107 protein-coding genes and 1 pseudogene (2 of these 108 only partly in view) are annotated in these 115343 nt (G+C 61.1%); 41 read left to right on the top strand and 67 right to left on the bottom strand.

Translation table 11 applies throughout. The features are described 5' to 3' along the window. The 6 genes from AC0L2B_RS28470 to AC0L2B_RS28445 all read right to left on the bottom strand — a co-directional run. Positions 1-497: the 5' portion of a YciE/YciF ferroxidase family protein gene (locus tag AC0L2B_RS28470; protein WP_023799488.1), read on the bottom strand. It extends 31 nt beyond the left edge of the window; 497 of the gene's 528 nt are visible here — the first part of the coding sequence; its start codon is at positions 495-497; the stop codon falls past the left edge of the window. Between the two features lie 188 nt (positions 498-685). Then, positions 686-859, bottom strand: coding sequence for a hypothetical protein (locus tag AC0L2B_RS28465; RefSeq protein ID WP_245268652.1), 174 nt, complete (start codon positions 857-859; stop codon positions 686-688). 118 nt (positions 860-977) lie between these two features. Continuing rightward, positions 978-1199 (bottom strand): hypothetical protein, encoded by a 222-nt coding sequence (locus AC0L2B_RS28460; protein ID WP_023799490.1) that lies wholly within the window; start codon positions 1197-1199, stop codon positions 978-980. A gap of 20 nt (positions 1200-1219) precedes the next feature. Then, entirely contained in the window at positions 1220-1624 is a 405-nt protein-coding gene (locus tag AC0L2B_RS28455) for a SpoIIAA family protein (protein WP_473747764.1), read from the bottom strand. 55 nt (positions 1625-1679) lie between these two features. Next, positions 1680-2834, bottom strand: a complete 1155-nt coding sequence (locus AC0L2B_RS28450) for a DUF3182 family protein (RefSeq protein ID WP_473747707.1) — start codon at positions 2832-2834, stop codon at positions 1680-1682. A gap of 384 nt (positions 2835-3218) precedes the next feature. Further along, complete coding sequence (locus AC0L2B_RS28445) at positions 3219-3818, bottom strand: metallophosphoesterase family protein (RefSeq protein WP_473747706.1); 600 nt, start codon at positions 3816-3818, stop codon at positions 3219-3221. A gap of 113 nt (positions 3819-3931) precedes the next feature. Between AC0L2B_RS28445 and AC0L2B_RS28440 the strand changes: the two genes are divergently transcribed. Then, complete coding sequence (locus tag AC0L2B_RS28440) at positions 3932-4186, top strand: DUF982 domain-containing protein (RefSeq protein ID WP_091590175.1); 255 nt, start codon at positions 3932-3934, stop codon at positions 4184-4186. 103 nt (positions 4187-4289) lie between these two features. On the opposite strand, the gene AC0L2B_RS28435 is transcribed toward AC0L2B_RS28440, so the two are convergent. The 18 genes from AC0L2B_RS28435 to AC0L2B_RS28350 all read right to left on the bottom strand — a co-directional run bounded on the left by AC0L2B_RS28435 (position 4290) and on the right by AC0L2B_RS28350 (position 22390). After that, positions 4290-6836, bottom strand: a complete 2547-nt coding sequence (locus AC0L2B_RS28435) for an NAD-dependent epimerase/dehydratase family protein (protein ID WP_473519870.1) — start codon at positions 6834-6836, stop codon at positions 4290-4292. A 122-nt stretch (positions 6837-6958) separates the two neighbouring features. After that, on the bottom strand, positions 6959-7624 hold the full coding sequence (locus AC0L2B_RS28430) for a dienelactone hydrolase family protein (RefSeq protein ID WP_473513142.1): 666 nt from the start codon (positions 7622-7624) through the stop codon (positions 6959-6961). Positions 7625-8044: 420 nt separating this feature from the next. Continuing rightward, entirely contained in the window at positions 8045-8338 is a 294-nt protein-coding gene (locus AC0L2B_RS28425; protein WP_473509723.1) for a hypothetical protein, read from the bottom strand. 82 nt (positions 8339-8420) lie between these two features. Next, positions 8421-9731 (bottom strand): HlyD family type I secretion periplasmic adaptor subunit, encoded by a 1311-nt coding sequence (locus AC0L2B_RS28420; protein WP_473747705.1) that lies wholly within the window; start codon positions 9729-9731, stop codon positions 8421-8423. Beyond that, a complete protein-coding gene (locus tag AC0L2B_RS28415; protein WP_473747704.1) occupies positions 9731-11485 on the bottom strand; it encodes a type I secretion system permease/ATPase in 1755 nt (584 codons plus the stop codon). Before AC0L2B_RS28415 ends, AC0L2B_RS28420 begins: the two co-directional genes overlap by 1 nt. An 84-nt stretch (positions 11486-11569) precedes the next feature. Then, a complete protein-coding gene (gene eglC / locus AC0L2B_RS28410; RefSeq protein ID WP_128172282.1) occupies positions 11570-12961 on the bottom strand; it encodes an endo-1,3-1,4-beta-glycanase EglC in 1392 nt (463 codons plus the stop codon). A 267-nt stretch (positions 12962-13228) separates the two neighbouring features. Further along, positions 13229-14050, bottom strand: a complete 822-nt coding sequence (locus tag AC0L2B_RS28405) for a D-glutamate cyclase family protein (protein ID WP_473747703.1) — start codon at positions 14048-14050, stop codon at positions 13229-13231. Between the two features lie 194 nt (positions 14051-14244). Continuing rightward, entirely contained in the window at positions 14245-15060 is an 816-nt protein-coding gene (gene sctT / locus AC0L2B_RS28400; RefSeq protein ID WP_236378518.1) for a type III secretion system export apparatus subunit SctT, read from the bottom strand. A gap of 9 nt (positions 15061-15069) precedes the next feature. Continuing rightward, a complete protein-coding gene (locus tag AC0L2B_RS28395; RefSeq protein ID WP_287205261.1) occupies positions 15070-15339 on the bottom strand; it encodes an EscS/YscS/HrcS family type III secretion system export apparatus protein in 270 nt (89 codons plus the stop codon). 18 nt (positions 15340-15357) lie between these two features. Then, a complete protein-coding gene (gene sctR, locus AC0L2B_RS28390; protein WP_202363682.1) occupies positions 15358-16011 on the bottom strand; it encodes a type III secretion system export apparatus subunit SctR in 654 nt (217 codons plus the stop codon). Continuing rightward, positions 16004-16921 (bottom strand): type III secretion system cytoplasmic ring protein SctQ, encoded by a 918-nt coding sequence (gene sctQ, locus AC0L2B_RS28385; protein ID WP_473747702.1) that lies wholly within the window; start codon positions 16919-16921, stop codon positions 16004-16006. Before sctQ ends, sctR begins: the two co-directional genes overlap by 8 nt. 208 nt (positions 16922-17129) lie before the next feature. After that, entirely contained in the window at positions 17130-17618 is a 489-nt protein-coding gene (locus tag AC0L2B_RS28380) for a hypothetical protein (protein WP_473607272.1), read from the bottom strand. Then, the gene (locus AC0L2B_RS28375; protein WP_473747701.1) at positions 17605-18963 is read right to left on the bottom strand and encodes a FliI/YscN family ATPase; all 1359 of its coding nucleotides are present in this window, start codon (positions 18961-18963) and stop codon (positions 17605-17607) included. The genes AC0L2B_RS28380 and AC0L2B_RS28375 overlap by 14 nt, the downstream gene beginning before the upstream one ends. Further along, a complete protein-coding gene (gene sctL / locus AC0L2B_RS28370; protein WP_473747700.1) occupies positions 18960-19580 on the bottom strand; it encodes a type III secretion system stator protein SctL in 621 nt (206 codons plus the stop codon). Before sctL ends, AC0L2B_RS28375 begins: the two co-directional genes overlap by 4 nt. A gap of 5 nt (positions 19581-19585) precedes the next feature. Beyond that, positions 19586-20158: a SctK family type III secretion system sorting platform protein gene (locus tag AC0L2B_RS28365; RefSeq protein ID WP_473747699.1), complete on the bottom strand. Its 573-nt coding sequence runs from the start codon at positions 20156-20158 to the stop codon at positions 19586-19588. A gap of 50 nt (positions 20159-20208) precedes the next feature. Beyond that, positions 20209-21042 (bottom strand): type III secretion system inner membrane ring lipoprotein SctJ, encoded by an 834-nt coding sequence (gene sctJ, locus AC0L2B_RS28360; RefSeq protein WP_473747698.1) that lies wholly within the window; start codon positions 21040-21042, stop codon positions 20209-20211. Positions 21043-21057: 15 nt separating this feature from the next. After that, complete coding sequence (locus AC0L2B_RS28355; RefSeq protein WP_473747697.1) at positions 21058-21720, bottom strand: hypothetical protein; 663 nt, start codon at positions 21718-21720, stop codon at positions 21058-21060. A 19-nt stretch (positions 21721-21739) separates the two neighbouring features. Continuing rightward, positions 21740-22390, bottom strand: a complete 651-nt coding sequence (locus tag AC0L2B_RS28350; RefSeq protein WP_473747696.1) for a type III secretion protein — start codon at positions 22388-22390, stop codon at positions 21740-21742. Here AC0L2B_RS28350 and AC0L2B_RS28345 point away from each other — a divergent pair. Together AC0L2B_RS28345 and AC0L2B_RS28340 are read left to right on the top strand one after the other, a co-directional pair. Beyond that, a complete protein-coding gene (locus AC0L2B_RS28345) occupies positions 22364-23329 on the top strand; it encodes a L,D-transpeptidase (protein ID WP_473747695.1) in 966 nt (321 codons plus the stop codon). The two genes, AC0L2B_RS28350 and AC0L2B_RS28345, sit on opposite strands and share 27 nt — an antisense overlap. 39 nt (positions 23330-23368) lie before the next feature. Further along, positions 23369-24331 (top strand): LysR family transcriptional regulator, encoded by a 963-nt coding sequence (locus AC0L2B_RS28340; RefSeq protein WP_473747694.1) that lies wholly within the window; start codon positions 23369-23371, stop codon positions 24329-24331. On the opposite strand, the gene AC0L2B_RS28335 is transcribed toward AC0L2B_RS28340, so the two are convergent. Together AC0L2B_RS28335 and AC0L2B_RS28330 are read right to left on the bottom strand one after the other, a co-directional pair. Beyond that, positions 24304-35229, bottom strand: a complete 10926-nt coding sequence (locus tag AC0L2B_RS28335) for a LysM peptidoglycan-binding domain-containing protein (RefSeq protein WP_473747693.1) — start codon at positions 35227-35229, stop codon at positions 24304-24306. The two genes, AC0L2B_RS28340 and AC0L2B_RS28335, sit on opposite strands and share 28 nt — an antisense overlap. Positions 35230-35317: 88 nt before the next feature. Continuing rightward, positions 35318-36178 carry a MurR/RpiR family transcriptional regulator gene (locus tag AC0L2B_RS28330; protein WP_473747691.1) on the bottom strand — a complete coding sequence of 287 codons (861 nt, stop codon included), beginning with the start codon at positions 36176-36178 and terminating at the stop codon, positions 35318-35320. A gap of 211 nt (positions 36179-36389) precedes the next feature. Between AC0L2B_RS28330 and AC0L2B_RS28325 the strand changes: the two genes are divergently transcribed. From AC0L2B_RS28325 to AC0L2B_RS28290, 8 genes are all read left to right on the top strand, one after another. Further along, entirely contained in the window at positions 36390-36572 is a 183-nt protein-coding gene (locus tag AC0L2B_RS28325) for a hypothetical protein (protein ID WP_473747690.1), read from the top strand. A gap of 119 nt (positions 36573-36691) precedes the next feature. Next, positions 36692-37681 carry a SctD/MshK family protein gene (locus AC0L2B_RS28320; protein WP_473747689.1) on the top strand — a complete coding sequence of 330 codons (990 nt, stop codon included), beginning with the start codon at positions 36692-36694 and terminating at the stop codon, positions 37679-37681. A 59-nt stretch (positions 37682-37740) separates the two neighbouring features. Continuing rightward, entirely contained in the window at positions 37741-38118 is a 378-nt protein-coding gene (locus AC0L2B_RS28315; protein WP_473747688.1) for a hypothetical protein, read from the top strand. A 17-nt stretch (positions 38119-38135) separates the two neighbouring features. Then, positions 38136-38447 carry a tetratricopeptide repeat protein gene (locus AC0L2B_RS28310; protein ID WP_023799520.1) on the top strand — a complete coding sequence of 104 codons (312 nt, stop codon included), beginning with the start codon at positions 38136-38138 and terminating at the stop codon, positions 38445-38447. After that, positions 38444-40606, top strand: a complete 2163-nt coding sequence (gene sctV, locus AC0L2B_RS28305) for a type III secretion system export apparatus subunit SctV (RefSeq protein ID WP_473747687.1) — start codon at positions 38444-38446, stop codon at positions 40604-40606. The genes AC0L2B_RS28310 and sctV overlap by 4 nt, the downstream gene beginning before the upstream one ends. A 57-nt stretch (positions 40607-40663) precedes the next feature. Continuing rightward, entirely contained in the window at positions 40664-42013 is a 1350-nt protein-coding gene (locus AC0L2B_RS28300) for a type II and III secretion system protein family protein (protein WP_473747686.1), read from the top strand. A 13-nt stretch (positions 42014-42026) separates the two neighbouring features. After that, positions 42027-42476 (top strand): hypothetical protein, encoded by a 450-nt coding sequence (locus AC0L2B_RS28295; RefSeq protein WP_473747685.1) that lies wholly within the window; start codon positions 42027-42029, stop codon positions 42474-42476. A gap of 324 nt (positions 42477-42800) precedes the next feature. Next, positions 42801-43088: a GIY-YIG nuclease family protein gene (locus tag AC0L2B_RS28290; RefSeq protein ID WP_473747683.1), complete on the top strand. Its 288-nt coding sequence runs from the start codon at positions 42801-42803 to the stop codon at positions 43086-43088. 347 nt (positions 43089-43435) lie between these two features. Here AC0L2B_RS28290 and AC0L2B_RS28285 read toward each other — a convergent pair whose 3' ends face one another. Further along, positions 43436-44239 (bottom strand): tetratricopeptide repeat protein, encoded by an 804-nt coding sequence (locus AC0L2B_RS28285; RefSeq protein ID WP_473747682.1) that lies wholly within the window; start codon positions 44237-44239, stop codon positions 43436-43438. Positions 44240-44323: 84 nt separating this feature from the next. Between AC0L2B_RS28285 and AC0L2B_RS28280 the strand changes: the two genes are divergently transcribed. Continuing rightward, entirely contained in the window at positions 44324-45364 is a 1041-nt protein-coding gene (locus AC0L2B_RS28280) for an EscU/YscU/HrcU family type III secretion system export apparatus switch protein (RefSeq protein ID WP_473747680.1), read from the top strand. A gap of 65 nt (positions 45365-45429) precedes the next feature. Here the strand turns inward: AC0L2B_RS28280 and AC0L2B_RS28275 are convergent, their stop codons facing one another. The 3 genes from AC0L2B_RS28275 to AC0L2B_RS28265 all read right to left on the bottom strand — a co-directional run bounded on the left by AC0L2B_RS28275 (position 45430) and on the right by AC0L2B_RS28265 (position 48655). Then, positions 45430-46545 (bottom strand): SGNH/GDSL hydrolase family protein, encoded by a 1116-nt coding sequence (locus AC0L2B_RS28275; protein WP_473747678.1) that lies wholly within the window; start codon positions 46543-46545, stop codon positions 45430-45432. A 589-nt stretch (positions 46546-47134) separates the two neighbouring features. Then, on the bottom strand, positions 47135-47422 hold the full coding sequence (locus AC0L2B_RS28270) for a GIY-YIG nuclease family protein (protein ID WP_473747763.1): 288 nt from the start codon (positions 47420-47422) through the stop codon (positions 47135-47137). Between the two features lie 258 nt (positions 47423-47680). Continuing rightward, positions 47681-48655, bottom strand: a complete 975-nt coding sequence (locus AC0L2B_RS28265) for a hypothetical protein (protein WP_473747677.1) — start codon at positions 48653-48655, stop codon at positions 47681-47683. Between the two features lie 54 nt (positions 48656-48709). On the opposite strand from AC0L2B_RS28265, the gene AC0L2B_RS28260 reads away from it, so the two are divergent. From AC0L2B_RS28260 to AC0L2B_RS28250, 3 genes are all read left to right on the top strand, one after another. Continuing rightward, complete coding sequence (locus AC0L2B_RS28260) at positions 48710-49348, top strand: hypothetical protein (protein WP_473747676.1); 639 nt, start codon at positions 48710-48712, stop codon at positions 49346-49348. Positions 49349-49878: 530 nt separating this feature from the next. Beyond that, positions 49879-50160 carry a hypothetical protein gene (locus tag AC0L2B_RS28255; RefSeq protein WP_473747675.1) on the top strand — a complete coding sequence of 94 codons (282 nt, stop codon included), beginning with the start codon at positions 49879-49881 and terminating at the stop codon, positions 50158-50160. After that, entirely contained in the window at positions 50157-52307 is a 2151-nt protein-coding gene (locus AC0L2B_RS28250; RefSeq protein ID WP_473747674.1) for a GDSL-type esterase/lipase family protein, read from the top strand. Before AC0L2B_RS28255 ends, AC0L2B_RS28250 begins: the two co-directional genes overlap by 4 nt. Positions 52308-52528: 221 nt before the next feature. Here AC0L2B_RS28250 and AC0L2B_RS28245 read toward each other — a convergent pair whose 3' ends face one another. After that, entirely contained in the window at positions 52529-53500 is a 972-nt protein-coding gene (locus AC0L2B_RS28245; RefSeq protein WP_473747672.1) for a Vgb family protein, read from the bottom strand. 241 nt (positions 53501-53741) lie between these two features. Continuing rightward, on the bottom strand, positions 53742-54035 hold the full coding sequence (locus AC0L2B_RS28240) for a hypothetical protein (RefSeq protein WP_473747762.1): 294 nt from the start codon (positions 54033-54035) through the stop codon (positions 53742-53744). A 337-nt stretch (positions 54036-54372) separates the two neighbouring features. On the opposite strand from AC0L2B_RS28240, the gene AC0L2B_RS28235 reads away from it, so the two are divergent. After that, positions 54373-55047, top strand: coding sequence for a protein-L-isoaspartate(D-aspartate) O-methyltransferase (locus tag AC0L2B_RS28235; RefSeq protein ID WP_473509634.1), 675 nt, complete (start codon positions 54373-54375; stop codon positions 55045-55047). A gap of 67 nt (positions 55048-55114) precedes the next feature. Here AC0L2B_RS28235 and AC0L2B_RS28230 read toward each other — a convergent pair whose 3' ends face one another. After that, positions 55115-55741 carry a CDP-alcohol phosphatidyltransferase family protein gene (locus tag AC0L2B_RS28230; protein ID WP_473747671.1) on the bottom strand — a complete coding sequence of 209 codons (627 nt, stop codon included), beginning with the start codon at positions 55739-55741 and terminating at the stop codon, positions 55115-55117. 268 nt (positions 55742-56009) lie between these two features. Between AC0L2B_RS28230 and AC0L2B_RS28225 the strand changes: the two genes are divergently transcribed. Next, on the top strand, positions 56010-56483 hold the full coding sequence (locus AC0L2B_RS28225) for a phosphatidylglycerophosphatase A family protein (protein WP_473747670.1): 474 nt from the start codon (positions 56010-56012) through the stop codon (positions 56481-56483). 73 nt (positions 56484-56556) lie between these two features. Here AC0L2B_RS28225 and AC0L2B_RS28220 read toward each other — a convergent pair whose 3' ends face one another. From AC0L2B_RS28220 to AC0L2B_RS28190, 7 genes are all read right to left on the bottom strand, one after another. Further along, positions 56557-57249 (bottom strand): class II aldolase/adducin family protein, encoded by a 693-nt coding sequence (locus AC0L2B_RS28220; protein WP_473747669.1) that lies wholly within the window; start codon positions 57247-57249, stop codon positions 56557-56559. Beyond that, a complete protein-coding gene (locus tag AC0L2B_RS28215) occupies positions 57246-58706 on the bottom strand; it encodes an FGGY family carbohydrate kinase (protein WP_473747668.1) in 1461 nt (486 codons plus the stop codon). The genes AC0L2B_RS28220 and AC0L2B_RS28215 overlap by 4 nt, the downstream gene beginning before the upstream one ends. A 4-nt stretch (positions 58707-58710) precedes the next feature. Next, positions 58711-59559 carry a sugar phosphate isomerase/epimerase family protein gene (locus AC0L2B_RS28210; RefSeq protein WP_023799537.1) on the bottom strand — a complete coding sequence of 283 codons (849 nt, stop codon included), beginning with the start codon at positions 59557-59559 and terminating at the stop codon, positions 58711-58713. A 5-nt stretch (positions 59560-59564) separates the two neighbouring features. Continuing rightward, the gene (locus AC0L2B_RS28205; protein WP_473747667.1) at positions 59565-60560 is read right to left on the bottom strand and encodes an ABC transporter permease; all 996 of its coding nucleotides are present in this window, start codon (positions 60558-60560) and stop codon (positions 59565-59567) included. Further along, complete coding sequence (locus tag AC0L2B_RS28200) at positions 60557-61558, bottom strand: ABC transporter permease (RefSeq protein ID WP_023799539.1); 1002 nt, start codon at positions 61556-61558, stop codon at positions 60557-60559. Before AC0L2B_RS28200 ends, AC0L2B_RS28205 begins: the two co-directional genes overlap by 4 nt. Then, entirely contained in the window at positions 61551-63065 is a 1515-nt protein-coding gene (locus tag AC0L2B_RS28195) for a sugar ABC transporter ATP-binding protein (RefSeq protein ID WP_473747666.1), read from the bottom strand. The genes AC0L2B_RS28200 and AC0L2B_RS28195 overlap by 8 nt, the downstream gene beginning before the upstream one ends. 89 nt (positions 63066-63154) lie before the next feature. Next, positions 63155-64144: an autoinducer 2 ABC transporter substrate-binding protein gene (locus AC0L2B_RS28190; protein WP_023799541.1), complete on the bottom strand. Its 990-nt coding sequence runs from the start codon at positions 64142-64144 to the stop codon at positions 63155-63157. A 212-nt stretch (positions 64145-64356) separates the two neighbouring features. Between AC0L2B_RS28190 and AC0L2B_RS28185 the strand changes: the two genes are divergently transcribed. Continuing rightward, on the top strand, positions 64357-65415 hold the full coding sequence (locus tag AC0L2B_RS28185) for a LacI family DNA-binding transcriptional regulator (RefSeq protein WP_473607228.1): 1059 nt from the start codon (positions 64357-64359) through the stop codon (positions 65413-65415). 143 nt (positions 65416-65558) lie between these two features. Here AC0L2B_RS28185 and AC0L2B_RS28180 read toward each other — a convergent pair whose 3' ends face one another. Next, complete coding sequence (locus tag AC0L2B_RS28180) at positions 65559-66311, bottom strand: hypothetical protein (protein WP_473747665.1); 753 nt, start codon at positions 66309-66311, stop codon at positions 65559-65561. A gap of 93 nt (positions 66312-66404) precedes the next feature. Then, a complete protein-coding gene (locus AC0L2B_RS28175; RefSeq protein WP_473747664.1) occupies positions 66405-67544 on the bottom strand; it encodes a ribokinase in 1140 nt (379 codons plus the stop codon). Positions 67545-67659: 115 nt separating this feature from the next. Between AC0L2B_RS28175 and AC0L2B_RS28170 the strand changes: the two genes are divergently transcribed. Together AC0L2B_RS28170 and AC0L2B_RS28165 are read left to right on the top strand one after the other, a co-directional pair. Then, positions 67660-68565, top strand: a complete 906-nt coding sequence (locus AC0L2B_RS28170; protein ID WP_473747663.1) for a hypothetical protein — start codon at positions 67660-67662, stop codon at positions 68563-68565. 78 nt (positions 68566-68643) lie between these two features. After that, on the top strand, positions 68644-70119 hold the full coding sequence (locus tag AC0L2B_RS28165) for an FAD-dependent oxidoreductase (RefSeq protein WP_473747662.1): 1476 nt from the start codon (positions 68644-68646) through the stop codon (positions 70117-70119). Between the two features lie 24 nt (positions 70120-70143). Here the strand turns inward: AC0L2B_RS28165 and AC0L2B_RS28160 are convergent, their stop codons facing one another. The 5 genes from AC0L2B_RS28160 to AC0L2B_RS28140 all read right to left on the bottom strand — a co-directional run bounded on the left by AC0L2B_RS28160 (position 70144) and on the right by AC0L2B_RS28140 (position 73694). Next, the gene (locus AC0L2B_RS28160) at positions 70144-70608 is read right to left on the bottom strand and encodes a YbhB/YbcL family Raf kinase inhibitor-like protein (RefSeq protein ID WP_287119989.1); all 465 of its coding nucleotides are present in this window, start codon (positions 70606-70608) and stop codon (positions 70144-70146) included. Positions 70609-70652: 44 nt separating this feature from the next. Continuing rightward, complete coding sequence (locus AC0L2B_RS28155; RefSeq protein WP_091590070.1) at positions 70653-71090, bottom strand: DUF2267 domain-containing protein; 438 nt, start codon at positions 71088-71090, stop codon at positions 70653-70655. A 160-nt stretch (positions 71091-71250) separates the two neighbouring features. Next, complete coding sequence (locus AC0L2B_RS28150) at positions 71251-72603, bottom strand: Do family serine endopeptidase (RefSeq protein ID WP_473747661.1); 1353 nt, start codon at positions 72601-72603, stop codon at positions 71251-71253. Positions 72604-72718: 115 nt separating this feature from the next. Continuing rightward, complete coding sequence (locus AC0L2B_RS28145; RefSeq protein WP_023799550.1) at positions 72719-72925, bottom strand: hypothetical protein; 207 nt, start codon at positions 72923-72925, stop codon at positions 72719-72721. A gap of 337 nt (positions 72926-73262) precedes the next feature. After that, positions 73263-73694 carry a hypothetical protein gene (locus AC0L2B_RS28140; protein ID WP_473747660.1) on the bottom strand — a complete coding sequence of 144 codons (432 nt, stop codon included), beginning with the start codon at positions 73692-73694 and terminating at the stop codon, positions 73263-73265. Positions 73695-73865: 171 nt separating this feature from the next. Here AC0L2B_RS28140 and AC0L2B_RS28135 point away from each other — a divergent pair, with 171 nt between their 5' ends. From AC0L2B_RS28135 to AC0L2B_RS28120, 4 genes are all read left to right on the top strand, one after another. Continuing rightward, positions 73866-74048 (top strand): hypothetical protein, encoded by a 183-nt coding sequence (locus AC0L2B_RS28135; RefSeq protein WP_473747658.1) that lies wholly within the window; start codon positions 73866-73868, stop codon positions 74046-74048. Between the two features lie 8 nt (positions 74049-74056). Then, entirely contained in the window at positions 74057-74278 is a 222-nt protein-coding gene (locus tag AC0L2B_RS28130; protein WP_023799552.1) for a hypothetical protein, read from the top strand. Between the two features lie 285 nt (positions 74279-74563). After that, the gene (locus tag AC0L2B_RS28125) at positions 74564-74728 is read left to right on the top strand and encodes a DUF3309 family protein (protein WP_023799553.1); all 165 of its coding nucleotides are present in this window, start codon (positions 74564-74566) and stop codon (positions 74726-74728) included. Positions 74729-74897: 169 nt separating this feature from the next. Further along, positions 74898-76289: a PAS domain S-box protein gene (locus tag AC0L2B_RS28120; RefSeq protein WP_473747657.1), complete on the top strand. Its 1392-nt coding sequence runs from the start codon at positions 74898-74900 to the stop codon at positions 76287-76289. A 67-nt stretch (positions 76290-76356) separates the two neighbouring features. On the opposite strand, the gene AC0L2B_RS28115 is transcribed toward AC0L2B_RS28120, so the two are convergent. Further along, complete coding sequence (locus AC0L2B_RS28115; RefSeq protein ID WP_473747656.1) at positions 76357-76698, bottom strand: hypothetical protein; 342 nt, start codon at positions 76696-76698, stop codon at positions 76357-76359. Positions 76699-76948: 250 nt separating this feature from the next. Here AC0L2B_RS28115 and AC0L2B_RS28110 point away from each other — a divergent pair, with 250 nt between their 5' ends. Together AC0L2B_RS28110 and AC0L2B_RS28105 are read left to right on the top strand one after the other, a co-directional pair. Beyond that, on the top strand, positions 76949-77203 hold the full coding sequence (locus tag AC0L2B_RS28110) for a hypothetical protein (protein ID WP_023799556.1): 255 nt from the start codon (positions 76949-76951) through the stop codon (positions 77201-77203). A 149-nt stretch (positions 77204-77352) separates the two neighbouring features. Next, positions 77353-77766, top strand: coding sequence for an HD domain-containing protein (locus AC0L2B_RS28105; RefSeq protein ID WP_473747655.1), 414 nt, complete (start codon positions 77353-77355; stop codon positions 77764-77766). A 58-nt stretch (positions 77767-77824) separates the two neighbouring features. Here AC0L2B_RS28105 and AC0L2B_RS28100 read toward each other — a convergent pair whose 3' ends face one another. Further along, positions 77825-78235, bottom strand: coding sequence for a DUF427 domain-containing protein (locus AC0L2B_RS28100; RefSeq protein ID WP_473747654.1), 411 nt, complete (start codon positions 78233-78235; stop codon positions 77825-77827). A gap of 282 nt (positions 78236-78517) precedes the next feature. Between AC0L2B_RS28100 and AC0L2B_RS28095 the strand changes: the two genes are divergently transcribed. Both AC0L2B_RS28095 and AC0L2B_RS28090 read left to right on the top strand, forming a co-directional pair. Beyond that, positions 78518-78955 carry a CBS domain-containing protein gene (locus AC0L2B_RS28095; RefSeq protein WP_473747761.1) on the top strand — a complete coding sequence of 146 codons (438 nt, stop codon included), beginning with the start codon at positions 78518-78520 and terminating at the stop codon, positions 78953-78955. 446 nt (positions 78956-79401) lie between these two features. Further along, the gene (locus AC0L2B_RS28090) at positions 79402-80532 is read left to right on the top strand and encodes a site-2 protease family protein (RefSeq protein WP_091590055.1); all 1131 of its coding nucleotides are present in this window, start codon (positions 79402-79404) and stop codon (positions 80530-80532) included. A 111-nt stretch (positions 80533-80643) separates the two neighbouring features. Here AC0L2B_RS28090 and AC0L2B_RS28085 read toward each other — a convergent pair whose 3' ends face one another. Next, positions 80644-81300, bottom strand: a complete 657-nt coding sequence (locus AC0L2B_RS28085; protein WP_023799561.1) for a TerC family protein — start codon at positions 81298-81300, stop codon at positions 80644-80646. A 396-nt stretch (positions 81301-81696) separates the two neighbouring features. Between AC0L2B_RS28085 and AC0L2B_RS28080 the strand changes: the two genes are divergently transcribed. After that, the gene (locus AC0L2B_RS28080; protein ID WP_473747652.1) at positions 81697-82806 is read left to right on the top strand and encodes a calcium:cation antiporter; all 1110 of its coding nucleotides are present in this window, start codon (positions 81697-81699) and stop codon (positions 82804-82806) included. A gap of 68 nt (positions 82807-82874) precedes the next feature. Here the strand turns inward: AC0L2B_RS28080 and phnE are convergent, their stop codons facing one another. The 3 genes from phnE to AC0L2B_RS28065 all read right to left on the bottom strand — a co-directional run bounded on the left by phnE (position 82875) and on the right by AC0L2B_RS28065 (position 85366). Beyond that, a complete protein-coding gene (phnE, locus tag AC0L2B_RS28075) occupies positions 82875-83669 on the bottom strand; it encodes a phosphonate ABC transporter, permease protein PhnE (protein WP_091590052.1) in 795 nt (264 codons plus the stop codon). Further along, the gene (locus tag AC0L2B_RS28070) at positions 83662-84411 is read right to left on the bottom strand and encodes a phosphonate ABC transporter ATP-binding protein (RefSeq protein WP_023799564.1); all 750 of its coding nucleotides are present in this window, start codon (positions 84409-84411) and stop codon (positions 83662-83664) included. The genes phnE and AC0L2B_RS28070 overlap by 8 nt, the downstream gene beginning before the upstream one ends. A gap of 97 nt (positions 84412-84508) precedes the next feature. Further along, the gene (locus AC0L2B_RS28065; protein WP_128172168.1) at positions 84509-85366 is read right to left on the bottom strand and encodes a PhnD/SsuA/transferrin family substrate-binding protein; all 858 of its coding nucleotides are present in this window, start codon (positions 85364-85366) and stop codon (positions 84509-84511) included. 125 nt (positions 85367-85491) lie between these two features. On the opposite strand from AC0L2B_RS28065, the gene AC0L2B_RS28060 reads away from it, so the two are divergent. Next, positions 85492-86673 carry an alpha-D-ribose 1-methylphosphonate 5-triphosphate diphosphatase gene (locus AC0L2B_RS28060; protein ID WP_473747649.1) on the top strand — a complete coding sequence of 394 codons (1182 nt, stop codon included), beginning with the start codon at positions 85492-85494 and terminating at the stop codon, positions 86671-86673. Next, positions 86670-87455, top strand: coding sequence for a phosphonate metabolism transcriptional regulator PhnF (gene phnF / locus AC0L2B_RS28055; protein ID WP_473747647.1), 786 nt, complete (start codon positions 86670-86672; stop codon positions 87453-87455). Before AC0L2B_RS28060 ends, phnF begins: the two co-directional genes overlap by 4 nt. 46 nt (positions 87456-87501) lie before the next feature. Here the strand turns inward: phnF and AC0L2B_RS28050 are convergent, their stop codons facing one another. The 4 genes from AC0L2B_RS28050 to AC0L2B_RS28035 all read right to left on the bottom strand — a co-directional run bounded on the left by AC0L2B_RS28050 (position 87502) and on the right by AC0L2B_RS28035 (position 90083). Beyond that, positions 87502-87957, bottom strand: a complete 456-nt coding sequence (locus AC0L2B_RS28050) for an NUDIX hydrolase (RefSeq protein ID WP_473747760.1) — start codon at positions 87955-87957, stop codon at positions 87502-87504. A gap of 116 nt (positions 87958-88073) precedes the next feature. Then, complete coding sequence (locus tag AC0L2B_RS28045) at positions 88074-88511, bottom strand: PIN domain-containing protein (protein ID WP_473494731.1); 438 nt, start codon at positions 88509-88511, stop codon at positions 88074-88076. After that, positions 88508-88762, bottom strand: a complete 255-nt coding sequence (locus AC0L2B_RS28040; RefSeq protein WP_091590043.1) for a FitA-like ribbon-helix-helix domain-containing protein — start codon at positions 88760-88762, stop codon at positions 88508-88510. Before AC0L2B_RS28040 ends, AC0L2B_RS28045 begins: the two co-directional genes overlap by 4 nt. A 163-nt stretch (positions 88763-88925) precedes the next feature. Beyond that, complete coding sequence (locus AC0L2B_RS28035) at positions 88926-90083, bottom strand: glycosyltransferase family 4 protein (RefSeq protein WP_473747759.1); 1158 nt, start codon at positions 90081-90083, stop codon at positions 88926-88928. A 271-nt stretch (positions 90084-90354) separates the two neighbouring features. Between AC0L2B_RS28035 and AC0L2B_RS28030 the strand changes: the two genes are divergently transcribed. Continuing rightward, a complete protein-coding gene (locus AC0L2B_RS28030) occupies positions 90355-91935 on the top strand; it encodes a DUF4214 domain-containing protein (protein WP_473747646.1) in 1581 nt (526 codons plus the stop codon). Between the two features lie 153 nt (positions 91936-92088). Here AC0L2B_RS28030 and AC0L2B_RS28025 read toward each other — a convergent pair whose 3' ends face one another. Next, entirely contained in the window at positions 92089-92994 is a 906-nt protein-coding gene (locus AC0L2B_RS28025; RefSeq protein ID WP_473747645.1) for a glycosyltransferase family 2 protein, read from the bottom strand. 456 nt (positions 92995-93450) lie between these two features. On the opposite strand from AC0L2B_RS28025, the gene AC0L2B_RS28020 reads away from it, so the two are divergent. Then, positions 93451-94662: a glycosyltransferase family 4 protein gene (locus tag AC0L2B_RS28020; protein WP_473747644.1), complete on the top strand. Its 1212-nt coding sequence runs from the start codon at positions 93451-93453 to the stop codon at positions 94660-94662. A 554-nt stretch (positions 94663-95216) separates the two neighbouring features. Here the strand turns inward: AC0L2B_RS28020 and AC0L2B_RS28015 are convergent. From AC0L2B_RS28015 to AC0L2B_RS28000, 4 genes are all read right to left on the bottom strand, one after another. Next, positions 95217-97301, bottom strand: a complete 2085-nt coding sequence (locus tag AC0L2B_RS28015; protein ID WP_473747642.1) for an oxidoreductase — start codon at positions 97299-97301, stop codon at positions 95217-95219. A gap of 154 nt (positions 97302-97455) precedes the next feature. Further along, the gene (locus tag AC0L2B_RS28010; RefSeq protein ID WP_473747641.1) at positions 97456-98181 is read right to left on the bottom strand and encodes an FkbM family methyltransferase; all 726 of its coding nucleotides are present in this window, start codon (positions 98179-98181) and stop codon (positions 97456-97458) included. Positions 98182-98361: 180 nt separating this feature from the next. Next, complete coding sequence (locus AC0L2B_RS28005; protein WP_473747639.1) at positions 98362-98841, bottom strand: FG-GAP repeat domain-containing protein; 480 nt, start codon at positions 98839-98841, stop codon at positions 98362-98364. Between the two features lie 647 nt (positions 98842-99488). Beyond that, positions 99489-100313, bottom strand: a complete 825-nt coding sequence (locus AC0L2B_RS28000; RefSeq protein ID WP_473747638.1) for a PIG-L deacetylase family protein — start codon at positions 100311-100313, stop codon at positions 99489-99491. An 89-nt stretch (positions 100314-100402) separates the two neighbouring features. On the opposite strand from AC0L2B_RS28000, the gene rfbF reads away from it, so the two are divergent. Together rfbF and AC0L2B_RS27990 are read left to right on the top strand one after the other, a co-directional pair. After that, positions 100403-101242, top strand: coding sequence for a glucose-1-phosphate cytidylyltransferase (gene rfbF / locus AC0L2B_RS27995; RefSeq protein WP_036262410.1), 840 nt, complete (start codon positions 100403-100405; stop codon positions 101240-101242). Then, positions 101178-102221: an NAD-dependent epimerase/dehydratase family protein gene (locus AC0L2B_RS27990; RefSeq protein WP_473747758.1), complete on the top strand. Its 1044-nt coding sequence runs from the start codon at positions 101178-101180 to the stop codon at positions 102219-102221. Before rfbF ends, AC0L2B_RS27990 begins: the two co-directional genes overlap by 65 nt. Positions 102222-102798: 577 nt before the next feature. Here AC0L2B_RS27990 and AC0L2B_RS27985 read toward each other — a convergent pair. Together AC0L2B_RS27985 and AC0L2B_RS27980 are read right to left on the bottom strand one after the other, a co-directional pair. Then, positions 102799-104088 carry a glycosyltransferase family 4 protein gene (locus AC0L2B_RS27985; protein WP_473747636.1) on the bottom strand — a complete coding sequence of 430 codons (1290 nt, stop codon included), beginning with the start codon at positions 104086-104088 and terminating at the stop codon, positions 102799-102801. 23 nt (positions 104089-104111) lie between these two features. Further along, the gene (locus AC0L2B_RS27980) at positions 104112-105074 is read right to left on the bottom strand and encodes an NAD-dependent epimerase/dehydratase family protein (RefSeq protein ID WP_027153593.1); all 963 of its coding nucleotides are present in this window, start codon (positions 105072-105074) and stop codon (positions 104112-104114) included. A 324-nt stretch (positions 105075-105398) separates the two neighbouring features. Here AC0L2B_RS27980 and AC0L2B_RS27975 point away from each other — a divergent pair, with 324 nt between their 5' ends. Further along, a complete protein-coding gene (locus AC0L2B_RS27975) occupies positions 105399-106739 on the top strand; it encodes a nucleotide sugar dehydrogenase (protein ID WP_473747635.1) in 1341 nt (446 codons plus the stop codon). 207 nt (positions 106740-106946) lie between these two features. Here AC0L2B_RS27975 and AC0L2B_RS27970 read toward each other — a convergent pair whose 3' ends face one another. Both AC0L2B_RS27970 and AC0L2B_RS27965 read right to left on the bottom strand, forming a co-directional pair. Then, positions 106947-109226 (bottom strand): FG-GAP repeat domain-containing protein, encoded by a 2280-nt coding sequence (locus AC0L2B_RS27970; RefSeq protein WP_473747633.1) that lies wholly within the window; start codon positions 109224-109226, stop codon positions 106947-106949. Positions 109227-109260: 34 nt separating this feature from the next. Continuing rightward, positions 109261-109680, bottom strand: a complete 420-nt coding sequence (locus tag AC0L2B_RS27965) for a PIG-L deacetylase family protein (protein ID WP_329608778.1) — start codon at positions 109678-109680, stop codon at positions 109261-109263. Between the two features lie 334 nt (positions 109681-110014). Between AC0L2B_RS27965 and AC0L2B_RS27960 the strand changes: the two genes are divergently transcribed. The 4 genes from AC0L2B_RS27960 to AC0L2B_RS27945 all read left to right on the top strand — a co-directional run bounded on the left by AC0L2B_RS27960 (position 110015) and on the right by AC0L2B_RS27945 (position 115005). Further along, positions 110015-110272 carry a hypothetical protein gene (locus AC0L2B_RS27960; RefSeq protein ID WP_473747631.1) on the top strand — a complete coding sequence of 86 codons (258 nt, stop codon included), beginning with the start codon at positions 110015-110017 and terminating at the stop codon, positions 110270-110272. A gap of 20 nt (positions 110273-110292) precedes the next feature. Beyond that, complete coding sequence (locus AC0L2B_RS27955) at positions 110293-111546, top strand: class I SAM-dependent methyltransferase (protein ID WP_473747630.1); 1254 nt, start codon at positions 110293-110295, stop codon at positions 111544-111546. Then, complete coding sequence (locus AC0L2B_RS27950) at positions 111543-112766, top strand: class I SAM-dependent methyltransferase (RefSeq protein ID WP_473747628.1); 1224 nt, start codon at positions 111543-111545, stop codon at positions 112764-112766. The genes AC0L2B_RS27955 and AC0L2B_RS27950 overlap by 4 nt, the downstream gene beginning before the upstream one ends. A gap of 793 nt (positions 112767-113559) precedes the next feature. Further along, entirely contained in the window at positions 113560-115005 is a 1446-nt protein-coding gene (locus AC0L2B_RS27945; protein ID WP_473747626.1) for a lipopolysaccharide biosynthesis protein, read from the top strand. 26 nt (positions 115006-115031) lie between these two features. Here the strand turns inward: AC0L2B_RS27945 and AC0L2B_RS27940 are convergent. Further along, positions 115032-115272 (bottom strand): annotated as a pseudogene (locus tag AC0L2B_RS27940) (transposase); the annotation flags it as partial. A gap of 9 nt (positions 115273-115281) precedes the next feature. On the opposite strand from AC0L2B_RS27940, the gene AC0L2B_RS27935 reads away from it, so the two are divergent. After that, positions 115282-115343 carry the 5' portion of a hypothetical protein gene (locus AC0L2B_RS27935; RefSeq protein WP_473747625.1) on the top strand. 85 nt of this gene lie beyond the right edge of the window, so the window shows 62 of its 147 coding nt (coding positions 1-62); the start codon lies at positions 115282-115284; its stop codon lies off the right edge, out of view.

Genomic DNA, 115343 nt, shown 5'->3' with positions numbered 1-115343 from the left:
ACACCACCCTCGCCCAACCCGGTCAGCGCTTCGTCTGTCGCGACCTCTTCCTTGAGCGTTGCCTTGAGAAGGGCGGCGACGTCGGCCTTTCCCATCTGTTCCGCCCAGGCGACAAGAGTGCCGTACCGGGCGATCTCGTAATGTTCGACGGCTTGCGCCGCTGCGACCAGTCCGGCATCGAGCGCAGGAGCACCGTCATAGTCTTCGAGGATCTCGGAGCCTTCTTCAATGATGCCGTCGATCGCCGGGCAGGTCTTGCCGCGTGCCGCCTTGCCAAATTTCTCGAACACCTCCTCGAGCCGGTCGACGTGAACTTCCGTCTCCATGCGATGTTTTTCGAAGGCAGCAGTCACTTTTTCCGACTCCGCGCTTTTGGCCATTTTCGGCAGCGCCCTCAGTATTTTCTTTTCGGCGTAGTAAAGATCTTTCAGCCCGTCGAGGAACAGGTCCTCAAGGCCCTTGGTTGTCGCTTTCGCAGCTTTTTTCGCAGTTGCCATGGTCGTCTCCCGCTGAGGTTTGGAGCTAGCCTCCCTAACTGGGAAGGCGACCGATAACCCCGCCGGCCGGCAACAAGTTCCCTGATGATTCGAGCCGCTGGAAATTTTTCGCCTCAGGCCGCGCAGGTGCTGCAAGGCTTACGCTGGCGAGACGGCGGTGCGAGCAAATGGCTTCGCCAGCAATCGGCTCAATCGATCCGCTTGATACGGCCCTTGTCGAGACGGAACACTCCATCCTGGCCGCCCTGCCTCTCAAAATCGGTAAGCAGATCGTCCCAGGTCCCGAGGAATTCGCCACAGTCGTCGCAAAAGATCCGGTCGTCAGGACCGGCGTCGGCCGGAATCCTCAGCCTTATCGTCAAGCAATAAGGGCATTCCAACTGGTGGTTAAGATACTGTGTGGTCATCGACGACAGCAAGAATGCACTGGAAACGTCGCCCCTGCAACCTGCTCGCGCCGGGGCAGGACGCTTGCATTGATTATATGCCGTCTTTGGTCGGAGGCCAGCCAGACTGGGCAGTCGGCGGAATGTTGTCGGAAGTCACCTCACCCCGCTTGAGTTTTCGAATGGCCTCATTGGCTTCGAGTTCATCGAGGCCGGAAAGCGGCATGCCGTCAACCACGACGGCTTCCTCGCTCTCGTCGTCGTAGACTTCCCACAGCCCGTCCGAATTCTGTCGTTTGTTGTAGATGGTTGGCATGGCCGCTCCCCTAGATACCGCTATTGAACGCGTGCTACCCACTCCAGAGCCTGGGTCTTTTCGTCCGCCGGGAACACCCGCGCCTCGATCTGCGGGAACAGTGCGCCCGTCATTTCGGTAGCTGCCTGGATCCACTGTTTTTCGGACACCACTGCGGCACGCTGGAAGCGGTGGAGTTCGCCAAGTTTGCTCAAGCCGTACTGCAGATCGCGGCGCAACGCGTCGCCCGTCATGTCCTCCAGATCGGTAAGGTCGGCCAGGATGCCGATCTCTTCATGTTCGCTCAGTTTCTCTTCGATGGTCGGGATGATCTTGTCGTAGTCCTCCGCGGTCACGGTACCGGCAACGCGAAATGCGGCGACATTCTCAGGAGCAGAAATAACCTCGATCACTTTTTCCTCCTTCGGATTGGTTTTCGGGATCATGCCGAACAACTCAAGCCGCCGACGGATGTTCCCTGGTCCTAAGCGTTTTTAGACACTAAACCACCGCTTTCCTTGGCGGCTCCCGGGTCGCATTCGTGACGACGGTATAGCGCGTGATCGGACCCTCATCGGGGTCTTCTCCCTGAAAGTGAACGTCGGCGTTGTCAGGCAACCGGCTGGTATTGCCGAACGTCTTGACCGCGGACGCACGCACCAGTTGGATGTCCGGGTCCTGCTTCATGATCTTTATTGCCGCAAGCTCGGCCGTGCTGCTGCCGCCAATGCGCCAGCTGGCCTCGAGCACACCGGATCGCCACATACCCGACGAATCGACACCCTGGCCGATATCGTAGTTACGCCGCGAGGCGAAAAATCCAGGATACTCAGCCATCGCCGCGTCATAGGCCCTCGCCTGCGCAATTGCCGAAGCCAGTGCGCGGGGAAGCTGAAGGTCTTCGAGAGCTTCCCATCCGCCGCGCACGACAATGAGGTCCGACCCGCCATAAACGGATTGTCCCGCATTATCAGTCGTCGTCGTTTGAGTGCCGTAGTAGGCGACCATGGTTTCGTCGATCTCGGTTCTGCCAACACTCAAAGTGACGACGTCACGAAGGTCAGCTTCGAGCACCAGACCGTACTCGTTCAAGTCGGGGGAGCGGTATCGCTCGAGCAGTCTCTCGACGTCAGCAACCGTGCGAACGATGTGCTGGTCCTGGCCTCGCGAGGCAAGCGGTGGCTTGAGCCGGGCCAGCCCATGCCTCAGCAGGCGTTGCGCTGCTCGCAGCGCATCGTGCCGCGAAAACACGGTGTAGCCAGGCAATACTGCGGCGGCGACAGTTCTGCCGAAGCCGGTTGACCATTCCTTCGGTCGTTCGGCCAGGTCGTCGACCAGTTCGTGGGTTATGGCCTTGGTGGTCGCGAATCGCCAAGGCACCACGCCGCCGAAGAGGTCTTGCGGCCCGTTGATACCCAGCCGTGCCGCATCGCTGGCAAGCAAGCTGTCGTCCGGCACGAAGTACAAGCGCCCGCCATTGCCGCTGCTGTGGCCTAGACCCTGCCGGAAGGCAAACCCCTTGAGGGTGGCAATGGTGCGGGCGACGGCAGCTATGGCTTCCCGCTCGTGAGCGTAGAGAGGCTCGCAGCCCGGCGCGGAGAATGCGATCACGGTGCCTCTTGGCTGGCTCGGCTGAGTGCCTCTGTGCTCGGTCATATCGGTCGTTCCGGTGCTTCCTCGTTATGGCCATTGGGCGCCGATGTTGCGGTCCTACGCGCCCTGTCCCCGGGAGAACGCAGCAGATGGCAGAACGTTCAGCCCGGATTGGCAGGCTCGCCGCGCGGGCGCAGACGCTGGTATCCAGCCGTGACCTTGGAGCGCGCTGCGGTGCAGAACCTTTGATCGCCGACGGACAGCGCCCCCCTCTGTCCTGCCGGACATCTCCCTCACACGGGGGGAGATCGGCAGCTTCGCGGACAGCGTCCCTTTTTTGCACGGTTGGTGGTTGGCGAAATCAGTGATGAAGGCCAATCTCCCCCCTCGTGGGGGAGATGTCCGGCAGGACAGAGGGGGGGCGCGAAGGATCGCTGCGGAGCGCTTTTATTCTGACCCGCTGCATTCTTCGGCTGACGTCACGGAATGGATCCCAGGGTCTGCGCGCGTCGCTTCGCTCCTTGCTCCGCCCTGGGATGACGAAGTGGAGGGGTGCCGCCGTCGGCTTGCAAGGATGGCGGAAAGGGTGACCGGGCGGAAATCCCAGCTGTCGACGCCGGCGTCGTACTGGCGTGTGACCGGGCTCAGCCTGCCGTGGGAATGGCCATGCAGATTGATCGATTTCTTGCCGATCTGATTCCAGGTGCGAAAAGGATAGTGGCAAATGATCAGCAACCTGCCGTCTATCGTCAGTTCCTTGTAATGCTGTGTGCTGGCCCAACCCGCAGCCTCTATGGTCGCCGCGCCATCGTTGTTGCCGATAATCAGATGCTTCTCGCCATGAAGAGACGACAGCAGCGATGCAACGAATTCGGCCGATCCCTTGGCAAAGTCGCCGAGATGCCAGATCTGGTCATTCGGGCTGACGGTTTCGTTCCAGAGCGAAATCAGCGCTCGATCGTGTTCGGCCAGCGAGCCGAACGGGCGGCGATCGATGCGCAGAATGCGGGGATCGCTGAAATGTGTGTCGGCCGTGAAATAGATCATGGTCGTTCACAGCCTTTGCGGACGTTGTCCGAACCTCGCCTTCCCGCAATTAACATTTGAGGTGGCCAACAAGATCAGACGCGGCTAACATACTCCTCGCTTTGGAGAGTGTCGTGCGCACGAGACGTTTCAGAAAGCCAATTGTCGTTCAACCCGGTCGGATCGATCGTGACAGGGTTGTCTTGTCTGTCTCCGATGCGGCTGAAGTGCTGCTGAAGGACTGGCCGACGCCAGCGTCCAAGACGCGACTGGCTGCAATCGCAGCCTGCCTTGCTGTTATCCGCGGCGAAAAGCCGCCAAGGGTCGCACGCCAGGCGTTCATCGTCGCGGCCAAGGACGCGAGGATCCTGCTCGGCGAACAAATCTAGCCCCGTCAGGCAGAGCCTTGTCAGGCCATCCGATCTCTTCCTTGACCTGCTCCTGCAGATCGTCACGCGCGCTTCGCCTTGCCAGGCGCTGAGGTCGAGTTGCTCAGACAATCGCTCGATCCCAACCGCCATAGTGCTGGTCACTGCGCGTGCCGCGCGGCAGGCTGAGCACGATCAGCGCCAGACCGATCGCAACGTCCGCCACCATCGCCGGGGTTTCACCGCCGGCAAGCACGAAGGGGGACACCGCGACCCATGCGCCAAGCACGACATTGAGGAAGCGTAGCGGCCGGACCACTTCGGCCATGGCCGTGACTGCGACCATGATAATGAGACAGCCGACGACATGATCGCTGAAGTAAAGCGGTGGCTGCGTGCCGAAGATCAATGGCGTGGTCATCAGCAAGGCGCCGAGCAGCGTACTTGCTGCCAGCGTCCACGGGAAGTTGACGCCGCCGGTGACAAATTCCTTCAGCACCTCGAAAACCGGACGGTCGAGATCGGCGCCAGGCGTCTGGTTCTCCGACAGCGCCGGTCCGCCCATCCAGAAGGTACGCCAGAACGGCTCGCCTGCCCTCGTGGCGCCCCAGAGATACTGGATGGTCGCCAGCACCTCGTCGACGGAGTAAGGGATCAGCACCACCGTGACGGCGGCCTGGAGAATGCAGAGCGTGCACAGCGCGCCAATCAGCGGTGGCTGGATGATGATGAAGGACACACTGACCACGCCAAGCGGAACGATCAGCAGGCCGAACAGGAGCACCATCCACGGCATGGTGCGCCAGCGCCGTCGGTCGCCGATCGCACCGGCGAGGATATCGAGGCAATAGGCGAAGGCGCCGAGCCCGGCATCGGCGACTGGAAAACCCTTCGAGACCCATGACGTCACCACCGCCTCGCTGCCGTTGCGCACCGGCGCGCCACCGGGGCCGAAGAACGGATCCCACAGCCCATCCGCGTGGCCCATTTGGAAGGCGGCGAGATAGCGCGAGACGAACAGGCCGACGAAGGCCAGCGCCACGATCGGTATCCGCTGCGTGAAGGTCGATGGCGAATAGGTCCAGCCCAGCGGAATGTCGTCGTCGGCCGCCAGCGCGCGGCGGCTGATGCCAGGGGTCGGCGGGATCATCACCGCAAAGGCGACGATCAGCATGCCGACGAGCGTGTCGATGGCATAGGCGGCGGCGCTGGTCGTCCAGAACAGCAACGGCGCCAGCATCACCCAAACGCCGAGCGACGCCGTGATCCACTGCACCCAGCGCCAGCGTCGGGACATGCCCATCAACGCAAAGGCCGTCACCAGCAGGCCGGAAACGATCTCGCTGACGCCGAGGCCTGCGTTGCGCAATTGCGGCTCCGCGACAGCGTGCCCCAGAGCGGGTGGCATTGCGGCTGTGACGGGATCGAACAGGCCAATTGTCATTGGAGAGGTGACCAGCCACAGCCCAAGCGCAGCGTTGGTCATCGGCGCCCAGAGCGTCCTCGACCGATGCCGTTTTATCGCCGCTTCGACCTCTTCCTTGCTTCGCTCGAGCGGTCCCTTGAGGCGCCTTTCGGCCTGCTCGATCTCGGGGTCAGAAGCCGCGACAACGGGCGGATCGAGCTTGTTGGCCGCATACCAGTCCGTGGGGTCCTGCTTCAGCCGGCGGATCATCTCCGGTAGAGTGTCCAGCAGATTGTGTTTGGGCGCCCAGCCCAGCAGGGTTTTGGCCCGCGAAATGTCGATCTCGTAATGATCGTCCGAGTTCTCGATCATCCACGGTTTGATGTCGGTGTCCTGGTCGAGCACCTCCGTCTGCACCCACGCGCCGAGCTTCGTCAGTTGCTTCGGCAGCGCCAGGGTGCGCCAGTCCTCGCCATGGATGAGCCGGCCGATGCGCTTCTGCATCTCCTCGTATGACGGTGTGTCTTCTTCGCCGATCAGAAGCACGGTCTCGGCCGGAAGTTCGGCGCGCCGGTCGACGGTGCGCACCACTGCATCGACGAGATCGTCCTTGTGCAGATAGGGCTGGCCGGCGGTGATATCGCCGGCGAACAGATACGCGGTCGGCAAGCGTTCGAAGATGCGGGCGATCTGCTGGGCAATAAAGGCGGCCCGGCAGTCTTCGTCATAGACGCCGGCGAGCCGCAGGGTCACCGTCTTGATCTGGCCGCGCTCCCGCGAAATCAGCGCCTCGGTTTCGGCTTTCGATCTTGGGTAGGCCCAGGCCGGGTCAAGCGGCGAGTCCTCATTGATTTTCGCGCCCTTCTCCGGGCTTGGCGCATGGACGAGAAGCGTGCTGGAGAACACGAACTGTTCGCTCTCGACCGCCGTCAGCGCCTTCAGCAGCCGGCGCGTGCCCTGCACGGTGACGGCGTCATATTTTGGGTTGTCCTCGCCGGTCGTGTCATAATAGGCGGCAAGATGGACGACCGAAGCGATGCGGCCGCCGCTGCGCTCCCGTGCCGCCTGCACAGCCCTGCTCACGCCCTCATCGGAGGTGAGATCGATCTCGATCGTCTCCATGCCGGCGGGGGCATGCTTGGGTTTTGCGACGTCGAGGCCGATGACGCGATAGCGGTCGATCAAGCCTCGCGCGATCGCCTGCCCCAGGAAGCCGCTGCTGCCGGTGACAAGAACCGTCGGAAGGGTCGTGCCGTGATTTGCCATGGCTCAGGCCCGACCGTGTTGGAAGAGCGGCCCGATGGCGCGATGCGCTTTGGCCTTGCTCGGCTCGCCCGGCAACTTGGAACTGGATTCATTTTGTTTCTCGCGCTTTGACCTGCCCAGGATCATTGCCTCGGCCTTTCCGGAGGCGCGAGATGATCGAGGAACCATCGCGTGGCGTGCCTGATCACTTCATCCATTGTGCCCGGCTCCTCGAAGAGGTGGCCGGCACCGTCGATAATGATCAACTGTTTCTCGCCCTTCAGCGCTGCAAGGGCCCGCTGGTTCATCCCGATCACCGGCCCGTCCAGGCTGCCGACCAGAAGCAGTGTCGGGGCACGCACGGCCGGCAACACGTCCATCGCCAGATCGGGCCGGCCGCCGCGCGAGACGACAGCCGCGATAGCTGCATCCGGGCGTGCGGCGGCCGCCAGCGCGGCTGCGGCGCCAGTGCTTGCCCCGAAATAGAGCGGAACAAGCCTTCTGGTACGGGCTTCGGCAGCCGCCCAATGCGTGGCCAGCGCGAGCCGCGATGCGAGCAGGTCAATGTCGAAGACGTTTCGCCTGTCGCCTTCCTCGATCGACGTCAACAGGTCGACGAGAAGGGTCGCCAGTCCGGCCTGCCGAAGTGCAGCGGCCACGTGATTGTTGCGCGGACTGAGCCGTCCACTTCCGCTGCCATGAGCGAAGATGACGATGCCTTGCGCACCGTGCGGCACGCCTAGCAGCCCGACGAGCCCGCCGGGCTCGATCCTGACCTCCTCGACCTCTGTCATGGCGGTTGCCGGCATCGTTACACTCCAAAGGGAGGATCGCAGCAGAGGAACTGCGCCTCGCACCCACTCAGTGCGTTAAACACTGGCATGGCGGAAATGTTTCCGGGGAAGGTCAGAAAAAATATGGCCTCCATCCGGAGCGACGCGGCGCAGACCTTGGGATGCATGCCGTTACCTCAGCCGAGGAATGCAGCGGACCAGAACAAAAGCGCTCTGTAGCGATCCTTCGCGCCCCCTCTGTCCTGCAGGACAGAGGGGGGCGCCTCGCTCCGCCATCAAAGGTTCTGCACCGTCGTGACGCTCTGATGTCACGGCATGGATCCCAGGGTCTACGCGACGTCGCTTCGCTCCTGCTCCGCCCTGGGATGACGAAGGCGTGGTGGCTGTAGCTAATCCCCAGCGTGAGAGATGCTGCAGGCCGGGCGGCAGTCCCCGTCAGGAACTGGCGGCGCTTGTGGATGGCTTGTCGGCATTCCATTCCGCCTTGCGTGCCCGCGCTTCCTCGAAGATCAGCTTGAACTCCCGCATCATCGCGCTCTCAATGGCGAATGCACGGCTTGGCACGGCGCCGGGGTCTTCCTGATTGTTCTGGAATTGAAAGCGGGCTTCCAGTTCGGCCCATATTCGCTCTGACTTGTCGGGGCCGGCAAGCAGCGCGACGACCAGCGCCAGAGTCTCTCGCTGGGCATTGAGCCGACCCTCGATCTCTTCATTCGTCAACTCGGACATGTGGGATCGCTTCCGGTTTCAGGCGAAACGGTAAAATCGCATCCTTGTTCCGGAATTCAGCTCGTCGGCTCGCAGAGAGAGCCTACTGCTCCCTGAAAGCTCGCTGGATCTGATCCGCCAAAGGTTTCACGAGATAGGACAGCATGGTGCGGTTGCCGGTCGAAAAGAACACCTCGACAGGCATGCCTGGCGCCAGGGCCACGCCCTTGAGCCGGCTAAGCTCTGTGCGCGGTAAAGCAACATGCACGGTGTAAAAGCCGGTGCCTGTTTTCTCATCGACATTGAGGTCGGCGGAAATCTTGCTGACCGCACCATTCAGTTCCGGCGTCGTTTGCTGATTGAATGCCGACAGCCGCAGGGTCGCGCCTTGCCCTGGCGTCAACTGATCGATGTCTTGCGGAGCCACGCGCGCCTCGACGGTCAGGTCGTCCGTCACCGGGACAATCAGCATGATGAGCTCGCCTGGAGATATAACGCCACCGACCGTGTGCACGCCGAGCTGATGAACGACACCGTTCTGCGGACTGCGTATGTCGATGCGTTTGAGCTGATCTTCGGCCGAAACCTTGCGCTCCACGGACTCGGAGATCTTTGCCTGGACGTCTCGCAGTTCGCTTGCCACTTCGCTGCGCAAATCCTGGTCGATCTGGATGATCTGCAAACGGATTTCGGAGGTACGACCGTTCGATTGCGCTATGGCCGCAGTCAGTTGCCCGTGCTCGCCTTTAAGCCGCACAGCATCGCGTTCAAGCGCAGTAATACGATCGATCGAAACCAGCTTGCGTTGCCAAAGGCTGCGCATGCCTTCGAGCTCAAAGCCGATCAACTTGATTTCCTGGCTCTTGGCATCTCTTTGCTCGGTCAAGCCGGAAACCTCTTCGGCAAGCTGCGCAATGCGCTCCTGCAACTGAGCCTTCTGACCGGCGCGTGCCTGTCGGCGAAATTCGAACAGAGATTGCTCGCCGGCCATCGCCCGACCAATCTCGGGGGCATCCTGGCGTGACACAAGCGAAGCTGGAAAGACGATGCTTGCCTTGCCGTCGCGCTCGGCCTCAAGGCGAGCCAGCCGCGCCTCGAATTCGTCCAGGCTCTTCGAGACGATCGCCAAATTGGCCCGGGTGATGGTCTCATCGAGGCGGATCAAGACCTTGCCCGATTGCACGGCATCACCTTCCCGGACGAAGATTTGACCGACAACGCCACCCGTCGGATGCTGCACCTTCTTGACGCTGGAATCGACAACCAGCTTTCCCGAAGCGATGACGGCTCCGGAAATCTCGGTGACGGCAGCCAAGCTCCCCGCCCCGCCAACCAGCAGGATGCAGGTTGCGACACCGCCAAGCAGATAGCGTCGAATGGTGCGATCGGCCGCGAATATCATGCGTTGCGCCATCAGGATGCCGTCTCTTCTAGTCCGGAAACGACTTTCAAGGGAACGCCCGCTGGGCGGGTTATCTTGTTCAAGATCTCATTTTTTGGGCCAAAGGCCTGAATACGGCCGTTCGCCATCACAAGAACCTGATCCAGGCTGGCAAGCGCGCTCGGACGATGTGCGACCACGACGGCTATACCGCCTCGCGCGCGCACGCCTTGGATCGCCACCGTCAACGCCGCCTCGCCTTCCGCATCGAGGTTGGAGTTAGGCTCGTCGAGAATAACCAGAAACGGGTCACCGTAGAGAGCCCGGGCAAGCGCCACCCGCTGCCTCTGGCCAGCCGAAAGCGCCGAACCGGCCTCGCCGATGCGCGTCTCGTAGCCTTCCGGCAGGTGGATGACGAGATCATGAACGCCGGCCGCGCGCGCAGCCGCCAGTATCTTGTCCGAGGGCGCTTGCGGTTCGAAGCGCGCGATGTTCTCGGCAATGGTGCCGTCGAACAGTTGCACATCCTGCGGCAGATAGCCGACATGCTTGCCCAGTTCTTCCGGCGACCATTGGTCGAGTGTTGCGCCGTCCAGCCTGACGGTGCCGCGGATTGGCAGCCATATGCCGGCAATTGCCCGAACGAGCGATGACTTGCCCGAAGCGCTTGGCCCGACGATGCCGAGGCCGACGCCCTGTCCCAATGCAAAGGTGGCGTCCTGCACGACCATCCGGCGCTCACCCGGCGGTGTGACACTGATACTTTCGACCGAAAGAGCAGATCTCGGAGCAGGCAGCGAGACACTTGTCGCAGTTTCGGGAAGCAGGACCAAAAGCTGGGTCAGCCGGGCCCAGGCCTGGCGGGCGGTGACGAAGCCCTTCCAGTGGGCGATAGCCAGTTCAATCGGTGCGAGCGCCCGGCTCATCATGATCGAACTTGCGATCATGATGCCGCCGGTCGCCTCCTGATGGATGACCAGATAAGCGCCGATCGCCAGGATGCCCGATTGCAGCATCATGCGCAGGATCTTCGCGATCGTTGCGAGCGTCCCGGCAAGGTCGCTGGCTGTTGCATTGGTGTCGAGGTAGCCGGCATTGATCCCTGACCAGCGCTCGGCGATTCGCGAGCCAAAGCCCATGGCCTGCAGAACCTCGGCATTGCGACGTGTCGCTTCGGCAAGTGTATTGCGCGCTGCCGCTTGACTGTTTGCCTTTCTGGCGGGCTCTCGCGTGCGTATTTCGGCAAGCAATGCCAGGCTGAACAGAATAACCACGCCGGCCAGCGCCGTCATGCCGATCCAGAAGTGGAACAGGAAGCAGATCAAGAGGTAGAGCGGCATCCACGGCAGGTCGAAAAGCGCGGTCGGACCGGCGCTCGACATGAACGATCGCACCTGGTCAAGATCGCGCAAGGATTGAAGGCCGTCGCCTGCGAGCTTGGTGCGCAGCGGCAGACGCATGAGGGCAGCATAGACCTGTCCGCTCAAGCGCGCGTCCAGCGCCATCCCGATGCGCACCAGCAAACGCGACCGGATGAGTTCGAGAACGCCCTGAAAAACGAAAAGTGTGCTGGCAAACACGGCGAGCCCGACGAGCGTCGGCACGCTGCGGCCGGGTATGACACGATCATAGACCTGCAGCATGAAGAACGAGCCGGTCAGCGCCAGGACATTGACGACGCCGCTCATCAACGCAATTCCGGCCAACGCTCGCCGGAAGGAGGCCAAAACCGCCGCGAGTGTCGTTCGCGGCGGCTCGGGTGGAATGGGATGCGACGTCGGCTTCACATCAGTTCCAGTTCGGTCTCAGGCGGCAATGGCCGCGCCCGAAATGATGACGAACGTGTCGGTGCCGAGTCCATCTGTCAAATGTCAGATAACCCAGTCTTGCAACGCATAGGCATGGATGTAGTCGATCTGCATTTCGGCAGGCGTCGCAAGCTCGTCGGCGGGCTCTCCCGCCTGGCCACCAATCCCCATATTCACCAGCATATACATCGGGTCATGCATGTCGGCAGGCGTTGCGGCACGAGCGACTTCGACGTCGTCGAAATACCAGACGAGTTCGTCTTCTGTCCAAAGCACACCATATGTGTGGAACCCTTCGGTATCCGCGGCATAGGCCGTCGTGCCTACTGTTGTATGAGTTCCCGTCGCGTTCGAGTGGCCTGTCAGGATGAGCTTGTTTGGATCTTTACCGAACATCTCGATCACGTCCAGTTCCGGTGGCCAGGAGCCGTCCGCCGGGAGAAGCCAGAAGGCCGGCCAAGCACCTTGTGTTTCGGGCATGTCGGCTCGAATTTCAAAATAGCCGTAGGTCTGCGCGAAGGATTCGTAGGTCGTCAGCAACCCTGACGTGTATTCGTAGTTATTTATGTAGGGACGGATCGCTTCAGGAGCCCGGGCGGCGGTAATGGTGAGAACGCCGTCCTCGATGCTGAACGGATTGACGGAGCGTGTCGGGGCGTAGTCGGTATCAATGTACCATTGAAGATCATTGTTGCTCGTGAGCGTGCTGCCGTTCTCGGCCCCCCACCAGTAATTCGAATCCCAGGTGCCGCTCGAGCCGTTCCACAGGTCCAACGTATCGAACTCGTCCGAAAAGGTCAGTTCCAGGGCAGACCTGTCCACGGCCAGCTTGAACTGGCTTGCGGTGAAATCGCCGATGGTCTTGTTGGCGAAGACGAGAAACTCGCCGTCGGACAGATTTAGGCGGACGTTGGCTCCCGACTGGACCATGTTGGCGCGCACCTCTTCGAAGGAGGTGAAGCCGTAGCTCCCGACGCGAACCGTATCCGTCGCGCCAAGGTCCAGGATCAGGTCACTGCCGTTGCCGGGGTTGACGACGAAAATGTCCGCCCCGGATCCGCCCTTGAGCACGTCATCGCCCTGCAAGCCGTCGAGCGTCTGTTGGCCGGAGCCGCCGGTAACGATGTTGTTCAGCTCGTTTCCGAAAGCATAGCGCTTGTCGCCGGTGACCGTCAGGTTCTCGAAATTGGCTGGGAGCTTGTAGCTCATCCAGGTCGAGATGGTGTCTACCCCTTCGCCGGACAGCTCGACCGCCTTGTTTTTCGCGGCATACAGATAATAGATGTCGTCGCCCTTGCCGCCACGCATTGTGACGGTGACGGCAGCGTCGCCATACATCGAGTCGTTGTATGTGCTGCCATAAAGTGTCGGGCCGGAATTCGTCGCCGAATACCACTTTACGGAGGATCCGCTGTAGGGAAGTGGAACGCCTTTGGCGTTCAGTACCGTGGCCATCCCGGTCCTTTCTCCTTTGTCTCGCTCGATACCAGCCCTAACATCTATCGAGGGCAAAAGTAGCCAGCACTTTCTCACTTTCGAGTTCGGAAGGTTACCAAATGGTTATCACGTAGTGGGAGCACTTGCCGGGGAGCTTCACTGCCTCGAGTGCATAAGGTTGGGCCACTGCAACATGATCGAAGATGTGGTGAGGCAGATCGAGACCGACTCTCACCGCATTTCGCATCTCGAATAGCATTAACGCTGACCGGTGATGAAGAACTGCTAGTAGACTTTGAAAGCGCCCGCATCGGCTCGTGCATCGACATCGGTGATCAGCATGTGCCCCGGCGATACCGTGATCGAGGTCGCCAGTTCGGCGCGAGCAAGTGCATCCTGTGCGGTGATGCTGCTGGCCCAGAATACAGGGACCTCCCCGTCGATGATTTTGACCGCATCGCCCCAGTCGGGAGCCATCAAATCGGCTATTCCGATGACCGTGGGATCTCCGACATGGATGGGAGAGCCGTGGGCATGCGGGAAGCGTGCGGTGAGAGCGCGAACCCTGTCGACATCGCAACGGCTTATCGGACGCATCGAGACGACCATTTCGCCACCAAACGGTCCGACGCGGCACGTCTGGATCCTGGTTCGGAACTTGGGCGAGGTCCTGCCGCAGCCGATGCGGCTCAGTTTCTTTTCGGCAAGTGCAGCTTCTACGGTCAGCGAACTGCCGAGCGCGAAAGCGGCAAAATCATCCTGCCACAGGTCGATGATGTCCGTCCTCCGACGGGTCAGCTCGCCGAAATGATAGATGTTGTACTGGGGGGCATCGGTGCGGATGTCGATGTCGCCCAGCGCCGGGATCAATGGGCTGCCGGCGCGATTGACGCCGACCAATGGACAGGGTTTCGGGTTGCGGATGCAGTACTGGTGGAAATCGCAGGCAAAGCTGCGCGGCACGATCACAACATTGGCCTGGAGCTTACCGTGCGCCAGCCCCCCTGTATGCCCCTCATAGGCGCCCATTCTGACAAGCCTGCGCAGCCTGTCCGCATCGACCAGTCGCAGGTCCTCGAAGATCGGTGAAGTGGTCAGGCGAGCCATGGCTTCCGGTTCAGAGACAAGTCGGGAGGGCGTAAGATCGTTGGCGGCTCGGCTGCTTGTCAAATTGTCAGAATCTTTCCTCAACGATAAATTGTATTTATTGGCCGGCCAACGATTGCTTCATCTTACGACGGACGCTTGCGCAAACCTTCCTGTTGTCGCAAACCTTCCTGTTCTCGCAAATCTTCCTGCTGTCATTGACAGCTGCGGCAGCCGATCGCTTCTATCTGTCGGCCTGCCTCGTGCAGGAAGCCAAGGTCCCGCTCCATGTAGAAGAGCAGGAAAGCAGAATAGAGGACAAAGACGAGGCTAAACACCAGCGTCTTCACGATCAGCGAAAGCGCAAAAACGTTGAGGTGCGGCGAGGCGCGCGCCAAAAAGGCCAGCACAAGGTCGGATAACAGCATGCTGATGATGAGCGGGAAAACCAGGGTCAATGCCATCATCAGAATGCGGTTCAAGAGATCGAGGAAGATGCCGGCTGCATCCTTGCTGAACACCGGGAGAAGCTGGTCGATCGGCCACAGGCCATAGCTGTCGTAGAGGCTGGTCAGGGAAAGTTCGAGGCCGCCGGCGGCCAGGTAGACCGTGACCATGATGACGGCGAGCAAGGTGCCGGTGGCGCTCGTCTCATGGGTCATCATCGGATCGATCAGCGTGCCCATCGTCGAGCCGCGCTGCAGGTCCAGGATATCGCCGGCAGCCTCGGCCGCCCAGAACGGAATGCCCATCGCCAGCCCGAGCGTTACCCCGACGACGACCTCCTTGAGCATGTAGGCGACGATCATCGTCGTCGCGATGTCGGTGTTTGTCAGCTTGTCGACGATCATCGGAAAGACCGGAACCGCCAGCGCCAGGGCAACGCCGTTGCGCAGAAGGCCCGACAGCGGCACGCGCGAAAAGAGCGGCATCAGCAGCATGAACCCGGTCATGCGGGCGAGCGCGAAAGCTCCCGCCAGAAGAAACAACTGTAGCTCCTTGACCGACGCGAAGAAGGGTTCGACCGGCATCCGCGCGCCTCAACGCGTGACGACGGGGAATTCGTCCAGCGCCGTCGAGGCCTGCTCGGCGATCTGCTGGCCAAGCAGCGGGCCGAAGACGATGATGACCAGCAGGATCACGACAAGCTTGATCGTCTGCGGCAGCGACTGGTCCTGAATTTGCGTCAGCGCCTGGGCCAGCCCGACCAGGATGCCAACGGCCAGCGCCGCGATGATCGCCGGGCCTGACGCGAACAGCACCGTCAGGAGCGCGCCCTGGACCTTCGCCAGGATGAAGTCATTGCTCATGCAAACCTCCCAGCGGCGTCAGACGTAACTCAGGATCAGGCCGTGCATCAGCCGCGACCAGCCATCTATGGCGACGAAAAGGAACAGTTTCAGCGGGACCGAAATGAGGACCGGCGAGACCATGATCATGCCGAGCGTCATCAGGATGTTGGCAACGACGATGTCGATGATGAGGAACGGAAGATAAAGCAGAAAGCCGATTTCAAACGCCCGCGTAAGCTCGGACGCGACAAAGGCAGGAACGAGTATCGAAAGATCGTCGTCCTTCAGATCTTGTCGTGCCTGTTCCGGCCACAGGCGGTTCGTCCCATCGAGAAAGAACTGCCGCTCTTCCGGCTGGGTGAACTTGATCAGGTGCTGCTGCAATGGTTCCCTCACCAGTTGCGCCGCCCTGGCGAGGTCGTCGGTCGTCTGGAACTGAACCTGCCCTTCCTGGAGCCGTCCCGACATCTCGCTCAGCAACGGCGTCGTGACATAGACCGTGAGCACGAGCGCTATGCCGTAGAGCACCAGATTGGGCGGCATCTGCTGGACGCCGAGCGCGTTGCGGATGAGGAACAGCACGACCGAGATTTTCAGGAATCCGGTCATGGTGACGACTGCCAGCGGCAGCAGACCGACAAAGCCGACGGCAATCAGGATCCCAAGCAGGTTGGGCGAATTATCAAGCATTGTCGAACATGCGGGCGATCCGCACGCCCAGGCTCTCCCCAATCCGGACGATCTCGCCACGGCCGACGCGTTTGCCGTTGGCGATGATGTCGACCGTCTCCTTCGTCACATTGGCGAGCGGAACGATGGCACCGGGCGCAAGCTGCCTTACCTCGCCGAGAGGCATCGCCGTGCGGCCGAGTTCGAAGGCAAGCGCAACCGGCAGCTCGTCCAGAGTTGCCTCCTCCAATGCCTGATCGGCGTGCGGCGGCGTGTCTTGGTTCATGGTCCACTCCCATTTCGATCCAGCGATTGCAGTCGGCGCGGCAAGCAGTTGCGGCCCGCTGGCAGTCAGCACCGCCGGGGCATAAAGCCGCTCGGCAATGACCAATGCCGCCTCTTCCTCTTCGTCATCGAAGAGCACCACATCGCCAGGTTGCAGGCTTTCAAGATCACCGTGACTGATTGTAAGCGTGTGACGCCAAAGGCAGACGGGCAACGGGAATTCGGCAGGAACCGGGGGCCTCGCTTTGCCGATCGCGTCGAGAAAGCCCCCGGCCCGCACCGCCAGATCGACGCTGTCGGTGTGCAAGGCGCAACCTATGGTTTCGTCCTTGCCGGTCAGGAGGAAAGCCAACGCGGTTTGGTCCAGAACGCTGTCTTCTTGTTCGATCGACGTAATAGCGATCGTCTCGCCCAGCTTGCTCTCGATCCATTCGAGATCCTTTTCGAATTCGGACTCCAGCAGCAGTGCGGCGTGAGCGGGCGCCAGCCGTTTCACGTCGATCAGCTCGTCAGCCTTGGCAAGGCCTCGTTCGACAACAGATAACGGCAAGCGCAATTTGCCCGCCATGTCTCCGAGAGTGAACGCAATCGTGCATATTGGCTGGTCCACAGGGTTCGGCGCCGGCCAGACGGCGGCGAGCGCCATGGTTTTCCCGGCAATCGTGATCTGCGCGGGAGCGCGGCGGCGGTAGAAGGCGTTCAATGCCTCAATCTCCGCAGCCGCAACAGATTCCAATGCCAGCGGCTCGCCAACGCTCGAGCGTGTGCGTCTCACCGGTTCTGCGCGCGCTTTCTTTTTTGCCGACGCCAAGGCCTGAGGCATCACACTTCCATATTCACGATCACGGATTGGACTATCGTTCTGTGGGCAAGCGCAGTGGACTGCACTCGTCTTCCTCGGAAAGCTCGGCAAGCGCCAGGCTGCGGCGCGCAGTGCGTTTGGCCAGATACTCCAAAAGCCCGTCCAGCTTCGTCACCGCCTTCATGCTGGCGCGATGATCGTTGCGGGCGGCCGACAGCTCTGTTTTGCGTCGCTGCTCGGTGACGCCGGCCATTTTCTCGTTTTCCCGAAGTTTTTCGGTTTGCCTGGCGGCATTCTCGAACTGTCCCTGAAGCCGGTAAAGGCTGGCGGCCTTCACCGGTTGCCCGACAAGCGAAGCGAATGCTGCATCCTCAGCGTCGGCTGTGTGCTGCAGGTGTTCGCTGACCGCGGCGGCCGCCTCCCGAACCGCCCCGGCGGCCCGCTGCGCAGCGGCGTATCGCCTTATGACCAATTCGTTTGCGCGCTGTTCACCGTGGCGCCTGAGGTCGCGCAATCGTGCGATCGTGTCACGATCTTTCATTGACGATCCCCCGCATGCGTTCGCGTGTCTGCTCGATTGTCTCGTGGGTGGCGGACGGCTGTCGCAGGAAGGCGTTGATGGCGTCGATCTTCGCCACCGCCTCGTCCGCCACCGCATCGCTGCCCTTTTCGTATTCGCCGACGCGCAGCAGCAATTCGACGTCGGCGTAGCGGGCGAGCAGCTCCCGCAAGCGGCCGGCGTCCGACCGATGTTCCGCCGGCACCACCGTGTCCATGAGGCGACTGCGGCTGCGCAGCACATCGACGGCCGGGAAATGGTTGCGCTGCGCAAGCTCGTTCGACAAAAAGACGTGGCCGTCGAGAAGCGCCTGGATTTCTTCGGCAACCGGGTCCAGCGTGCCATCGCCCTCGAGAAGAACGCTGTAGAGGCTTGTAATCGAGCCGACGCGGCCAGGCCCTGAGCGCTCGAGCAATCGGGGCAGAACAGCAAAAAGCGAAGACGGAAAACCGCGACGCGTCGGCGGCTCGCCTGAAGCGAGGCCAATCTCGCGCTGCGCACGGGCAAACCGCGTGATGTTGTCCATTGTCAGCAGCACATGCTTGCCCTGGTCGCGAAAATATTCGGCAATGCTGGTTGCCACATAGGCGGCCTTGACGCGCTCGATCGCCGGCCGGTCGGACGTCGCGACAACGATGACTGCGCGCGCCAGCCCTTCCGGCCCAAGCTGATGCTCGATGAATTCGCGCACTTCACGTCCGCGTTCGCCGACAAGCGCAACCACGGCAACATCTGCGTCGGTGCCGCTGACGATATCCGAAAGCAGGATCGACTTGCCGACGCCAGGCTCGCCGAAGATGCCGACGCGCTGCCCACGCGCGCAGGTGAGAAGCCCATCGAGGGCGCGGATTCCGAGCTGGATAGGCTCGGAAATCAAACTGCGCTCCAGCGGCGACGGCGGATAGGCGTTGACGGGATAGCTGCCGGTAATGCCATCCGGCGCAAGCGGCTTGCCATCCAACGGCTCGCCGAACGCGCTGATCACCCGACCAAGCAGGCCGGGCCCGACGGACACCGTCTGGGTCTTTCCGGTCGCAATGACCTCGGTGAGGCTTGAAAGGCCGGTGAGATCGCCAAGCGGCACAAGGATCGCCATCTCGTCCATGAGCCCAACGACTTCCGCCTTGGTCGCCGTGCCGGTCCTGGGATCGACGAGTTCGCAGATCTCGCCGATCCGAACCTCCTCCACCGTCGCGTGAATGACCGTGCCGGTGACCCGCCGTACACGCCCTTTCCTGGGCCGACTGGCATCTTCACGCAGGCCAGAACGCAGGTTCGGAACGATCGATGCGAGGCGGCTCTCGAGCCTGGTGGCGGGACTTGTCATGCCGCCGCCTCGGCCTTTGATGAAATCGCAGCGGCAATGGCGTTGAGCTGTGCCTCGATGCTGGCGTCGATGACGGCAATGTCGGTCGAGAGGATGCAGGCGCCCGTCGCCAGCGTATCGTCGGCGTCGATCTCGATCGCCATGCCCAACTCACTCTCGCGCAGGACCGCGTTCAGTTCGTCGCGAACCCTGTTGACGGAAGCAGGATGAAGTCGGACTTTTAGATATTTGGCGCGGCGAATGTCAGTGACGGCCTGCGCGGCCGCCTTGGCGACCAGCATGCTCGCGTCGAAATCTCCCAGCACGCGCCTGACCACATCGAGAGCCAGATTGATGATTTCGGCTTCCAGCCCACCGAGATAGCGATCGACCTTGACCGCGGTCTCGCTCACCAAACGCGCGGCATCCGCGTCGCCTTGCGCCTTGCCATCTTCATAACCCTGCGCATATTCGGCCGCATAGGCTCGCCGAGCGGCGTCACGCAACTGCTGCGCATCACGCCTGGCTTCGTCGAGAAAAGCGTGCCCATCCTGCCAGGCGCGCGCCTCGGCAGCGCGCAGGATGCGGGCGCCGGGGCGCCTCGGCACGGCAGTGGTCACTTTGTCCGGTTCGACCATATCGCCTAACCCATCGCCCGTCGAACGATCGCCGGACCAGCTTCGGCAAACGGTTCGGCTGTCGGCTGGTCGACAAGCGCATGCGGCATCAGCTTGAGACGGACCCGCATGCTCGTTTCGCCCGGCAGCGCCTGACACCAGGCGCCAAGGCAACGCAGGCCGTCGGCATGGACACGACGATCAATGTCATCCAGGGGCTCCAACGGCTGCATTGGACCGGCCAGATCGCGGTTGGCGACTGCGAAAGCGCAGATTTCCGCGCCGAGCGCTGCCTGCAACGCGGCGGCTTGGCGTCCATCAATGACGGCGGCCAGACTGCCGGCCCAGTAGATCGCGCCGGCGCGAAGCGCAAGTTCCTCCAACTCCTCACCCGACGACAAGGCAATCGCCAGGTCTGTCTCATCGGCTGGTTGGTTGGAGACGGCGCCGCTGAGGCCGTAACGGTCGAGCAGAAGCACTGACAATCGCTGATGCAGGCGCTGCGACCGCAACATACGCTCGCAGGCAACCTCGCCGATCGTGCCGCCAAAGCATTGCGCCAGCCGGGCCGCATCCGCATAGAATGCGGGATTGGACATGAATGTCTGCCATTCCGGGCTGCTGGCAGTTCGCTTCGAGCCGGTTTGGGTCATGTCTTCTTCACCGGCATTGCCGAAGCGTCGAGCGCATAAACACCGGGTCGTCGAACCCACTGGACGTAAGCCAGGCGGGCAGCCAGCGCCGCTATAGCCACCATCATGCCGTAAAACAGCCACATCGCGGCGGCGACGCTGTCGGGATGCAGCCAGAGGCCGAGGAACGTCGTGAAACCTGGCTCGCCGGTTGCGTGCTCGGGAACTGCCGCGGTCACCGGAATGAGCGTGACGGATACATTGTCATAAGTCAGCCCGGCGATGCCTTTGGCCACCAGCATCTTGACCTGAGGGATCAGCTCATTCATCGGAACGGATGCGCGATGCCGGATGAAAACGGAAGCGGACGATGGGACCAGCCGCTGTCTCAGCGGATCGTTTTCGGGCAGGACGAGATGAACGCGCGCGGAAAGCACGCCGTCGATGTCCGAAATCGTCTGCGACAGTTCCTGGCTCAGGCCATAAATCATCGTCGCGCGCTCTTCGACCGGCGAGGATACCAGCCCGTCGCGCTTGAACACCTCGCCGAGCGTCTGGAATTCCTGTTTGGGCAACCCGCTTTCGTCGAGAATCGCCATGGCTTCGGCGAAACGGTCCTTCTGTACGGAAACCGTCATTTTGCCGTCCTTGCCCGCCTCGCGTTGGGCCGGGATGCCATGACGCATCAGCGTGGCCACGATCTCGTTGGCCTGCCGCTGGTTGAGGTCGGAATACAGCTCAACCGAGCACGCCTGGAGCACAAGCATGCTCACCACGACGAGCGCGACGCGGCACCGGACGCCGCATCGATTCAATAGTGTCGACCGCCGCGGCAAGGTTATCGTGTGCACGAACACTCCGTAGGCTTACTGTTGCTTGATCAGAGTGCTGGTGGACGACGTAACGGCCGTTACGCTGCTCGTGACCACTTCGAGATTGGCGGCTGCCCACATCACCGAAATGGATCGTTCGAGCAGTTGCTCGGCATTTTTTGCGGTGGCGTTTTCGTCTTCCTTGCCTGACGGGGCCTTGTCTGACGGGGCGGTCTTGCCGGCGCCATCCTGCATGGCGGCCGTCTCAGCACTCACAAGGGCGTTTGCCTGGGGGGCATTTGCCTGGCCAAGGGCCCTCTGGACCTGCTGCATGGTCCCTTCCAGCGACTGAACCGCAGAACCGAACAATGCAGACGGATCCGTGAGCGCCCCGCCCCCAGCCTTCTCCACCTCGGCCAGATAGTCGAACAGCTTGTGTTCGGCGATCGGCTCGGTCTTTTCCAGTTTGGACGATTGTCCGGCCATCGCCGGATTGGCTCCCGAAGACGACTGCGCCACCTGCTGGCCTGCCCGCGCGGCGACATCACCGCGTTCAGGCATACTGACCTTCGCGGCATCCTGTTTTTCCTGATTGGCACCCACCATCCGGTTACCCGGCTGCGCTGTCGCGCCGGCGGTGATCTGCTGCTGCGAAGCCATGCTGGTGGTCAAGTTCGCCAGTGTGGCTTCCAGGGCTCCAATCGGCGCGATTTGCATGAACCTGCCTCCTGCTTGCTTAGTTCGGTTTGCCGGAGGGAACATTCTGCGCCTCCGCCTGCCTACCGCGGAAAACGCGGACCGGCACAACTTTGCCAACATCCTGCTTCGTGCTCGGCGCCGCAGGAACTCCCAGTGTTTTCCTGACAAGTTCAACATAGGACGGCGGCCCCGATACCGAGACAACATCGTCCTGCCTGGACACCTTGATCGGAAACTTCGGGTCGATGACGCCCAGCCGCGAAAGCCGATCTTCCGCACCGGCAGCCGTGTTGGCATCAAGCGCGATCATTTCCGTCCGGACCTCGGCTTCGGTCGCGACGTTCATGACGATGCCATCGAAATGCCAGACCAGCCCGTATCGATCGCAAATCTCCTGCAGGAACTCGCGCGCCGTCCCAACCGGCATGCCGGCGCTCAAACGCCCCTTTACGAGTTTGCTGACACGCATGGGCACCCGCATGTTGCGGCCCAGTTCGACCAGCGCGTCGGTCACCGACTGATCGACGGTGATGTATTTGTATGGGCCGGCGGGCCAGCGCGGTTCGGCGGCGTTGGCCGGCGACGAGGCAGGGCCGAACGCCAGGATCATCGCAAGACCGCAGGCGGCGAAAGCAGCCCTGGTTCCCGAGAACCGATCCGCATGGCAGGTGTCGCGTCCCGTCAACATTGGTCCTATCGCAAAGGGACGCACGAGCGATGCCCGCGTCGCTGGTTTCATGGTTTTCCCGCCGATTCACTCTATCGTGCACATTGCAGAATTGGAAGTCCAATTGGATTGCGCACGAGCGTTTGGTGCCAAATGTTGCGAACCGCCTGCAAAGCGATATGGTGCGCGCTGGAATCAGGTGATCGCCAGATGGACGCCTGGATGCAGAAGAGATCGGTCTTGGCGGCAATCATGATCCTGCTTGCGAACCTGCCTGTTCCCGTCAAGGTTGCGGGACGCAAAGCCCGGGTCGCCCCGCGCCTTAACCAGAGGTTGCGTGCATTTCTGATCGCTGCCCTATCGATTGCCGCGATGGCGCCGGCGCAGGCACAATCGAATAGCGGTTATGACCCACGAAGCTGGACTTACGATCCGGCAAGAAATGTGCTGGTCTCCCCTTCCGCACCCGACCAGACTTCCGATGGAGAAACCCGGAGCGACCGGTCGGCAACCCCCAGGGAGATCGTGCATTTCAGCGAGGCTCAACCGAAAGGATCGATCGTTATCGACACCACGCAGCGGCGGCTTTACTACATTTTGGGCAACGGCAGGGCGCTGCGATACGCGGTGGGCGTTGGAAAGGAGGGATTGGAATGGTCCGGCCGCGATACGATTTCGGCCAAGAAGACCTGGCCAGATTGGCGGCCGCCGGCCGAAATGCGATCCAGGGAAGCGTCAAATGGCCGCTTCCTGCCTGCCCATGTCGAGGGAGGACCGAACAATCCATTGGGCGCGCGCGCATTGTATATCGGCAACACGCTTTATCGCGTCCACGGCACCAACCAGCCATGGACCGTCGGACAGGCCAACTCCTCCGGTTGCATTCGCATGACCAATGACGACGTCATCGATCTTTATGACCGCGTGAAGATCGGCAGCCAGATCATTGTGCGGCATTGATGGCCGTTCCCGAAAGCCGCAAATGAGTGATTCGCAGTCGTGATACCTTTCAACATCAAGCAGCTCGAAACCTTTCTCCTGGTGGCGACGTTCGGAAGCTTTCGCAGGGCGGCGGAACGCCTGAACACCACGCAGCCGGCGGTGTCCACCCGAATTGCCGGGCTGGAGGAGGCGCTTGGCGCCAAGCTGTTCGAGCGGCAGAGCAGCACGGTCAGGCTGACCGCCGAGGGACAAAGGCTGCTGCCGCCTGCCCAACGGGTTCTGCGCGTCGCGGAGCGGCTGCAACTGATGGCCAGCTCTCTTTCAGAGACTTCAGAGACGACGAGGGTGCTGAGGCTTGGGGTCGCCGAAACGATCGTGCACACCTGGCTGCCGGATTTCCTCACGGCACTGAAGGCAAACTTTCCGCTTGTCGATACCGACATCGTCGTCGATGCGACGACGACCCTTCGCAACGAACTCATGTCACACCGGCTCGATCTTGCGGTGCTGATGGGCCCTGTCCTGGAGTACAGCATCGAGAATATCGAGATGCCGTCCTTCCCGCTTGTCTGGGTCTGCTCGCCGCAATTGGAATTGCCCAACCGGCGCAAGGTGACGCTGAACGACCTGATGCAGTTTCCGATCATCAGCTACGCCCGCACCACGCGACCCTACAGCGAACTCTACCGCAAGCTCACCGGCGAATTCGAGGAGACGCCGCGCATCTTTCCGGCCAACTCGCTGGCCGCTTCGATCACCATGACGCTCAACGGAATCGGCATAGCCTCGCTGCCCGAGGGCGTCGTCCAGGACTATCTCGCAAGCGGAAAACTGCGCATCATCGAATGCGAATGGCACCCGTCCGACCTGCAGTTTACCGCCTCCTACTCTTCCGAACCCTCCAATCCGATAGCGGAGCGGGCGGCAAAGCTGGCCGGCTGCGTTGCGCATGCCTATGCTGCGAGAACCGACAAGCTCAGGCCCGCGGTTTCTCAGCCGACCAAGGTGGCCGGCAGGTAGATGCGGTCGCCCGAGAAGATCACATCCGGGCTCATTATATGATCCATGTTGAGCACCACCGTCTCGGCCACGTCCGCGGAATGGGTCCTGGCGATCAGGCGAATGCTGTCGCCGTTCTTGACCTCGACCCACTGGTAGCCGTCTTGCTCCAGCGTTGGATTGGTGCGGCCCGCAGGATTGCTGCTGCCGTCGGGATGCGCCTCGACATGGTCGCCGGAAACCCAGCCGCTATGCATTTCGCCGTCCGGCCCGAAACCTTCGACCGGTATCCAGGCCTCGCCTGACTGATCGGTCGAAGGCTTCGCGGTCTGCTCGACGAATGTCCCGGGTTGCAGAACCGTCACCACGGTCGAATCCACGTCAGGCTGGGTCCGCAAGTTCAGGCCGTCATCGGCCAGCACGGCGAGTTGCGGGAAGTCCTGCGGCGGGGTTTGCGTCCCGGGATCAGGCTGCTCGGTCTGTTCGTCCGGCGGCGCGCCCGGCGCGGTCTGTTCGTCCGGTGGGCTGCCGTCGACGCCGGAAGGTGTGTCGCCCGGCGGGGTCTGTTCGTCCGGAGGCGCGCCGTCGACACCGGAAGGATCGTTACCCGGCGCGGGGTCGGTTGGCGGCGTCTTGCCGGTGTTGTTCCATGGCTGGTCGTCCAGCGTATCCCAGGCAAACAGCAGCATGCCGACGCCGAAGGTCACGCCAAGCGCGACGCGATCGGCGATTCCCCAGCGCGCGTCGGACTTTGCGCGGGCGTCGATCTGCTCTGGCGTCCTTGGCGCGGCCCGGCGATTGAGCAGATCCGTGCGCGCGGCCGATGCCCAGAACTCGGCGCTGCCGACGGTGAACAAGACGCCCGCCGTCGCGGCCAGTGGCGAGTCCAGGTTCTGTGCCGTATAGAGAACGGAACCAAACACATAAGTGGGACCGCCCAGATGCTCGGCCACATTGCGCAACACCGGCCGTCCGGCGACCGACTGCAGCGCGGATTTCGTGCCGTAGATCACATTGCCCAGCGTGAAGGAGCCGTTCAACCAGACCTTGTCGCCGCTCAGCATGCCGGCGGCCGAGCCTGGAGACGAGAAGATGAACGACGCCCCGCTCACAGCATTGAGGGTGCGTCCGAGCGGCTTGTGATTTGCCGTGGCGTTCGGAAAAGCCGATTGCGCGCTGAAGACGACGCCGCGCACGCCGAGCGCAACGCCCGCGGCTGTCGCGGCCCAATGCGGTGGCAGGATCTGCCATACCGTGCTGGAGGAGGCGGCCATCGAGCCGAATGTCGCGACCAGCTGCGCGTTCTCCTTGAGGCGGGCGACGGTCAGCGCCAGATCGACGGCAGCAGCTTGATCCGGCGTCATGACCTTCTTGTGGGTCGCCCGATAGGTGTTCAACTGCAGCACGGATAGCGCGTTCGTTTGCTCCGTCGACATCCAGGTAAACTGCCTCGGCGTGAACTTGCGCAACTGGGAGGGGCTCAGTTCGCCAAGCTGCTTCGGCGTCAGTGCCGCTATCTGTTGTTTCGTCAGCGCCTCGATCTGGTGAATGGTCAGGGCGTCAAGCTGCTCCCGCGTCATTGCTGCGATGTGGCGTGACGACAGCTTTGCCATTGTCGCAGGATTACGTGCCGCGAGGAGAGCTGGGTCCAGCGCCGCGAACTGGGTGGCGTTGAGATGGCTGAATTGGGCGGGCCGCATGGCGGCGACCTGTTCCGGTGTAAGGGCGTTGCGCTGCTCGTCACTGAGCTTGGCGATCTGGTCGGGCGTCAGCTTGCGCACCTGCTCGATGGTCAATCCGGCGAGTTGCTCTTGCGAGAAGGCCGCGACCTGATCCGGCCGCAAGCCGGTGATCCGGCCAGGGGCAACAGCCTGCAATTTGCTTGGCCTGATCGCCTGGAGCTGTTCGCCACCCAGCGCCCGCAACTGCGTCGGCCGAAGTGCGGCAAGTTGATCGAACGTCAGCTGCCGGACCTGCTCGGCGCTCAGTGCAGCCACCTGCTCAGGCGCCAGCTTGGCGATCTGCTCCGGCTTGATGGCGTGCAATTGCGTGGCGGTCAATACGGAAGTCTGATCGGCGGCAAGCGCCCTGACCTCCGGCCCGGTCGGCGCTCGCACGGGCGCGGCAAATCCCGGCTCCGCTGCGGAACTCGCCGGAAGCTCAAGGCTGATGATCTTTCCGCTGGCAGGGTCAAAAACCACCCTGCCCCGGTCAGGCGCCGGCGGCCATGTCGCGGCCGGCGTTTCGGCAGCACTATTGTCTGTCGGCAGCGTTTCGCCAGCCACGGTTGGGGCTTCGTTGGCGACGACCTCGGCCACCGGCGGCGGCGGCGGCGCTTCGGCCTGCGCTGGCGCATCCCAGAACTCGTCGGCCGGCCGCAAGATCACCTGCGGGCGTTTCTGCGTCGATCCGCCAGGCGCGACGGCATCCCCATTGCGCGTGAACTCACCGACGAAATCGCCGTCCGCATCCATCATCCGCCAGCCATGGATCTCGTTCCATGGTATGCTGCCGTCGATAGCAGTCTCGTCGACGCGGGCCATGCTGTCGCTGACCGGCCGGCCCATCGCCTCGAACTCGGTCGGGACGTGGAGGCGCGGCCTGCTCGGATTGAGCGTGTAGAGATAGGTATGGCCCTGCTGCTGCGCCGCTCGTGACTCTTGCGAAACGAAAGCCTTGGCCCCCGAGATCGAGTGGCTGGTGCCGACGAAACGGCCATGGGTATTGCCCAGCACATAGTTGCTCAGGTCGATGCCTTGCGGATTGTCCGCCCAGATTCCGGTCGGCGGCGGCGGCAAGAAGCCGCCCGCATCCCTGATCTCGTTCGGCGCGCGTGTATCAGCGCGGAAAACATAGGGGCCGACATTGCCGCGCAAGGGCCTTGCGGGGTCGCCGGCGCCTTCGACGGGCGGATTGCCATCCTCGGGACGCCCAAGGCTGCCCGGGACATGGTCATCGGAAGCGCCGCGCGTCCATGGCAGGACATAGGGCTCTCCGGTTTCGGGATCCCGGACCAGGATATGCGATTTATGCATCAACTTCGGTTCGTCGCCGCGCGCGCTCGGACCATCCGCAGGCGGCACATACACCTGTTCCGGGCCGTTGGGCGGCGTGCCCAGCACTGCCGCGACGATCACCTCGCCGTTTTCGCCCTGAAGCCGCACGGTCGGGCCCGATGCGATCTCGGTTGATGCCGGTTGGGGTTGCGGCGTGCCGGCGGCTGGACTTTTTTGTCCGAAAATGTTGCCGATAATCGCCGCATCGTCGAGCGCTCGCTGCAATTGCGCGGAAGGCGGCGCATCGATGAAAACCCAGCGAGGCTGGTAGCCCGGATTCGCGTTGCGCAGCGCCACATCCTTGTTGATCTGCTCCTGCAGCGTTGGCGTCAGCGGCACCTCGCGCGTCTGGGCGTCACCGTCGATGGTCGTCCAGCGATTGTAGGTCTTGACCTCGATTGCCTCGATGTTGTCCTGGCTCTTGAACACCGGCGCATCCACGTAGCGTCCCCCTTCACCGAAGACCGGGTGAACCCCTGTGGGATCGGCGGCGACCGGGAAATAGACCTGGCCGTCCGAACCGTTGAGTTCGCGCGTGTAGATCTCGCCGGCTTTCCACTTTTCAGGCTGCTGCATGTTGCGGACCTGCTGAAGCGAGTGGGTCGTTGGCGGGGCAGCCTCGATCGCCTTCCTGGCTGGCGTTGCCTGCGGCGGCACGGCATCTCCCTCCGGCCGTCCCGGACCGCCCGGGACATGGTCCTGGGAAGCGCCGCGCGTCCATGGCAGGACATAGGGCTCTCCGGTTTCGGGATCCCGGAACAGGATATGTGATTTATGCATCAACTCCGGTTCGTCGCCGCGCGCGCTCGGACCATCGGCCGGCGGCACATAGACATTCTCCGCACTCGGCGGCAGCGGCCCGTAGCGGGTTGCCGTCACCGACTGCCCGTTTTCATCCCTTAGCTGCATCGGTCCGCTTCGGCGACTGCCGACCTGCGAGGAGAGGAACGTCAGCACCCCGTCGGCAACCTTCTGGCGCATGAAGCCGCCATCGACGATCGACGGGCCGAATTCCGTCCGGAATTGCTCGATCGCCGCGCGCTGGTCGGGTCTTGCCGTCGTCCCCAACTCGGAGAGGAACTGATCGAGGGAGGCCTTGCCACCTTTCGGAATGCCGGTCGCGGCGCCGTCGCGCGAAGTTTCCACGGCGCGAGCAAGCCAGGCCGGGACCGTCAGCGATTCATTCCGGCCATCGGCTCGATCGAAGGCCAGCGTCGCGGTTTCATTCCTGGCGATTGAAGGAGCGACCTTGGCTGCGTTGGACTTGTACTGGATTCTCACCTCGGCGCTGAAAGCCACCGCCCCGGCTGGCAGAGGCGGCGTCGACAGTGAAAGCGTGTAGCGTGTCGCCGGCGTGCCATCAGCGCCATACAGGTTCCGATAGATGTTGCCGGCGCTCGGCATGTAACGGGACTGCGGCGTCCCCTCAGGCGTGAAACGCGCTGGGAGCCACGACTGCACCGTCGATTTCACCTTGTAGGCCGCCGACGTTGCCATCCGGTCGGGGTTGAGGCCGAGCATGCCGGGAAGCCTGTTGCGATCGTTGAAGATGACGTCGATCAGCATTGCCTCGGGGTTTGCAACGCGCGCCTTCTCACCGGTCAGCAGAACGATGTCCGCCGTCGGCGCTTTGCCCGGCACGGCCGAAAGCCGCAACCCGCTTAGCGTCGGTTCATCGACAAAGGAAACTGTGTTCGACGGATCGATCTGACCAGACTTGACGAGGTCACGGATTGAGGCGATGCCATCGCCTTGTCCGATCGCCGCGATGAGCTCTGACGCCTTGGCCGGATCCTTGACCGCGAACTGGATCTTCAGGTTTGTCGAGCCGAGAGCGGACTGGATCTGGTCGTAGGTCTGCGTCGACACGATGTCGCCCGGCTGGAGCGTGTCCTTGACAGGCAGTTCCGGGCGCTTCTCGAAGCCGAGGCGTGGCATCTGGTCGACTGCCCCGACATGGTTGGCCACGATCGGCAGCCGCAGCCCGGCCTTGAATTCAGTCATGACGCGGTCGAACGGAAGCGCCCCCTCCAGCTCGACGTGGCCGGTGTTGTTTTCCGCCGGCACGCCAAAGAAATCGTGCTGGCCAGCAACGAGCGTGGCGTCCTTAGCCTCGAGCGAAGGCGTATAGGTCATTTCGATCACAGTGCTTTCGCCATCCGGCGTCATCCCGACGATGGCGGCATCCAGCGGCGTGACGTTGTAGCCGGTCGCATCGTTGAATATCGCCTTGCTTGCCGCTGCCGAAAGATCGCTGCCGCGAACCGGCAAAGCCGTCTGGTTGGACACTGGCCAGACGCCGGCCTGAAGGCCGGTGATGTTCCTGTATTCCCGCGCCCGGTAGGAGACGACGCCGTGAGTGTAGAGCGCATCCTTGAACGGCGTCATGCTGCGCTGGCTGATGCTGTCGACGACCGACCACCCGATCATGCCGAAATCGGTCTTGGTCCCAATACCGACGCCTGCGGCCGCCACCGTCGGCGAGCCGATGTCGAAGTACTCGCCGGTATTTAAGCGCGTCCGTATCGTGACGCCGATGCGGAAGTCGGGCAGTATGTCGCGCAGCGGTGTGCGTGGTATCTGCACGCCATCCGGTCCGTAGCGCTCGGCCAACTCGCGGCTCGAATAGTAGCTCTTTTCTGCCTCGTACCTGGCCAGCAACTGTTCGCTGGTCAGCCCGTCGAGATAGGCGGATGGTGTCTTGGGGTCCTTGCCGCTGCTGTAGGCATAGCCGCTGGTATCCGGCTCAGGCATGCCGGTGAAGCTGCGCGTCTGCGGATCCCAGACGAGGCGCATCGGACCATCCGTTGCCGTCGACTCGTTCGGCACGACGATGGGATCGCTATCCGCCGGCCGGGTGGCGTTCTGCTCACGCGCTTCATGGGCGCCTCGATCGGTGGCATTCTCGGGATCGCCGCGCTCGCCCGGGGCGCTCGGCCCTTCATCGTGGACGTTCGTCACCGTTCCTTCGATCACCGGGTGATGGGCATCGTGGAAAGCTATCTTGTCCGTGGGCCGGTAAACCCCGTCGGGACCCTGCTCGTGGATCACCATCGGCCGGCCACTGTCTCCGGCGGCGATCGCGAGCCGCCCCGTCGTGTTGCCCGGCGGCGGGACTACGCCATCCGGCACGGGGCCGTCGGCACCCTGCTGTGGGTTCTGGCCGTGGGTGCCGGTGCCTGTCTGTCCGGATCCCGGCCGGACCGATAGCCCCCTGATGCCCATGCCGGTGCCGAATGCGCCTGCGCCGAAATTGATCATGGCACTGGCGAGCTGAAGCCCGTTCATGTCGCCGCCATTGACGACCATGTCGTAACCGGAAACGCCGACCAGCGGCACAGCGGCGGCCACTGTTGTTGCGTCGATACCGTAGGCAATGCGGTTGGAGGTGGCTCCCGACCGCATGTATCGGGCGATGTGGTTGGCATAGTCGTTGGTCGTCCTGGTCCCTCCAATGCTCGCCATGAAGGCGGTTCCGCGCGGAACGCCTGCCCGGACAAGCCCGCCCAGGCGCATGGCGCTCGAGCCTAGCGGCAAGACGGTCGTTGCAATGCTCACGACGTTCATGATCGACTGCGTGTCGGTCCACTCGCCGCCGCGGCTGATATGTTCATGCTGGTTGAAGACCGCGCGCGTGCCGAGGTAGGCGGCGCCCGCCAGGGCAATCGGCGCTGCGATCGGCGCGGCCGGCGTGAAGGACAGGATGGTCGCGACGCCGGTCCCGATACCCACGATCGGATCGATCGTGGATTCCCAAGCCGAGAGTACGCGGGCCTGCTGGGCGTCGATCTCGATCCGGCCGTCCTCGCCCGGCGTCATGTCCAGGTTCTTGGCGTAGACAATCCGCCCGTCGTCGCTGAACTGCTCGTTGTTGTGGCGGAAGTCCTCTATATCCGCGTAGCGCTTGCCCGTTATATCTACATAACCGATCTCGCCCTCGTCATTGCGAACGCCGAACAGCATCGTTTGGCTGGTGCCGTTCTCGTCGACATAAAATATTGGAATCGCGGAGACCTCGGGCGCGTCACCACCAAACTCGCGAATCCCCTCCGCGACGGATTCGAGGATATCGGCGTGATCCTCGTTTTCGGCGTCAAGGCCCAGCGAGTCCTGAATGGTCTGTTCAAGCGCATCACCTTCCCGGGTGTGGAAGGAGCCGTCGAAGCCGTTTTGGTGGTAGCTCTGGAACTGGGACTGGAAATCGGCATCCAGCACGTCTTGCTTGTCGTTTTCCAGGCGCTCGTCCAGCACGGTCTTCGGCATGTAATAGTTGTACGTATTCTCGGCGGTATCGCGCTGACCTGCCGCGATTCCGTTCATCTGGTCGCGGAACACCTCCAAATTTCCGATTTCGGTGTTGACCGCGGCCAGGTCGAGCGTGCTCAACGCTAGTTCCGGCGTGACCCAGCGGCTCTCGGGATTGTACTCATCGTCATCCGGCGTCACGTCTATCTGCACCTGGATCGGCGTCCCGCTCTCGATGACCGCATCCAGATTGCCGGCTTCCAGCTGTTCCTTGACTTCCGGCGAGACCATAATGGTTTGGCCCTGCCATTCGACGCTCACGGGTTCGACGCCGTCCGGAAAGGCGCCGTCAGGCAATTCGGTCGTGCCTGGCCCATACTCGGCGAGATCGCTCTCGAACTGGCTCCGGACTGCGGAGAGGCCTTCGTTCAACGTCCCGAGTGCTGTTTCCGCATTCGATGCCATGAGCTCGTTCAGATCTGCAGCGGCGTTTTCGCGCGCCGCAATGAACGTCTCGCCATGCGTGTGGATCTCGTACTCTTCGGGAATGCCTTCCGGATGCTCGTTCCAGGCGGTGTTCAGCGATTTACCTTCAGGGACGCCGGTCGCGACATGTTCGTTCCAGGCTTCGTTCAGCGACTCATCGACCCACGACCCCGGCGGATTGCGCGACACTTCTGGGTTAAGATCTTGATCAAACACGCTCAGCCTGATCGACTGGCCGTGCCGAGAGTGGTGCGACATCGGGCGGTCGATGTCGTACTCCTCGACATAGTGTCCACGATCGTAATACACATCGATCATCGCCTGACCGTCGGCGGTCACATAGGCTCGCGCATACATGTCGTCGCCGCCGCTGGAATTGTCCTCCAGCCATTCGTCGAACATCTCGCGCATCATTCGAGCCGACTCGGCTTCAAAGCCGCGCAGGTCGCTCTCGGCGCGCAAATAGTCCGCGTAGGTCTGCCCCAGCTCGACGCGATTCTGCGCCAAGTCGCGCAGCCCCAGCAGATTCTGATGATCGGGCGATTGGGTATCGACACCGGCCTGTTCGTTACGGGTGATTGCAAGATCGATCGAACCCAGGTCACCTTCCGCGATCAGGCGGTTGTACTCGCCGAACAAGGCCTCGACCTCGGCGTGTTCGGCGCGGGAGCCGGCATATTCCTCCTGCTGGTAGACGTCGGTGTGGATGTTTGAATCCTCCGCCGTGGCCTCGGGCGCGTTGGGATCCGGAGCGGCCACCAGAGGATCGAGTTCGCGATTTGCTTCTATGGCCGCGTCGAGCGCCGAACTCGCTTCCTCGAAGGTGCTCCTCACTTCGGTGGCATCGTCGAGCACGGTCTGGGCCGCGGTCAGCGCCTCCCGGGCTTCCTCGATCGTGGCTTTGGGTTTCTCGAAATCGATAGCGTAGCCGTGCGGGTTCAGGACCCCGTTCAACGCATCCTCGGCTGCATCCTGAGCGCCGGCACGGTCCGAGTCTAGCGCATAAACGTCGCTCTGCGCATTGGATGCATCGATGACCGCGGAAAGTTCGCTGATCGTCGCCAGCGTCTCCGAATCCGCCATCAGGGCTTGCGCCACATCCGGATGGACCCAGCGCACCGCGCCCTGCCAGTCCATAGGCACCCAGTCGGCACCAGCCTCTTCGGGACGCTCGCCATAAAGGTCGAGCACCTCGCCGTCCTGATCCATCACCGGTTCGGCCGGGATCCCTGGGCCGTGTTCCTCGACCACCTGGCGGGCTGCGGCCGACACTTCTCCCAGTCCTTCGACGGCCTCGAGATCCAGGCCTGCTCCTTCCTGCTGGATGGCCTCGCTGGCGAAGATGCCGTCAAGGGTGTTGAGGACGGTCTCGGCCTCGCGGGCCACCTGGGGGTCGCTGCTGTTTGGATTGACATCCGTCAAGAGCTCGGCCAGATCCGCTTCCAGGCTGCCGGCTTCAACCTCTATCTCGTAGCCATGCTCTTGATTGGCGACCGTGACGGTGCCGTCCGGATTCTCGGTCACCGTGTAGCCGTTGAACGTCACCTCGACGGTCGTCCTGGTGGCGCCGTCGATCACCACCGTCTCGCCTGGATGAATAAGGTCGGGGTCGCGCGGCGTGGTGAACAGTTCCGGATTGCTTGCGGCGAGATCGTCCAGCGTCACGCCGTTGGCCTCGGCGATGTCGCTCAGATTGTCGCCCGGCTTGACCTCGTAGTCGATCGGCTCGCCGTCGTTCAGCTTCTCGACGATGGTCTCGGTGCGTCGGCCATCCTTGTCGACGACAATCGTCGTCTCGGTGTTGTTGACGGGGTCGATGATGGTCGTCGTCTGCTCGCCGGTCTCGGTGTTGCGCTCGGTCTGCGTGGTCACGCCGTTGCCGTCGACCGTGCTGGTCGTCTCGGTGCTTCCCTCGGTGATCGTCGACGAGCGCGAACCATGCTGATAGTCGTTGTTGTAGGTCGCGGTCCTGCCGGTATTCGGATCCGTGACGACGATCTGCAGGGTTTCGCCAGGGTCACCGCCCTGCGTCACCTCGAGGCCGGCGGCGTTCATTTCGGCGATCACCTGCTCCGGTGTGAGATTGCTCGCCTCGGCGATCTCGTCAATGCTTTTGCCGGCGGCAAGCTGTTCCTCGATCGCCGCCACGCCCGAGCCGTCCGCCGTCTGCGTTTGCGCCAGGGTGGTGACCTCGCCGCCCGGAGCCGTAACCGTGGTTACCGGCAATGCGGGGCCGCCGGCGGGGGTCACCGTCTGCACGGTCGACCCATTCGGCAGGTTGCTGGTGACGGTGACGGCGCCGTCACCACTGGTTTCGGTGGTTGTGGTTTCACGGGTCTGGGGATTGGTCGTGCGCTCGGTGACCGCGCCGTCGCCGAGATCGTCCACCAGCGTGGTGGTGATCGCGCCGGTCTGCGCGTCGACACTGGTGGTTTCCTTGCGGCCGAGGTCGTCACGGATCGGCGATGACGTCGCCTGCATGTCGGGACCGATCTCCTGGGTGTAGTAGCCGCCGTGCTGATAATCCTGGTTTTCGGTGATCGTGCGGTCTCCGGCAGTGATCACCACCGTGCGGGTGTCGCCGTTGGCATGCTCGGTCGCTACCGCCGTCATGCCGCCGGCATTCAGAGCCGCCACCACATCCTCGGGAGCCAGGCCCTGCTCGGCGGCGATGTTGTCGATGCTTTTGCCACCATCGATCGCCTTGAGGATATCGTTCGCCTTGACTTCTGACGCCTTGACGTCCGGCGCGTTGACTTCCAGCGCCTTGACTTCCGGCGGAGCGACGTTGCCGCCGAGATCCTGCACGCTGAAAAGCGCCGGCGCGGCTGTGATGCCGCCATTGCCGGTGGCCACGGTGACCGCGGCAGGCAGCTCCGGTCCTGGCTGCGCCGGCGGAGTCGGTTGTGACGCCGGGGCAGTAGGCTGCGCCGTCGTCAGCTCCGCATTGACCTGCGTCAGCCGCTGGCGGGCGCCCGCGGCCGCGTCGACCTCGCCCATCCTGTTGGCGAGCCGGATTTCATTTTGCAATTTCGTGGCTTCCGCCTGCAGCCGCGTAGTCTGCTCGGCTTGGGCCTTTGGATCGACCCTGGGCGGCGGCGGCGGCTTGACGGTGTTAATCGGGCGGATCATCAAACAACCTCCGGAGCCGGTCCAGTCCTGGTTCAGGCAGCCTGCCTGCCGTCAACGCCCCCGCGCCCGACAGTGAAGCCCCGGAAGCTTACCGGGGCGGCTTCCAATAGATGCCGAAAGCAGCGAGTTGCTCTTCCGACTGTCTTACTCGTTCTGCAGCATCCACTTCGGACTGCACAGCCGTCAGCGCCGCCAGAATCTCGACGGCGGCGAACGCCGGCGCCATGCTGCGAAAGAACGACTGCGAATTTGCCGTAACAATGATGGTCTCGCGCGCGATGCGGGCCAGCGGCGACACGCTGCTATCGGTGATTGCCAGCACGCCGACTCCCTGCCTGGCCGACTGGCGCGCAACCTCGATCGTCGTGCGTTCATAAGGCGACATGCCGACAGCAAGCAGCACATCGCCGCGTCCGGCGTCCTGCAGGGCATCCAGACCATGTCCGCCGATCTCGCCGACAAGCGTCACCTTGCGGTCGCCGCCGGCCAGAAACGACATGATGTGAACGAAGTGATTGGCGACCGGATAGAAGGAGCGCGAGCCGAGACCAAACAGATTGCGTGACCGTGCAACGAGGTCGGCTGCGGCAATGAATTGCGAGGCATTGCCATACTCACCCAGACTTGAAACCTGCGCCGCGAGCGTGTCGGCGACGACCCCTGCAGTCGAATATCCGGGAACGCCACCCTGGTCGGCACCGCGTCGCGCCGGCTCACCGGCGCCTGTCTCACGCAGCGCGCGCGCATAAAGGCTGCGCATATCCTCGTAGCCTTCAAGGCCAAGCCATCGCGCCAACCGCATCATCGTGCTGTGCGAAACGCCGGCCTGGTGCGCCTGCTCGCGCATCGACATCAGTGCGACATCCTTAGGATGATCCAGCACGAAACGCGCCGCGACCCTCAGTTGCGGCGGCATATTCTCGAAGCGTTCGACCAACAGCTCCGCCAAAGGACCTTGTTCCATTCTGCCATACCCCATTTCCCCCGATCGCAGGTTACTCCTCCTATGGTGGCAATGCAACAGTTGGAACCGAACTGGTTCACATATTCCAAGTGGACTTTCAATTTCGATCATGCTGCCTTAAGCTGGTTTCGCAACCTGCCGGCGTCGACGTGATTCCGGAGTTTGAAACTTGAATGATCCCTCAAGGAGACAATTGATGGCTGCTACCCCTCCCATTACGCCCGGCTCTGCCGGGTCACCGGAACAGAACCTGGACAAGATGATCAAGCATCAGGAGCGCATGTTTGGCCTCGAGATCACAAAAGAGATCGCGAAGTCCCAACATGACATGCTGATGAGCACCGCCAAGACGCTCGGCCAGTCGGCCGAAAAGGCCTAAGGCGTGATTCTCGAACCATGCGCCGCCGCAAGCATCCGGCGGCGCACGTCCACGGCACGAACGTTTCGATGCCGTTGTCAGGCTGCGTCTGAATTGTCATCAGCGGGAGATGAAGTGGCATGACCGCTCATTCTAACGGCGAAGATTGGGCTAACGGCAAAGATTGGGCTAAGGGCCGCACCCCGGCATCGCGTCATTCCGTTGCGCTCAGCGTAACGCAGGGATTTCACGCGGGCGCCCAACTCAGCCTGGTCGAGCCTCTGTATACGGTCGGCTCAAGCACGGAGTCCGAAATAGTCCTCAGGGACGCCGGCATCGCGCCGGTCCACGCAAGGCTGCGGCGCAAGGGCAGTCAGATTGAAATCGAGGCCGTCGGCGGCGATGTCACGCTCGCCACCGGCGAGACCATCCGTGAAGGCCAGGGCCGCCGCTGCAAGCTGCCGCTGTCGATAAGCATCGGCGATGCCCATATCCGGCTGGTCAACCCGGAACGCCCGCCGAATCGCTGGTCTGTTTCCAATCGCCCCCTGCTGGTTGCGGGCAGCGTTCTCTTTGCCGTTTTCGCTGTTTCCGTCGCCGCCAACGGGTTCTCCTTCGCCGAACCCGACAGTGGCAAAAAGCTATCCGCTCAAGTCGATAAGCCGATCACAGTGGCCTTCGCCGGCGAGGCCGGGCAGAGTGTTGTGGACGATTCATCGCCGATACAAGCACCCAGTGCCACTGAGGCGGAACGCCAGCTCAAGCTGCGCCTCGAGCAATCCGGCATCAGCACATTGGCCGTTCAGCAGTCACCTGGACGGCTCGTGGTTTCGGGCATGATCGCCAATGACAAGAATGCTGCCTGGACCGAAACGCAATCCTGGTTCGACCAGGCGTTCGGCGCGTACATCACCCTCGCCTCCAATGTCATGGTCGGCAACGCCGAGCAGGCGCCGCGCCTGAGGCTGCAGGCGATCTGGTATGGCGAGCGGCCCTATGTCATCGCCACCGACGGCGCACGCTATCATGAAGGCGCATTCACCAATGACGGCTGGACCGTCAAGCGCATTGGCGAGACGGAACTTCTCCTGACCAAGGGCGGCGCCACGGTCGCGCTGAAATATCCGTGAACCGCCGACTTGAAGGGCCGCGATTCGATACGGCAAGGATGGACACAACCGGCCGCGAGGTGCGGCAGGCGGAAGGCGTGCGCGGTCAGGCAATCAACCGTCGGCGGATGAATGGCGTCGACAAGGCCGCAAGCCGGGCCCCGGGGACGACATCGGCCGCTGGCACGGAAAAGCCAGGAAGCGCGGAATTCCAGTCCTCTCGGGGTACGGCGGGCGAATCGCTCGACGAGGCGCTCATCAACTTCGTCATGCCGAATATTCCCGAGCCTGCAATCCTGCGTCGCTCGGTACCCATTCTCCAGCATTTTGTAACGCATCTGGTTGCCGGCCTTGAGGGAGGCGAGCCACTCAAGACGCTTGCCAGAACGCTGATGGAGGATGAAATCGAGCGTCATCGCGATCTGCTTGGCCGGATACAGGAAGGAATCGAAACCTGACTGATCCGCATGACACAGTGCATCTGCTGCATGTCCTGGGCTATCTCTACGGGTGTCACGGGCAGGCAAAGCGGGGCGCGGCATATCTGCTTATCGCGGCGCAGCTGTCGCCGGGAAATGCCGGCGTTCTGCGCACGCTGGCGCATCTGCTCATACTCGATGGCGAAGCGGACAAGGCGCTTGCCACCATTGCCAGGCTGGAGACGCTGGAGGGAATGGACCACCCGACGCTGGCCTTGCTGAAGAGCCGCGCGTTGCTTGTGGCCGGCCGCAAGGCCGAGGCGCACAATGCCTTGCGGAGCTTCCTGTCGCATCGAGCCGCCGAATGACGGTATCGGAGCGCCTTCTGCACTTCCTTGCCAAGCTGTCACGCCGCAGCGATCTGGTCATTGCCATCCTGATGCTCGTTGCAGTGGTGATGATGCTCATTCCATTGCCGACCTTCCTCGTCGACATTCTCATCACCGCCAATATCGCCGTCAGCGTGCTTATCCTGCTGGCTTCGTTTTACGTTTCTCATCCGCTCCAGTTCTCGTCGCTGCCATCGGTCATCCTCATCGCCACCTTGTTCCGGCTGGCGATCACGATCACGACCACGCGACTGATCCTGCTCCAGGCCGACGCAGGCGAGATCGTTTCCGCCTTCGGCAGCTTCGTCGTCGGCGGCAGTATTGCCGTGGGCCTGGTGATCTTCCTGATCATCACCGTTGCGCAGTTCATCGTGGTTGCGCGGGGTGCGGAACGCGTTGCCGAAGTTGCCGCGCGCTTCACGCTCGATGCCCTGCCCGGCAAGCAGATGAGCATCGATGCGGAGTTGCGCAACGGAGACATCGATCAGGCGGAGGCACGCCGGCTGCGCCAGCAGCTTGAGCGTGAGAGCCAGCTGTTCGGCGCGATGGATGGCGCCATGAAATTCGTCAAAGGCGACGTCATCGCCGGCATTGTCATCATTCTGGTCAACCTGATCGGAGGTTTCGCGATCGGAACGCTGCAGCACGATATGTCGCTGGGCGACGCCGCCGTGACCTACTCACTGCTCACGGTGGGTGACGGGCTGATCGCGCAGATACCGGCACTGCTTGTCGCTGTGGCCGCCGGCACGATGGTGACGCGCGTCGGCAGCTCGGACGGCACCAGCGACCTTGGCAAGCAAATTACCAGCCAGCTGCTGCGCGACCCCCGTGCGCTGGCACTCGCCGCGGTGATCATGGTCGGCCTTGCCGTAGTGCCGGGCTTTCCGCCCCTTGTGTTCCTGATCCTTGGTGCCTGCTTCGGCGCCGGCGCCTATGCCATCAACCGCCGCACCGCGCGGGAAGCCGAATTTAGAGATATCGGCCAGACCGCGGTGGCCGAACAAGCTGGAAAACCGGCGTCGATTTCATCAACGCCCGTGGCAGCACTGCCTTCTTCATCCCGCATCGTCGTGCGCTTCGGAACCGAACTCGGACGCTCGGTCCCGGAACCCGAATTCGCCACGCTCGCTGATGGCGTGCGCCGCGAGCTTTTCGGCGATCTCGGTGTCGACGTTCCGGCTATCGGCCTGCAGGTCGACGAGAAGCTTTCAGCGAGAAGCATGCGCATCGATCTGGAGGGCGCACCCATCCTGGATGCCGAAATCCCCGCCGACCGCGTTCTTGTCGAAGCGGACCCAACGCATCTCGATCTGCTCGATGTGACTTACGAAAAGGGTTCTCCGATTGCCGATCACCGCAAATTCATGTGGGTCGACGATCGCCACCTTTCGGCGTTGAAGGAAGCCGGCTTCGTCTTCTCCACGCCGGCGCAAACAGCGGCCAAATGGACCGGAAATGCACTTCGGCTCTATGCCGGCCATTTCGTCGGGATCCAGGAAACGCGCAGGCTGCTGTCGGACATGGAGCCGGACTATGCGGATCTGGTCAGACAGGCGCAGGAGATCGTGCCGCTGCAGAAAATCGCCGAGGTGCTTCGGCGACTTGTCGGCGAAAACGTGCCGATCCGCAACCTGCGCCTGATCCTCGAAGCGCTGATCGAATGGGGTCAACGCGAACAGGACGTCGTTCTGCTTACGGAATATATCCGCACGTCCTTGAAACGCCAGATCAGCTTCCGCTTCGCTGGCCGCAATAACATCATCGCAGCCTATGTTCTGCAGCGCTCGGCCGAGGATATCCTGCGAAACGCGGTGCAAAGCACATCGACGGGCACGTTCCTGAACCTTTCGGATGACGATGCACAGGCATTGATCGCCGAAATCGAACGAGCCTTGTCGCAGAACGCCACCGATGTCTCACCGGTCGTCCTCGCGGCGATGGATGTACGCCGTCATATGCGGAGCCTGCTCACGCACAATGCCATCGAACTTCCGGTCCTGTCCTTCGGGGAACTCGCACAGGAATTCAACGTCCAGCCATTGGCCACGATATCCGGCCGCTCGGGCATGGCACGCAACGTCTCTCGGTCGCTGCCATCGGCTGAGGCGAAGGCCGGACAAGAGGCAGCCTCATGATGCCAGCCGGGCGGATTGGGACAATTGGGGGAACTACATGCTCAACAGGGGAACGGCATGACAATCCACGATACCGCAGCAGGCGTTCGATCCGCCAGTTTCGCCGGGCGGATGCGCTGGCTCGCTATCGCGACGGTTGGCGTCTTGCTGGCGTTTTTGTCCACATATGCCGACGCGACGGCACAGGATGTGTCGCCATTGCCGAGCCGGCCAACGGTCAACCTGCCAGTCGGGCAAGGACGCCTGCTGCGCTTCAATGAACCCGTTGAATCGGTCCTGATCGCCGACACCACGATCGCCGACCTTCAGGTCGTGTCGCCGGGGATGGTCTATGTCTTCGGCCTAAAACCCGGCCTGACCAACCTCATTGCAATCACAGCCGACGAGCGGGTCGAGGCAACGGCCCAGTTCCGCGTCACCCCCGATCTCGCGCCTGCGAACGAAGCGAAAGCCGCGATGCAGCCGAACTCGGCGACAAATCTCTCGATTTTCGGGACCCGCATTGTTGCGACCGGCGAGGCACGCGGCGTCGAGGAGGCAACGGATGTCGACAATATCGCCCGCACGTTCTCGCCGCCGGAACAGCCGCCGCTGAACAACATGACCGTGCAGGGGTCGCAGCAGGTCAACATCCGGGTCCGTTTCGCCGAAGTCTCGCGCACTGAGCTGCAGTCGTACGGCGTCGACTGGTCTGTCGGGTACAGGAGCGGCGGTTTTGAATTCAACATGTTCCAGGACAATGGCGTGCCCTCCGGCACCGGCAATCTTGGTTTGAGCATGGACCAGACGCATGGCATCAACTTCGACATCCTCATCGAAGCGCTGCAACGCAACGGCGTCGTCAAAATTCTGGCCGAACCCAACCTGACAGCGATGACCGGTCAGACCGCGAGCTTTCTTGCCGGCGGCGAAATCCCGGTTCCGATTCCGCAGGGAACGGACGTCGTTACCGTTCAATACAAGTCGTTCGGCGTTTCCCTCGGATTCACCCCCACGCTGATCGGCCGCGATCGCATTGCGCTCCATGTCCAGCCGGAAGTCAGTTCCTTGTCGGAAGCAGGCTCGGTCAGCGCCAATGGCTTTGCCATGCCGAGTTTCGTCGTGCGCAGGGCTGACACCACGGTCGAAGTGGCGAGCGGCCAGACCTTTGCGATCGCCGGTCTTTTCCAGCAGCGGACCTCGCGCAATCTGGAAAAGTTTCCGGTTCTCGGCGATGTGCCGGTGCTTGGCCCGCTTTTTCAGTCACAGCGCTTCCAGCGCGAAGAGACGGAACTGGTGATCCTGATCACGCCTTATCTGGTCGAACCGGTGCGCGACAGCCTCGCCACGCCGCTCGACCGTCCGGCGGCCAAGCGCCACAGGAAGCGCGCCAATGACGCATCGGCGATGGGCCTGATCATCAAGTAGCGGGGAACCGGACATGACTTTTCGAATCGCCTTGTGCTCTGTTGTTCCAGTGCTGCTTCTGGTCGGCTGCGCGAACAGCCGGCAACAGCCGCAGGACTATTCTCCCGGCTACAGCTATGTGTCGACCGACACCGGCGGTTCCGAGAAGGGCGTCGGCGGTTCCGTGCTCGCTCCCAGTGCATGTCTGAACGAACCGGCCGATGACGACCGTTCTGCCGCTGCGACCGATCTGACGATCGTCCGCGGCGTCGGCTCCCACCTGCCGCCCGGCTGCGCCAACGCCTACAATCTTCAACGCATGGCCGAAAGCCAGCGCGACCTCGTCGAGGGTCGGCGCATGGGGGCGGCGGCGGCCGCGCCGACGGCAAATGCCGCCCGGCGCTACCTCAATGGCGAAGAGGCTCCCATGGGCGGGGCCAATAGCGGGCCGCCGACGCCGCAAACAACGCTGCCGGTCGAGTGAGCCGATGCGGCCTTGCCCGCGGTGCACTAAAGCGCCTCGCGTCGCGACATGCACCAGCTATCCGCTTGGTTGCGCGTCACAGAGGGTTTGGTTCTTTGACTGAGCCTGAAGGAGGCTGTGATGGTTGCCGTCGACCGATCTCCTCCTGCCAATCTCGAGGGTTTGCGATTAGCCATAAGCCACCACGTCTTCGTCATCCCAGGGCGAAGCAAGGAGCGAAGCGACGCGGCGCAGACCCTGGGATCCATGCCGTTACATCAGCCGAAGAATGCAGCGGCTCAGAACGGCGCTTGTATCCGCAGCGGCGCAAGTTACCCTTCAACCATGACCGGCTATGCCTATATGACCGCAAGCCAGAAGCGCGGCACGATCTACACCGGCGTCACCAACGATCTTGGCCGTCGCATACCGGAGCACAAATCCGGCGAAGGCTCGCGCTTCACCAGCCGCTACGGTGTGCAGCGCCTGGTCTGGTACGAGGAGCATTTCGACATTCGCGACGCCATCCAGCGCGAGAAGTCGCTGAAGCGCTGGCCGCGCCAGTGGAAGATCGAATTGATCGAAAAGACCAATCCAGAATGGTTCGAGCTTTTTCGCGGAACGGGGTGGTAGGCGTTCGGTTCTGGGCCGCTGCATTCTTCGGCTTGGGTAACGGCATGGATCCCAGGGTCTGCGCCGCGTCGCTTCGCTCCTTGCTTCGCCCTGGGATGACGAAGGGAGGGATGTTTCAGCCAATCCTAGAGATTTGCGATTTGCCACTGAAATTGACTGAGAGGAATTGTCGACGGTCGCTGCCGATCGGCCCAACCTGTCAAAATCGCTGTGCAGAGGCACTAGAGCGGTTCATCGTTTCACGGAAACGCCGAACCGCTCTATCTCCTTGTTTTTGCGCAATTCCGCAGGGAAAGCGCTATGCGCTTTTCCCGGGAAAATCGTTTCACACTTTTCCTGGAATTGCTCTAGCCGAGGATAGAGCCGAGCGCTTTCGCCCTTGCCTGTGTGCTGCCCTTCGACCGGATGGTTCTGGCACGCGCAAGCAAGGTATTCACCTCCTTGGTCGCCAGGCCGATCGGCGGCGAGGCCCTGACCTGATCGGCCTGGCCAAGAAGTCCGTAGACCACCACGACGTTGCGCTTGTGATGCAACTGAGCATTGGGTGCGGCGGAGATCTTCTGGACCAGCGGGAGTGCTGTGGCGGAATTGCCTTCGAGCGCCGCGGCCAACGCCATGTTGCTCTCGAGGTCGAGATCCCCCGGCGCGAGTTTCAACGCCTGAGCAAAAGTGGCCTGCGCCTGCCCGGTCTGACCGGCGAATGTCTGCGCCACGCCCAACCTGTTGTAGGCGCTGCTGGTATTGACCAGCGGCGCGGCCTGGGCGAGCGCGCGCATGCCGGCATCGATATCGCCCGTTTCCATCATCGCCGAGCCAAGCCCGAGCATTGCCCCTCCGTCATTGGGCGCCTTTGCCAGCGCGGCCTGATAGGCTTTGGCCGCCTCAGCGGGATAGCCGGCTCGCATATAGGCCTCGCCCGCCTTGACGAACGCGCTCGGCTTGGCATCCGGCATCGCTGCGGCGCGCTGGTAGAGCGCGATTGCGGTGCCACTGTCTCCCTGCGCATGGATATCGTCCGCAAGCTTGATCAGACGCTCCGATTGCGACGACGGGCCCGGTGCCTTTGCCTGCTCGGTGCCGGTCTTGGTCGTCTGACAACCGGTCACCGCCAATATGGCGACGACGGGCAAGAACACGACGTGCAGCCGCATATCCACCTCTCCGTATTCAAGCCCGCCGCACCTTACACACGGCCTTGGCCGACTGGAACCACAACAGTGCAATAAGATTGCAACATGGCCGAAGAAGCTGAGGAAAAGAAACTACCGGCGTCCGACAAGAAGCTTCGCGACGCTCGCCGCAAAGGCCAGGTTTCGCAAAGCCGCGACCTGGCCTCCGGCTTCACGCTTTTCGCAGCGCTTGGCTATCTTTATTTCGCCTGGCCGATGCTGTTCGGGCACCTTTCGGAACTCGTGCAGACCGTGACCACCCCTGGCGATTCGTTCGTTGAAGTCAGCCTGCAGGCTATCCGCCATTCGTTGTCATTGCTGATGCTTGCCACCTTGCCGCTGGTCGGAATCGTTGTCGTTCTCGCCGTGGTCTTCGGCATGCTGGGAACGTTCGGGCCGGTCTTCTCGTTTGAGCCGCTCAAGCCGCAATTCGATCACATAAACCCGGCGAAGGGTCTTCAGAAGATCCTGTCGCTGCGCAACGTCGTCGAGTTCACCAAAGGCCTGGCCAAGGTGATGTTGCTGGGCGGCCTGTTCGCATTCCTTCTGATCGCATGGCTGCAGCCGCTCTTCGATGCACCGGGATGCGCTCCGTCATGCCTGGAGCCAATTATCAAAGCGGTGCTGACACCGCTTGGAATTGCCGCCGCCCTGGCCTTTGTCGTCATCGGCGTGATCGATGTTCCTATTCAGCGCTGGCTGTTCCTGCGCGACATGCGCATGACGACAACTGAATACAAGCGCGAACACAAGGACCTCGAAGGCGATCCGTTGATTCGGCATGAACAGCAGCGACAGCGGCGTGAGGCCGTGATGCAACCGGCGAAGCTGGGCGTGAAAAACGCGGTCATCGTCTTCGTGGCTGGCGACCGCGCAGTGGCATTGCGTTACGTCAGGGGTGAAACGCCGGTGCCAACGGTCGTCGGCAAGGGCCAGGGCCGAGCGGCTGACGAGATGACGGCTCAAGCACGCCAGGCAGGTATTCCGGTGATCGAGGATGCGGCCGTCGCCGGCCCACTCTTCGAAAATACGAACACCGGGGCTTATATCGGTCAGGAGATGTTCCCACCGGTCGTACGCCATCTTGTCCGGCTCGGGCTCACTTGAGCCATGCGCGAACCGACCTTGCCGCAATGCCTGAGCCGCGCGGCAAGGTCAGCTGCGACAGCCGGCTACTTAGCTGGACCGAATGGGGCTGGACCCAACAGGACGTCGAGATCGACCGCGTCGGCCATTGCCTTGTATCCCGCGTCGTTGGGATGGAGGTTATCGCCGCAGTCGTAGTCGTCGCGCAGATACCCCGGCTTGGCCGGGTCTTCCATCACCTTGTCGAAGTCGATCACGCCATCGAAGCCGCCGCCGGTGCGGATCCATTCGTTCACCGCGACGCGTATCTTTTCCTTCTCTGACGTGTAGTAGCCCTCGGTGGGAAGCCCTTTGAAGGTGTCGGCGAAAGGGGTCAACGTCGCGCCTACAATGCGTACACCATGGGCATGCGCGCGATCGATGAGCTGTTTGTATCCGGTGATGATGTCTTGCGCCGTCGGTTCCTTGTCGTCCGGCGTGACTGCATTCTCGCCGGGCCAGCCGATGTCGTTGATGCCCATCATCAGGACAACGGTCGCGACTTTGGGATGGCTCAGTATGTCGGAATCGAAACGGGCCAGAGCATTGACACCCATACCGTCGGTCAACACGCGATTGCCCGAAAAGGCTTCGTTGACCACCGCGACCTTGCGGTTGCCCTCCTGCAACCGCTTGGCGACATGGTCTGGCCAGCGATTGTTGGCGTCGGGGGTCGAGCAATTCCCATCGGTGATGGAATCCCCGAAAAACACGACCGCCTGGGATTCCGGCGCGGCATCAACCCAAATGTCGCTCAGAAACAGGCGTGATTTGAGCGTGCTGTCAGCCTTGAATGCTGCGTCGTTTGCGAAATTGCCCGGGCCGGAGATGTAGGCGGTTTGCACACCGTCCCAATGCACCGACGAAAGCGCCGTCTTCTTCGGCAGGAAGATGCTGACCGAGATTTCGGAAAGCGCTGCTGCCGGGAGGGCGACGGTGTCGCTGAGGATCGGAGCTCCCGGCGGAACGACCACAGAACTATTGCCGCCCCAGGTCAGAGGCTTCAAGGTCGCCTGATCGACCTTGCCGCCCTTGCCTGCTATTGCGACGCTGCCGGCACCGATGGTCAGCGGCTTTTCGCCGAAAGCATTCGACAGCACGATCCGCACGCTATTGCCGCCAACGCTGATGCGGGCGACCTGGCGGACGGTCTGGTTCTCCAATACCTCCGGCACTCCGAAAGGCGCAGGAAGATCATCCGACCAGCGCGGAGCAGGTGTGGCAGCCCAAGTGGTGATCCAGGCTGCCTTTTCGGCGCCTTGTGCCGAAAAACCTGCAGTCGCGGAACCGGCCGCCGCAGCTGCACATATCAGGATGATCTGACGTCGACGCCGTTTCCTCCCTGCGGCGGTAGAAAGGCCCGATGAAACCTTATCCGTGAAAACCAAAGGCCTGTTGAGCGCATTTTTATCTCCTCCTCGAGACATGCTGGTAATGCCGCCGCCGGGCTCATTATGACGGGCTGCCTGGGGAATGAAATTCGACTTCCGTGGCAATTTTGGACCAGCGTCAGGAGCAAGGATTTGCGAGCGTGGAAACTAGTTCCTCTGGACAGTAATTTTGACAGTTTGGGCCGATCGGCAGCGACCGTCGATAATTCGCGTCAGTGGCAATCGCAAACCTCTAAGATTAGCCGAACCACCCCTCCACTTCGTCATCTTAGGGCGAAGCAAGGAGCGAAGCGACGCGGCGCAGATCCTAGGATCCATGCCGTTACGCCAGCCGAAGAATGCTACGGTTCAGAACCGAACGCTACCACCCCGTTCCGCGAAAAAGCTCGAACCACTCTGGATTGGCCTTCTCGATCAGGTCGATCTTCCACTGGCGCGGCCAGCGCTTCAGCGACTTCTCGCGCTGGATAGCATCACGAATGTCGAAATGTTCTTCGTACCAGACCAGGCGCTGCACGCCGTAGCGGCTGGTGAAGCGCGAGCCTTCGCCAGATTTGTGCTCCGGCATGCGGCGGCCGAGATCATTGGTGACGCCGATATAGATCGTGCCGCGCTTCTGGCTTGCGGTCATATAGGCATAGCCGGTCATGGCGGAAGGGTAGCTGCCTCCGTTGCGGATACAAGCGCCATTCTGAGCCGCTGCATTCTTCGGCTGATGTAACGGCATGGATCCCAGGGTCTGCGCCGCGTCGCTTCGCTCCTTGCTTCGCCCTGGGATGACGAAGGTGTGGTGGCTTGTGGCTAATCGCAAACCCTCGAGATTGGCAGGAGGAGATCGGTCGACGGCAACCATCACAGCCTCCTTTCAGGCTCAGTCAAAGAAACGTCCGCTGCGCCCTCGCCGGATTCACTGGCGGACATCGATCCTGGGGCCCAATGTCTGGGTCATGACCCGCCGCACGACCTTGCCATCCGCGACATCGAGGCAGACGGTATCGACCAGGTATCGATACGCCACGATGTCGCGAGGCTCCAGCGCCTCAAAAGCGCGGTGCAGGAACGGCATGGAATAATGATGGTGTGGATAGAAGTTATAACCGACCGCAACAGCCGAGCTCGCCAGGCTCACGGCGCGATTGTGCTGGCCAAGAATAAACGGCGCCGGGCGGGCCGCATCGTAGTCAGGCGGCGTGATCGGCTGTTCGACTGGATAGGCGCACTCGTTCGTAAGCTTCATGATCTCGTAGTTGGACGAGGCAATTTCCGACGACTTTGGCTGCACCTTCCTGATCCCGATCTGGCCCCAGGCTGAGGTCGGAACGTGGCCGGATTCACGACGATATTCCTGATAGCCGAAGTGACGGGCATAGAGCAGATAGGAGGCGTCGCGGAAAAAGCTCGGTGCGACCCGCACCCAGTCACCTTCTTTCGTCAGCGCCTCGAAATGTGCTTGCCGGATTTGCCTTGAATCGTACCAGCCGAGCCGCGCGTTATAAAAGACCGCGTCGCCGAATATGGTGACAACAATCCCGGTTACGATGGCAGTCGTGGAAAACGAACTTTCCTTCATTCTCGTCAGAGCCGCGACGAGCAGACTGTTCAAGATGATCCAGTGCAGAAAAAGGGCGCCGCTCAGAAGGAAGATCCCGATATGCATGATATCGAAGAACGCGGTCAGCCCGATGAGCCACCGCCTGCGCAAAAAAGCGAGAAAGCATAGAAGCTGCGCAGCAAGGATAACGACATTCATCGGAACCTGGACCGCCCTGACCGCTTCATAAGCATGAGCGAGCAGCGATTCGGAAAAGCCCAGCGGGGCCGCGCCCAACCCGTACCCGGCCAGCATGATGGAACTGGTCGGGTTCTCGAGGATCCAGCTCAACGGCCCTCCGTCAAGCGTGACCTTGGCCATCCCGGACATGAAGTAGTTGCCAAAATGGGCGCCGATCCCAGCCAGCAGCAGTATGCCGGCAGCCTGGGCCGCGAACTCCCTGGTTCCGAGTTCGCCAACGCTGGGCAGGTTCCTGGTGAAGAGCTTCAGCCGGCTCAAACTCTGCAGCAGGCCAAGGGCCAACAGGCCACAGGCCAGGAAGAGACCGACCTCAATCAACGGCGCATAGTCGTTGCGGCCCAGTTCCGCAGCATCGGAAACTGCCCGCGTGACGTTCTTGTGGAAGGCGAAATAGACCATCGGGAAAATGGCGAAGGATGGCCGCAGGATCGAAAAAAGCGCCGCCACAAGCGCGATCAGGCGAGAATAGACGAGTACATTGCCCAACGCGTCGGCGCGAACTGCGTCGGCAATGCCGAGTTCGTCTCCAAGCCCGAAGCTGAAGAGGCCCATCGTTATCGCCAGGCCGACCACGATGATGCGCGCAGCCCGCGCCTCGGCGGGATAGCGCACGAATGCAAAAAGGCAGCAAAGCAGAGCCAACCCGATGGCGCTGACCGTGGCGAGGGCAGGATCGTGCCACGCCACGCGGGACGCCGCCTTCTCGTACAACAGGATCGGAACGACCCCGCACAGGAACGGGAAAAAAAGAAGGGCTGCAAGGACATAACGCTCAACGGGTGAACGCTCGATGCCGACTGACGGCCAACGCCGGGCGCTGCCCGCTCCGATGCTCATCCCATGCTTCTCCCGTCTTCCGGACTTTTCGCCTCACCTGTTCGGTTTTCGGTGCTCACCTTCCGGGGGACGGGATGAGCCCTCACGCCGCACGTTGCCGCCGGATATTGCTGCACTGCAACAGGATGCGTACTACAACCTAAACGCACAGGCAACGACGAAAGTTCAAGATGCCCCTGGCTCAATGCGCGCGCGCAATTTGTGCCAATTACCGCTAAATGCCCGCGTTAAATTGCCGACCTGTCGCAATTTGGTACAACAACAGCAACAGCGATCGCCGCCCGCGTCACCGTGCCCGGTGTCGAGCCAGGGTATTGCAGGCTCAAAAAAATGTTGCCAATCTACCCAAAGTAGTGGCAAATATTATGTTGCAGTGCCTAAGAGTGCGCTGCAACATTGAATTTGTCTCGCTGACCTGCAGAAAACCGATCGCATCGGCGTCAGGTGCAGGTCAGTGGCTGAAGAGGCCATGGAAAATGGTACTCGACACCCGGGCCAAACAGGTCGCCGACGAGCACCATGGTATCGTCGTGATCGGCGCTGGCTTCGATTCAGCCTTTTTCCTGCACCAGTTCGTCGGACGGAGAAAAGTTCGTGTTCCCTTCGGATTGTGGCGCCACAGCACGCGTGATCGGCAGCTCGAACGCCGCGCAAACAGCAATATCCGGGACGAGGACGCCGGCAGATCGTTGAATTGCACGATCGGCCCAGGCGGTCATGCCCGTGAGCAGCTTTGCCAGTGGGAGAAAATACCATGACGGTGTTTTATGACAGCAGCCGTCCGGACGCTTTCATCGGCGGTGCCGGTTCGGACGCAGTCAATTACGGCGCTTCGCCCCGTGGAGTCACCGCCGATTTGGCTTCCGGCCATGCTTACAAGTTGCTGTCGATACTGCCGCTGGGCGATTCCATTACCTATGGAGTGATCGCGAGCTCTTCCGATACCGAAAGCGGCGGGTATCGGAAGTTTATGCTGGAACAGTTGGCGGCACTCAATGTGAAGATCGACTTCGTCGGTTCCTCGTCCAACGGACCCGCCAGCATGGGCGATCGGGATCACGAGGGTCACCGCAACTGGACGCTCAATCAACTGAACGGCATCGACAACGATGTTGTGGCCGCTACGAAACCCGATGCCGTGCTGCTGATTGCCGGAACAAATGACAGCTCGACCGACAGCGTGCCAACGATGCTGCAGGATTTGCGCAGTCTTTTGCTCAGCCTGACCTCCAGCGATCCCGCATTGACCGTCTTCGTCGGTTCCTTGCCTCCCGTTCGCGTCGGCCAACAGTCGCAAGCGCGTGCAGACCGTGTCGATGCGTATAATGATGCAATGCCCGGTCTGATCTCTGAACTGGCCGCACAGGGGCACAAGATCGCCTTTGTCGACATGCGTGATCTGACACCGGATGACATCACCGCGCCGCCGCTTGACAGCGGGCTGCATCCGACTGCCGGGGGCTATGCAAAAATCGCCTCACATTGGATGGCCGCCCTGGAACAACATCTCGGCCTGGACGGGACCGGTATCGGAAGCGACCGCGACACCTTCACCAGCATCGAAAATCTTACAGGCTCTTCCTTTGCGGACCAACTCGGCGGAAACGAGGGAGCCAATGTGCTGGATGGGCTGGCTGGCGATGATTTGCTGGAGGGCCGCGGCGGCTCCGACCAACTCATCGGCCGGGTCGGCGCCGACACGCTTGTCGGCGGCACGGGTAATGACGTCTACTATGTCGACAATGCCGGTGACAAAACCATCGAGGCGACCAATGGCGGCGTCGACGAGACGCATGCTTATACAAACTGGACCCTGGCCGACAACGTCGAAAACCTCTTCCTGAGGTCGGCTGCCAATCTGGCGGGAAAAGGCAACGAACTCGCCAACACCATGGTGGGCAACGGCGCAGCGAACACGCTCGAAGGCCTCGGCGGCGCAGATCGGCTGGACGGCCGCGGCGGGTCGGACCGGCTCGTCGGTGGTCTTGGCGCCGATATCCTCATCGGTGGAACGGGAAACGACAGCTTCGTCTTCGCCGCCGGCCATGGCCACGACACCGTCACCGACTTCGACTTTTCCGGCGATGATCTCCTGGAGATTTCAGGCTACCAAAGATATAGCGAACTCCGGCAGGTCGGGAGCGACACGCTGGTCGTCTTCTCCGACAGCGACACCGTTCTCCTCAAAGGCGTGACCAGCGCCTCCTTGAGCAGTGCGGATTTCCTCTGGATCGATCCACTCGACGAGCCGCCGCCGGGGTCAATCGTAGGCAACGACGGCAACAATACGCTTACCGGCGGTCCCGGTGCGGACGTCATTTATGGAATGGGCGGCAGCGATATCTTGAACGGAAAAGCGGGCGCCGACACGCTTGTCGGCGGCGCGGGTGATGACGTCTTCCATGTCGACAATGCCGGTGACAAAACCATCGAAGAGAACAATGGCGGCTTCGACGAGACGCATGCTTATATAAACTGGACCCTGGCCGACAACGTCGAAAACCTCTTCCTGAGGTCAGCTGCCAATCTGGCGGCAAAAGGCAACGAACTCGCCAACACCATGGTGGGCAACGGCGCAGCGAACACGCTCGAAGGCCTCGGCGGCGCAGATCGGCTGGACGGCCGCGGCGGGTCGGACCGGCTCGTCGGTGGTCTTGGCGCCGATATCCTCATCGGTGGAACGGGAAACGACAGCTTCGTCTTCGCCGCCGGCCATGGCCACGACACCGTCACCGACTTCGACTTTTCCGGCGATGATCTCCTGGAGATTTCAGGCTACCAAAGATATAGCGAACTCCGGCAGGTCGGGAGCGACACGCTGGTCGTCTTCTCCGACAGTGACACGCTCTCGCTAAACGGTGTCCTCGTCGCAAGCATCTCGAACAGCGATTTTCTCTTCGTGTAGAGCGGCATCTCCCTACGCTATGTCAAAGACAGTCGCTGACATGCGGTCTCTTCGCGCAAATTGCCCTTCGTCGTTGGCTAAAGCGCGTCGCGTTTGGCCGCCTCATGCGACGCGCTTTAGGTTGTTGTTTTTATGCATGTCGTTATCGCAAAACCGCTGCACACCCTCGGGTCAGGCCCAAGGGCATGCTTTTGCGCGACATGCATTAGACCTCTTTTGCTTTATTCGCCCGTTTCGGTCTCGATCAAGACAAGGCGGTCGGTACCGGACTCCGCACCCCATACCTCGCCGGAGCGCCCGTTGAGCTGGCGCACGTTGGCGTTGTCGCGGTCGGACGGGAAGCTCGCGAAGGTCTGCGTTGCCGGGTCGAAGCGGACGATGGCGTTCGCGCTGAAATCGGTGAGCCAGACCTTGTCGCGTTCATCGACATAGACGGCATAGGCCTGGGGCTCGTCTCCGGGCAGCTTCCAGCTGCGCCAGTCATTTGCGGCCGGATCGAAGACGCTAACCTGGCCGGCGTTCCATTCGCTGACCCAGATGCGGCCTTTGGAATCCGACCAGACGCGGCGGGCGCCCTGATCCGCGGTCGGCGGGTCGATCGGGGAAGCCTCGCCGGTCGAAACATCGATCCTGGCGATATGGTTGCCGGCGAGCGAGGCGTAGTAGACCTCACCGGACGGCGTGGTTGTGATCCCATAGGCGCCGCGACCGCGCGGAGCGTTCCAGACCTCGACCTTGCCGCTCGCCGGATCGAGCCTGCCGTAGATGCCCTCCTGCCCGGTGAACCAGAGCCTCCCGTGTTTGTCGAAGGAAGCGGTGTTGAGGTTCGCGTAGCCGTGCCCCTCGGGGAGCGGAAAGGCCTTCACCGCTTCCGTTTCGGCATCAACGCGCACGATGGCGCTGAGGCCGCCGTCGGTCACCCAAGCGGCGCCGTCGGGACCGACGATCACGCCGTGCGGCGCCGAACCGTCGCCAAGGGTGATGTGCTTGACCGCGCCTGTATCAGGATCGAGTCGCCCAAGCGCGCCCTGTGCCTGGGCGGTGTACCATACGGAACCATCCGGCGCCGGAGCGACATCGTGCGGGCCGGCGCCCTCCGGAACGGGATAGTAGCGGACCTCCTCCGAGGCGGCACGCGCGGCCACCGAGCAGAGCAGCGCGGCGAACAGCGCCGACGCAATCGTACGAAACATGGCGAACTCCTCACATCGCGCGTTTCAATTTGCACAGCGAGCGATCCACGTATCCTTTTCGCGCCACTGCGGAGATGGCGGGCTCGCCGTGCCGCTTGCTGATCAAAGTCAGGAGCTAGTGCAGCCCCTGCCCTCGCCTAGGCCTGCAAGCCCAGAATCGTCGATAGGCGGTAGCATCGTGGGAACCTGCGTTACGACGACGCAACCGCGGCCCGCAATTGGACTTGGCGTGCCGAAGGCGTCAGCTTTGCCGCAAAAGTTCCCGCGCCAACTCTTGCCATTCCTCATCAAGCGTCAAAGTCGACGGCGCGGCGTCGCAGCGACGATACCAATACTCCGCATTGGATTGATCGCCTTCCTTGCGATGGAGGAAGGCATGCACGCGCATATAAGCCGTATCGTCGCGTAGCTGTGCACGCTCGTGCGCCTTATCCCAATCGCCCTTTGCATCCCACCACAGCGCCTGCAGGGCAGGACTCAAGCCGGCGGGCGGCTGTGATTTCGCAATCGAACCTCTGAAGGCTTGCAGATCCATTTTTCCACCGACGTGATGTGCATGGGCGGCGATCACCCGCGATCTGATGCATGTCGCGCAAAAGCGTGCAGCGGTTTTGCGATAACGACATGCATAAGACAACAACCTAAAGTGCGTCGCATGAGGCCGGTCAAACGCGACGCGCTTTAGGACATACAGATATAGCGGCATGGCATCGGATCTCCAGGGCCGCCGCCGATATCGACCAGACGCAAGGCCAAAATTACCTCCGGTCGCCGTGGGCCATCCGCAACTGGAAACGATGACGGGCGTTGCTGTGACGAACAGGATATAAGCGTATCTGGCAGCAAGCCAGGTTGAAGAAAGCCCGACGGTCATGAAGCCAATGAACGAAGAGCACCTCGCAGTGCTGCGCAGGCACATGGTCGAGATGATTGCAATCCATACCGACCTTGCAAGCGAAGAGCTCGGCAAGGCGGCGCTCGATGAACGGGTGATGGCAGCGATGCAGCAGGTGCCGCGCCATCTGTTCGTGCCAAGCTCGGTCGCGCCTTATGCCTACCAGGACATGCCACTGCCGATCGGCTTCGACAAAACCGTCTCGCAGCCGTTCATCGTCGCGCTCATGACCGATCTCCTTGCTCTCCAACCGCACGAGGCGGTGCTCGAGATCGGCACCGGCCTGGGTTACCAAACCGCAATCCTCGCGGAACTCGCCGGGCACGTTTGGAGCGTCGAGATCATCGAGGAATTCGCAAGCCATGCCGAGGCTCTGCTGCAGGACCTCGGTCTATCCAATGTCAGCATTCGTGTCGGGGACGGGTCTCGCGGCTGGCCCGAGCACGCTCCATTCGACAAGATCCTGGTCAGCGTCGCGGCGGGGCGGGCGCCACCGGCTTTGCTCGAGCAGCTCAAGCCGGGGGGCCGCCTGGTTATGCCTGTAGGCCCTGAACAAGGGCAGTTGCTGACGGTCATCGACAAGGATTCGGCAGGACAACTGAAGACCCGCAAAATCATCCCGGTTCGCTTCAGCCGGCTCGAAACGGTCTAACGAGGGGTGCGGACATCCGGCACGCAGGGAGCGCCGGGCCGCCTCATCCTTATGGGATTTCGCCGTCTCACGGCTGCTTCGCGTCGGCTCGTTTGAGCATCGCAAATGCGCGATTGATCCGTTGCAGCGCTGTCGCGTTGGCCACGAGTGCGTACAGCGCGAACCCGCCCGCCAGAATCCAGGGCGAAGCGGCGCCCATGGCGGTCGCCAAGCCGTCGGCGACCAACAGCACGCAAATGAACACCAGGCGTTCCATCCGTTCGAAGAAATCCGGCCACGCGTGGTTTTCTATGGGGATTTCGATCGCCGTCCGCGCCTTGGCGTAGCTGGTGAGGAGTCCGCCGGCGAACGCGAGCATGGCGATCGCCCACAGGTCGGCGACCCAGCCTATTGCCGCAAACACGGCAAGTTCCTGATAACGGTCGGCCATGGCGTCGAAATAGCCACCCGCCTTGGTGCTCATGTGTCTGCGACGGGCAACCGCCCCATCGAGCGCGTCGAAGGTGAAGGCAAATGCCAGGCAAAGGCCAAAGGCGAGGCTCGACTGGTGGTACAGATAGGCGGCGCACGACAGGGCGACGAGCACCAGCCCGCCTGACGTAACCTGGTTCGGGGTCATGCCGATCCCGATCAGCGGAGAGGCGGCGTGCTCCCATAGCGGGTCGATACGGCGTTTCATGAGACCGGCGATCATGATGACTTGGCTCCTCTGATGATGTCGCTCCGCGACGTTTAACCGGCAAATTGAGGGTTCGTTCCAGCCCGTCGGCGCCGATCGAGGTGGTCAGCGCAATGCCCGTTGTGTCCGCTGTCGCAAAAATCGACTGGCGGTCTATAGCGCGTCGCGGCCTTGACCGGGTCACGCCCGAGGGCATGCTTTTGCGCGACCGCATTAGCGGAAGTAACCGGAAAGACTGATACAACGCATATCCGCAATTCACCGGGAAGCCGTTCGAAACGCCATGCGTAAATTACTGCCTAAGCTTGCTTACCTGCTCGCGACCTCTGCCGGCGCGGGATTATCTCCGGTATGGCCGGGCACCGCCGGCGCGGGCGTAGGAGTGGCCGTTGCCGCGGTCCTGATACCTGCATCGCCTTGGCTGATCGTGCTCGCCTATTTCGCCTTTTTCGCCGTGGGAGTATGGGCGTCATCGCGTGTCGTCGCCCATACCAGGACGGAGGATCCGCAGATCGTCGTTATTGACGAGACCTTCGGCACCGCCGCAACGCTTTCCATGCTGCCGCTCGACCCGGTCTGGTGGGCAGCAGGTTTCCTTGCTTTCCGGTTCTTCGACGTCGCCAAGCCTTGGCCCATCGGCGTCGTGCATGAAAAGGTAAGGGGTGGACTCGGCATCATGCTGGACGACGCGGCTGCGGCTGTCTTCGCCGGCGCGTCGCTGCTTTTGCTGAACGATTTGATTCACCGTTTGCCGTAAGGAGGACATCTCAGTCTTCACCTGCCACCCAGCGCGAAAACAGACCTCTTCACTAAAATCTGCCGGAGCAGCGCTAGACCGCAGCGTCGCGCGGCCGCGCCAAATCGTTCGTTCCCTCCGGATCCGGCGCCTGGCCATAGCTCATCTTCTTCATCTGCTCGATCACCCGCGCCATCTCCTCGTCGGAAAGGACCGGCGGCTCGCCAAGGCTAAGCGCCTGGACATACATGCGCGACAGGGTTTCGACCTCGTTCGCCAGCCACAACGCCGCTTCCATGGTCTTGCCGAGCGAAATCTGGCCGTGCTGGCCGAGCAGGCAGGCGAGGCGATCCTTGAGCGCAACCAAGGCATTGTCGGACAAGGCCTGCGTGCCAAAGGTTGCGTATTCCGCGCAGCGGATGGTGGTGCCGCCAGCCACTCCCGCCATATAGTGGAAGCTCGGGATCGTCTTGTGATGGCAGGCCAGCGTCGTGGCGTAGAGCGAGTGGCAATGCAGCACGACGTCGATCTCCTGCCGCTCCCTCAAAATGTCACGGTGGAAGCGCCACTCCGAGGAGGGCCGTCGGCCGACATAGGTGCCGTCAAAGCCCATCTCGACGATGTCTTCGGGGGTCATCGTTTCGTAGGGCAGCGACGAGGGCGTGATCAGGAAACCGTCGCTAGAGCGCACCGACAAATTGCCGGCATTGCCCTGGTTGATGCCGCTTGAGTTTATCCGGCGGCAAGCATCCACCATCTCGCGGCGCAGAGCGCTGTCATCAGTCATCGATCGTTCCTTTTGCTGGTCTTGGCCCGTTGCAGGTTGTTTCGCTTCGCCAGGTCGCGCCACCGCTGTGCATAGGCAGCGAGCGTCTCACGATCGCCGGCAAAGGCAGTCGGCAGGCTGAGCGCGATCGGAGCCGGCGTGTCACGCGTTTCGTGTTCGCCAAGCAGCGCCGCACCCGAGGCGGTGCCATAGGAGTCGAGGTTGTAGACCGTTTCGGCGTTTGGCCGCAGCGCCGCAACCAGCGTGGCGTAGAGCGGGTCTCGCAGGAAGGTGCCATCCAATGCAACCAGCCCGGTTTCGTTCAGCGCATCGATACATTCCACCGTCAGCAGCGCGGCGTAGAGCACCGCGAGCGCCTTGCGCTCTGCAGGGGGTTCTGCGGGCGGCCCTTCAAACCGGCCGCGCCCAGCGCTGCCCGGAAACAGGCCGTCATCGTCGCCGAACGACGGCAATGCGAAGGTGCCGCGCTCAATCAGCAAACTGACCAGCGCAGCGTCGGCCGCAGTTCCTTCTTGCCCCTGCCCTGCCACATGACTGAACTCTCGTCCGCCCATGGTCAAAACGCCGCCGACCGGGCGTCCTGTCACGTCGCTGTTCAGCACCATTCCGCGATTTTCATCGAGGCGGTCGAGAGGTGTCGCCGCGCACATTCCGACAATCCAGGTTCCGGTAGAGATCACGCAGCCGTCGTGCATGCCTGCCGCCTGATAGCGGTAGAGGTTCAGGCTGCTGTCGTGGCCGCCGGTCAGGACAGAGAGCTCTTCCGGTATGCCGTGCCGGCGCGCCAGATCGTGCCGGATTGGCCCCAGCCTCTCCCAGGCCGGAAGGAATGGTGGCATGAGGCGCTGCCATCCCTGCCCCGCCACAATGGGCGACCACTGCTTGCGCACATTGTTCCACAGATGGGATTGCGCCGAGAGGATCGTCGTTTCGGCCGATGGCACGCCTGACAGCCGCCAGGCCCAATATTGAGGCAAGCCCAGATACCAACGAGCCTGAGCGACGCGCTCCGGATCAACCTGCTGCATCCAGTACAGCTGGCGCGCCTGGTGGGCAGCCTTCAGCATGATCGCGCTGCCGCGATCGAAGAAATCGCCCGAAAGCGGTGCGTAGCCTTCGCGAATTGCAGGCGGCAAATCCTGCTCGTAGTCAATCATCGGCAGGGCACAAGTCTCGTCGGGATCTGCGTTCACCAAGACCCCTGCGGAGCCATGTCCGGTGCCGACCACCTTTTCCAGCGGATGGTGTCGGCACAAAGTGGCGAGCGAGCCGAACAGCCAGTCGGTAATGCCGTTGAGATCGTGCTGCCGCCAAGGTGGACCGGGCCGCACTTCGTTGTGGACAGAGAGGCTCTCCACGAGCACGCCGTCGAGCGTCATTGCGGAGAGCTTTATGTTGGTCTTGCCGACATCGAAGACGGCGATCCTTGCGCCGTCCGCCTTCTGCCCGTCACCCATCGTCTCAGATCAGACCGTATTGGCGAGCCTTGTTGCGCAGGAACGGCAAGCCATTGCCCATCACTTCGGCCTCGTCCTTCGCAACCGGCCGCCAGACCGAGAGGCCGTAGGAGACTTCCGGCGGCATGTTGATGAAGCTTTCCATGGCCAGTCCGCCCTTGAAACCGATCGCCGCCAGCGTCGCGTAAATCTCGTCCCAGGGGCAGTTGCCGGTGCCTGGTGTGCCGCGATCACTCTCAGACAAGTGGATGTACTTCAGGTGGTCGCGGGCAGCCAGAATGCCGTTGGCGGCCCCCTTCTCCTCGATGTTCATGTGGTAGGTGTCGAGATGAACAAAAATGTTGTCGGCCCCGACTTTCTCGACCATCCAGACGGCCTGCGCGCCGGTGTTGATCAAATGGTTCTCGTAGCGGTTCACCGCCTCGATTCCGAGCTCGATGCCGCGCTTCTTGGCGTGCTTGGCGGCGACGGTCAGCACATGGGCGATATTGTCGTATTCCTTTTCGGTCGGTGGCAGGCCGGTGCGTTCGCCGATACCGCCAAAGATCACGCCGGAAAGCGCCAGCGCGCCCATTTCCGCAGTCTTGTCGATCGCCACTTCGAGATGTTCGATGGCGGCATCCGGACGCACCGAGGCCCAGGCGCGCTCCGGCAGGCCAAGCGAGCAAACGGCAGGAAGATTGTGCTTTTCGAGCAAGGCGCGTGTGTGCGCGGCATCGACCGCCGGCGCGTTCAAAAGCGCGATCTCGATAAAGTCCATCCCGTATTTGACGGAAGCCGCGATCGCCTTCTCTGCGCCGGCCCGGTCCCAGTTCATCGTCCACATCGAGGTGTGGACCCCAAAACCATGCATCTAACTCACCCTCTGTTTGTGTTCAGGAATTTGAGGCGCCCGGCAAGCCAGCGCAGGATCATCACCGTGATCATCAGGATGCCCCAGACTGCCGTCGCAAGGTGCTGGCTCGCGCCCATCAGGTTGAGTCCCGAGGACAGAAGCTGGAGCACGACGAGCGCAACGAAGACCGGGATCACCCGACCGAAGCCGCCGAACGGATTGACCCCGCCAAGGAAGCAGGCAAGCACGGTGATCAGCAGGTAAGACTCGCCGTGGCCGACACGCACCGAATTGAAGCGCGCCAGCATGATGATGCCGGCCACCGCGCACATCGCGCCGGACAATGTGTAGACGAGAACCTGCACCTTGCGCGTATTGATACCGGAATAGCGTGTGGCCTCGATATTGGAGCCTATCATGTAGGTGTTGAAGCCTAGCTTCATGCGCGTCAGCAAGACGTGCCAGATCAGCACGCAAGCGATGAAGATGAGCAACGGCACCGGGATGCCAAAAATCGAACCGTAGCCGATCGGCGCCAGGAAGCCCGGAATGCCTGACACGTCGCCGCCGCGCGTCAGGAATTCGCCGAGACCGCGCAGGAAGATCATCATCGACAGCGAGACCAGGATCGGGTGAGCCTTGGTGTAGGCGATGACGAGCCCCATGATCAGCCCGCTCAGTGCGCCGACCGCGATGGCAAGGGCCGAGCCAAGGAGGAAGGCGCCGACGCCCGCGTCGACGCCTCCCTGGCTTTGCAGTACCCAAGCCAGCGTCAAGCCGGCCATGTTGGCCGTGAAGGTGATGGCCAGGTTCAGGCCGCCGGTCAGGATCGGCAGCAGCATGGCGAGTGTGAGGAGGCCGAGTTCCGGCAGTTGGAAGGCGACGGATCCAAAGGTAGCGCGGGAAAGAAAGTTCGGCGCGGCAAAACCGAACACGATCATGACAGCTACGAACGCGGCAAACGGACCTGCAAGTTCGGGGCCGAGCGCATTGCGGACGCGTTCAATCAAAACCGTCATGAAGGCACCCGTCGGCTTTTCAGGAACGGCAGCAGGCGTTCGATGCTGGTATTCGAAAGCGTGATTGCGGCAAGAATGATGGCGCCGACGATCATCTTGAACGCGAAAGGCGACACGCCCATCAAATTTAGTCCGTTCTGGGTGATCGAGACCAACAGAACGCCCAGAATGCAGCCGAGCACGCTGCCCTTGCCGCCGCCGAGCCGCGCACCGCCAAGGACCACCGCTGCCAGGACGTCGAGTTCGCGCCCATAAAGGGCATTCGGCACAACCTCCTGCGCGTAATGCGCCTGGACGAGGCCGGCGATACCCGCCATCAGGCCAAGCCAGCCGAAGGCGATAAATTGCATGGCACCGATATTGATGCCGAAGCGGCGCGCGCCCTCCGGGTTGTCGCCAAATGCGTAGAGTTGGCGGCCAGTGGTGGTGCGCGTGATCAACGCCCAGGTAGCGAACACGCATATGGCCATAATGAGCACAGGCAGGGTGATCTCCGCCCAGGTCCCGTCAGCCATCTCTCGCTCGAACAGCACGACGCGGGTGGTGAGCCAGTCCGGCAGGTTGTAGATCGACACGCCGCCTGTGAAAAACATCAGCAAGCCGAAGAAAATGTTGAAAGTCGAAATCGTGGCGACGATCGAGATGATCCTGAACCCGTGGATCAGGAAGGCGTTGATGCAGCCCAACGCGACGCCCAATGCGCCAGCGATGATGAAGCCGACAATCCAATTCCCGCCGCCGATCCAGCCGAGGACGGTCGCGGTCAGATATTGCACAACGGAGGCAGCAACCGCGAAGGAAATGTCAATGCCGCCGGCGATCAGCACGACCAGCAGGCCAACGGCGAAGATGATGTTGACCGAGCTGGTGTTCAGAAGGTCAAACGCGTTGCCGAGGGTGAAGAACCGGTCTGTCGCGAACGAAAGGAAGACGCAGATGACTGCGATAACGGCGAGCAAAGCCAGTTCCGTTGCGTGGGAGCGGACAAACCTACGCATAGACCGCCTCCTCCATCGCCTGGAGGGTCGTAGCGCCCGGCGTAAATTCGCCGACAATGCGCCCCTGAGCCATGTGCAGCACACGGTCCGCGTTGAAATAGACTTCAGGCACCTCGTCCGAGATCAGGATAATGGCCAGGCCGCTGTCCGCCAGCTTGGAAACGATGTCGAAAATGCCGGCGCGCGCGCCGACATCGACGCCGACAGTCGGTGCGTCGAGGATAAGCAGCTTCGGGTCGGTCGCAAGCCATTTTGCAATGGCGACACGTTGCTGATTTCCCCCTGACAGGGTCGAGATCGCGTCGTCCGGCTTTCCGATCCTGACGCCGAGGTCCCTTATCCAGCGATTGACCAGAGATCGCTTGCGATCGCTCGAAATGAAACCGCCTGAAAGGATCTTGTCCAGCGAGGCGATGACCATGTTGTCGGCGATTGCCTGGGGCTGAATGAGACCGAGCGACAGCCGGTCTTCCGAAAGATAGGCGACGCCGGCGGCGATCGCGTCACGGTTGGAACCGAAGCGAACGGGTTTGCCATCCAAGGCGACAGAGCCCGATTTCGGCTTGCGCATGCCAAACAATGTCAGCGCCAATTCGGTGCGCCCTGCCCCGAGCAACCCGGTGATGCCGAGCGTCTCGCCGCGCCGGACTGTCAAGGACACGTCGTCGAATTCGCCGGGCCGCGACAGTCCCTTGACCTCAAGCATGACCGGGCTCCTGCTCAAATCCCGATGCAGGACGGAATAGTCGAAGGTCTTGCCCGTCATCAACTCGGTGATGCGCGACTGGGTCAGGCCTTTGGTTGGATAGACGCCAACCAGGGCGCCGTCGCGCAGCACGGTGACGCGGCTGGAGATTTCAAGAACCTCCGCCAGGCGATGACTGACGAACACAACGGCGACACCCGACGCCGACAGATTGCGCACAACGTCCAGCAGATAGTCGGTTTCGGATTGGGTGAGCGACGCCGTCGGCTCGTCCATGAAGACGAGCTTTGCCTCACCGACGAGGGCGCGGGCGATTGCTACGATCTGCCGCTGTGCGATGGGAAAGTGGTGGAGTGCCAGATCGACATCGAAGGTAACACCAAGACGTTGCAAGGCGTTGATCGCGACCCGACGCATCTCGGCATAGTTCACCAGCCGCGGCCAGCGGCCGATGACGGTCTGGAACGCGATATTCTCGGCGACAGTCATCTCGGGAAACAGGGCGAGATCCTGCCAGATGACCTGAATTCCGCTGGCCTGCGCCGTAACCGGCGACATATGGGAGTAGCTCTGGCCATCATAATCGATTTCGGCGCCCGCCTCGGGCTTGTACACGCCTGTAATGACCTTGATCAGCGTGCTCTTGCCGGAGCCGTTCTCGCCGGCAAGACAATGCACCTCGCCCGGCAACACCTCAAAGCTGACATTCTTCAGCGCCTTCACGCCGCCGAACGTCATGTTGACGTTGCGGAGCGACAGCAGCGGCCGTGGTGCGGCGCCATCGAGTGCCTGATCAGCCATCGAGTCGAAACCTGGATCCAATCGCGTTTGCAATCCTGCAGCCGGGCCGGTTCGAGGCCGGGCCCGACTGCCATTAGCCCTGGGAGGCTTTACAGGCCCATCGCCGCGAGATCGTCGACAGTATCCTTGTTGATGGGGACGAGTTGATCGACGATGATGTTACGGTTTTCGAAGTCCGGCTTGACTGTCCCAAGCCCTTCGATCGTATCGCCATCCTTGATCTCTTTGCCCTTCATGAGATGATCGGCCAGCGTGACGAAAACCTCGCCCGCCTGCTTCGGATTCCACATGAAGCCGCCGGAGATCGCGTCGCTTTTGATGAGCTTCCGGCCCTGGCCTGGCGAGAATGGTCCGAGCACAAAAATTTCGCCCACCTTCCGGCGCTCTTCGATTGCGCGGCCAGCGCCGATCGGGCCTTGGCTGCCGAAGGCGAGGAAGCCCTTCAGGCCGGGATTTGCGGAAATCAGGTCAAGCGCAGTGCTGCGGCTCTTGTCTACATCCTCGGCGACGCCATAACGTTCGCCGACGAGTTTCATGTCGGGATTATTCTTCTTCAGATACTCGATTGCCGCATCGGCCCAGGCATTGTGCAGCGGCACCGTCAACGAGCCGACGAACACTGCATACTCACCCTTGCCGCCCATCTTCTCCGCCAGGAGCTTGGCGTGAGCCTCGCCGAAGCCGGTGGCAGATGCGAGTTCGAAATCCCAGTCGGCGCCCTTCTGGCCAGGCGATTCATGTGTGATGACGATGATGCCGGCGTCCTTGGCCTTCTGCAGGACCGGTTCAAGCACTTTCGCATCATTCGGCACGACGCCGATGACCTTGACGCCCTGCGCGATCAGATCCTCGATGGCGCGAACTTGCAGTGCTGGATCAGCGCTGGTCGGGCCGACCATGAATGCGTCGATCCCGAGCTTCTCGCCGCGCTCCTTGATACCCGCCTCCATTGCGTTGAACCACGGAATGCCGCCGATCTTGACGACGACGCCGACCTTGCCGGCCTGCTGTGCCATCGCAGCGAATGATCCGCCAATCATAAGGGTCACGGCAAGCGCCGCGATCAAGAGCTTTTTCATCTGTATTCCTCCCATAACGTTCCTAGTGGGAACACACTCGAGCCGTCGAACGACGGCGGCCGTTAGAAACCTCCCCGAAAGAGACGGGGCACTTCCCCATCGATCATCCACCGGTTTTCGCTTGCACAATCGATGGTGCAGAAACTATTGTGCATCGAGAAGCTCTCGTCAAGCGGGATATTGCTCTAAAATAGACGCGCCGGAGGCGCCAGATGGATCAGCGGGTCAAGAAGAAGGCGACGATCTATGACCTGTCCGTGCTGTCGGGCAGTTCGCCGTCGACCGTGAGTGCCGTGCTGAACGGCACTTGGCGCAAGCGCCGCATCAAGGAAAGTACGGCGCAAACAATTCTCGGCCTCGCCGAACTCCACCAATACACCACCAATCTGCAAGCGCGAGGCCTGCGACGCTCGCGATCAGGCCTGGTCGGCCTGATGCTGCCCGTCCACGACAATCGCTACTTCTCCTCCATGGCGCAGACGTTTGAGGGGCATGTGCGCAGCCGCGGCCAATGCCCGGTCGTGGTTAGTGCCAGCCGCGACCCCGAAGAGGAACGGCGGACCGCGGAGACGCTGATCTCCTATTCAATCGACCAGCTCTTCATCGTCGGCGCCACCGATCCCGATGGCGTGCACGAGGTCTGCGAACTGGCGGGGCTGAGGCATATCAACATCGACCTGCCGGGAGCGAAGGCGCATTCGGTGATCAGCGACAATTATCAGGGCGCGCGGATGCTGACGGAAGCAATCATCCGCCGCTTCGGCAACGACGATCCTCTGCGGCCGGACGAGCTGTTTCTGTTTGGCGGCCGCAACGACCACGCCAGCCGCGAACGCATCGCCGCTTTCCATGCGACCAAGAAGGCGCTGCTGGGCGCCGACCCTGACGATGGTGTGCAGTCCTCCGGGTATTCGCCTGATATAACTTTGCGTGCCTTCGAGGCGTTTTACCAATGCCGTGGCAAGCTGCCGCGCGCGCTGTTCATCAATTCGTCGATCAATATGGAAGGTCTGCTGCGTTTCATGGCCGGCCGGCCGGCGGAAATGTTCAGCGAACTCGTCGTCGGTTGCTACGACTATGACCCCTTCGGCTCCTTCCTGCCCTTCCCCGTAATCATGGTGCGGCAGAATGTTGAGGCGATGATCACGAAGGCATTCGAGCTGATCGATGAACCGCCGACGGCACCGCAGACCTTCCTGATCGCGCCAGAGTTGATCCAGCCCAGGTCTGCATTGAAAGGGCCGCTGGACACGCTGAAGGATATAGCCTGAGGGTGCCCCCTCGCTATAGGGCGACACGGCCTTGAGATTTTCAGTGGTTCATCGTGCCGACCCTCACAGGAGTGTCGCCGTCCTCAGCGCGAGCCAATTGGGTGGTGCGTAGGCGCCTGTAAAAAGGTCTACAGCAGCGAGCGTCAGAAGCGATAACGGATTCCAAGAGCGTTCGCATTGGAACCCTCTGTCATATCTCCAAACGTGCCATCGGCGCCGGATCTATGGTGGAGTTGGTAGACGAGTTCGACGTTGGGAGCCTGCCTCACTCTGAACGAAAGCTCCGCACCAACGAAGCCGAGGAATGATGCATCGCCATCGTGGACGATTTCGCGTTCGCGCTCGATCTCGGTAGGGCCGGTAACGGCACTGAACCCAGCAGTCAGTGCGGGCGCAATCGCCAAATCAGCAATGACCAGGCCGTGGTGGCGCAGTCGCGCTCCGGCCCAAAGTTCGCCAGTCGTATCATCGTCCTCGCCAAATCTTATGGCCGCGCCGGCGACGCCACCAAGAACGAAGCCAGCGCCGATATCGACGAAATCGCGACCGTATGCAGCTCCGACTATATAGTTGTCGGTGTAGTCGGCACCGAAAACATTGATCGCGTCGCCGAAGGCCCCGCGCGTAAAGACGCCACCAAAGACAAAGACATCGTTCTTGGTCGGCAAACCGTCTGCGAAAGGATCCTGGGTCGCAAAATAGATAAAGGGAGAATTGTCATCGGCGAGACCAGAACTGACTGAAATGCCCAAGATCACCGCAGCCAGGGCCACTTGCAGTCCACGCATAGACAAGCTCCGAATCAATCCCTTTCCATGGTTGGCAATTGCAGTGACAAAAAACAAGGTACGAATTGTTTTATCGCCAAAATACTGGATGCGGGTGGCTCGAACCATTCTTCAGGCTTTGCCGGGGGCGCGCAGGTGACCTTCGCCACGGGCCGCAACGGCGCAGTCTTCGGCCGCCGGCCTGACAGTAATGGCATCAGCCTATACCAATTCACGTCCGTTGCAGCGTTCGACTGACGCGATCATCTGCCGGAGTTCGATCATTGATGGATAGGATTCCTGTGCGCCTTTTTTCCGGACGGCAATCGCCGAAGCCGCGACGCCCCAGCAAGCGGCGTCGTAGGCGGACTTGCCGTCGAGCAAGGCGACGGCCATTGCCGCGATAAACGCGTCGCCTGCACCCGTCTTGTCGATCACTTCGATCGTCGGGGCGAGAATTTGCATTGCGTCGTGATCCAGTGCGAGAAAGCAGCCGCCGTCTTCGAGCTTGACGCATGCTATCTCCACCCCGAGCGCATTCAATTGGAGCGCCGCTCGGGCCGCATCGTCATTGGTGGCGATCGGCAGGCCAAGCAGATCCGAAGCCTCCTGCTGATTTGGCGTAATCGCGCAGAAGCGACAGAGTTGCGACCGATCGATTTGATCGGCGAATGTCGGGTCGACCAGGACCCTGAACCCACGTTCTTGCGCCGTCTCGAAAGCGGCATTCAGGACGGGCAAGGGAATTTCAAAGTCAGCAACGAGTATCGATCGATCAGGAGAATTCCTGATGGCTGCCACGACGTTGTCAACGGCCGCTTCACTCCAGGACATGTTGGCATTGGACGCGGACAGAATGGCTTTCGTGCCGTCCTTCGGAACCACCACGATGGCAACGCCAGTCGGGACGTCGCTGTTAACGCCGACGGACCCGAGGTCGAGCTCAGCCGCCTTCAGCGGACCGACTGCGATCTCCGCGAAACGGTCGTCGCCGACGCGCCCGATAAGCCTCGTCGGAACGCCGAGGCGATGGGTGAAATACGCGACGTTGGCGGCTTTGCCGCCGGCGCGTTGGGCGAAGCCGCTGGCCCTAACGGTGCCGCCATCGCCAAGCGAGCCCTGAACGTCGAACTGCAGATCGGCATTGATGCTGCCCAGCGAGAGCACGATCGGGCGCGGCAACGAAACCTCCTCAACCATTCGTGCGGAAGTGAGCGACTGACCAAGGAACTCGTGAACAGACGGAGGGTTCCGGGGTCGGGCCGGCGGAACAGGCTGGGGCTTACTGCGATGGCCAAGGAACCCGCCGCCGCCCAGATCGTTTGCGATCTGACCCAGACCAGTCGGAACGGAGGCAGACATGCTCGACATGCCGCATGCTCGCAACTGCGACGCGCCCACAGCCGGTCGGCCTGGGCCGAAGCATGCCAAGGCCGGAGCACCCGATACTTATCCGTTCGGGCTCTAGACCAGCGTTATGCTGCGCGACGTTGACTATGTCCTGCGGAAACTCGACTGGATGCGCGCCGAAGGCATCTGGCCCAACGGCCTGCGCTATCTCTGGACCGATGCTTTTGGGGTCGTGCTCTATGTCTCGCTTTACAAGGCACTCGGCGAGGAACGTTGGCTGGGTGAGGCTGAACGGCTTGTGGCGGACGTCGAGCGTGTGCTCGGTCGTCCGCGCGGGTTGAGAATCGGCGAAGCGACAGATCGCGACGGACAGTATTTCCACTACCTGGCGATGTGGCTGTTCGCCTTGGCGCGGCTCGGCGATCTGAAACCGCGATACCGCGTGCGCGGCGTTGCGCTGGCGCGCGATATCCATCCGGCCTTCGTGATCCCCGGCCGCGGCGTGATCTGGAAAATGCAGGAGGATTTGAGCGGTCCTTATCCCGGCTACGGTCTCGGCAGCATGGACGCCTACGATGGTTACGTCTCCTACCGGATGCTCGATGAAGACGCACTGGCGCCCGAGATCGCGCAGATGCATGACCTGATCGAGCGCGACTGGCGCACCCTCGACATCGAACAGGATCTCGGCCTCGGCATGATGCTGTGGCTCGCCCACTTTTTTCCCGCCGAGCCATGGGCCAAAGCGCAGACGAAACGTTCGCTGCGGAATTTGGAAACGATGTGGGTCGACCCGCCGGGCTATTTCAGCCGCGCGCCGTGGCTGCCCGATACGAAATTCGCCTTCACCAATTACGGCGTGTCGCTGGGCCTGCAGGCCGCCGGCGTCTGGCCCGAGCGCATCGGGAGGTTGAACACTTTCTTCGAGAATTGGCGCTCCGGCGATGATTACGATCGCGAGGCGATCACTTGGGTGATGGCTTGCACCTCGCACCTTCCCGGTGCGTTTGTCGCTTCCGGAAACAACGACTGAAGATGGTAAATCCGGAACGTTTTCGCGCCGGCGCGGGTTGTCGATGGAGATGCATCCAACGCATGGGACGCCGGTGAAATGGCCATTCTTTCGGGAAAACCGGGAAGCTGTTGGGTGGCGGCAGCCACCGCTACGAACTATTCTCCGCTCGAGGGCTCGGTCCATGCCGATGCCGTTGTCGTGGGCGCCGGGATTGTCGGGCTCACGACGGCGCTTCGCCTTTGCGAGACCGGTCGGTCGGTGATCGTCGTCGAAGGCCTGCGGACAGGCGGCCAGGTGACCGGCCGCTCGACGGCCAAGATCACGACGCAGCACGCGCTGATTTATCGCCATCTCATCGACACCTTTGGGCGGGACCTGGCGCAGACCTATGCCGAAGCAAATTCCGCCGGCGCCGTGCAGATCCGGGAATGGGTTCACGACTATGCCATCGCCTGCGATCTCGAGGCCAAGGACGCCTATACCTACAGCTGCGATGCAAACCGGCGCGCGGAGATCGTGGCCGAGGCGGAGGCCGCGCGCCAGGTTGGGCTGGACGCCGATGTTTTGGAGCGCGCGCCGCTGCCTTTCGAAACGGCCGCCGCTCTGCGTTTTTCCGACCAGGCGCAGTTCAATCCGGCGATGTATCTGGTTGGCCTGGCTCAAGCGGTGACGGCCCGTGGCGGACGGATTTTCGAAAACAGCCGCGCGATCTCTATTGGCGAGGCAAGCCGCTGGCGCGTCGTTACCGACAGCGGCACCGTTCACGCCGAGCATGTGGTCGTCGCCACCAACATGACAGTGAAGAGCCCCGTCGGCATGGCGAACCGGACCCAGCCGCGCTGCCACACTGCCATGGCGTTTCGGATCGATGACCCTCTTGCCGTCGACGGCATGTTCATCGGCATCGACGACCCGACGCATTCCATCCGCACCGGCCGCGACGCCGAAGGCCCGCAGCTTGTCGCACTCGGCCCCAAGTTCGACACGGGCCAGGACGGCGATGTGGCGAAACGGTTTGTCGAGCTGGAACAATGGGCAAGAATGAGCCTTCCCGTTGGGGACGTTGCGTGGCGCTGGTGCAATGAGGACTATGATACCGCCGACAGGGTTCCGTATGCCGGCGAACCCGATCCGGACAAAGCCTCCGGTTTTCATATCGCCACGGGATTCAACGCCTGGGGCATCACCAACGGAACGGCCGCAGGCATGATGATCGCGGATCTGATCTGCGCGCAGCCGAGTCCATGGCAAAGGCTCTACGACCCGGCGCGGTCTTATCCCGAGGACTTTCACCAGAATGGCCGCAGCCAATCGATTGTCTCAAGCCTCGACGACATCGCGCCCGGCATGGGCGGTGTGATCGTCAGGGGTGACGAAAAGATCGCGGCGTGGCGAGACGCTGAAGGGGTGCTCCACCCGGTTTCGGCGACATGCACCCACAAGGGCTGCACCGTGACCTGGAACAATGCGGACAACACCTGGGATTGTCCCTGCCATGGCTCGATTTTTGCGGCCGACGGTTCGGTCATCCATGGCCCGGCTCGAAAACCGCTAGCCCCGGCCGCGCTGTAGAAAAGGCGGCGGCACAGCCCGGTGTTACCGTGCGTAGGTTCCGACCAACTCGGTCTGCTCCAGCGCATGCTTCTGGGCTTCCTTCCAGACGAGTTGCACGCCCGCCTGTCCCGGCACACTGAGGCTCGGCACGTCGAGCGCGGCCAGCCGGAAATGATAATGATGGACGCCATGTCCCACCGGTGGCTGCGGGCCGTCGTAATAGGCATTGCCGAAATCGTTGGTGCCTTGCCTGAGTGCCGACGGGCCTGGCTTGCCGTCTTGCGCCTCGGCAAGTTCGCCGGCATCAGGCGGGATATTGAACACCGCCCAGTGCCCGAAAACCCCGCTCGGCGCGTCGGGATCCTGCACGACGAGAACAAGGCTCTTGGTACCGTCCGGAACACCGGACCATTTTAGCGGTGGTGAGACGTTCTGGCCATCGCGGGTATATTTTTCAAGGATTTCCCCGCCCGCCGGGAACGCAGGGCTGATAAGGGTGAGTGGCATTTCCATCTCCCCAAGAAATGAGACCAACTGTATCTGGCGCTATTTCACGCCGCTTGTTGAGCTGCCGCGACGCGCCTGATTTCTGCTGGCAAGGATTCCCAAACCTTGATCATCTGCCCCTCTCCCACATGGTGAGCGAGCACCTTGGATACGACCCTGAATGCATCCTTGGAATCGACCGGTCGGGTGAATTCCAACTCCGCCTTGATTTTGGCCAGGAACTCATCGAGCGACCGCAACTTCTCGGGAGTCGTGGAGGGCTGATATTGGTCGTAATAGGCGCCGCGCACGAGGATCGGCAGCTGCGAGCCGAGGTGGGCGGCAAGATCCGGCTGCATGCGGTCTCGCAAGGCGTGGAGCACCGCTCCAAGCACATGCCATGCGACCTGCCGATCCGGTCCGATCTCGGTCATGATCTCGTCGAGCCAGATGTTTGTTGTCTGCAGCGTCTTGTCGAATACGTCGAGTCCGGTGGCGCTCATCGGAAGCCTCCTTTCAACAGGTTGAATGACTCATTGGACGAAACGGCCTTGGTCGGCTGTTGTTCCCGTCCCTAAAGGCCGCCTCTCGCGAAAGCGTGTGATCTATTCGGCCAAGTTTACGCTCGCCAAGCTTAACGCGTTTCCATCGAGAGTTGGCCCGTCAAGATTTGGCCGTGGCCACGGCAACGAAAAGAGATTGCCCTTGCCTGCTGATGCGGAACAACATCGGCTTGTTCAGCTGGCGGGATTTCGCCCACTCCTCTTGGATGTCCGACGGCTGTGTCACATCCCGGTTGTTGGCCGAGACGATCACATCGCCAGGCTGAACGCCGTTTTCGGCGGCGAGGCTGTTTGGAGCCACTTCCTGGACGAACACGCCTGTAGTATCCGGCTGGAGTCCGAGCTGCTGGCGTGCCTCGTCCGGGATTGCGCTGAGCGACAATCCAAGACGCGTGTCGGCCGTTTCCGACTTCGGAACGGCGCTGGTCTGTTGCTCCTCATCGTTGCGTTGTCCGATGGTCAGAGCTATTTCCTGTTGGCTGCCTCCGCGGTTCCGTGTCAGCGTCGTTTTTGTTCCCGGCTTTTGGCTCGCAGCCGCGAGCGTCAGATCATGGACGCTCTGGATGTCCTTGCCGTTAAAGCGTGTAATCACGTCTCCCGCCTGTATGCCTGCCTGCTCTGCCGGACTGCCGGGTTCGACCGAGGCGACCAGCGCTCCCTTGCTGCCGGGTATTCCAAGCGCCTCAGCAATCGACGGGGTGATCTCCTGGAGACGCACCCCGATGAAACCGCGCTCGATCCGGCCAGTGCGGATCAACTGGTCGACGACGTTCCGGGCGGTGCGGGATGGTACCGCAAAGCCAATCCCTATGCTGCCACCTGTGGGAGATACGATGGCCGTATTGACCCCGATCACTTCGCCGCGCGCATTGAACAGGGGGCCGCCGGAATTGCCGCGATTGATTGAGGCGTCGGTCTGGAGAAAATCGTCGTAAGGACCGGCATTGATGTCGCGCGAACGGGCCGAAAGCACGCCGACGGTAACGGTCCCACCGAGCCCGAACGGACTGCCGATAGCGATCGTCCATGCGCCGGGTTGTACTGCATCGGAGTCCCCCCAGGCGGTCGTTGTCATGTTGGACCGCGGGTCGATCTTTAGCACCGCGAGGTCGGTTGCCGGATCGCGGCCGACGAGCTGCGCAGGTAACGTCTCCTTGTCGGAGAATACGACATGAATTTCGCTTGCATCGGCAACGACATGGTTGTTGGTGACGATGTACCCCTCGGGGCTGATCACAAAGCCGGAACCAAGAGCCTCTCGCACCTGCGGTTGCGCCGGTCCGAGGCCGGGACTGCCGAAAGGACTAAGAAAGTCGCCCAGCGTCGCCTGGTCCTGGATGATCTGTTTGGTCGTTATTGCGACCACGGCTGGAATTTTCTCGCGCACGATCGCCGTGAAGTCGTTCGGGATTTCCTGAGCTGCGAGCGGAGCAAAGCCGCCGGCCGAGAGCATCAGAGTTCCGGCGATCAGGCCGGCGCAAAGTCTTTTGTTCAATACCGGTAACATGGCCTGCGACTCCTCCAGCGTCAGTGATCAAGCATGCGACCGCTCCGGCATGAGCCAGCGTTCACCAGCGGATTACGACAACCCTGTCGTTCCCGTTGGCGAGTTCGACAGCTTCGGTGCCGTCCGGTTTCCGGCTTTCGATCCGGGCACCTTCTACTGTTTCTATGCCGGCAATGTTGGCCGCAAAGGCCTCGTCAATCTCGGCGGCACAGACCAGGGTATCCGGGGGCAGATCCTTCACTTGGTCCATCAACTCGCGAAGCTTCATGGCGAACCTCCTTGGCACAGGCCCGGATTCTTTCAGCCGCACATTCCAACCATGTCCCTCAAGAAAGGTTCCCCGACGAGATCTGCGGGCATGTCACAGGGACGGGATTACGCCAACGATGCATCTGTGCTGGCATGGATCGTGGGCGCGGGCCGCGTTCACATGAATCGAGCTTCCTGCCCCTCCGACAAGGGACCCGGCCAACAGTCTTCGCCCGGCCGCCCTGGATGCAGAGCGTCGACTCGATCAAACACTGCGGCGCCGGCGATGCACCAGCTTTGGCGGCCAGCCGCTAACGAGAACGATCAAGACTTGTCGTCACCGTTCTTGGCCGGCTTCAATGCACAAACCTTGCCTTCAGCCAGGCCAGGAGTCTGTTCCCGGTAATTGACCGGCGGACTCTGGCGGCAGCCCATCGCGCTTGCATCGTAGCACCAACGTGACAGTGACAGACGATGTTGTGCAACTGCCAGTCACTTAGCTCGAAGAAGCGCTTTGCCTCACCGTAGGTATCATCTTTCAGACCCATGGCGCGCAGCACCGGATCCTCATAGGCAACGGTGATCGGCGACCCCGCGCCACGCGCTACGTCACGAGCTTCAGGACTGAGATATTCGGTGCCTGAAAGGGCTCCGAGGCAACGCCGTGGATTTTGTTCGAGAAGCTCTGCCCAACGCTCGATCCGCTGCGCCCGAGTCATGGTCGGGTATGTCGCCGAGGGCTCAACTTTCGCAACTGTCTGCAGTTGGTCGAGTGTTTGGTGTTTCATGGTCGGCTCCTTTCAACAGGTGGAAGTGCCCACGCCCTAACAGAAGATTATTGCGCTGCGACGCGCCGACAAGGCCAGAATTGGCAATGTCAGGAAGTTTGCCCCTCGCCCGGTTCGGATCAGGAACCTTCCCGGGGGTCTGCTTGTTTTGGCTAGTGAAAGGAGACGGTCATGAGCACAAAACCACCACCCGTTCCGGCAGAGAACCAGAGCCCAAAGGGTCCGGGCGATAAGAAGTCGGTTCCTGTCGACCAAACGCAGCACAGCCATTCCGCCCCAAATCCCGAGAAACAGGGCCAGCAGGGCAATACGAAGGTCAACACGACCCATCAAGGCCATCAGCAGGACCGTTAGGTGATTTCATGTCCACGTCGAAGAAGACACGCGCCAGCATCCGCCATGGCGGTCCTGGCGCATCGCACGAAAATGCCAAGGAGCCGCTGGTGATAGAAAAGCCGCCAGCCGATTCCGATCTGCGCAGCCGCAGCAAGATCTCCGGTGGCGGGGGCGAACGCGACAGCCACCATACTCATGACCCGGAAAAGAAGGGCGGCGGCACCCGGCCGGCAAACAAAGGGCGGTAGAGTGGCTGTGGCCTACTTTGGCCTACCGCCGCAACTTCCGACTGCGTCAGGCATTTTTGCTGTGATCGCCGTTCCTCCCGGCGGTCCGAGGCTGAGAAAGCCTGTCGCCCGCTGGCTCCCGGCCGGCGGGCTTTCTCGTGAGGCCACCGGTTTTTCCCGCTAGACGAGCGACAGCGATGCTACTTCCGGTGGAACAGGAAGCCCCTCTGGGAGTTCATACCGTCATCAACAGGCGCATGGACGTGCCCTTGTACGGCGCGGCAGCGCACGAATGGGAGAACCACCATGAGCCTCGGAACCATACTCATCATCATTTTGATCCTTATCTTGCTTGGCGGGTTCAGCGGTTTGGGTGGGGGACCGTTCTACGGCACCGGCTATTATGGTGGCGGCGGCCTCGGTCTCGTGCTGCTGATCGTTATTATCCTGGTCCTTCTCGGGCGCATTTAGTACACGATTAGGCGGACAATTTGGCGATGATCCCGTGTCGGCCTGATGCCTTGCCCAGGAATGTCGCCGCGGCTGCGGGCAAAGGGGGCCGCACGTGATTGTCCGGACGGAACCGAAACCGCTCAAGGGCATTATAGCCGCTCAGAAATCCACGAGAATGGCGCCATAAGTGAACTTCGTTGAACAAGCCGATGTCGGCCTCGGAGTTCCGGGCATTCCCACTGCCGATCTGATGCAGGCACTGCCGGTCGCCATCTACACCGTCGACGGGCAGGGACGCATCACCTTCTTCAACGAAGCCGCAGCTGAGCTCTGGGGCCATCGTCCTGTTATCGGTCGGGACCTATGGTGCGGCTCGTGGAAGCTTCGTCATCTGGACGGTCGGGATATGGCGCATGGCGAGTGTCCGATGGCCGTGGCGCTGCGCGAAGGGCGGGATGTCTCCTGGGACCAGGCGATTGCGGAGCGGCCGGATGGCGAACTGGTCCCATTCAGGGCTCACCCACGCCTGCTTCGCGACGAAGCGGGCAATGTGGTCGGTGCCATCAACACGCTGCTCGACCTGCGCACGCAGACGCTGGGCGATGAAGCCCGCATGCGTCTTGCCGCCATTGTCGAGTCGTCGATGGACGCCATCGTCTCGAAGGACATGAATGGCATCATTACCAGCTGGAACGATGCTGCAGAACGCCTGTTCGGCTACACGCCTGCCGAGGCGATCGGCCGGCCGGTGACGATGCTCATTCCGCCTGACCGTCTCGACGAGGAAGTCTCGATCATCAGTCGCATCCGCGCCGGCGAACGCGTCCCCTCCTATGAGACGATGCGCCTGCGCAAGGACGGCACGCTCGTTTCGGTCTCGCTCACCGTCTCACCGATCCGCGACGGGATCGGGCGGGTCGTCGGCGCCTCCAAGATCGCGCGCGACATCAGTTCCCACAAGGAGAACGAACGGCGCATCCGACTGCTCATGCGCGAGGTCAACCATCGGGTGAAGAACCAGTATTCGGTCATCATCTCGATGATCCGCGAGACAAGCAAGCTGACGAGCACACCTGAGGCTTTCCTCGGGCAAGTTCGAGAGCGCATCATGGCGCTTTCGGAATCCCATGATCTCCTGGTCAATGCCGAATGGCGCGGCGCGACGGTCGGCGAGCTCATCCAGGCACAGCTCAAGGCCTTCGCAGCGCAGTCCCGCGTGTCGATGGCCGGGCCACTGGTGGTACTGCAGCCGAACGCCGTCCAGTATCTCGGCATAGCCTTTCACGAACTCGCCACCAATTCGGCAAAACATGGAGCGCTGTCGTGCAACGGCGGACGCGTCGAGATCGATTGGCGCGTGGTCCCTGCGGGCGACGGCGCTGAGACCTTTCGACTGGTCTGGCGTGAGTTGGACGGGCCAATCCTGTACGCTGTCAGGGGGCGCGGTTTCGGACTGGTCGTGCTCGAGCGAGTGGCGCCGCAGGCTCTCAGCGGCAGTGGGCGGCTGGAGTTCCACGCCCGAGGCATCACCTGGACGCTCGAGGCGCCGTTGCATTTCGCCGAAATCGCGGCCGATTGAAGGAATTTCGCCGCGCTCGTGACGTGAAGCTGAGCCCTTCCCCGCGACCGACTGTGTTCGGCCAGACCTATTGCGTTTGGTCCGGCGGGCGAAAATAAGGCGAAACAGCCCTGTCCTCCAGAACATCGACGTCGCCTCTTCCAGGCAGGGCATCGCAGCCAAGCGAGTGCCGATCGACGTTACCTGGTTCAAACACGGTCAGGTTGTCGAATTCCATGGCCGCCCCGTAGAATTGGGCGGCTTGCAACACCAAGCATTCGACGTCTTCAAGCGCAACGTTTTCTGCGAGGTTTCGCAGCCGCACAGCCTCGGCCACCGCAGTGACATTGACTATCCCCTTGCACCGGGCGGCGGTCCAAACTTGCAGGTTAACGTCGTGACACAAATGGGCCGAATAACCGTCTCTCATGGAAAACCCTTCCTTTCAGGAGCGGTTTGTCCCTCAAGATCAGCATGTGCCATAGCAGCTCGAATGACAAGCGTAATCCATAAAACAACACACAAAATCAACAAGTTAGCATACCGCTCAGGCTACACGATCGACGCTTGACGGTAACTGTGAGCCTTTCACGCCGATGGCCAGTGAGCCGGTCTTGACGGCTGGCGAGGCTTTTCCTACTTCTTAGACAAATACTAACTTTGAGCGCTGGAGGGCAGAAATGGCCGAGCTGGAAAGACCCGAACGACTGCAGATCATGCTAACGTCGGAGGAATTGGCTGCTTTGGAAAACTGGCGCTTCGAAAGGCGCATGCCAAGCCGGTCTGCGGCCGTGAGGGAGTTGCTGCGGCGCGGTCTCCACGCGGACGGATTTTTGACAGCGGCACAAGGTGCCAAGTCGCAGGATTTTGGAATTCTGCCCAGTTCCGGCATTGTCGATGGAGCGTCCCGCGACCAGGGCGGCAGCAAGCTGTAAGGCTGCCCTCGCGGCGCTGGAGATGTTTCGGCGCCGGAGCCTTGCCCATTCTGTGGAACTTCAGGCAATCGTCGCGCGTTCGGTGAGGCATGTTGTGGACCGGAACAAGGCCGATTGCAGCATCACACAGGCCAGCAAGGATCGAGGCAGTGAGCTTCCTTTACCGCGCGGCAAAAATCGCCGAACAAGCTCATGCGGGGCAGACGGACAAGACCGGACGGCCCTATATCGAGCATTGCCGCCGGGTCGTTGATGCCGTCGAAACGCTCGACCAGAAGGCCGTTGCCTACCTCCACGACGTTGTTGAGAAAAGCGACGATTGGGATCGCGAGCGGCTCGAGGCGGCAGGTTTCGGAACATCCATCGTATCGGCCGTCGATGCGATGACACGCAGGCCGGACGAGGACGACCTCGCTTTCGTGCGCAGAGCAGCAGCCAACCCATTGGCGCTGCCGGTCAAGCGCGCCGATCTTGCCGACAATTTGTGGCAGGCACAGCAGATTGGCGCGTCGACATCGAAATATGAAGACGGACTGCGGATCCTCGACAAAGAATTCTCCTGATGACGAAGGATTGTCGCCTGTGGCGTGATCGGCCGATGTGCGACCTTCATGCGAGGCTCTATTCGGGGATGTGAGGCGTATGTCGCTTGTCCTCGGCAGGATCGGCATCGATCCGCGCCTTGCTGGGATCGAAGGCGCCATGGCGGGCGATGGCCAATGCCGGCGTGTCGGGTGTCTCGTAGGCCCACATGAAGTCGTCGGCCGCTCCGCCGACCGCGTGGACCCGCCAGTAACTGGCCGTGCCCTTCAGCGGGGAGTGGGTTGTGGTGTTGGTCTTCTCCAGAAGGTCGAAATAGATATCCTCGAACGGGATATAGAAGACCGGATCTTGCCCCTCTTCATGGAGCACTTTTGCCCGCTCTGTCGAGGCAATGATCGCGTCGGAGAACCTGACCGTCACGGTTCCATTGAACGGGGTAATCGTCAGCGCGCCGGGACGGCTGGTGGAATTTGCGGCTAAGGGCTGCATTCGACTTCTCCGTTGGCTGCCGATCTCATGGAACGTCGTATCGCCCATCAGGGTTCCAGCCGCGAGACGCTCATTGGAGCGGCGACATCGGGGAGCCGGCGACATCGGGCGGTTAAAGACAACCGCAAGATGCCCGCGACGCGGGCGTTCCCAGCCTTCCGGCTCCAGGTGAAAACCTCCCGCGAGGCATTCAGATTCAAGGGAACGTTACCGCCGAAGAGTTCGTTTCCTAGATTGACACCGGAACCGGCGGCGGGGCTTCGCAAGTTAAGGGAGATTGCCATGAAGGTCGGCAACTGCATGACGAGGAATGTACAGGTCGCGAATCCCGAACAGTCGATCCGCGAAGTGGCTGAGAACATGGGCAGGCTCGACGCTGGAGTGATGCCCGTTGGCGACCACGACCGGCTGGTCGGAATGATCACCGATCGGGATATCGCGATCCGCGGCGTAGCATTGGGTAAGGGACCTGACACGAAGGTGCGTGATGTCATGAGCCCGGAGGTCAAATATTGCTTCGATGACGAAGACGTCGAGCATGTGCTTGAAAACATGGGCGACCTGCAGGTACGTCGGCTCCCGGTTCTGAACCGCGACAAGAGGCTCGTCGGCATCATCTCGCTTGGCGATCTCGCGACGAATGGCGAAGCGGCAGAAGCGGGCGAAGCTTTAAGCGACATCTCGAAGCCGGGCGGCGAGCATTCCCAGACTGCTCACTGACTAACGCCGCGACATGTCGGCGCAAGGTCAACATCACTTGTTTCGCGGTGCGTCGGCTAACGCCGGCGCCCCGCCGGAGCCTTCTGCATTGCGATGTTCTTCGGCAAAGGTTCAGGAGCATCCATGACAACGATCCGAAGCACCGTGTCCTTCAGCGCCGAAAAAAGCGCGACAGGGCGAAATCATCGTGCAGGCGCGGACGCGTCAGATCACGCGCCGAGACGTTCACCCGGATGTCGTGTCGTGATAAGCTGTTCTTGCGACGGGACCGCGCGACACCGAGGCGGGCATCTCGCCGCCGGGCAGCCCTTAGTCGCAGACGATGAGCTTGAGCACCTGATGTTCTCGAACGATTGCAAGCGTCCTGCCAAAGTCTGTTGCGAAGGTGGGACCTGTTGCCAAGGTGGGGCCTCTTGCGAAGGTCAGGCCTCTCGGAGTGGACGGATTTGGGTTGGTCGCTGAACCTCGGGACGATCGCCGGCACCACCGTGCGCGTTCACTTTACCTTCCTGCTTCTGCTCGTCTGGATCTGGCTGACGCACTATCAGATCGGCGGCACGCCAGCGGCCTGGCAAGGCGTTGCCTTCATCATTGCGGTTTTTGCCTGCGTGGTCCTGCATGAGTTCGGCCACATCGCCGCTGCGCGGTATTTCGGCATCAACACGCCGGACATTACGCTTTTCCCGATCGGCGGCGTCGCCAGGCTCGAACGCATGCCCGAAGAGCCGGGGCAGGAGTTCGTGATCGCGGTCGCGGGGCCGCTGGTCAATGTCGCGATCGCCGCACTGATCTTCGTCCTGCTCGGCGGGTCGGCGGGCGTCGAACAGATGGCCGGGATCGAGGATCCGCGTATGAGTTTTCTCGCCAGGCTTGCCGGGGTCAACGTCTTCCTGGTCATCTTCAATATGATCCCAGCCTTCCCGATGGATGGTGGCCGTATCCTGCGCGCCGCACTCGCCGCCCGCCTGTCGTGGTCGCGCGCGACCCAGATCGCAGCCACGATCGGGCAAGGATTGGCCTTCGTCTTCGGTTTCGTTGGGCTGTTCTACAATCCGCTGCTGATCTTCATCGGCATCTTCGTCTATCTCGCCGCGGCAGCGGAAGCGCAAAACGCACAGATCCGGGAGGTAGCCACAAGCGTCCTTGTCGCGGATGTGATGATCACCGAGTTCGCCCGGCTGGAACGGTCGGCGACGCTCGACCAGGCAATCGAGATGCTGCTCGCGACGACGCAGCACGAATTCCCTGTCGTCGACTCCGCTGGCCATCTTGAAGGATTGGTGACACGCAACGACATGATCCGGACATTGAAGGAAAAGGGACCCGCCGCACCGGTCGCGAGCGCAATGCGGCACGATATTCCGAAAATACATTACCGCAAAAGTCTCGAGGAAAGCCTGCGGCTGATGCAGCAGGCAGATGTGCCTGCTGTAGCCGTCGTCGACAGTTCCGACCGGCTGGTCGGGCTCATGACACACGAAACCATAGGCGAGATGCTCATGATCCGCTCGGCCGTGTCGGATGCCTTCCGATTTGGTCGTTTGCGTGGGGCCAAGCCACGATTCACACGGATCTGAGCACAAGGGTTCTTTTCACCGCCGGATCGGGTGAGTGCGCTCTAAATCGGAGCGGAGCGATAAGCAGAAATCGGCCGGAACGAAGGTCGTCCCGGCCCTTTTTTCTGTGTCTCAAGCGCCCCCGACATGAGGCAGAAGTTCAAGCGCACCGCGATAGATCATGTCGCCAGCGACGTATAGGATGACCACCAGGCCGACATAGGCAATCCAACGGTGCTTCTGAAGCAGATTGGCAATAAGGTTTGCAGCGATGCCCATCAGCGCTACGGAGAGGACAAGGCCGAAGATCAGCACGTTCGGATGTTCGCGCGCAGCACCGGCTACCGCCAGAACATTGTCGAGTGACATGGAGACGTCGGCGATGATGATCTGCCAGGTTGCCTGGGCCAGGGTCTTGCGCGGAGCCTTGCCAGCTACGACGCCATCGTAGTCGACGTCGCTTTCCGAAAGCGCTTCGATCGCCTGTGCTTCCTGCGCATGGTTTTGCCGGAGTTCGCGCCACATCTTCCAGCAGACCCACAACAGCAAAAGACCGCCGGCGAACAGCAGCCCGACGATCTGCAGGAGCTGGGTTGTCGCGGCCGCAAAGCCGATGCGCAGAACGGCCGCTGCGATTATGCCAACGACGATTGCGTTTCTGCGCTGCTCTTTGGGTAGTCCGGCCGCGGCAAGGCCGATAACGATGGCATTGTCGCCGGCCAGCACCAGGTCGATCATGATGACCTGCATGAGAGCGGTCATTGCTTCGGGACTGAAAAAATCTGTCATACGGCACCCTTGCGTTCAGCTAGGGGTGACGCGGCTTGCGAGTATAACCGTAGAGCAACGCGGACACCGCGTATGACAAGAGAAATGCCGCTACAGCTGAAGAAAACTCAAAGCCAGGCCACCCGGATTGGAATTCCAGTCCGACATCGCAGTCCTGAAGGACTGCCAGAGGGGCCCGGCCTGGTAGCACCTAGCTATTGCCCCAAGCGCAAAAACTCAAGGCTTAATTGTGATCCGCATATGCGGCATCGCTCGGCAAGCTGGTTCAGCCAGGTCCATCGGCCACGCGGTCATTGAACGGGCCGGCAGCCGCAAGTAAGGTTGATACGGTGAACTTCGGTCAATTTCTCCAACACCCGATCTGCGACCGTCGATGGCGATGAAGGGAATTCCGTCTTGGCTGCTCATCGGCGACCGATCGGCCAATATCTGTTCCCAATCGGCTCCTTGGGCCTGGCCGCACTCATTCATTTCGGCGCCGCGTCGATCGAGCATTCGCCGCTCTCGATCAAGATCCTTGCGTTGATCGTCGTCGCTATCTTCATCTTCGCGACAGTGTTTGTGGTTTTGCATCATGCAGAAGCCGTCGCACTGCGGCTCGGTGAACCATATGGCACGCTGCTGTTGACATTTTCGGTGACGGCCATCGAAGCATCGGTCATCGTTTCGATGATGCTGCACGGCGAGAACAACCCGACGCTGGCACGCGAATCCGTGTTTTCGACGGTCATGATCGTTTGCGCTGGCGTCGTCGGGGTCTGCCTCACCCTGGGTGGGCTGAAGCATCGATATCAGGACATCAAACGACAGGGCACCAACGCCTCGCTTGCCGTCATTATGGCGCTGACAGTTCTTACGCTGATCCTTCCAAACTACACGCTTGCAACAAGCCCCGGTACGTTCTCCGCCTCGCAGCTCGCTTTCGTGAGCGTTCTTTCAACCCTCCTCTATGGTGCCTTCGTCTTTGCCCAGATGGTGCGCCATCGGGGCGATTTTATCGAAGACCTGACCTCCAGCGCGGAACATGACAAGCATGTATCTGAGGGCGAGAAAGTGACCACCAATGTGCTCCTCTTATTTGTCGGACTGGCAGGGATCGTTCTTCTGACCGAGCAGGTGGCCGGCAGCATCGAGAATGGGCTCGAGTTTCTTCAAGTTACCCAGGCGGACGCCATCGTGGGCTTCTTCGTCGCTGCGCTTGTGCTTATGCCGGAGGCGGTATCGGCGGTTCGGGCAGCGCTCAATAACGAGCTTCAGCGAGGGCTGAATGTCGCCCTCGGCTCGGCCTGCGCCACAATCGGCCTGACAATCCCGGCGATCGGTGCGGCGAGCCTGCTCACCGGACGAAGCCTGACTCTTGGTCTGGGTCCGGGGGATACCGTGCTTCTCCTCCTCGCGCTTGCCATCAGCATCGTGAGCTTTGGGACGGGCCGAACAACGATGCTGACGGGGCTCGTTCATCTCGTCGTGTTTGTCGCCTATCTGTTCCTTATCTTCGTGCCGTAGGTGATCGCCCGCCGTCTTCGGCCATCGCTGCGTTCTGTCGATTTGCGGCGCACATGCCTAGCCTGCAATTACTGGACCTTCGAGCGTAGGCGATCCGTCACGAACTCCATCAACACCACGATGGCGAAGATCACGAGAATGATGGTCGAGGCATTCCTGTATTGGAAAAGATCGAACGCGACCTTCAGCTCCTGGCCGATGCCACCGGCTCCAACGAGGCCGAGAACAACTGATGAGCGCACTGCCTTTTCAAGCGCGAAGAGCGTGGTGTTTATCAGGGACGGCATGGCGTCAGGCAGTACTGCCCCGCACAGAACAGAGAATCGTCCGGCGCCGATTGCAAACAGCGCTTCCTGAGGTCTTTCGTCGGCATCCTCCATCGCCTCGGCGAAGAAGCGCCCGCAAAAGCCGATCGTATCGACGACGATGGTCATGGTGCCGGCAACCGCCCCGAGACCAACGGCTGACACGAAAAGTAGTGCCCAGACCAAATCTGGAACAGTCCTGAACAACGAGACCAGCATCCTGGAGATATGCCGGAACGGGCCGATCGGGGTTATGTCCTTGGCCGAGAGCCAGGCAAACGGCAAGCTGAGGACGACACCTATTGCTGTCCCCACGAGCGCTATCTGAAACGTTTCGACCATGCGCCAGAAAACCCTCAGGAGGAACCCTGGCTCGACATTTGGGGGTATCATGCGGCCGACGAGATGGACCATTCGGGGCACCCCGCCTGCCAGTTGTTCCGGCGAAGGTGCGACCTGCCCGGCGGAAACGATCACGAGAGCGGCCAAAGCGACGGCAAAGCTGAAAGTGACGGGCGAGATCGATGGAATTCGGCTCGGCGAAAGGCGGTCATGCATCGAAGACGTCTTTCAGATCAGCGCGGGTCACCTGCGCCGTCGGTCGGTCGAAGAAGACCTTGCCCGCCTTGAGCGCTATCAAGCGGTCGGAGTAGTCGAGAGCATGTTCCATGTCGTGCGTGGTGTAGACCAAAGTGATCGCCTGTTCCTGGGTCAGCTCGGAGAAGACGCGCATCACATCATGTCCAGCCGCCGGGTCGAGACTTGCCGCCGGTTCGTCTGCTATCAAAAGCTTCGGACGCCGGATCAACGCACGGGCAATCGCCACCCGCTGCGCCTGCCCTCCAGAAAGCGCGTCGGCGCGGGCGCCCGCCTTGCCGAGAAGCCGCACTTCGGCGAGGGCCTGCATTGCTTCCTCGCGCCAGTGTTGCTTTGCGATGGAATGGTGCCAGCCGCGCCAGCCGCCGGGCAGCCCGAGCTTGCCCTGCAAAACGTTTGTAAGAACCGATTGGCGGCTGACCAGTCCGTGGTGCTGGAAGACAAATCCGATCTGCCTGCGAATGCGCCGCAGCTGGGCGACGGACGGCGCCGAGCGGAAGCTCTCGCCGAGGGTGACGACCTCGCCACCGCTCGACGGTAGAAGACCAATGAGGCATTTGAGCAGGGTGGATTTTCCAGCACCGTTCGAGCCAATCAGGGCAACCCGTTCGCGCGATGCTATGGTGAGGCCGATACTGGAGAAAATGACCTTTCCGTTCGCATAGCTCTTCGCAAGATCGTGCGCCCGAATGATGGCTGTCATAGTGACCTCTTGGCCCAGACCGAACTGCGAAACAGACCGGCGGTTAGCCGCCGGCCTTGTCGCTGAAAGGAGCAAGTCGATGAAAAAGGAGCAAGCCTCAGTTTACGAAGTCGGTGAGGGTCTCGATTCCGATCGTGCGGTACATCGAGCGGACATAGTCGTAGTCCGAGTCCCTGACATCAGTCAGGAAGAAACCGCCCTTGAATTTCTGGTTGTCCTCGCCGGTCAAGATCGCTTTCATCAGCTCATTGCCATTCTTCGCAAAGGCATCGCGGATCTTGACGAACACGTCATCTGAAATGTCCTTGCGGGCGACAAGAATGTCGTTCGGCAGATCGCGGCCCCGTGCGATGACCGAGAAGGCAACGCCGGGGAATGCTTCCCGGACCGAGTTGAGATAGCCGAAATTCAAGCCGATAGCGGCGATGTCGCCGCGGATGAGAGCCTCAGCCGCGATGTTGCGCGATATGATTACTGGTTCGTAATCGGTGGCATATTTCAGGTTGAAATCGGCCAGCGCCTGCGCGGGGCCGAGGTGCTGGGACGTTGAGCCGACCGAGCCGAATGCGACCTTCTTGCCCTTCAAGTCTTCGACCGAGCGGATCGGTCCATTCGCCAGCACGGCGATCTGAGCGAAATAGTCGGGGCGCTGCCAGGCGACAACAATCTTCGGCTGGCTTAATTCCTTCATGACGACGTATTCTGCAGGACCGGTCAGGACAAGATCGACCTGCCCGGAATTCATCGCCTCGACGGCGGTGGTCCGCGAACTGACCGGAAACAGCTCGACATCCAGGCCGGTCGCCTCCTCAAGAGCGGTCTGGAAAGCACCGAATTCCTGCTGAAGAGCCTCCAGTCCCTCCATGTCGGTTACCGCGAATTTCACTGGCTCCGCAAACACCGGAACGGCGGAGGCAAGCGTCAGGGCGAGTGCGGTTGCGATGCTGCGGATCATCGTTTTTTCCTTTGCTGTATAGACAGGAAACTGTTACCCGCTAATCCGTATACGCAGCAGATGACGTGCTCGTGACATTTCGCCGGCGCCGCCGGCAGCCTTTGCATTTTTTTTTGAGGGATATAGTGAACTGGCACATCCAGGGTGGTCGCATCCTTACCGAACGGGGACTTGAAACCGCGGACCTGAGCGTCACCGGCGGCGCCCTGTCAGAGCTGCGAGCGGCCCATGCCTCCACAATCGATGCCGATGGTCTGCTCGTGCTTCCGGGGATCGTCGATATTCACGGCGACGGCTTCGAGCGCCAGATCATGCCGCGGCCCGGTGTCCGCTTCGACACCGCGCTGGCGCTGAAAGATACGGACCGCCAGCTTGTCGCCAATGGCGTAACCACGGCCTTTCACGGCGTCACGGTGTCGTGGGAGCCTGGACTTCGCTCGCTCGACGCTGCCAAACAGCTGATCGGCGCGGTCTGCGATCTCCGCGATAGCCTTGGCTGCGATACGCGTCTGCATCTGCGCTGGGAGACCTTCGCGCTTGATCAGATGGCGCAGGTCGTACGATGGCTCTCGCTTTCGCCACGGCCGATCATCGCCGTGAACGATCATACCACGGGGTCGGTGCTGAACGGCACGATTGCCCGCAAGATCGGTCAGATGGCGGAGCGGTCTGGCTTGAGCCGCGAGCAATACATGACGTTGCTCGGCCAGATTTGGTCCCGCCGCGCCGAGGTTGAGATCGCGATCGGGAAGCTGGCCGCAACTGCGCGGGCCAATGGCAATGTGCTTCTTGCCCATGACGAAGCGTCTCCCGAGGAACGCATGTATTTTCGCGCCCTCGGCGCAAAGGCCTCGGAATTTCCGCTAACGCTCGAAACGGCCAAGGCCGCGCGGCAAATGGGCGAGGATGTGATCCTCGGCGCGCCCAACGTCGTGCGCGGCGGCAGCCATAATGGAGCGCTAAATGCCACCGAGGCCGTCAGAGCCGGACTTTGCACGGTGCTGACCAGCGATTACCACTACCCTTCGCCTCTGCATGCGGCCTTCAGACTGTCTTCGCCAGACGCCGGCGATTTCCCCTCGATCTGGAATCTGGTTTCGGCAAACCCGGCCCGGGTGGCGGGCCTCGACGATCGCGGCTCGCTTGTTGCCGGCCGCCGGGCGGATCTGATCCTGGTCGATGCTGGCGATCCAGAGCATCCGCGTGTGGTGGCCACCATGGTCCATGGACAAATTGTCTATAGCTCCGGTCTCTCCCGCACAGACCGACGGTCTGCACGGCGGTCGCGGGTGGATAAGGTTTCATGACCTTGGACACGAAAATTTCAACACCACACGAGCGCAATGGCAATCGCCTTCTGGCCTTTGACGGGCTGGTCTTTCGGCCACGCAGCGATACGCCGATCTGGCAGCAGATCTACGATCACATCTTCGATCTGATCGAGAGCGGCAGTCTTGCGCCGGGCAGCCAGCTTCCCGGAGAAACGCATCTGGCACAGAAACTCGCGGTCACCCGCATTACGCTTCGCCGGGCGCTGCAGCAGTTACAGCATGAGGGCCACCTCACCGCCCGCAAGGGCGTCGGTATCTTCGTGCGAAACCTGCCCTCGACATTCACTGTTCGCGACGGACAGCGCTTTCTCGACAATTTCGAAGCCCACGGCCAAGAAATCGGCACCAATACGCTGCTGATCGTCCGGGAACCGGCCGAAGCGGCCGTGGCGGAACGGTTGCGTCTCGCACCTGACACCACCATTATCCGGCTGTGCCGGATCAGAACGTCGGACAAGCAGCCGGTTTACGTCAATACCAAGTTCTTTCCGGCGCATCTCTTCCCCGACTTCGAGCAGAGATACGATGTGCGTCAGTCGGTGACCGATGTTTTCCGCGCGCATGGCATCGACAACTACCGGCGGGCCGAGACGCGCATCAGTGGCGGCTTTGCATCCCCCGATGAAGCGGACATCCTGCGGCTGACGCCCGGAACGCCAGTATTCCGCATCAATGCTGTCAACGAGGACCGCAGCGGCGTACCAATCGAATGGACCCGCGGCTGCTGGCCGCTGACATCCGTCGAATTCGTCTTCTGATTATGGCGCATGTCAACACGACCAGTTGAGGCCATTGGGTCGACCCTTAGACAGACACCACAAGCCGGTCGAGAAAAGGCCGCTGGCCGAAAAGCAACTTTTCCCGGGCCATTTCGAGGCCGAACCACCCTGCGCGATCGATCTCAGGAAAAGTCTGCATGCGGCCGCTGCGCGGCGGCCATTCCATCTCGAACATGTTGCTGCGCAAGGTGCCGGCGTCGAAATCGTCTTCGACGCCGAAGGCCGTAACAAGCTTGCCGCCGGGCTGGCGCAGCGCTCCCAGCGGAAGCAGCGCTCCCGAGAGCTCCCAGCCGGTTTCCTCCACAAATTCGCGACGCGCCGCAGCTTCCGGATGTTCGTCATCACCATACTCGCCCTTTGCAATCGACCATGCGCCGAGATCGCGGCTTTGCCAGAACGGCCCGCCAGGATGGACAAGCAGCACCTGCAGTTCACCGGTTGATCTGCGGTAAGGCAGGACGCCTGCACTTCTTTTCGCCATCGCCTCATATGCCTCCGCCATCCAGCCTATCATCGCAGGCAGGCTGAACGGGACATGTTCCGTTTGTCGAAAGACTGCCCTGCCCTGCGTCGATGCGACCGGCTACTGACGCCAGGTCAAATCTCGCTCGTTGCTTGGCCAACCCAGGGATTGACGACATTCAGCCCCGCAGCCTCGAAAGGGCTGGTGTCGCGTGTCGCGATCATGAAGCCCCGTGCAGCGGCTGTGGCGGCGATATAGCCATCAGCCTTGCCGATTGCTTTGCCGGCCGCTTTGGCGTTCGCCGCCAGTTCGGCATAGGCTTGCGAAGCGTCAAGATCGAAGGGCAACACGCGCCCCCTGAACAGCGGCAACACGCCCCGCTCCATGCGCTCGTGCAAGGTTTCGCGGCGCTTGCCGGCAGGCAGCGCTGCGATACCGAAACGCAACTCGGCTACAGTGATGGCCGATAGATAGAGCGTTTCGATAGCCTGCGCGTCGATCCACGCCACGACACCCGGGTCGGGCGCGAGCTTCCACGGCTCGGAAATCACGTTTGTGTCGACGAGGATCATTCAAACTTCATCGGCTCGGCTGGGGTCTTGTCGCGGAGTTGCTGTATTGCGCGCACGTCTTCATCCGCAAGTCCGGCCTCGCGGCCGATGGCGGCCAGGAGCGAGCCGAGCTTGACACGGCCCTCGGGCCGCGCCGCCTTCTCCAGGATGTCGCGGATTTCGGCTTCTGCGCTACGCCCGTGCATGGCTGCGCGCACCCGCAAGGCGCGGTGCACTTCGTCGGGCACGTTGCGGACTGTGATGGATGGCATTGCTTGCAAGCCCTCAAGATGATTGACATGCTTGCATTCTACGCAAGTGCAACAATAGGCGCAACCCTGACCGGAAACATCTGGTCCCGATCCCATCTACTCATGCGAGTTGAACGGGAGTGGTGCGCCTGAATGGCAAATTTCCGTTGGGCTCGAGACGATCTCAAATGATACTGGCCGCCGCAAGTCGCTCATTCGGGTCGCATTCGACTTCCATGAGCGGTGGTAGTGACGGAAATCCATCCACGCTGGCCATCAGCTCCAGATAGCGCTGAGCCGACGCGGCCCACTGAAATCGCGCCGCCCTGGCGCGACCGCGTGCGATCAAGTTGGTTCTGAGGCCTTCTTCGTGGACCAGCCGCATGAAACAATCGAACCATGCATTCTCATCGCAAGGTGATGCGTACAAGACCGCATCGCCGCCGATTTCGGGCAGGCTGGCACGGTCCGACATGACCACCGGACATCCCAGTGCCATGGCTTCGAGGGGCGGCAGCCCGAAACCCTCGACCAAGGAGGGGAACGCGAGGCATAGGCAATCGCGCAGAAGCGCGCCGAGTTCCGCGTCCGACCTTCTTCCCAGCCAAATGACGTTTTGCGATTTCTGATCGCCGCTGCTGGCGAAAACGCGGGACGTTGAAGCGCCCACAACAACAATCTGCAGCCCCGCCGCGGCAAGACGCTCGTGCATGCCGATGATCAAGCCGACATTTTTGTGCGGGATAGAACTGCCAAGCACGACGATCGTACCAGGGCCGGCCACTGCCAGTGTTTGTTGCGAGTGGCAAGGAGCCCATCGCAACGCATGTTCATGCCCATTGCCTACAATTTCGACCTTTGCCGCCGGGCACACGCCATAGCGCGCCAGTTCACCCGCAGAGTATTTCGACACCGTCGTAATCTTATGCGCGGCCCGGCCCAAGGCAGGAACCAAGGTGCGGTAGAGAAGCCGAAATGGAAATGAATAGCTCTGCGGGCATGCCCGTGTATTGACGTCGTGAATGCACAGCACCTGCCGACGAACCGTCACAGGGCCCGTATTGCAGAGGCTAAGCAGCCCGCCGCGAAGACAGGCCGGAAGCACAGCCTGTTCCCATAAATGTCCGCCAAAGCTGCCGACAGTCCGGACACGGATAGCTGCCAGGGGCATATTGTCGAGCGCCCCCGGCGGGACCAGCAACTCGACCGTCAGATCCCGTGTCAAGGCAGCCTGGCCAACGATCAAGGCGTCCAGCGCCGAAACGATCTCGCGTGCGTAGCGCTGAACTCCGGTGGTCGGCTGCGCGAGAAAGCGGCCGTTGATTGTCCAATGTCGTGTCATCACAGGGTTTTTGATCACCAGCGCCATGCCTCAGTTCCACGACTTTGGACGACCAGGACAGCGGGGGCATCCTGGCCTTTGGGACGTACCCGGTCGTTTGCTTCAGAGGCTTCCCGGCAGCTCTCATCCGAATGGCGAGGCCAATCATGGGCGTTTACGCCAAATGTGTGAGGTTCTGCGTGGCGCGGTTTTGATAGACTGCGTTGGGCAGTGCGGCAGATCTCGATCGTCGTGCTCGGATGGATGTCAGGCGAGTTCAGCGAGTGGAGTGATGCCGCATGATGTCTGGCGCAAAACATGCAAGTTCGCGCTGATGCAGCGGCCGACCAATCCATCGCAACCAGGTTCCGTTGGACGGGCCGTCGCCGCGACCAGACGTTTGTGGACAACCCTGGCATGCCTGCTGGGCATGACAGCTTCGTGCGCAGCGGATCTGCTCTGGGGGGTGAATGGCCATCCCTTTACCGCCTATCCCGGGATATCGATCGAACAGCAACTCGATTATGTCCGCGACCTCGGCATGAAGTCGTATCGCGTCAACATTTCCAGCCTCGACAGCGCCACCAAACTTGCCGAACTGGTCAAGGCGGGCAAGGAGCGCGGAGTCGAGATCCTGCCGGTAATCACGCCCGGCCTCGACCTGGACAATGGGACCGTCGATGACCTCTATGCGCAGGCCTACCATCTCGCTTCGACACTGGTATCCCGCTTCAAGGACGACATCCGCGTTTGGGAGCTTGGCAACGAGATGGAGAATTATGCCATCTTGATGCCCTGCGAGATGCGGGAAGGCGGAATACAATACAATTGCTCCTGGGGCCCTGCCGGCGGCACCGAGACATCCCATTACTTCAGCCCGCGCTGGTCTAAGGTGAGCGCGGTGCTGCGCGGTCTGTCGGATGCAACCGTCGCGGTGGATCCGACCATAAGAAAAGCAATGGGAACGGCCGGCTGGGGTCACCGCGGAGCGTTCACCCGGATGCTGCAGGACGGCATCAGATGGGATATATCGGTCTGGCATCTTTACGGGGGCGACCCCGAGGAAGCATTCAAGTTCCTGGCCACTCTCGGTCGTCCAATCTGGCTGACCGAATTCAACTACCCTGGGGGCAGCCAGGGGGGAGAAAATCAGCAGGCAGACGGTCTGGTGCAGACGATGACTATGCTGCGCCGATATCAATCTCCATATGGATTGGAAGCAGCCCATATCTACGAACTGCTCGATGAGCCGTACTGGGCGCCAAGCTACGAGGCCTTTATGGGCCTCGTGCACCTGAAGAAGCGCGGCGACGGGCTATGGGCGCCGAGCGGGCAAAAGCCGGCATATGATGCCGTAAAGAAGTCCATTGCGAACGGCAATGCAGGCTCGAGTTCGCCGACGGTCGCGAGGGAGAGCCCGCCGCCTGCGGGCCAGATGTCGGTGCCTCCGGTTCCCGTGGCCGACACATTTCAGCCCTGTTCGCTTGATGCGTTCGACAAGTCTGCCCTCCCGGCCAACCAGATTGCATATGCATACTGCCTAATCTTGCGTCGCATGCCGTCTCCGGCCGAGCAGTGGCGCGAGGTCGTCGCGATGAAGAAAGATCCATCTATCTTTCCGACACTGACGAAGATGTTACTATCGGTCGAATTCAGGACCGACAATCAGCCAGTTGGTCTTGGAAATGCGCAATATATCGCCATTCTCTATCGGACATTGCTGGGACGGGAGCCAGACGGCCATGGGCTTTCTGATTACGTGTCGAAACTGGACAGCGGCGACGCGAGTGGAGAACAGATCGTGGCGGAATTGATCCATTCACATGAGTTCCGCTCCAGACACACGGTTCTGTTTCCGAACGAGCCTCAATAGTTCAATGAACATTACTGGCCGCAAGATTGTCGTTGGGTGTCCTGGACAGCGGTCGAAACATGATGCTGGCAGTTCGCCAATTGTCCGGTGGCCCGAGCGGTGCCCCGGCCGCCTTTTCGCGACTACCGGAACGGGCAACGCCAATTGCGAGGATCATGCGTGCGGATCTCCGGGATGGCGGATTCTGCCCATATCAAGAACATATTCGGGTTCGATACGCCCCGTCAGGACATGAAGCATGGCAAGGATGTTGCCGCGCAGCCTTCCGCGGCGGTCGATGTAAGACTCTGGCCGCACGCTGCGCACAAGGTTGGCGGCGACATTGCGCGCCATCAGCGGCAGAGCGAATGTAGCGGGCATGGTTCCCTTCTTGATCAGATAAACCGGATTGACGATCTGCGAATATCCGAACCGCTCGCCGCTCACGCGCCCGGTCTTGATACCAAGATGGATGCCGCGGATCGTATTCACCGCGACGATGCGGCCGCATGACCTCAATTGGCTGCTGAAATCTATGTCCTCCTGCCAGCCGTAGAGTACCAGGCGCTCGTCGAAGCGCAGCTTGCCAATCCTGGCGGCCCGGATGGACATGTTGCAACCATAGGCGCCGAGATGATCGACGACCTCGGGCTGTGGCGGCGGCTCCTGCTCCGACTGGTGGAGAGCCAGCATACCGTCGTGCCAATCCAACCCCGCGTTGACGGCGCCGTCCTTGACCACTCTGCCCATGACCACAGCCCAGTCGTCATGCTCTTCGAAAGCTCTCGTGACGCGCTCGAGATAGTCGTCGGCCGGCACGAAATCGTCGTCGAAGAAGGTGACGATATCGAAACGTCCGCTTGTGTGATCGAGTGCGCTGTTGCGTTGCACGCATGACCCTTTCTTCCCGAAGACAAGGGAAACCGGAAAGCAACTTGTCTCGGGAAGCTCGACATGCGTGGCATCGGGCGCGGAAACGACGACTTCGTCAGGTGGTTGAGTCTGGCGCTGCAGATGCGATAGCAATCGGCAAAGTTGGCTGCCGCGGCCAAGGGTTGCAATGATCACGACGAGCTTCATGCGCAATCCTGCTAGAGGCGACAAGGGCGATTTCGCTGCGACGGTAAGCCCTGGGATGGGGGCAGACAGCCTGTTAAAAAGGGGGGCTGCGGGGCTAATCCGGCGCTACCGCCTGCCTCGATAGGTGTAGCAACCCCATCTTCGGATCGCATGCCTCTCCTTTGGGCTTAGCGGCCGCGCAGGTTCACGGCGTCCCACGATTGGTGCCCGAATCTTCCCAGGGTGAACGCCTCACGCGGCCGGACAGGTGGCACGACCAATTTCATTTCAATGTCGCGGGCATGACTCTGCTCCGTCAGCAGCGCGAGGCAGTGCGGACCTCGGATTAACGCCAAGGGATAAGCTCATACTTCGAAGGTGCAGAGGTTCGCACTGTCTCCCGGATGCTAGGTTGAATGTGGATCGCGCGACATGGTGCACTTTATGGGACAGCGAAATTTCGGAAGATCTGCGCCCGTGGCCGCCAGGGCGGCCGGGACAATCGGCACCGATCCGTTTCCATTCGAGAGGTATGGCAAGAGCTCGTTTCCGGCGGTTCCCGCTGAGGACGGGGGGCCCTGCGGTGGCCGCACCAGGCGCTGGACCATAAATGGCGATTTCGTCGCGCTGCCTCCAAACGGCGTTGCCCGCTATGCGCGCGAGGTCACGCTTGCGCTCGACGCTCTCCTGGACGAGGGCCATCCGTTGGCGCAGGGACTTGAACTTGATCTGGCAGTCCCGCGTCGGGAGCAATTGCCGCTGCAGGCGATTGGCATTCGGGTCGTCCCCGAATTCAACAAACCGCGCCTTCCGCAATTCTGGGTGCAGATGCAACTGCCACGCCACGTTGAGGGCGGGTTGCTCAGCTTCTGCAATCTGGCGCCGGTGGCGCTGACACGGCAAATCGCATGCATCCACGACCTGCATACCAGGCTGATGCCGGAGAGTTATGGGCGCGGCTTCCGATGGGCCCACCGCTTCATTCTTCCGCTGCTTGGCCGACGGGCCGCACATATAACCACCGTCTCGCAGCTTTCGCGGCAGCATCTCATCAAATACGGCATCGCACCGCAGGAGAAGATCACCGTCACATATAACGGCAGCGACCATGCGGAACGATGGGATGCCGATCGATCGAAGCTGCAAATCCGGCCCGACCGCCCCTATGTGCTATGCCTGGGGCGCGATCAAAAATACAAGAACGCCGAATTGCTGGTCCGGCTTGCTCCGCTGCTTGACGCGTTGGGCTTGGACCTGTGGATGGCGGGCGAAATCGACGAAGCGCAGATTTCCCGGTTTGCGCAGCCGAAGCCAGACAATCTCCGGCTCCTCGGACGGATCAGCGATGATGATTTCAAGAAAGCTCTGTCGGGTGCATTGTGCTTTCTTTTTCCGTCCAGGATCGAGGGTTTCGGGTTGCCTGCCGTCGAAGCCATGAGGATCGGATGCCCGGTCGTGGCCTCGACATCGCCTTGCCTCCCCGAGGTCTGCCAGGACGCAGCGCTCTATGCCGATCCGGATGATCTGGCACATTGGGCCAGAGCGGTACTCGACATCCAGCGATATCCGGATTTGCGCCAACGTTTGATCGAGGCAGGCCATAAAAAATCCCTCAGCTATTCCTGGCGCTCCATCGCTGAAATCTACCTCGAGCTGATGCTGCAGGTGGACGCAATGGCTCTGCGCTGATCAAGGTCCGCTGAGCCTATCGAACGACTCGAATCGGAGGCCGTCGATCGGCGGCGGCATGCCGGTCGCGTCAAAGGGCGGCCGCCTGGCGGTTTTGACGTTGGCTGCTTCGACACCCTGACATCTTGGTCGGACCCGTCCGCGCAACCTCGAAGGCGAACGAAAGCACCAGCTTTGGCCGGCTACGGCGGTGTTAACGTGAAAGTCTCCGCCAAGGCGGATCCATGTCAAACGAACATGCCGCGCCCGCGATGGGCCAAACCGTGCCTCTCGTCTGGCTTCGGGCGACACCGGCGTTCTCACATCAGCCTTCTGCAAACATTTCTCAGTTGCATGGAGAATCGGATTAACGAAAAAAATGATCCGGCCGCACGTTCGAACGCAACGTCCGCCTTTTCGCCGATCCTGAGTCAAGCAATGAAGTCGGACGCCGGGGAGCCGCCCGTCGCCGATCTCTATGCCTGGGAAAAAATAGCCCAGTCGACCCGGGACCTGTATGACAAGGCAATCGTCACCCACCGTTCACGGCTTGGAAAACGAAAACCTTCTTTCGCTCAGCGCCGGGCCTTGAACGACGTGAACACCGAGCCCGTGTCATCTTCCCATTCCCAGTTGACAGCGAGCCCGACCCGCAAAATTTGAAGGGCAGCATCGTCGGGATAGATGTCGGTGAGGCTTCGCTGCATCACCAGTTCGTCGTCGATCAGGATCGCAAACCGATTTCCGTCGAATGCAACGCGCATGCAAAAGCGTTTTCCCCAAACGACCTTGTCCGCCACATTGGTCCAAACCGCGTCATAAAGTTCCTCAAAGCCGAGCCGCTTGATGAACACCGAAATCGAAGCACCCTGGTGGACATCGTCGAGCCAGGTCGTGACACAAACGTAGTTGTCGCTGTCTTGCCAGAAGAGCAGTCCTGCCCGGCTGCGCTGATCTTGTCCTCGGCGCTCCCCAGGAGGCTCGATGGTGACCTCGAGATCGGCGAATCCCGGTAGATCCCATGGCAGCGAATAGAATGTTCGACCCGGGTTCGGTCTGTCCACGCTCGCGCGCACACGGGCGCTGCCCAGCCCGTCGACGTCGATGACCCCGGCGCCCAGTGTTCTGACCCATTGTCCGTCGCCCAACTCCGACGTGCGGCGATCCAGTTCGCCGGCAATACCGGCAAAGCCGTCGGCGTAGGACAGGCTTGTTCCGAGTTGGTTCCAAGGCGCCTCCAGAGGCGCCATCAATGGGATGGGAACTTCGCAAGGATGAGCCTCGAAATTATGCCAGCGCGGCTCGCTGTCGAAGCTTTTCCATATACCTACTCCTGTAGCGTTTTCAACTGAATCGGCATTGACAGACGATTCGAAGAGGCGAACCCCGTCAAGAAAGCAGCTCAGCTGACCGTTCCAGTCAAGAATCTGGACCGAATGGATAGAACACTTGCACAAAGCGTGTTCCGTACCGGTCGCGATCGTAATCTCTTTGCCCGATTGCTTGCGCACCAAGGTCCATCCGAGCGTCGACAGTTTCAGCACCCAGAAATTGTCGTTGTCCCGAAACCGACAGACAAGACCACACACATCCGAGATGGCGCCAATTGCCAGCAGTCCGTGGATCAATCCTGAAGGGCGACCAGGATCGACGACGGATAGGTTATCGCCAGCGTCCTGCGAAAAATGCCACCGCCCCCCGATTGCAGCGATTTGCCCCGGCCAGCCTTCGACGAGTGCATCGGCAGCGTGGGCGGTGCCAAACAGCGTCGAAAATTCAGGTATCCGCCCGACTTGAACCGCTTGGACGCGTGTGTCGACCCGAAACCCGATCTGGCCAAGTGCCGACTGATGAACACCCGCAAACAGCTTTTCGTCCTTGTTGAAAGGATCGATCGCGATCGGACGCATCATCGGAAAAGCGGCAAGACCGTGGGCTTTTTGGTCGGCGGCCGCATAATAGACAGCGCCCTGCTCTCGCAACGCCACGACATAATAGACATGAACGTTCTTTAGGCGCCGAAACGCACTCAGGCATTGCTTTCCTACACGAGCCCACAGCTCGCCGTTTTCGCCTTCGGCGGCATGAACGACAAAGCCGCAGCCCTCTTCCACGGGATTAATCGGCGCCTCACTGGGGAACCAACCGACAGCCAGGTTCTCGTCGATGTTCGGTCCCCGGTAGGTTCTGGAGGTGCTAAGCGTCCACCACCAAAAACGGCGAAGGGTGAGCCTCTTTCGCGGCGCCTGTATCAGGGAAACCAGACGGCCGGGCCATGGATCAATGCCGGGTCCTCGCAGCCAACGGTAGACTCGCCTGGCGAGGTCATCAGGCAATGGCGATCCCTGCGATGTGTTGTGGCCGTTGGTGATCGAGACCAATAGCACCAGACCAGCCTCTCGCTGAAAGGGACCATAGGAGATCCCTTGCCGGCCCCAACCTGGCCTGACGAGCGGCTGGAAACGAAGTGCGCCGTGATCGATCGCGATCTGGCGTTCGATGTCGCGTCCTCGCCTGACGCCTCCCTTGACTGCCAAGGTGCCAATTACCGCACCGCGGGCGCGTTCATCCTGAAAATCGTCTGCGACAAGAACCTCCAGCCGGGCAACTCCGGACCCAGCCTCTTCAGCAGTTTCTACCCAGTCATGACGGTGCAACAACAAGACCCTCCTCACGTCGTCGTACGAGATTCTTCAAGGCATCGATGTCGTGTCGCAGTCCCGGACAGAAGTCGCGCACTGCCTCGCTTGTCCCGTTGATCAGGCTTGCTGTCCCTGCGTGGAATCCCTGCCATGACGCCGGCAAATCCAGTTCTTAAGCGCCCACCGGCTGCGCCAAGACGTGTTCGACCCGCCATTCCCCATTGCCATAGGAGGCTGGCAGCGGTTTCAATGCGTAGCCGGAAGCAGTCAGGAGTTCCGCGATCTTTCGGGCCTTGCGGTCGAGCCCCTCGCGCGTTGCATCGTCGACCTCATAAATCACCTTCGGACGGTGACTGCGCAGCGTCTCCGTCATACCGCCCAGGACGTCGATTTCGGCGCCTTCCACGTCGATCTTGACCAGCGAGGGCGGCCTGAGGCCTCGCTGGGCGATGGCATCGTCGATAGCGACTATGCTGACCTCCAGCTGGCCACTCATGTCCGGCGGTGCTCCTGCCGAGGCAAGCGCGGCGCCGCCGATGTGATGGGCGAGCAGAAGCTGGCCACGGCCGGATGTGGCGCCCGCAGCTTCGGCGAACACCCGTATCGTGTCGAACCCACTGAGCCGCGCACTTTCTGCGACAGCGGCGGCGTTGCGGGGGACAGGTTCGAACGCATAGACTTGACCGCGCGGCCCGACGCGGCGCGCGGCGATGAGGCTGAAGAAACCGATATTCGCGCCGATGTCGAAAAAGGCGTCCCCAGGCGCCAGGTTTGCCGCGATCGCCTGTTGGATGGGCGGCTCGTAGGTGCCGCGAACAAAGTTGGGGTCGGCGCGCTTCGCCACGAGCTTGAGACCGGCGGCCTCGCCCTTGGCTATGACGCGCGCGTCGCCGAACACGCTGAGGAACCTTGCCGTCAATGTCACGCGCTCTTCCCCATTCTGCGACGCCTCGGGACGGGGCCAGCCCGTGCCGCTCGCCGCGAAGGTGACAGATTGTGCGCCCGGGATCGAGCCCGACAACGGTGGCCGACTCCTACTCCCTCCGGCTGATCGCTACTCCGATTGTCGGGCCATATCTCATCTTGGGGGTACCTGCCCGGCCTCCCGGTCCGATGGAACGGTGGCACGGTTGCGCAAGACATGGATCGCGTGGGGAGCATCCCCACCCGATCTCACGATCGCCGTCGCCGTCGAGGTCGCCGTTCGGGCGCCGAGATGGCTCTCGACGCCCTCGTCGACCAACTGCTCGATGAACCGCCCGCCGCCCAGATTGCGCCAGAGCGAAAGGCGCAGGGCGCCGCGGTGCTCGGCCATGACGAGGTCCGGCCGGCCGTCGTCATTCATATCGGCCACCGAAAGACTGTTGAGCGAGCCGCGCGAGGTGATTTCCTGCTGTTCCCAGTTTTGCTTGATGTCGCCGGGATTGCGCCACCAATAGGCCTTTGCGTGGTCGGTCTGCCCGTTTTCTTCACTCACGACGATGTCGGTTCGTCCGTCGCCGTCCAGATCGGCGACCGCCACGCGGTCCGGATAGACCATGTTGGGGACATTGGCCACGTCGCCGCCAGTCAGGAGAGCTATCCCTCGGATTGCCCCACCATGCGATCTCCTTGGCGGGCCGCAAGGTCGAGCAGGCCGTCGCCGTCGATATCGGCAAAGGCGATTCCCTCGTCGGAGGCCTCAGGGCAAATGCGGGTTAGCGGCCCCCGCCGCCGTGTCGTGCGGATGGGAAAGTAGAACACTCCGACACCGCTTGCGACCGCAAGCTCTGCCGGCCGCCTTCGACGATCTGCGCCAGTGCATGGCCCTTGAGCCCCCAGCTTGTGGCTGCCGACCTCGCCGATTGCACGTTCCTCAAAGCCGCGCGCTGACGCCTGCTGCGCCTGAAGCCACGCCAGGTTCAGCGTCTCGCCTGCACCGCGCTGGCGATCACTTCCGCGCGTCAGTCGTCAACATCGATTGCCGCGATCGCATCCACTCCCTCGCCGAGCCGTATCTGTTCCCGTTCACCTTGCCAGGGATCGGCCGGCCGGCGATACCAGAACGGACCCGAGGCTCTGTCTTGGATGGAACGGCGGCGCATCCAAAACGGGCCGCAAGTAAAGTCGCAGAGGGATCGAAGCCGCACCGCAGCTTTGGGTCGAACCCGAACAGGTCATGGCCACCCGCCGACTTCCTCCCGAGACGCTTCAGGCCGCCTACGTTCACGCATTAAGCTCGTATCGCGTGAACATCTCGTGCTCGCTCAGCAGCCGATTCAGCAAATCGCCCCCACCTACATCCGCCAGGATAGGCCAGTCGTCGAGTCCCGCCGGCCGCTCCATCTGGGACCGGTGAGCTGCCAGCGCGTGACGTTTTACATCTATCACGTCGCCGATAAAAGCGTGGGAGTTGAACATCTTAACGCCCCGCAAGCCGGCAAGGGTCCGGACCGTTTGCCGCAATGCGGTGCGATTGAATCCACGCACTCGATCGTGCAGACGAACCCACGGCCACTGATACCAGTACCAGACGGGATATTCGAACACGGTCACGCGCCGGCCATACAGTTGCAGCGCGCCTCGCGCGCCAAGATTGGTGGCAACATGGTCCGCCGGCGGCTCTTTTGCATGGGTGACGAACACGCTCTGTGGTTGCCAAGCGAAAAGCAACTCAGCGATCGCGTCTGCGATCTTGCCGACATGATGCTTAGCCATGCCGTCGGGAACTCGCAGAAATCTCACCCGATCAGCAGATCCGCCCAACCGGCAAACCGCCTCGATCGCTTCGCCCTCACGGATGATCCGTAGGGCCTGGCCCTCAACCCGATTTGCATGCGACGCCGAGCCGTCGGTGACGAAAATAAACTGGACATCGGCGCCCGAGCTAAGCTTCTTGCTGGCGACCCCTCCACATCCCAGCGTTTCATCATCGGGATGGGGTGCGATGATGACCGCCGATGCCTGCCAGTCTGCTACGTCGAATGGATGAGACTGGTTACACATCGCTCTATCGAGCATAGCACCAATCGTATGCCTGACGTCATGCATCGATGATTCCGATCATCCCTTCTTCGGTGTGGTTCAACCCGACCTGCGCATGCTAGCAAAACACTGTAGGCGATTGGGGTGAGAAAACAATGAAGGTAGGAATTCTTGCTGGCGGACTGGGAACGCGGCTGGCGGAAGAAACCGAGATCCGGCCGAAACCAATGGTCGAAATCGGAGCAAAGCCGATCCTTTGGCATATCATGATGCATTACTATGCCTATGGGCACCGCGAGTTCGCCGTCGCGCTGGGATACAAGGGCGAATACATCAAACGCTGGTTCAGCGACTATGTCGCATTCGATGGCAGCTTGACTGTCAATGCCGCATCGGGAAGCGTCAAGCGCCACTCGAACTCGCTGCCTGACTGGTCCGTCGATCTTGTGGAGACGGGACTGAATACGCTGACGGGCGGCCGCATAAAACGCCTGATCGACTGGATGGGCGACGAGACATTCATGCTCACCTGGGGCGATGGCGTTTCGGACGTCAACCTTGATAGGCTGATCGCCTTCCACAAATCGCATGGCAAGCTTGCAACGATGACGGCGGTGCGTCCGCCGGCACGCTACGGGCACATCGAATTCGATGGCCATCGCGTTGTCGACTTCACGGAAAAGCCACAGGCCTCGGAGGGGTGGATCAATGGCGCCTTCTTCGTGCTCGAGCCGGGCATAAAGGACTATATCGACGGCGACGATGTCATGTTCGAACACGCGCCAATGCAGCGGCTCGCGACTGACGGCCAACTGATGGCATATCGCCACGAATCCTTCTGGCAATGCATGGACACCATCCGTGAAAAGCATCTCCTTCAAAAATTGTGGGACAGCGGGCAAGCGCCCTGGAAAACATGGGAATCGATCGATGAAAGTTCTGGTTACAGGCCACCTCGGCTACATCGGTTCCGTCCTGACTCCGATGCTGCTTGAACGCGGCCATGACGTCACCGGCCTAGACAGCGACATCTTCCGGTCATGCACTTTCGTAGGGACGTTGGCCGAAGTGCCGACGATCGAGAAAGACATCCGCGACATCGACATCGACGACGTCGCCGGCTTCGACGCGATCATCCATCTCGCCGGACTGTCAAACGATCCGTTGGGGGACTACCGACCCCTGCTTACCGAGGAAATCAACTGCGGCGCTTCGGTAAGGCTTGCGCAGCTCGCCAAGGCCGCCGGCGTCCAGCGGTTCCTGTATGCCTCCTCTTGCAGCAATTACGGCGCGGCCGGCGACAGCTTTCTAACTGAAGATGCTCCCTTCAACCCGGTTACGCCTTACGGCGCCTCAAAGGCAAATGTGGAGCGAGCGGTCGCGCCGATGGCAGATCAATCGTTCAGCCCGACATTCCTGCGTGCTTCCACTGCCTACGGCCTGTCGCCTCGCATCCGCTTCGATCTGGTGGTCAACAACCTGACCGCCTGGGCCTACACGACCGGCCTGGTCTATCTCAAGAGCGACGGTTCGCCATGGCGTCCGATCGTCCATGTGGAAGACATTGCGCTGGCCTATATCGCGGTACTCGAGGCCGAGCGAGAGCTGGTCCACAACGAGGCATTCAATGTCGGCTTGACCACGGAAAACTATCAGATTCGGGAGATCGCGGAGTTGGTGCAAACGATCGTTCCCGACAGCCGGGTGAAGTTCGCGCCCGACGCCGGGCCAGACAAACGGTGCTATCGCGTCGACTGCACCTATATTGGTCGCCGCCTGCACGGGTTTAAGCCGCAATGGACAGCGCGGCGCGGTATCGAACAGCTCTATCACACATTTCGCGCGGCGGGCCTTGCACTTGGGGATTTCGAGGGCGAGCGGTTCAAGCGCATCGCCCATGTGCAGAAGCTGATCCAAGATGGCGAACTGGATACCGATCTGCGCCGCACGTCGCAGTTAGCGGTAGCGGTTTGAACAAACACAGCCCGGAGCCATGGCCATGATGATTGCTGGTGCAGGGCTCTGCAACCGAGCAGATTTGCCGCTCCTGCGGCGGAAGTCACATCGACACTTTCCTGAAGCTCGGCACGACGCCCCTAGCTGATAGGCTTTCCCTCAAGGTCGAGTAGCTCAGCCATTCGGCTTTCGCCCTCACAGATCCGGGCGTGCGGCTTTCCCGCACTCGGCTCTTCGCGACCCGCGCGCCGTCAGGGTCTCGAACTCCGACCAGCCCATACGCCGGCTTTTCTGGATGCGTCGCGCAAAATCTGGTCGCCGCGTCGCGCTACGATCCCGAGGCCACCGCCTCGCCACCAGTAATGTGTTGCGAATTGTAGAACAGGTTCACTCGGCCTCTCTCCGCCCTTTGGGCTGGGTGCCCCTGACGCCCGTTAGGGAAGGAGAACGGCGGGCCTGACGGGCCCATTTCAATCCGACACGGGTTGGCCGTAAACCGATACCGGGTTGAGCGCTACACTGAGGATCGCCGCATGCTCATCACATCGGCCTACATGCTGTGAGGCACTTGGCGCGCGCCGCCCATCGCTAAGGCTCAATGGCTCACGACCTTTGTGGAAACATGGACCGGCGTGCCTGGGCGCAGTTTCTGATAGACTGACTTGAGCCGTTCTGCGCGCGCCTCCCACGAATACAGCTCGACGGCACGCTTGCGCCCTTCGCTGCCCATTTCGCTTGCCCGGACCGTATCCTTCAGCATCGTGATCAATGCCTGGGCGAGCTCGCCAGGAGCATCGACTTCGACCAGCATCCCGGTGCTGCCAGCTAGAATGGATTCACACATCCCGCCCACGCGCGTTCCAACCACCGGTATCCCGCAGGCCATCCCCTCCACGACCGATATTCCGAAGCTCTCGCTGAGTGACGGATTCACCACAATGTCGGCCTCATGATACGTCGCTACGAGGTCCTTGTGGGGCACGTTGCCCACGAAATGAATTCGATCACGTAACCCGTGGCGCTCGATGAGTTCCTCTAAGTGTTCCCGATATTTGCAATTGCCCCAGCGATCGTAGAAACGGTTCAATGCGGTAACCCGCGGATCCGACGAGAGGCTGGTCAGGAAGTCTACGGAAAGCGGCGATTGCGGCCCTGCGATCCGAAGGTCGACGTCCGCAAACCTGGCCGCAACCTCACTGAAGGCCTCGATCAGTGTGTGAAGCCCCTTCTCTGGCGATACCCGCCCAACGAACAAGATGGCACGTCGGGTTCTGGTGGATGCGGAGGCCCGCTGCTCGCTCGGCCGAAAGTAAGAAACGTCCACGCCATTACCGACGGTGGCAACGACGCCAGGATAGTCCGGGAATGCAGAACGAAAGGTGCTTGCGATGTGGTCGCTGACGGCGACCACCGCATCCACCACCTTGAGCTGACCGGCCACCTGATCGCGGTCACGCTGTGACAGCCACTCACACTGCATCTCAAGCACGAGCCGATGGGATGAGCTGGCTGCCTTCAGTTCCCGGCACCATGCCCAGTAATTCATCAAATGGACGATATCTGGTCGATCGACGGCGAGGTAGCGACGAACCTTGTTACGATATTGCGAGTGGTCATCGGCCTTCCGATCCAGCCGCAGCCAGCGCGCCAGGCGCGGAAACTGGCGGATGATCCGCTGCAACGCGCGGTCACGCCGCGCCGCAGCCCGCCGCACCGCGAATGGCAGGTCCGCGGGCACCGTGTCGTCTCGATAATGCTTGCCATAGAGCGTAATCTGCAGGCCCTCGCCGAGCCGCAGCGCCGTATTGTAGACGATCAGACCGATTGAGTTTTGAACAGGCGGAAAAAGTCTATCGTACGGCTGACCGACGTATACGAGCTTCATGTCACTCCCCACCGTCAGCTCGTTCAGGCGACTCTTCTAAGTGCAGGGCGGTCTTCCGGTCGGGAGAGGTGGTCGGCGAGGCGGCGAATGCCCTCTTCGAGCGGCACCAGGGGACGGTTCAATATAGCTTTCATCTTGTTCGTGTCAGGACAGCGGCGCGTCATGTCGCCCTCCGCAAGGGGCGGTCGGAATTCCAATTTCGATGACGAGCCCAGCACTTCGATGACAAACTCGGCCAGCTGTCGAATGCTCATTTCCACGTCGCTGCCCACGTTGATCACTTCGTTCTCGTGCGCGCGCGTTCGATGAACCGCGATGCAAGCGTCAACCGTGTCGTCGACATAGCAGAAGGTGCGGGTCTGCGAACCGTCGCCGTAAATCGTCAGGGGCTCGCCGCGCTGGGCGGCACGCACAAATCGCGGCAGAACGAAATCCTCGCTCTGACGTGGTCCGTAGGTGTTGAAGAAGCGAAAAATGGTAAATGGCAGTCCAAACTCACGCTGAAAAGTGCGCAGATAGACCTCTCCAAGATTCTTCACCACTGCATACGGCAGACGAGAGTTAAGCGGCGTGGTGCTCTCGTTTTGAGGAATCTCGAAAGGCTCGCCATATACCTCCGATGACGAAGCGAAGTAGACACGCTCGGCGCCGGTGTTCTTGCATAGCCTCAGCACGTTCTCGATACCGGTGATGTCGCGCAGCACGAGCAACGGATTTGCCAAAGTCCGCTGCACACCGACCACGGCTGCGAAGTGGAAGACGTGGGTGAAATGGAAGCGGTAGAACAACGATGAGATGTCGTCGAAATCGTTCGCATCCGCCTTTACTACGGTCAGATTGCCCGCGTCTATTTGTACCTTGTCTCGACTTCCGGTCGACAGGTTGTCAGCGACGACCACCTGGGTCTGAGGTAGCTTGACCAACGCGCGAGTGAGGGCGCTGCCGATATTGCCCGCTCCACCAGTTACCAGGATCGATTGCGTCATATTCCCCACCTCAACCGAACAGTTTAATCGACTGACGCAGGGTGCGTCCCTTCGCCAACGCGACATCTTCGATCTCGCGAGCGAAGGTGGCTCCCAGATCCTTGAGGACGTCGCTTGAAAGTTAAATGTGGCAGCGCCAGGTTTATTTGACAACGTGGCTTGGGGTAAGCATTTCGGCTGTTCTCCCAATGGTGCAATCCGTGCTGTTTTCAGCTCTGGGGTTGGCTAACCGCATACATTTTGCTGATTGCTGTGAACTGCTTCCCCGCGGTAATTGAGGCGATCCTTTATTGTCGACATTGAAGCGAAAGTTGCCAGCATCCCATGCAGACTGCTCCAGACCTTCAGGAACTGGTTAACCGCATCCGAACGCGGGACTACACCATTGGCATCATGGGCCTCGGCTACGTTGGTCTGCCGCTCGCCATGATCTCGCTGGACGCGGGGTTCAAAGTTATCGGTTTCGACATCGACGCGTCTCGGGTTGCACTTCTTAACCGCGGAGAAACAGGCATAGATCATTTGTCTGGTGCTGCCATCAAAGTGGCTGTCGACAGCAAGCGGTTTCGCGCCACCAGCGATTTCGCCGATCTAGGCGAACCCGACGCGATCTTGATAGCGGTGCCAACGCCGCTTACCAAAAACCGGGAGCCGAACCTCTCGTTCGTCGAAAACAGCGCACGTGCGATCGCGGAGCGGCTGCGCCCTGGTCAACTTGTCGTTCTGGAGTCGACGACCTGGCCAGGAACGACGCGAGAGATCGTGCAGCCGCTACTCGAGGCGACGAATCTTTCTCTAGGAAAGGACTTTTTTCTCGCCTATTCGCCCGAACGGGTGGACCCAGGCAACGACGTACACACCACCGCCAAAGTTGCAAAGGTGATAGGCGCCGACGACCCATCGTCCCTACAAGTTGCCAAGGAGCTGTATGATCAGATCATTGTGCAAACCGTTCCCGTGGCCTCCACCGCAACGGCAGAGGCTGTGAAGCTGACCGAGAACATATTCCGCTCTGTGAACATTGCGTTGGTCAATGAGCTAAAGGTGATTTTTGACAGGATGGGCATCGACGTCTGGGAGGTGATCGAAGCCGCCAAGACCAAGCCGTTCGGATATATGGCGTTTTATCCAGGCCCCGGCCTCGGCGGGCACTGCATCCCGATCGACCCATTCTACCTGACCTGGAAGGCAAGAGAGTACGAAGTAACAACACGCTTCATTGAGCTTGCCGGTGAAATCAACACGAACATGCCGCATTATGTGGTGGACCGCCTTGTGGAGGCCTTGGACCGGCGAGCGAGCCGCGGCCTGAGTGGTTCGCGGATTTTGGTGATCGGGATGTCCTACAAGAAAAACGTGGGTGACACACGAGAAAGCCCATCGTTGAAGCTGATCGACATCATGGAGCGACGCGGGGCAGTCGTTGATTACCACGACCCCTACGTACCGGAGATACCCGGAACAAGAGAGTACGCCAACCTGGCAGGTCGCCCCTCTGTGGATATCTGCGCTAGCAGTTTGGCATCGTATGATGCCGTTGTCATCTCGACAGATCACGATGCGATCGATTGGCAGAACATCACCAAGCACGCAAAGCTGGTGCTCGATACCCGAAATGCGTGTGCGCGTAGTCAGTCACGCACCGACAACGTCGTAAAGGCATGAGCGGCCCGACTTGCGCACTGGCTTGGTGAACCTGCTAGCGGCAACGTCGAATGGTTTAGCACGTCGAGCGGTTGAATTCATTCAGCGCATCGCACTTTCCCGGACTTGAGCGTCGAGGCATGAGCGCCTGCGCAGCCGTGCAAACAGGTGGAGCCGGCTGAGCTCGCTACGGTTCATGCGGCGCCGGCCGGTGCTCACCCCTCCTCGTCAGCGGGCCTTTTGGTCGCCATCAGCATCCTTGCCGACCGCGTCATTCCGCCAGACATGGATCGCTTCGAATGCGTCCCATGCGATCGACACAATGTCGAGATCCCCGTCACCGTCGAGGTCAACCGTCCTTGCTCCCAGATGGCTTTCCATCCCTTCGCCGACCAGCTGCTCGATGAACCGTCCCCCACCCAGATTATGCCAGCTCGAGAGACGAAGTGCGCCGCGATGCTCGCCCATGATAAGATCCGGCCTGCCGTCGCCAGTCATATCGGACACTGAAAGGCTATTAAGGGAACCGCGCGAGGTGATTTCGTGTTGCTCCCAGTCGGAGGAGCTGTCGCCGGGGTTGTGCCACCAATACGCCTTAGCGCTGTCGGCTTTGCCATTTTCCTCGGTCACGACGATGTCCGCACGCCTATCGCCATCAAGATCGGCGGCCGCGACGCGGTCGGGATAGACCATTTCAGGAACTTTTCCAACATGCCGAAGCTCCCAGTCTGGCGAGCCGTCACCCGGATTGCGCCACCATGCGGCCGTCTTTGCATCGCCGGTCGTGGCGACAAGGTCAAGTAGACCGTCCCTATCGATATCGGCGAATGCGATCCCTTCATCAGACGCTTCGGCGCAGATGCGGGTGCGCGGCCATGGCTCGACTGTTGGATCGTCAGGAATCTTAAAATAGAAAACCCCACCGCCACTCGAGACCGCCAGCTCCGGCTTCCCACCTTTTACGACCTGGGCTAGCACATGGCCCTGAGAGCCGAGCTCATGACTGGCGGCGGGAACCTCTCCGATCTCGTGCTCTTCAAAGCGGTGCGCTTCAATGTCCTCGGCATGGAGCCACACCAGGTGCAGCGCCCTGCCTCCGCCGCGCTGTGCTATGACCTCCCCGCGCCCGTCACCATCGAGATCCAGGGCTGCGACCGCGTCCACACCCTCGGCAAGCGGGGTCCGTTCCCATTCTGTGTTCCAGGCTTCGGACGGTTGACGGTACCAGAACGGACCCGAGATGATGTCAGTGAGATCATCACCATCGATGGCGGAAAAAGCGATCCCAAAGGAGCGGACGTGCCCGTTCGTGATGCGATGATAGGTCCAGCGGTCGAGGCGGACCGATGCAGCCGGATCCAGCCGATTGATCCACACTCTGACAGGCGGGTTGCCCACCCAGTTCGCCCCATAGATGTCAAAATCACCGTCCCTGTCGACATCGGCGACGACGCCGTTGTGGAGACCCACATCGTCGATCACTTGACGGGCCCAGCGCGTTCCTCGCCCGTCGACATTGTAATGGATCGCGAGCTTGCGCTCCTCGGTCGTATGCATCTGCCCGACAACGACATCGTTGTCCCCGTCTCCGTCCATGTCGGCGGCCTGCAGCGTATGGGCGCCCGCAACAGAAGGCTGAATGACATGGCGGATCCAGCGGCCCGTCGGTCCGGCGAGGGGCTGGAACCAGGCAACGTCGTCAGTGTGCTCGGAACTTGAAGTCAGAATGTCGGCGCGGCCGTCCTGGTCAAGGTCGGTGACGAGCGCCTTGAATGCAGGATTGAACGGACCAAGCTCGTAGCTGCGCCATAGTGCTGCATCGCGTGCTGCCGCTGCGCCTGGATTCGACGCCCATACTCCGTGCAGGACGAGATCGACATCAGCATCGCCGTCAATATCGCCGATTGCCATTCCCTCTTCGCCAAGGTTGAAGAACAAGCCCACGCGGGCCCAGGAGCTCGGGCTTTCCTGGAAGAAAATCATCACTTCGCCAGGCGCTCGAACGACGATATCAACGAGGTCGTCCCCGTCGAAATCAGCGGCCTTGATGTCTTTGCCCCAGCTGCCGACTGCACCGATTTCCCGACGCTTCCAGCTGGGACCGTGGGTCGGGTTACCATTCGGCCGCGGGTTCTCGAACCAGACGAGATTGACAGCATCGGGCCCATCGGCCGTGACGATGTCGCGATCACCGTCCCCATCGATGTCGGCAAGCACTCCGTCGGTGGTGAACTCGACGCGGGGCCTCGCGATTACGGTGTGAACCAGATCGGGCCACCGCCACCAAGACATCGCATCCTCGGGGAAGCCGCCAAGAACGAAATCTAGTCGACTGTCGCCGTCTATATCGCCAACAAGCTTTACGTCTCCTGAATAGGGGGCAATCTCTTTGCGTTCAAAAACAAGACCCGACTGTAGAATTTCTTCGGGAGGTCCCTGTCCCTGAGCGGCCTCGCAACTTGCGAGGGTGTAGCCGATCATGAGGACCGCGATCAGGCGGCCGAACATGCTAAATGTTGATTTCGTAGCGTGTGAACATTTCCTAGTCGGCCAGCAACCGCCCGACGAAATCTCCCCCCGACAAGTCCGACAGCGTCCGCCATTCATCTTGGTTCTCCAGGCGCTGCATCTGCGACGCATGCGCCGCCAGCGCTTCCCGCATTACGCCGATAACATCGCCAAGACAGGCGAGGCTATTGAGCGTGGACGACGCAATGGTACCAATCCAGACTGGATACTCGAATACCGTAACAGGGCGACCATAAGCACGAAGCGCCGCGCGAACTGCTGCATTGACGGCGACATGATCGGAAGTCGGATCCTTTGCATAGTTCACGAAAACGCTCTGCGGCCGCCATGTGTTGAGCATCGACACGACCGCATGTGTTATCGCATGAACGTGATGATTGGCCGCCCCGCCTGGAAGGCGTAAGAATGTAACACTTTCGGATGATGCGCCCAGACGATGAACTGCTTCTATGGCTCCGGCCTCGCGTGTCGTCCTGCCTAAGGTCCCTATGAGGACGCAGCGCCATCGGTGACAAAAACCAAAACGGACCTAGGCACCCGAGGCCGGATGCGGCGCAACAATGACAGCCGACGCTGACCAGTCGCCTACTTCAAACGGCCTAAGTCGCAGTCGCAATTGAGTATCAAGCATGGTGCTGAAGGTCCGCCTAAAGGTCCACATTGGTGCGCTTCCATCATCCGTTCGCTCGCGTTGTTGAACCCCGATCGCCCATGGTAACAGAACTCACGGACGTTCGAGACGTGTGTTTGCTGGTGGGGAAGACTTTATGAAAGTGGGTATCCTCGCGGGCGGATTTGGGACACGGCTGGCCGAGGAAACAGAGAGCCTGCACGTGTTCAAGCCGCAACGGACGGCCCGACGCGACGTCGCGCAGTTCTACGAGGCATTCGGCACTGTTGGTCTCTTGCTTGAAGAGTTCGAGGGGGAGCGCTTTCAAGCGCATCGCCCACGTGAAAAAGCTGATCCGCGATTGCGAACTGGACGAGCACCTGGTCGCGTTCCCGTTCTGGCCAAAGCAGACTGAGCCGGGCTAAGGGGGACGATATGGACATGATGTGCCTAGATGCGAAGTCGGTAACCGAGCGGGCCTGCCGATCTTGCGGTGGAACTGGCATTGAGACGTTTCTCGAGTTCGGTAAAACGCCACTGGCCGATCGCCTTCTCACCAGCAGCGACATCGGCGAACCGGAGCCCATTTTTCCGCTGCGCGTCGCGTTCTGCAAAGACTGCAGCCTCGTCCAGATCACCGAGACGGTGAATCCGATAATTCTTTTTGCCGATTCTTATCCATATTATTCCTCTTTCTCCCCTGCTCTCTTAAAGCATTCGCGTGCGAATGCGCTTGATCTGATCAACCGCCGCGGTCTTGGCCCGGAGAGCCTTGTCATCGAATTGGCGAGCAATGATGGTTATCTGCTGAAGAACTACGTCGAGGCGGGAATTCGGGTGCTCGGAATTGATCCGGCCGACGGACCTGCCGCCGCTGCCGAGAGGGTCGGCGTGCCCACGCGCTGTGCATTCTTCACCCGCGATGTCGCTGAAACGCTGTGCGCGCAAGGCATGCGCGCGGACATTATCCATGCCAATAACGTGCTCGCCCACGTGGCCGACACCAACGGATTTGTGGCAGGAATTGCCCGACTTCTCAAGGATGACGGTGTGGCGGTTATCGAGGCACCCTACGTCGAACCTTTGATCGAACATTGTGAGTTCGACACGATCTATCACGAGCATCTTTGCTATTTTTCAGTTACTGCACTGGATAAGCTCTTTCGCCGCCACGGGCTTTACCTCAATGAGGTCAAGCACCTTTCAATCCATGGCGGTTCGCTGCGCCTTTATGTGGAATCGCGCGAGAACGTGGGTGCGACAGTAAAGGACCAGCTTGCCCATGAAGCCTCGCGCGGGATCGATGCGATCGGCTATTTCCGCGATTTCTCCACCAAGGTCGACGCGCTGAAGCGCGACCTTTCCACGCTCTTACGCCGGTTAAAGTCGCAGGGTGCCACGATTGCCGCCTATGGAGCTGCAGCCAAGGGAGCAACGCTGATTAACACCGTCGGCATCGGACGCGACCTCGTGGACTTCGTCGTGGATCGCAACGTCTATAAACACAACAAATATATGCCCGGACAGCGCCTGCCGATCCGCTCGACTGAAGCGCTTCTCGAGGTGCAACCCGACTACGTGCTTCTCCTTGCTTGGAATTTCGTAGATGAAATTCTCGATCAACAGGCCGAGTATCGTGCACGCGGCGGAAAATTCATCCTCCCCGTCCCAACGCCGAGAATCATATGACAAAACAGGCGGACCGCGCACAGATGGCTTGCCTGAAAGCCGATGGACCGACGCAGTCGACGGGTTCCATTCGAACCGATTGCTTGGTCTGCGGTCAGCGAAATCTGCTCAATTCGGTGCTATTCGAAGCGTTGCCCCTGCTCTGCAACGCGCTTTGTGCGGACGCGGCATCGGCGCGCGCGGCACAGACCGGCAGATTTGCGACTACCTTCTGCCTCGGCTGCACGCACGTCTTCAACGCCTCATTCGAGGAAAATCGCATCGGTTATACGCAAAGCTACGAGAATTCGCTTCATTACTCCCCCCGTTTCGTGGCGTTTGTTGAAACGCTGGCCGAGCGCCTGAGCAGGACCTACGCGCTCTCGGGGAAGACGATCGTCGATATTGGATGCGGCAAGGGGGATTTCCTGAAGCGGCTAAGCTTGATCAGCGGTGCGCAGGGAATCGGTTTCGACAAGAGCTTCGAGGACAACCGGGGGGACGCGGTCCCTGGAGTACGATTTATCAACGACTGGTTCGGCGATTCCTACGCGGATCTGCGTCCTGACCTGGTGGTATGCCGCCAGGTTCTCGAACATATCGCCGAGCCGGTGAAATTCCTGCGCGCCCTTCGCGCCCATCCGGGCATCGCACCGGAGACGGTGTTCTTCTTTGAAGTCCCGAATGTCCTTTACACGCTCCGGGATATGGGAATCTGGGACCTCATTTATGAGCACGCCTCCTATTTCACGCCCGCTTCGCTGAACGCGGCGTTCGAGACGGCTGGCTTTCGAGTGCTGGATGCAGGGACGTCTTTCGGCGACCAGTATCTTTACATTGAGGCGCGGCCGGCTGTCCCCAAGTACGCTACTTCCGTTGACAGCCGCGAAATCGAGATGCTCGTCCGCGATTTCGAGCGCGCCTATCGCGACAAGATCGAGCGATTGGGTGGTTACATCGCGAGGCGCAATCCCCAGCAGATCGTCGTCTGGGGAGGGGGATCGAAGGGCATTACATTCGTCAACGTGGTGCCAGGCGCCGATCGGATCCGCGCGATCATCGATGTGAACCCGCACAAGCAAGGTCGTTTTGCGCCAGGAACCGCCACTCCGATCCTTGCTCCGGAGGCGTTGCGCGGCCAGCCAGTCGAATCAATCATCGTCATGAACCCGCTCTACCGCGAGGAGATCACCAGTCTCGTAGCGGAACTCGGCTTCACACCCGAGATTGCGGTTGCATGAAAGTTCAATTCAACCGCGGCGGCACGAAAGCGCAGAACGGGATTGGTAGGGGATACTCCAATGACCGTGCCGGTTGAGATCAACATGGCCATTCCACCAAGGGTCATCGGACTTTCTCGCCTCGTTATAGCCCGACAATCTGGCAGAGAGGCGCTCTCACTTTGATTGCCGCGGCGCACCTCGTTTGCCCTTGAGTATCAGCCAGCGCTGAAAGAGGTAGCCCCCGCTTCTTGATCGCCTGCGCGGATGGGCGTGTGGGACGCGGGATGGTCCATCGGTAATCGGACTGCACCAAACTGCCCCGGGTGCGTAAGACATACGTCGTTTGGGGACGTTTACGTTCCCACGCTCCGGCGTAAGGTTTGCAAGAGCACTCGAACGAATTCGAATCCCGGCAACGCGGCCGCGGCGATATCATCAAGATATCAGCTAACACCGCCTAATTTGATTGCGCTACAAAGAGGATTTCCAGAGGAGCTGCCTAATGACCAATAAGAACTGGATGCAGCCACCCTTCCTCGCCAACCACAGTATCCTCAGCCATGCGTGCTTGTGGATGGTGGAATAGAATGACGAGCAAACATGCGAAACGCCATCTGTGTCCCGCGACGACTCTGCGTTCGCGAGATTCCAGCTCGATAAACGATGGCCGGAGAGAGATCGACGGCTCTCCTTTTTATTCACGTAGACCAGGCCAGATCGCTAACGGCTCAGCCGTGGGACGAAGACGGAAAGCCTTGACTGCGCGATCGAAGGTCGCAGTTCCGTCCTCCAACGGGCAAAGAGACATGCGATGACATCGATCGGCGCGAAGATTGTCAGCGGCGCGGCTTGGACAGCAGTCGAAACATGGGGGCGGCAAGCAGCCATGTTTGCCATTTTTGTCGTATTGGCCAGGCACCTCGGACCTGAGGCATTCGGCCTCGCCGCCCTCTCCATGGTTGTACCCGTCATTCTTGCTGTTCCGGTCACGATCGGAATACCGGAGGCACTCATTCAGCACCCTAAAATTGAGTCCTTACACTTTGACTCGGCCTTCTGGCTTCTCGCCGCGAGCGGCGCAGTGATTAGCGGGCTCATCTGGATGTCTGCCGGTTTGATTGCTGCAGCGTTCGGACAGCCCATTCTCGAAGATCTCATCCGCTGGAGCAGCGTGGTCGTCGTAATTCAGGCCCTCTCGTCGGTACCTGCGGCTGTGTTGAAGCGCCAACTCGAGTTCCGCTTGTTCGCGTTGCGTACACTTGCCGGCACCGTCGTCGGCGGCACACTCGGCATCGTCTTGGTAATAGCCGGTTTCGGCGTATGGAGCATGATTTGGATGCACCTTGCAAAAGCGGCTGTGGAAACCGCTGTCCTTCTCGTTGGCAGTTCTTGGCGGCCCCGTCTGACCTTCTCCTATGCAAAGGTTCGTGACCTATTAGGATTTGGCGGCCCGCTTATCGTCCAGACTTTCTGGAGTTTTTTGAATGAGGAAATTCCAAAGGTCCTACTCGGCACGTTCCTCGGCCCCCACGCGGTCGGAGTCTATGCTCTCGCCCGTCGTCCGCTCGACCTTCTGGTGCAAGTATTCCTCAGTCCGCTGATGGCTGTCACTATGCCCACCGTGTCACGGATTCAAGATCAACCCGAAAAGATCGACCGTTTTTTCAACACGACCGTCCGCATCGCCGGGATAGCAGGGTTTCCTGCATTCATCGGATTTGCCGCGATCGCACCGATCGCGGTTCCCTTTATCTTCGGCCCGCAATGGGCCAGCGGGGTCGTCGCTGTCCAGATTCTCATGCTGCTGGGCCTGCAACGCACGATTGACAGCCTCTGCGCGTTTACGATCCTTGCAATGGGTCACTCCAGGTTGCTCCTGAAGTTGAACATTGCCTACTCTGTTGTCGCAACGATGCTGTTGTCCGTCACTGCGCAGATCAGCCTTGAGATGACGATGGTGGCGCTCGTAGCCTGCGGCCTGGTCCTCCTACCAGTCTTCCTCTTCTACGCTCAGCGCATCGCGCGTATCGACGTGCTGAGACCCCTAGAGATCTTCCCACGACTGGCTCTCGCCGCCCTCCTGATGTTCGGCGCCGTCAGCGCGTGGCTAAGCAGCGCGCCTGAGCACGCCGCGCAGGAGACGCTTCTTATTAGCGCAATTGTCCTTGGAGCCGCTGTCTATTGTACGGCTCTCTTCGGGCTGGTGCGCTCTGACCTGTTCAAAGCGCGAGACTTGTTCCTCAGGCTTCGCGGCTAGTTTGGTGTCGGGCGCGACCTCTAGAAGAACCCGGGGAAATAGGAGCCCTTCCTGAGCTTGGGGATGCGCAGCTCGACGGTGCCGGCGCGCGTCTCCCAGTCGCGCTCGCGATAGCCGTTGCGCTGGGCCGTGCGCAACGGGTTCTTCTCGCCACAGCCGGCGCCGGTGGCGGCCCCAACCTCCAGCTCCATCAGCCGCTCGGCGGCAAAGCCAATCATCTCGCGCAAGAGATCGGAATTCCGGAGTCTTCTCCACGAGCGCGCGCAGGTTCTGTTGATGACCATCGCAAAGCCGCTCGCTCGCTACAGCGCTATCGAGGGCGCGCTCGCGAGCGGCTT

It is taken from the genome of Mesorhizobium sp. WSM4815, from assembly GCF_055811575.1.
This window is presented reverse-complemented; position numbering and strand designations above follow the sequence as displayed.

Coding starts and splice junctions, on each gene's coding strand:
- AC0L2B_RS28455 (WP_473747764.1), bottom strand. CDS start 1,624: ATGATCCCGAAAACCAATCCGAAGGAGGAAAAAGTGATCGAGGTTATT.
- AC0L2B_RS28210 (WP_023799537.1), bottom strand. CDS start 59,559: ATGCATGGTTTTGGGGTCCACACCTCGATGTGGACGATGAACTGGGAC.
- AC0L2B_RS28245 (WP_473747672.1), bottom strand. CDS start 53,500: ATGTTTCGTACGATTGCGTCGGCGCTGTTCGCCGCGCTGCTCTGCTCG.
- phnF (WP_473747647.1), top strand. CDS start 86,670: ATGACCTTGGACACGAAAATTTCAACACCACACGAGCGCAATGGCAAT.
- AC0L2B_RS28145 (WP_023799550.1), bottom strand. CDS start 72,925: ATGAAGCTTCGCGAGTTGATGGACCAAGTGAAGGATCTGCCCCCGGAT.
- AC0L2B_RS27975 (WP_473747635.1), top strand. CDS start 105,399: ATGCAGACTGCTCCAGACCTTCAGGAACTGGTTAACCGCATCCGAACG.
- AC0L2B_RS27955 (WP_473747630.1), top strand. CDS start 110,293: ATGGACATGATGTGCCTAGATGCGAAGTCGGTAACCGAGCGGGCCTGC.
- AC0L2B_RS28350 (WP_473747696.1), bottom strand. CDS start 22,390: ATGTTGACGGGACGCGACACCTGCCATGCGGATCGGTTCTCGGGAACC.
- AC0L2B_RS28405 (WP_473747703.1), bottom strand. CDS start 14,050: ATGGCTCGCCTGACCACTTCACCGATCTTCGAGGACCTGCGACTGGTC.
- AC0L2B_RS28065 (WP_128172168.1), bottom strand. CDS start 85,366: ATGATCCGCAGCATCGCAACCGCACTCGCCCTGACGCTTGCCTCCGCC.
- AC0L2B_RS28335 (WP_473747693.1), bottom strand. CDS start 35,229: ATGATCCGCCCGATTAACACCGTCAAGCCGCCGCCGCCGCCCAGGGTC.
- sctQ (WP_473747702.1), bottom strand. CDS start 16,921: ATGGCGCTCGCCGCCGTCTGGCCGGCGCCGAACCCTGTGGACCAGCCA.
- AC0L2B_RS28435 (WP_473519870.1), bottom strand. CDS start 6,836: ATGGCAAATCACGGCACGACCCTTCCGACGGTTCTTGTCACCGGCAGC.
- AC0L2B_RS28280 (WP_473747680.1), top strand. CDS start 44,324: ATGGCCGAAGAAGCTGAGGAAAAGAAACTACCGGCGTCCGACAAGAAG.
- AC0L2B_RS28140 (WP_473747660.1), bottom strand. CDS start 73,694: ATGAAACACCAAACACTCGACCAACTGCAGACAGTTGCGAAAGTTGAG.
- AC0L2B_RS28025 (WP_473747645.1), bottom strand. CDS start 92,994: ATGAAGCTCGTCGTGATCATTGCAACCCTTGGCCGCGGCAGCCAACTT.
- AC0L2B_RS27950 (WP_473747628.1), top strand. CDS start 111,543: ATGACAAAACAGGCGGACCGCGCACAGATGGCTTGCCTGAAAGCCGAT.
- sctV (WP_473747687.1), top strand. CDS start 38,444: ATGACGGTATCGGAGCGCCTTCTGCACTTCCTTGCCAAGCTGTCACGC.
- AC0L2B_RS28135 (WP_473747658.1), top strand. CDS start 73,866: ATGAGCACAAAACCACCACCCGTTCCGGCAGAGAACCAGAGCCCAAAG.
- AC0L2B_RS28250 (WP_473747674.1), top strand. CDS start 50,157: ATGACGGTGTTTTATGACAGCAGCCGTCCGGACGCTTTCATCGGCGGT.
- AC0L2B_RS28165 (WP_473747662.1), top strand. CDS start 68,644: ATGGCCATTCTTTCGGGAAAACCGGGAAGCTGTTGGGTGGCGGCAGCC.
- sctT (WP_236378518.1), bottom strand. CDS start 15,060: ATGCCGGTCGAACCCTTCTTCGCGTCGGTCAAGGAGCTACAGTTGTTT.
- AC0L2B_RS28285 (WP_473747682.1), bottom strand. CDS start 44,239: ATGCGGCTGCACGTCGTGTTCTTGCCCGTCGTCGCCATATTGGCGGTG.
- AC0L2B_RS28425 (WP_473509723.1), bottom strand. CDS start 8,338: ATGTCCGAGTTGACGAATGAAGAGATCGAGGGTCGGCTCAATGCCCAG.
- AC0L2B_RS28270 (WP_473747763.1), bottom strand. CDS start 47,422: ATGACCGGCTATGCCTATATGACCGCAAGCCAGAAGCGCGGCACGATC.
- AC0L2B_RS28050 (WP_473747760.1), bottom strand. CDS start 87,957: ATGGCGAAAAGAAGTGCAGGCGTCCTGCCTTACCGCAGATCAACCGGT.
- AC0L2B_RS28445 (WP_473747706.1), bottom strand. CDS start 3,818: ATGATCTATTTCACGGCCGACACACATTTCAGCGATCCCCGCATTCTG.
- AC0L2B_RS28160 (WP_287119989.1), bottom strand. CDS start 70,608: ATGCCACTCACCCTTATCAGCCCTGCGTTCCCGGCGGGCGGGGAAATC.
- AC0L2B_RS28130 (WP_023799552.1), top strand. CDS start 74,057: ATGTCCACGTCGAAGAAGACACGCGCCAGCATCCGCCATGGCGGTCCT.
- AC0L2B_RS28235 (WP_473509634.1), top strand. CDS start 54,373: ATGAAGCCAATGAACGAAGAGCACCTCGCAGTGCTGCGCAGGCACATG.
- AC0L2B_RS28220 (WP_473747669.1), bottom strand. CDS start 57,249: ATGACTGATGACAGCGCTCTGCGCCGCGAGATGGTGGATGCTTGCCGC.
- phnE (WP_091590052.1), bottom strand. CDS start 83,669: ATGCATGACCGCCTTTCGCCGAGCCGAATTCCATCGATCTCGCCCGTC.
- AC0L2B_RS28295 (WP_473747685.1), top strand. CDS start 42,027: ATGACTTTTCGAATCGCCTTGTGCTCTGTTGTTCCAGTGCTGCTTCTG.
- AC0L2B_RS28325 (WP_473747690.1), top strand. CDS start 36,390: ATGGCTGCTACCCCTCCCATTACGCCCGGCTCTGCCGGGTCACCGGAA.
- AC0L2B_RS27970 (WP_473747633.1), bottom strand. CDS start 109,226: ATGTTCGGCCGCCTGATCGCGGTCCTCATGATCGGCTACACCCTCGCA.
- AC0L2B_RS28450 (WP_473747707.1), bottom strand. CDS start 2,834: ATGACCGAGCACAGAGGCACTCAGCCGAGCCAGCCAAGAGGCACCGTG.
- AC0L2B_RS27990 (WP_473747758.1), top strand. CDS start 101,178: ATGAAAGTTCTGGTTACAGGCCACCTCGGCTACATCGGTTCCGTCCTG.
- AC0L2B_RS28345 (WP_473747695.1), top strand. CDS start 22,364: ATGGCAGGTGTCGCGTCCCGTCAACATTGGTCCTATCGCAAAGGGACG.
- AC0L2B_RS27960 (WP_473747631.1), top strand. CDS start 110,015: ATGAAAGTGGGTATCCTCGCGGGCGGATTTGGGACACGGCTGGCCGAG.
- AC0L2B_RS28255 (WP_473747675.1), top strand. CDS start 49,879: ATGGTACTCGACACCCGGGCCAAACAGGTCGCCGACGAGCACCATGGT.
- AC0L2B_RS28375 (WP_473747701.1), bottom strand. CDS start 18,963: ATGACAAGTCCCGCCACCAGGCTCGAGAGCCGCCTCGCATCGATCGTT.
- AC0L2B_RS28045 (WP_473494731.1), bottom strand. CDS start 88,511: ATGATCCTCGTCGACACAAACGTGATTTCCGAGCCGTGGAAGCTCGCG.
- eglC (WP_128172282.1), bottom strand. CDS start 12,961: ATGGCCACGGTACTGAACGCCAAAGGCGTTCCACTTCCCTACAGCGGA.
- AC0L2B_RS28205 (WP_473747667.1), bottom strand. CDS start 60,560: ATGACGGTTTTGATTGAACGCGTCCGCAATGCGCTCGGCCCCGAACTT.
- AC0L2B_RS28225 (WP_473747670.1), top strand. CDS start 56,010: ATGCGTAAATTACTGCCTAAGCTTGCTTACCTGCTCGCGACCTCTGCC.
- sctR (WP_202363682.1), bottom strand. CDS start 16,011: ATGCTTGATAATTCGCCCAACCTGCTTGGGATCCTGATTGCCGTCGGC.
- AC0L2B_RS28395 (WP_287205261.1), bottom strand. CDS start 15,339: ATGAGCAATGACTTCATCCTGGCGAAGGTCCAGGGCGCGCTCCTGACG.
- AC0L2B_RS28170 (WP_473747663.1), top strand. CDS start 67,660: ATGCTGCGCGACGTTGACTATGTCCTGCGGAAACTCGACTGGATGCGC.
- AC0L2B_RS28200 (WP_023799539.1), bottom strand. CDS start 61,558: ATGCGTAGGTTTGTCCGCTCCCACGCAACGGAACTGGCTTTGCTCGCC.
- AC0L2B_RS28150 (WP_473747661.1), bottom strand. CDS start 72,603: ATGCTCTCGGCCGGCGGCTTTGCTCCGCTCGCAGCTCAGGAAATCCCG.
- AC0L2B_RS28195 (WP_473747666.1), bottom strand. CDS start 63,065: ATGGCTGATCAGGCACTCGATGGCGCCGCACCACGGCCGCTGCTGTCG.
- AC0L2B_RS28290 (WP_473747683.1), top strand. CDS start 42,801: ATGACCGGCTATGCCTATATGACCGCAAGCCAGAAGCGCGGCACGATC.
- AC0L2B_RS28100 (WP_473747654.1), bottom strand. CDS start 78,235: ATGCAGCCCTTAGCCGCAAATTCCACCAGCCGTCCCGGCGCGCTGACG.
- AC0L2B_RS28000 (WP_473747638.1), bottom strand. CDS start 100,313: ATGCATGACGTCAGGCATACGATTGGTGCTATGCTCGATAGAGCGATG.
- AC0L2B_RS28180 (WP_473747665.1), bottom strand. CDS start 66,311: ATGGTTCGAGCCACCCGCATCCAGTATTTTGGCGATAAAACAATTCGT.
- AC0L2B_RS28365 (WP_473747699.1), bottom strand. CDS start 20,158: ATGTCCAATCCCGCATTCTATGCGGATGCGGCCCGGCTGGCGCAATGC.
- AC0L2B_RS28095 (WP_473747761.1), top strand. CDS start 78,518: ATGAAGGTCGGCAACTGCATGACGAGGAATGTACAGGTCGCGAATCCC.
- AC0L2B_RS28035 (WP_473747759.1), bottom strand. CDS start 90,083: ATGACACGACATTGGACAATCAACGGCCGCTTTCTCGCGCAGCCGACC.
- AC0L2B_RS28175 (WP_473747664.1), bottom strand. CDS start 67,544: ATGTCTGCCTCCGTTCCGACTGGTCTGGGTCAGATCGCAAACGATCTG.
- AC0L2B_RS27945 (WP_473747626.1), top strand. CDS start 113,560: ATGACATCGATCGGCGCGAAGATTGTCAGCGGCGCGGCTTGGACAGCA.
- AC0L2B_RS28085 (WP_023799561.1), bottom strand. CDS start 81,300: ATGACAGATTTTTTCAGTCCCGAAGCAATGACCGCTCTCATGCAGGTC.
- AC0L2B_RS28320 (WP_473747689.1), top strand. CDS start 36,692: ATGACCGCTCATTCTAACGGCGAAGATTGGGCTAACGGCAAAGATTGG.
- AC0L2B_RS27980 (WP_027153593.1), bottom strand. CDS start 105,074: ATGACGCAATCGATCCTGGTAACTGGTGGAGCGGGCAATATCGGCAGC.
- sctL (WP_473747700.1), bottom strand. CDS start 19,580: ATGGTCGAACCGGACAAAGTGACCACTGCCGTGCCGAGGCGCCCCGGC.
- AC0L2B_RS28070 (WP_023799564.1), bottom strand. CDS start 84,411: ATGACAGCCATCATTCGGGCGCACGATCTTGCGAAGAGCTATGCGAAC.
- AC0L2B_RS28420 (WP_473747705.1), bottom strand. CDS start 9,731: ATGGCGCAACGCATGATATTCGCGGCCGATCGCACCATTCGACGCTAT.
- AC0L2B_RS28300 (WP_473747686.1), top strand. CDS start 40,664: ATGACAATCCACGATACCGCAGCAGGCGTTCGATCCGCCAGTTTCGCC.
- AC0L2B_RS28430 (WP_473513142.1), bottom strand. CDS start 7,624: ATGCCGGCAACCGCCATGACAGAGGTCGAGGAGGTCAGGATCGAGCCC.
- AC0L2B_RS28030 (WP_473747646.1), top strand. CDS start 90,355: ATGCCGCATGATGTCTGGCGCAAAACATGCAAGTTCGCGCTGATGCAG.
- AC0L2B_RS28040 (WP_091590043.1), bottom strand. CDS start 88,762: ATGCCATCCATCACAGTCCGCAACGTGCCCGACGAAGTGCACCGCGCC.
- AC0L2B_RS28460 (WP_023799490.1), bottom strand. CDS start 1,199: ATGCCAACCATCTACAACAAACGACAGAATTCGGACGGGCTGTGGGAA.
- AC0L2B_RS28355 (WP_473747697.1), bottom strand. CDS start 21,720: ATGCAAATCGCGCCGATTGGAGCCCTGGAAGCCACACTGGCGAACTTG.
- rfbF (WP_036262410.1), top strand. CDS start 100,403: ATGAAGGTAGGAATTCTTGCTGGCGGACTGGGAACGCGGCTGGCGGAA.
- AC0L2B_RS28115 (WP_473747656.1), bottom strand. CDS start 76,698: ATGAGAGACGGTTATTCGGCCCATTTGTGTCACGACGTTAACCTGCAA.
- AC0L2B_RS28155 (WP_091590070.1), bottom strand. CDS start 71,090: ATGAGCGCCACCGGACTCGACGTATTCGACAAGACGCTGCAGACAACA.
- AC0L2B_RS28240 (WP_473747762.1), bottom strand. CDS start 54,035: ATGGATCTGCAAGCCTTCAGAGGTTCGATTGCGAAATCACAGCCGCCC.
- AC0L2B_RS28260 (WP_473747676.1), top strand. CDS start 48,710: ATGGGCGCCGATCCCAGCCAGCAGCAGTATGCCGGCAGCCTGGGCCGC.
- AC0L2B_RS28125 (WP_023799553.1), top strand. CDS start 74,564: ATGAGCCTCGGAACCATACTCATCATCATTTTGATCCTTATCTTGCTT.
- AC0L2B_RS28230 (WP_473747671.1), bottom strand. CDS start 55,741: ATGATCGCCGGTCTCATGAAACGCCGTATCGACCCGCTATGGGAGCAC.
- AC0L2B_RS28380 (WP_473607272.1), bottom strand. CDS start 17,618: ATGAAAGATCGTGACACGATCGCACGATTGCGCGACCTCAGGCGCCAC.
- AC0L2B_RS28190 (WP_023799541.1), bottom strand. CDS start 64,144: ATGAAAAAGCTCTTGATCGCGGCGCTTGCCGTGACCCTTATGATTGGC.
- AC0L2B_RS28110 (WP_023799556.1), top strand. CDS start 76,949: ATGGCCGAGCTGGAAAGACCCGAACGACTGCAGATCATGCTAACGTCG.
- AC0L2B_RS28185 (WP_473607228.1), top strand. CDS start 64,357: ATGGATCAGCGGGTCAAGAAGAAGGCGACGATCTATGACCTGTCCGTG.
- AC0L2B_RS27985 (WP_473747636.1), bottom strand. CDS start 104,088: ATGAAGCTCGTATACGTCGGTCAGCCGTACGATAGACTTTTTCCGCCT.
- AC0L2B_RS28215 (WP_473747668.1), bottom strand. CDS start 58,706: ATGGGTGACGGGCAGAAGGCGGACGGCGCAAGGATCGCCGTCTTCGAT.